The organism is Paenibacillus sp. FSL F4-0122 (genome assembly GCF_038002845.1).
Classification (GTDB): domain Bacteria; phylum Bacillota; class Bacilli; order Paenibacillales; family Paenibacillaceae; genus Paenibacillus_AQ; species Paenibacillus_AQ odorifer.
The window spans coordinates 1-115,343 of the sequence record NZ_JBBODI010000001.1 but is presented as its reverse complement, the minus strand read 5'-3'; the positions used below and the strand labels follow the sequence as shown (position 1 = coordinate 115,343).

At 43.3% G+C, this 115,343-nt stretch carries 90 protein-coding genes, 1 tRNA gene, 1 pseudogene and 1 other annotated feature; of the genes and pseudogenes, 67 read left to right on the top strand and 25 right to left on the bottom strand.

Going from position 1 to position 115,343, the window contains the following annotated elements; translation table 11 throughout:
* Positions 1–101: 101 nt before the first annotated feature.
* Complete coding sequence (gene coaA, locus MHH49_RS00455; RefSeq protein WP_036679230.1) at positions 102–1,037, bottom strand: type I pantothenate kinase; 936 nt, start codon at positions 1,035–1,037, stop codon at positions 102–104.
* A 180-nt stretch (positions 1,038–1,217) separates the two neighbouring features.
* Here coaA and MHH49_RS00450 point away from each other — a divergent pair, with 180 nt between their 5' ends.
* Both MHH49_RS00450 and MHH49_RS00445 read left to right on the top strand, forming a co-directional pair.
* Positions 1,218–2,309: an alpha/beta hydrolase gene (locus MHH49_RS00450; RefSeq protein WP_341137827.1), complete on the top strand. Its 1,092-nt coding sequence runs from the start codon at positions 1,218–1,220 to the stop codon at positions 2,307–2,309.
* A gap of 60 nt (positions 2,310–2,369) precedes the next feature.
* A complete protein-coding gene (locus MHH49_RS00445; RefSeq protein WP_038569717.1) occupies positions 2,370–3,020 on the top strand; it encodes a suppressor of fused domain protein in 651 nt (216 codons plus the stop codon).
* A 32-nt stretch (positions 3,021–3,052) separates the two neighbouring features.
* On the opposite strand, the gene MHH49_RS00440 is transcribed toward MHH49_RS00445, so the two are convergent.
* Positions 3,053–3,433, bottom strand: coding sequence for a VOC family protein (locus MHH49_RS00440; protein ID WP_341137826.1), 381 nt, complete (start codon positions 3,431–3,433; stop codon positions 3,053–3,055).
* 243 nt (positions 3,434–3,676) lie between these two features.
* Here MHH49_RS00440 and MHH49_RS00435 point away from each other — a divergent pair, with 243 nt between their 5' ends.
* A complete protein-coding gene (locus MHH49_RS00435) occupies positions 3,677–4,714 on the top strand; it encodes an NADH:flavin oxidoreductase/NADH oxidase (RefSeq protein WP_341137825.1) in 1,038 nt (345 codons plus the stop codon).
* 215 nt (positions 4,715–4,929) lie between these two features.
* Positions 4,930–5,367 (top strand): MarR family winged helix-turn-helix transcriptional regulator, encoded by a 438-nt coding sequence (locus MHH49_RS00430; protein ID WP_051491059.1) that lies wholly within the window; start codon positions 4,930–4,932, stop codon positions 5,365–5,367.
* 85 nt (positions 5,368–5,452) lie between these two features.
* Here MHH49_RS00430 and MHH49_RS00425 read toward each other — a convergent pair whose 3' ends face one another.
* Positions 5,453–6,058: a GNAT family N-acetyltransferase gene (locus MHH49_RS00425; protein WP_341042589.1), complete on the bottom strand. Its 606-nt coding sequence runs from the start codon at positions 6,056–6,058 to the stop codon at positions 5,453–5,455.
* A gap of 224 nt (positions 6,059–6,282) precedes the next feature.
* On the opposite strand from MHH49_RS00425, the gene MHH49_RS00420 reads away from it, so the two are divergent.
* The 6 genes from MHH49_RS00420 (at position 6,283) to MHH49_RS00395 (ending at position 20,636) form a co-directional block, all read left to right on the top strand.
* A complete protein-coding gene (locus MHH49_RS00420) occupies positions 6,283–10,041 on the top strand; it encodes an alpha-L-arabinofuranosidase C-terminal domain-containing protein (protein WP_038569721.1) in 3,759 nt (1,252 codons plus the stop codon).
* A 261-nt stretch (positions 10,042–10,302) separates the two neighbouring features.
* Positions 10,303–10,824 (top strand): serine O-acetyltransferase, encoded by a 522-nt coding sequence (locus MHH49_RS00415; protein ID WP_036679239.1) that lies wholly within the window; start codon positions 10,303–10,305, stop codon positions 10,822–10,824.
* Between the two features lie 115 nt (positions 10,825–10,939).
* Positions 10,940–12,775, top strand: a complete 1,836-nt coding sequence (locus MHH49_RS00410) for a UbiD family decarboxylase (RefSeq protein WP_036679241.1) — start codon at positions 10,940–10,942, stop codon at positions 12,773–12,775.
* Positions 12,776–12,923: 148 nt separating this feature from the next.
* Positions 12,924–13,472 (top strand): GNAT family N-acetyltransferase, encoded by a 549-nt coding sequence (locus tag MHH49_RS00405; protein ID WP_178944245.1) that lies wholly within the window; start codon positions 12,924–12,926, stop codon positions 13,470–13,472.
* A 361-nt stretch (positions 13,473–13,833) separates the two neighbouring features.
* Positions 13,834–20,022 carry a rhamnogalacturonan lyase family protein gene (locus MHH49_RS00400; protein ID WP_341137824.1) on the top strand — a complete coding sequence of 2,063 codons (6,189 nt, stop codon included), beginning with the start codon at positions 13,834–13,836 and terminating at the stop codon, positions 20,020–20,022.
* Positions 20,023–20,171: 149 nt separating this feature from the next.
* Positions 20,172–20,636, top strand: a complete 465-nt coding sequence (locus MHH49_RS00395) for a DUF2269 family protein (protein WP_244886455.1) — start codon at positions 20,172–20,174, stop codon at positions 20,634–20,636.
* Here MHH49_RS00395 and MHH49_RS00390 read toward each other — a convergent pair.
* The 5 genes from MHH49_RS00390 to MHH49_RS00370 all read right to left on the bottom strand — a co-directional run bounded on the left by MHH49_RS00390 (position 20,608) and on the right by MHH49_RS00370 (position 27,806).
* Positions 20,608–21,768, bottom strand: coding sequence for a glycosyltransferase family 4 protein (locus MHH49_RS00390; protein ID WP_341137823.1), 1,161 nt, complete (start codon positions 21,766–21,768; stop codon positions 20,608–20,610). The genes MHH49_RS00395 and MHH49_RS00390 overlap by 29 nt on opposite strands.
* 152 nt (positions 21,769–21,920) lie before the next feature.
* Positions 21,921–22,763 carry a sugar phosphate isomerase/epimerase family protein gene (locus MHH49_RS00385; protein ID WP_326046460.1) on the bottom strand — a complete coding sequence of 281 codons (843 nt, stop codon included), beginning with the start codon at positions 22,761–22,763 and terminating at the stop codon, positions 21,921–21,923.
* 17 nt (positions 22,764–22,780) lie between these two features.
* Positions 22,781–23,881 carry a mandelate racemase/muconate lactonizing enzyme family protein gene (locus MHH49_RS00380; RefSeq protein ID WP_038569729.1) on the bottom strand — a complete coding sequence of 367 codons (1,101 nt, stop codon included), beginning with the start codon at positions 23,879–23,881 and terminating at the stop codon, positions 22,781–22,783.
* Positions 23,882–23,894: 13 nt separating this feature from the next.
* Complete coding sequence (locus MHH49_RS00375; protein WP_038574322.1) at positions 23,895–25,349, bottom strand: GDSL-type esterase/lipase family protein; 1,455 nt, start codon at positions 25,347–25,349, stop codon at positions 23,895–23,897.
* 111 nt (positions 25,350–25,460) lie between these two features.
* On the bottom strand, positions 25,461–27,806 hold the full coding sequence (locus tag MHH49_RS00370; protein ID WP_076296048.1) for a helix-turn-helix domain-containing protein: 2,346 nt from the start codon (positions 27,804–27,806) through the stop codon (positions 25,461–25,463).
* Positions 27,807–27,986: 180 nt separating this feature from the next.
* Here MHH49_RS00370 and MHH49_RS00365 point away from each other — a divergent pair, with 180 nt between their 5' ends.
* From MHH49_RS00365 to MHH49_RS00330, 8 genes are all read left to right on the top strand, one after another.
* Positions 27,987–29,504, top strand: coding sequence for an extracellular solute-binding protein (locus MHH49_RS00365; protein ID WP_052096924.1), 1,518 nt, complete (start codon positions 27,987–27,989; stop codon positions 29,502–29,504).
* A gap of 188 nt (positions 29,505–29,692) precedes the next feature.
* Complete coding sequence (locus tag MHH49_RS00360; RefSeq protein ID WP_036679248.1) at positions 29,693–31,249, top strand: extracellular solute-binding protein; 1,557 nt, start codon at positions 29,693–29,695, stop codon at positions 31,247–31,249.
* A gap of 133 nt (positions 31,250–31,382) precedes the next feature.
* Complete coding sequence (locus MHH49_RS00355; protein ID WP_341137822.1) at positions 31,383–32,357, top strand: ABC transporter permease; 975 nt, start codon at positions 31,383–31,385, stop codon at positions 32,355–32,357.
* 21 nt (positions 32,358–32,378) lie between these two features.
* On the top strand, positions 32,379–33,254 hold the full coding sequence (locus tag MHH49_RS00350; RefSeq protein ID WP_036679255.1) for a carbohydrate ABC transporter permease: 876 nt from the start codon (positions 32,379–32,381) through the stop codon (positions 33,252–33,254).
* 40 nt (positions 33,255–33,294) lie between these two features.
* A complete protein-coding gene (locus MHH49_RS00345; RefSeq protein WP_036679257.1) occupies positions 33,295–34,398 on the top strand; it encodes a glycoside hydrolase family 88/105 protein in 1,104 nt (367 codons plus the stop codon).
* A 151-nt stretch (positions 34,399–34,549) separates the two neighbouring features.
* A complete protein-coding gene (locus tag MHH49_RS00340; protein WP_036679258.1) occupies positions 34,550–35,671 on the top strand; it encodes a glycoside hydrolase family 88/105 protein in 1,122 nt (373 codons plus the stop codon).
* 22 nt (positions 35,672–35,693) lie between these two features.
* The gene (locus MHH49_RS00335; RefSeq protein ID WP_076275037.1) at positions 35,694–37,055 is read left to right on the top strand and encodes a glycoside hydrolase family 28 protein; all 1,362 of its coding nucleotides are present in this window, start codon (positions 35,694–35,696) and stop codon (positions 37,053–37,055) included.
* Between the two features lie 39 nt (positions 37,056–37,094).
* Positions 37,095–38,051 (top strand): pectinesterase family protein, encoded by a 957-nt coding sequence (locus tag MHH49_RS00330; RefSeq protein ID WP_036679262.1) that lies wholly within the window; start codon positions 37,095–37,097, stop codon positions 38,049–38,051.
* 89 nt (positions 38,052–38,140) lie between these two features.
* On the opposite strand, the pseudogene MHH49_RS00325 reads toward MHH49_RS00330, so the two are convergent.
* Together MHH49_RS00325 and MHH49_RS00320 are read right to left on the bottom strand one after the other, a co-directional pair.
* Positions 38,141–38,683, bottom strand: a pseudogene (locus MHH49_RS00325) (NADP-dependent oxidoreductase).
* An 18-nt stretch (positions 38,684–38,701) separates the two neighbouring features.
* Positions 38,702–39,166 (bottom strand): MerR family transcriptional regulator, encoded by a 465-nt coding sequence (locus MHH49_RS00320; RefSeq protein ID WP_036679270.1) that lies wholly within the window; start codon positions 39,164–39,166, stop codon positions 38,702–38,704.
* A gap of 176 nt (positions 39,167–39,342) precedes the next feature.
* Between MHH49_RS00320 and MHH49_RS00315 the strand changes: the two genes are divergently transcribed.
* The 5 genes from MHH49_RS00315 (at position 39,343) to MHH49_RS00295 (ending at position 46,591) form a co-directional block, all read left to right on the top strand.
* Positions 39,343–40,194 (top strand): SDR family NAD(P)-dependent oxidoreductase, encoded by an 852-nt coding sequence (locus MHH49_RS00315; protein ID WP_038569743.1) that lies wholly within the window; start codon positions 39,343–39,345, stop codon positions 40,192–40,194.
* A gap of 172 nt (positions 40,195–40,366) precedes the next feature.
* Positions 40,367–42,271, top strand: coding sequence for an ATP-dependent DNA helicase (locus tag MHH49_RS00310; RefSeq protein WP_370510916.1), 1,905 nt, complete (start codon positions 40,367–40,369; stop codon positions 42,269–42,271).
* A 218-nt stretch (positions 42,272–42,489) separates the two neighbouring features.
* Positions 42,490–43,533 (top strand): YeiH family protein, encoded by a 1,044-nt coding sequence (locus tag MHH49_RS00305; RefSeq protein ID WP_038569746.1) that lies wholly within the window; start codon positions 42,490–42,492, stop codon positions 43,531–43,533.
* Positions 43,534–43,643: 110 nt separating this feature from the next.
* Entirely contained in the window at positions 43,644–44,453 is an 810-nt protein-coding gene (locus tag MHH49_RS00300) for a MerR family transcriptional regulator (RefSeq protein ID WP_036679284.1), read from the top strand.
* Between the two features lie 200 nt (positions 44,454–44,653).
* Entirely contained in the window at positions 44,654–46,591 is a 1,938-nt protein-coding gene (locus MHH49_RS00295; RefSeq protein WP_076317055.1) for an FAD-dependent oxidoreductase, read from the top strand.
* 76 nt (positions 46,592–46,667) lie between these two features.
* On the opposite strand, the gene MHH49_RS00290 is transcribed toward MHH49_RS00295, so the two are convergent.
* Positions 46,668–47,084 (bottom strand): MarR family winged helix-turn-helix transcriptional regulator, encoded by a 417-nt coding sequence (locus tag MHH49_RS00290; protein WP_038569750.1) that lies wholly within the window; start codon positions 47,082–47,084, stop codon positions 46,668–46,670.
* A gap of 135 nt (positions 47,085–47,219) precedes the next feature.
* Between MHH49_RS00290 and MHH49_RS00285 the strand changes: the two genes are divergently transcribed.
* Positions 47,220–47,681 (top strand): DUF2798 domain-containing protein, encoded by a 462-nt coding sequence (locus tag MHH49_RS00285; protein ID WP_076273137.1) that lies wholly within the window; start codon positions 47,220–47,222, stop codon positions 47,679–47,681.
* Between the two features lie 114 nt (positions 47,682–47,795).
* Here MHH49_RS00285 and MHH49_RS00280 read toward each other — a convergent pair whose 3' ends face one another.
* Entirely contained in the window at positions 47,796–48,737 is a 942-nt protein-coding gene (locus MHH49_RS00280; RefSeq protein ID WP_076107504.1) for a MerR family transcriptional regulator, read from the bottom strand.
* 345 nt (positions 48,738–49,082) lie between these two features.
* Here MHH49_RS00280 and MHH49_RS00275 point away from each other — a divergent pair, with 345 nt between their 5' ends.
* Positions 49,083–50,897 carry a methyl-accepting chemotaxis protein gene (locus MHH49_RS00275; RefSeq protein WP_339811050.1) on the top strand — a complete coding sequence of 605 codons (1,815 nt, stop codon included), beginning with the start codon at positions 49,083–49,085 and terminating at the stop codon, positions 50,895–50,897.
* 523 nt (positions 50,898–51,420) lie between these two features.
* Here the strand turns inward: MHH49_RS00275 and MHH49_RS00270 are convergent.
* Positions 51,421–52,308: an NAD-dependent epimerase/dehydratase family protein gene (locus MHH49_RS00270; RefSeq protein WP_339811047.1), complete on the bottom strand. Its 888-nt coding sequence runs from the start codon at positions 52,306–52,308 to the stop codon at positions 51,421–51,423.
* 472 nt (positions 52,309–52,780) lie between these two features.
* On the bottom strand, positions 52,781–53,788 hold the full coding sequence (locus tag MHH49_RS00265; RefSeq protein WP_076098480.1) for an RNA polymerase sigma factor: 1,008 nt from the start codon (positions 53,786–53,788) through the stop codon (positions 52,781–52,783).
* A gap of 183 nt (positions 53,789–53,971) precedes the next feature.
* Here MHH49_RS00265 and clpP point away from each other — a divergent pair, with 183 nt between their 5' ends.
* Together clpP and MHH49_RS00255 are read left to right on the top strand one after the other, a co-directional pair.
* Positions 53,972–54,553: an ATP-dependent Clp endopeptidase proteolytic subunit ClpP gene (gene clpP / locus MHH49_RS00260; RefSeq protein ID WP_076098479.1), complete on the top strand. Its 582-nt coding sequence runs from the start codon at positions 53,972–53,974 to the stop codon at positions 54,551–54,553.
* Positions 54,554–54,574: 21 nt separating this feature from the next.
* Entirely contained in the window at positions 54,575–54,781 is a 207-nt protein-coding gene (locus tag MHH49_RS00255) for a hypothetical protein (RefSeq protein WP_036679303.1), read from the top strand.
* A gap of 48 nt (positions 54,782–54,829) precedes the next feature.
* On the opposite strand, the gene MHH49_RS00250 is transcribed toward MHH49_RS00255, so the two are convergent.
* Positions 54,830–55,825, bottom strand: coding sequence for a LacI family DNA-binding transcriptional regulator (locus MHH49_RS00250; RefSeq protein ID WP_256717790.1), 996 nt, complete (start codon positions 55,823–55,825; stop codon positions 54,830–54,832).
* A gap of 274 nt (positions 55,826–56,099) precedes the next feature.
* Between MHH49_RS00250 and MHH49_RS00245 the strand changes: the two genes are divergently transcribed.
* The 3 genes from MHH49_RS00245 (at position 56,100) to MHH49_RS00235 (ending at position 63,609) form a co-directional block, all read left to right on the top strand.
* Positions 56,100–57,848, top strand: coding sequence for a glycoside hydrolase family 13 protein (locus MHH49_RS00245; protein ID WP_081382356.1), 1,749 nt, complete (start codon positions 56,100–56,102; stop codon positions 57,846–57,848).
* Between the two features lie 635 nt (positions 57,849–58,483).
* Positions 58,484–59,746 (top strand): group II intron reverse transcriptase/maturase, encoded by a 1,263-nt coding sequence (gene ltrA / locus MHH49_RS00240; RefSeq protein WP_036681916.1) that lies wholly within the window; start codon positions 58,484–58,486, stop codon positions 59,744–59,746.
* A 260-nt stretch (positions 59,747–60,006) separates the two neighbouring features.
* The gene (locus MHH49_RS00235) at positions 60,007–63,609 is read left to right on the top strand and encodes a M14 family metallopeptidase (RefSeq protein WP_052096929.1); all 3,603 of its coding nucleotides are present in this window, start codon (positions 60,007–60,009) and stop codon (positions 63,607–63,609) included.
* Positions 63,610–63,679: 70 nt separating this feature from the next.
* On the opposite strand, the gene MHH49_RS00230 is transcribed toward MHH49_RS00235, so the two are convergent.
* Positions 63,680–65,557 carry an LTA synthase family protein gene (locus MHH49_RS00230; RefSeq protein ID WP_076098477.1) on the bottom strand — a complete coding sequence of 626 codons (1,878 nt, stop codon included), beginning with the start codon at positions 65,555–65,557 and terminating at the stop codon, positions 63,680–63,682.
* A 304-nt stretch (positions 65,558–65,861) separates the two neighbouring features.
* Between MHH49_RS00230 and MHH49_RS00225 the strand changes: the two genes are divergently transcribed.
* From MHH49_RS00225 to MHH49_RS00150, 17 genes are all read left to right on the top strand, one after another.
* Positions 65,862–66,833 carry a DUF4830 domain-containing protein gene (locus MHH49_RS00225; protein ID WP_036679308.1) on the top strand — a complete coding sequence of 324 codons (972 nt, stop codon included), beginning with the start codon at positions 65,862–65,864 and terminating at the stop codon, positions 66,831–66,833.
* A 43-nt stretch (positions 66,834–66,876) separates the two neighbouring features.
* Positions 66,877–68,367, top strand: coding sequence for a stalk domain-containing protein (locus tag MHH49_RS00220; RefSeq protein ID WP_339811044.1), 1,491 nt, complete (start codon positions 66,877–66,879; stop codon positions 68,365–68,367).
* A gap of 125 nt (positions 68,368–68,492) precedes the next feature.
* Positions 68,493–68,801 (top strand): DUF5808 domain-containing protein, encoded by a 309-nt coding sequence (locus MHH49_RS31100; RefSeq protein WP_076143349.1) that lies wholly within the window; start codon positions 68,493–68,495, stop codon positions 68,799–68,801.
* A gap of 224 nt (positions 68,802–69,025) precedes the next feature.
* Positions 69,026–70,225, top strand: a complete 1,200-nt coding sequence (locus MHH49_RS00215) for a saccharopine dehydrogenase family protein (protein WP_036679313.1) — start codon at positions 69,026–69,028, stop codon at positions 70,223–70,225.
* 10 nt (positions 70,226–70,235) lie between these two features.
* The gene (nspC, locus tag MHH49_RS00210; RefSeq protein WP_036679316.1) at positions 70,236–71,372 is read left to right on the top strand and encodes a carboxynorspermidine decarboxylase; all 1,137 of its coding nucleotides are present in this window, start codon (positions 70,236–70,238) and stop codon (positions 71,370–71,372) included.
* A gap of 495 nt (positions 71,373–71,867) precedes the next feature.
* The gene (locus tag MHH49_RS00205) at positions 71,868–72,491 is read left to right on the top strand and encodes a deoxynucleoside kinase (protein WP_036679318.1); all 624 of its coding nucleotides are present in this window, start codon (positions 71,868–71,870) and stop codon (positions 72,489–72,491) included.
* Positions 72,488–73,141 (top strand): deoxynucleoside kinase, encoded by a 654-nt coding sequence (locus tag MHH49_RS00200; protein WP_036679320.1) that lies wholly within the window; start codon positions 72,488–72,490, stop codon positions 73,139–73,141. Before MHH49_RS00205 ends, MHH49_RS00200 begins: the two co-directional genes overlap by 4 nt.
* Before the next feature lie 282 nt (positions 73,142–73,423).
* Positions 73,424–74,599, top strand: a complete 1,176-nt coding sequence (locus MHH49_RS00195) for a collagen-like protein (RefSeq protein ID WP_339811040.1) — start codon at positions 73,424–73,426, stop codon at positions 74,597–74,599.
* A gap of 259 nt (positions 74,600–74,858) precedes the next feature.
* Positions 74,859–76,040 carry a MalY/PatB family protein gene (locus tag MHH49_RS00190; RefSeq protein WP_036679326.1) on the top strand — a complete coding sequence of 394 codons (1,182 nt, stop codon included), beginning with the start codon at positions 74,859–74,861 and terminating at the stop codon, positions 76,038–76,040.
* Between the two features lie 118 nt (positions 76,041–76,158).
* Positions 76,159–76,449, top strand: a complete 291-nt coding sequence (locus MHH49_RS00185; RefSeq protein WP_076140901.1) for a hypothetical protein — start codon at positions 76,159–76,161, stop codon at positions 76,447–76,449.
* Positions 76,450–76,511: 62 nt separating this feature from the next.
* Positions 76,512–77,462 (top strand): nucleoside hydrolase, encoded by a 951-nt coding sequence (locus MHH49_RS00180; protein ID WP_076140902.1) that lies wholly within the window; start codon positions 76,512–76,514, stop codon positions 77,460–77,462.
* Positions 77,463–77,618: 156 nt separating this feature from the next.
* Positions 77,619–78,872, top strand: a complete 1,254-nt coding sequence (locus MHH49_RS00175; protein WP_341137821.1) for a stalk domain-containing protein — start codon at positions 77,619–77,621, stop codon at positions 78,870–78,872.
* A gap of 62 nt (positions 78,873–78,934) precedes the next feature.
* Positions 78,935–79,166 (top strand) — a binding site (T-box leader).
* A 63-nt stretch (positions 79,167–79,229) separates the two neighbouring features.
* Positions 79,230–80,036, top strand: coding sequence for a class I SAM-dependent methyltransferase (locus MHH49_RS00170; protein WP_036679449.1), 807 nt, complete (start codon positions 79,230–79,232; stop codon positions 80,034–80,036).
* A gap of 44 nt (positions 80,037–80,080) precedes the next feature.
* Complete coding sequence (locus MHH49_RS00165) at positions 80,081–81,004, top strand: AraC family transcriptional regulator (protein WP_080742455.1); 924 nt, start codon at positions 80,081–80,083, stop codon at positions 81,002–81,004.
* A gap of 548 nt (positions 81,005–81,552) precedes the next feature.
* Positions 81,553–82,506 carry a radical SAM protein gene (locus tag MHH49_RS00160; RefSeq protein ID WP_036679337.1) on the top strand — a complete coding sequence of 318 codons (954 nt, stop codon included), beginning with the start codon at positions 81,553–81,555 and terminating at the stop codon, positions 82,504–82,506.
* A 121-nt stretch (positions 82,507–82,627) separates the two neighbouring features.
* Positions 82,628–83,674, top strand: coding sequence for a bile acid:sodium symporter family protein (locus MHH49_RS00155; RefSeq protein WP_235219427.1), 1,047 nt, complete (start codon positions 82,628–82,630; stop codon positions 83,672–83,674).
* 196 nt (positions 83,675–83,870) lie between these two features.
* Positions 83,871–85,904 carry a methyl-accepting chemotaxis protein gene (locus MHH49_RS00150; RefSeq protein WP_036679339.1) on the top strand — a complete coding sequence of 678 codons (2,034 nt, stop codon included), beginning with the start codon at positions 83,871–83,873 and terminating at the stop codon, positions 85,902–85,904.
* 167 nt (positions 85,905–86,071) lie between these two features.
* Here the strand turns inward: MHH49_RS00150 and MHH49_RS00145 are convergent, their stop codons facing one another.
* Positions 86,072–87,352: a histidine--tRNA ligase gene (locus tag MHH49_RS00145; protein WP_305953602.1), complete on the bottom strand. Its 1,281-nt coding sequence runs from the start codon at positions 87,350–87,352 to the stop codon at positions 86,072–86,074.
* Positions 87,353–87,704: 352 nt separating this feature from the next.
* Between MHH49_RS00145 and MHH49_RS00140 the strand changes: the two genes are divergently transcribed.
* From MHH49_RS00140 to MHH49_RS00130, 3 genes are all read left to right on the top strand, one after another.
* Positions 87,705–88,358, top strand: a complete 654-nt coding sequence (locus tag MHH49_RS00140; RefSeq protein WP_036679342.1) for an HD domain-containing protein — start codon at positions 87,705–87,707, stop codon at positions 88,356–88,358.
* 86 nt (positions 88,359–88,444) lie between these two features.
* Positions 88,445–89,890: a DEAD/DEAH box helicase gene (locus MHH49_RS00135; RefSeq protein WP_036679344.1), complete on the top strand. Its 1,446-nt coding sequence runs from the start codon at positions 88,445–88,447 to the stop codon at positions 89,888–89,890.
* 182 nt (positions 89,891–90,072) lie between these two features.
* Positions 90,073–90,531: a hypothetical protein gene (locus MHH49_RS00130; RefSeq protein ID WP_036679346.1), complete on the top strand. Its 459-nt coding sequence runs from the start codon at positions 90,073–90,075 to the stop codon at positions 90,529–90,531.
* Here MHH49_RS00130 and MHH49_RS00125 read toward each other — a convergent pair.
* The gene (locus tag MHH49_RS00125) at positions 90,517–90,843 is read right to left on the bottom strand and encodes a hypothetical protein (protein ID WP_341137820.1); all 327 of its coding nucleotides are present in this window, start codon (positions 90,841–90,843) and stop codon (positions 90,517–90,519) included. The genes MHH49_RS00130 and MHH49_RS00125 overlap by 15 nt on opposite strands.
* 332 nt (positions 90,844–91,175) lie before the next feature.
* Between MHH49_RS00125 and MHH49_RS00120 the strand changes: the two genes are divergently transcribed.
* Positions 91,176–93,491 carry an endo-1,4-beta-xylanase gene (locus MHH49_RS00120; RefSeq protein ID WP_076107477.1) on the top strand — a complete coding sequence of 772 codons (2,316 nt, stop codon included), beginning with the start codon at positions 91,176–91,178 and terminating at the stop codon, positions 93,489–93,491.
* Positions 93,492–93,830: 339 nt separating this feature from the next.
* Here MHH49_RS00120 and MHH49_RS00115 read toward each other — a convergent pair whose 3' ends face one another.
* Positions 93,831–95,546 carry an ABC transporter ATP-binding protein gene (locus tag MHH49_RS00115; protein WP_036679350.1) on the bottom strand — a complete coding sequence of 572 codons (1,716 nt, stop codon included), beginning with the start codon at positions 95,544–95,546 and terminating at the stop codon, positions 93,831–93,833.
* A gap of 285 nt (positions 95,547–95,831) precedes the next feature.
* Between MHH49_RS00115 and MHH49_RS00110 the strand changes: the two genes are divergently transcribed.
* A complete protein-coding gene (locus tag MHH49_RS00110) occupies positions 95,832–97,010 on the top strand; it encodes a CynX/NimT family MFS transporter (RefSeq protein ID WP_244886503.1) in 1,179 nt (392 codons plus the stop codon).
* A 91-nt stretch (positions 97,011–97,101) separates the two neighbouring features.
* On the opposite strand, the gene MHH49_RS00105 is transcribed toward MHH49_RS00110, so the two are convergent.
* A complete protein-coding gene (locus MHH49_RS00105) occupies positions 97,102–97,863 on the bottom strand; it encodes a methyltransferase domain-containing protein (RefSeq protein ID WP_076107474.1) in 762 nt (253 codons plus the stop codon).
* Between the two features lie 238 nt (positions 97,864–98,101).
* On the opposite strand from MHH49_RS00105, the gene MHH49_RS00100 reads away from it, so the two are divergent.
* The 5 genes from MHH49_RS00100 (at position 98,102) to MHH49_RS00080 (ending at position 103,648) form a co-directional block, all read left to right on the top strand.
* Positions 98,102–98,185, top strand: a tRNA-Leu gene (locus MHH49_RS00100).
* 787 nt (positions 98,186–98,972) lie between these two features.
* Positions 98,973–99,302, top strand: a complete 330-nt coding sequence (locus tag MHH49_RS00095; RefSeq protein WP_036679357.1) for a PadR family transcriptional regulator — start codon at positions 98,973–98,975, stop codon at positions 99,300–99,302.
* The gene (locus MHH49_RS00090; protein ID WP_036679361.1) at positions 99,299–99,856 is read left to right on the top strand and encodes a DUF2812 domain-containing protein; all 558 of its coding nucleotides are present in this window, start codon (positions 99,299–99,301) and stop codon (positions 99,854–99,856) included. The genes MHH49_RS00095 and MHH49_RS00090 overlap by 4 nt, the downstream gene beginning before the upstream one ends.
* 205 nt (positions 99,857–100,061) lie before the next feature.
* Positions 100,062–103,166, top strand: coding sequence for a PAS domain-containing hybrid sensor histidine kinase/response regulator (locus MHH49_RS00085; RefSeq protein ID WP_076107473.1), 3,105 nt, complete (start codon positions 100,062–100,064; stop codon positions 103,164–103,166).
* 86 nt (positions 103,167–103,252) lie between these two features.
* Positions 103,253–103,648 (top strand): NusG domain II-containing protein, encoded by a 396-nt coding sequence (locus tag MHH49_RS00080; RefSeq protein ID WP_036679457.1) that lies wholly within the window; start codon positions 103,253–103,255, stop codon positions 103,646–103,648.
* On the opposite strand, the gene MHH49_RS00075 is transcribed toward MHH49_RS00080, so the two are convergent.
* Genes MHH49_RS00075 through MHH49_RS00065 form a run of 3 tightly spaced genes read right to left on the bottom strand, consistent with a single transcriptional unit; the run spans position 103,641 to position 106,581 of the window.
* Positions 103,641–104,516 carry a TIGR03943 family putative permease subunit gene (locus MHH49_RS00075; protein ID WP_076098469.1) on the bottom strand — a complete coding sequence of 292 codons (876 nt, stop codon included), beginning with the start codon at positions 104,514–104,516 and terminating at the stop codon, positions 103,641–103,643. The genes MHH49_RS00080 and MHH49_RS00075 overlap by 8 nt on opposite strands.
* Positions 104,517–104,566: 50 nt before the next feature.
* The gene (locus MHH49_RS00070) at positions 104,567–105,556 is read right to left on the bottom strand and encodes a permease (RefSeq protein WP_038569780.1); all 990 of its coding nucleotides are present in this window, start codon (positions 105,554–105,556) and stop codon (positions 104,567–104,569) included.
* Positions 105,553–106,581 (bottom strand): CobW family GTP-binding protein, encoded by a 1,029-nt coding sequence (locus tag MHH49_RS00065; protein WP_036679372.1) that lies wholly within the window; start codon positions 106,579–106,581, stop codon positions 105,553–105,555. Before MHH49_RS00065 ends, MHH49_RS00070 begins: the two co-directional genes overlap by 4 nt.
* A 203-nt stretch (positions 106,582–106,784) precedes the next feature.
* Between MHH49_RS00065 and rpmG the strand changes: the two genes are divergently transcribed.
* From rpmG to MHH49_RS00015, 10 genes are all read left to right on the top strand, one after another.
* Positions 106,785–106,934: a 50S ribosomal protein L33 gene (gene rpmG, locus MHH49_RS00060; RefSeq protein WP_076098468.1), complete on the top strand. Its 150-nt coding sequence runs from the start codon at positions 106,785–106,787 to the stop codon at positions 106,932–106,934.
* Between the two features lie 48 nt (positions 106,935–106,982).
* Positions 106,983–108,191: a GTP-binding protein gene (locus MHH49_RS00055; protein ID WP_036679375.1), complete on the top strand. Its 1,209-nt coding sequence runs from the start codon at positions 106,983–106,985 to the stop codon at positions 108,189–108,191.
* A gap of 218 nt (positions 108,192–108,409) precedes the next feature.
* Positions 108,410–109,117: a metal ABC transporter ATP-binding protein gene (locus MHH49_RS00050; protein ID WP_341120909.1), complete on the top strand. Its 708-nt coding sequence runs from the start codon at positions 108,410–108,412 to the stop codon at positions 109,115–109,117.
* A complete protein-coding gene (locus MHH49_RS00045; RefSeq protein ID WP_076098466.1) occupies positions 109,063–109,929 on the top strand; it encodes a metal ABC transporter permease in 867 nt (288 codons plus the stop codon). The genes MHH49_RS00050 and MHH49_RS00045 overlap by 55 nt, the downstream gene beginning before the upstream one ends.
* Complete coding sequence (locus tag MHH49_RS00040) at positions 109,919–111,043, top strand: metal ABC transporter substrate-binding protein (protein ID WP_076140913.1); 1,125 nt, start codon at positions 109,919–109,921, stop codon at positions 111,041–111,043. The genes MHH49_RS00045 and MHH49_RS00040 overlap by 11 nt, the downstream gene beginning before the upstream one ends.
* A gap of 26 nt (positions 111,044–111,069) precedes the next feature.
* Entirely contained in the window at positions 111,070–111,339 is a 270-nt protein-coding gene (rpsN, locus tag MHH49_RS00035) for a 30S ribosomal protein S14 (RefSeq protein ID WP_038569786.1), read from the top strand.
* A gap of 149 nt (positions 111,340–111,488) precedes the next feature.
* A complete protein-coding gene (locus MHH49_RS00030) occupies positions 111,489–111,923 on the top strand; it encodes a DUF6157 family protein (protein WP_080742457.1) in 435 nt (144 codons plus the stop codon).
* Entirely contained in the window at positions 111,901–112,671 is a 771-nt protein-coding gene (locus MHH49_RS00025; protein ID WP_081382350.1) for a GNAT family N-acetyltransferase, read from the top strand. Before MHH49_RS00030 ends, MHH49_RS00025 begins: the two co-directional genes overlap by 23 nt.
* A 16-nt stretch (positions 112,672–112,687) precedes the next feature.
* Positions 112,688–113,053: a hypothetical protein gene (locus MHH49_RS00020; RefSeq protein ID WP_076296074.1), complete on the top strand. Its 366-nt coding sequence runs from the start codon at positions 112,688–112,690 to the stop codon at positions 113,051–113,053.
* 3 nt (positions 113,054–113,056) lie between these two features.
* A complete protein-coding gene (locus tag MHH49_RS00015) occupies positions 113,057–113,692 on the top strand; it encodes a class I SAM-dependent methyltransferase (protein ID WP_341137819.1) in 636 nt (211 codons plus the stop codon).
* Between the two features lie 112 nt (positions 113,693–113,804).
* On the opposite strand, the gene MHH49_RS00010 is transcribed toward MHH49_RS00015, so the two are convergent.
* Both MHH49_RS00010 and MHH49_RS00005 read right to left on the bottom strand, forming a co-directional pair.
* Positions 113,805–114,608 carry an MBL fold metallo-hydrolase gene (locus MHH49_RS00010; RefSeq protein WP_038569792.1) on the bottom strand — a complete coding sequence of 268 codons (804 nt, stop codon included), beginning with the start codon at positions 114,606–114,608 and terminating at the stop codon, positions 113,805–113,807.
* A 151-nt stretch (positions 114,609–114,759) separates the two neighbouring features.
* Positions 114,760–115,343 (bottom strand): helix-turn-helix domain-containing protein (locus MHH49_RS00005; protein WP_341137818.1); only part of this gene is annotated, 584 nt, incomplete at its 5' end.

The following is a 115,343-nucleotide window of genomic DNA, read 5'->3' as shown; positions in this document are numbered from 1 at the left end:
GACAGAGACATTAAACCCAGAATATTCACCCAATTTGATGTGAGCACCAAAAAAACCAAGTGCTGAATCTCAGCAACTTGGTCGGCTAAGGACTTCAATCTTTATTTTCGCAGCTTAATTCGATCTACGTGATGATTGTTGTCCTTATGCATTATAAGATCCGCACGATTTCGGGTGGGCAGAATATTTTGCTGCAAATTTACGTAGTTTATTTCTTTCCAGATCCGCTTTGAGATTTCAATAGATTCCTCTAGAGACAGCTGTGCATATTTTTTGAAATAAGATTGTTCATCTTGGAAGGCAGTATCTCTGAGCTTAATAAACCGATCAATGTACCATGTCTCGATATCGTTCACATCAGCATCCACATAAATAGAAAAATCAAAGAAATCAGATACAAAATAGTTAGGCATATTATGATTATTTGTAATCGCAGTCTGAAGAACATTTAAGCCCTCAACAATTAGAATATCCGGATTCTCAATCGTAATATATTCATCTGGCACAATATCATAAGTTAAGTGAGAGTATACAGGGCTTTGGACCCGCGGCACCCCAGACTTCACATCCGTTAAAAAAGAAATTAAACTACGCGTGTCGTAGCTTTCAGGAAAGCCCTTTTTCGTCATTATACCGCGCTTTTCCAGCTCTGCGTTGGGATGTAGAAACCCATCAGTCGTAACTAAATCCACCTTTGGATGGGAAGGTAATTGTGAGAGAAGTTTTTGTAGGAGTCTGGCCGTAGTGCTTTTGCCAACAGCGACACTTCCCGCGATGCCTATGATAAATGGACCTTTTTTTACATCATTGTTCAGAAAGTGATTTATAGATTCATTAAATTTATGAGCAGATAGAAGTTGCAGATTTAGCAGATTGGACAGAGGAAGATAGACCTCGTTAACATCCTCGCTGGAGATTTTTTCATTAATACTTTGGACTTCCATAAGTTCTTCTTCTGATAATTGGATAGCGGTGAAATCGCTTAGTTTTTTCCAATCCTCACGTAAATAAAGTGTATATGCTGAATTATTCACCATTAAATTTTCCACATCCCTGAAGTTTTTAGAGATTTCTTATGCACTTAGGTATTATAACCGTTCATACAGCTTCATTCCATTCATTGTAATCGACATTATTATGGACATTAAGGAGATTGCATTTCAGTAAATGGGAAAATCAATTAAAATATAGAATATTAGGAAGAATGGGGTGGAGCAATGGGAGTTTTTCGAAAAGTTGAATTATTGAAGGATTACACACGCACGGAAACGTTCCAAGAAGAGTCAGAGGGAAGGAAAATAGTTATAAGTATTTATTATCCGGATACAGAGGGTGTATTAAATAAAAACGCATCTGCAATGAAGTATATGGAGCTTTTCGGGCCCTGTGAACAACAGGCGAGAGAGCTTCTACAAGATATTGGCATGAATATGGAAATCATAAATACATTATCAACCTCAATCAGCGATCGAACCTTTCAAAGCAAATCCAAACGCTCCTATCCAGTCATCATCTATTCACCTGCATTAGGTTTAGATAGAGATATGTATATTTATAATATAGAAGCGTTGGCTAAGCAAGGTTTCATAGTGGTAACGGTCAGTGCTGCGTACGAAGCTATGTTTACTGTTTGCCCTAGTGGTGGATTTATTAATCAATCCGAAGCCATGAGGCAAATAAAAGCTGCGGATTATACCGATTTACATAACTTAATCTCCATTCGAAAAAAAGATATTCAATACGTTCTGGATCACCTGTCCACGCTTAATTCTATGGATAAAGATGTGAAGGGCTTATTTGATATGAATAAGATTGGTATTATCGGCCATTCCATCGGCGGTGCTACTGCATTAGATTTAACTATGGAAGACGATAGAATTAAAGCTGCTATTTTATTAGATGCAAGCATGCACTTATATATTGAGAATGAAGAGAAGAACAATACTGTGCCGCTTCTTGTATTAAGGCAAAAGGCCTCGACCTTAGAATCCTTAAGTAATATATTACAGGAGAAACTGGCAAATGATTTCATCAAAGGACAAGAGGCGCTTTTTCAGAATTGGAACGGATATAAATCTTTTCTAAAAATACGAAATGCTACACATATGTCATTTAGCGATCTGCCCCTTTTTGAGGAAGGAGAGACTTTAAAACAAAGAACCTGTGAAATTCATACTTGCTTAAACGAGCTTATAAATAAGTTCCTTTTGGAACATCTTTTAGATCAGGGGCAAGGTTATTCGGCATTAATTAGTAGTGTTCATAAAGATTTTTGTGAGATCCATGGTAGTGGAGAAGAAATTCTGTAAATTAGCAATAAACTCTCCTTTGTTTATACCGATAAACATATATAAGGGAGGGAATTATGAATGCATTCTGCTCAGTCTAATGAGAAAATATGTAATCATATTGAAAAATACATAGGTGTTATTGATAATGTTTTTAAAGAAATTATTTCAGGTGTTCTGTCGATAGATATTCTAATTCTTGATCCGACGCCTGAGCGGAACTTCTATACTTTAATTACTTCTGGAATGAGCGAATTACCGATGACGGTGCCAGAAGGTGCAGAAGAATATCAATATGCTGAAATAATGATTTGTCTCCCTCCTACCTGGAAGCTGTCGGATGAGGCGTTTAAGGATGAACGGAATTATTGGCCGATTCGGGCCCTGAAAACAATGGCTAGGTTTCCGCATGAATATAATACATGGCTTTATATGGGGCATACGCTTGTGAACGGTAATCCCGCCCAGCCTTATAGTGAGGATACAGGATTTCAAGGGATGTTCGTTTGGGTTCCAGATGTAAAAGATAAAGCCGGTTTCTTTAATTTAGAAATGACCCGTGAGAAAGTGGTGCACTTTTATACGTTAATTCCGCTCTATGGGGAGGAGTTAGATTATAAAATCAAGCATAGCGAGGAAGAGTTACTACACAAGTTAAATAAGATTGGGGTTACGGATGTTTTGGATCCTTCCCGTAAAAATAGTTGTAAGAAGTTATGGGGACTCTTTTAAATACAAGAAAAAACGGCTGAGAGCCGTTTTTTTTAATTTTTGATTCCAAAAGCAATCCAGCGACCATCTACATCTTCGATCACAAATTCTTTGTTATTATAATCGGTGTTTGATAAAGAACGAACAATATGAACACCGGCGGCTTCGAACTCCTTCTCCAACTCTTCTTGCTGCTTCGTAATGAAATAGGCATCGTATCCATAACCGTACAACTCTCGATTGGGAATGACCTTTTGTCCATGGGATTGCGTAAGGATAATCTCTGTATCGTCGCGATACAAACAAAGATGTGGTTCTTGTGTATCTAAATAGGGCACAGCTTTAAAACCTAAGTACTGGCTATAGAAGGCAGCAGTTTGCTCAATATTCAAGGTAGGGAAAATACTATGCGATTGTAAGAGCTTTTTGTCCACGAGTGAGGTCATCCTTTCAAAGAAAAATAGATATCCATATATTACCTCAAGGTAGAAGTTTCAACAATACATGGAGTTTCCATTAAGCAGAAGATTATTCACGGTTGACACCATCGCTGTTCTATAATAATATACATGCATGAGCATGCATTTATAAAAATATATAAGATGAACTTAGAAACTCATGTTCACTGGTAGCATTGATCATACTATACTTAGTTTTTTATAAAGAGGAGAGATATCATGAAGGACTTGTTCACCCCGTATGAATTGAAGGATTTGAAGCTGAAGAACCGCGTGGTTATGCCTCCGATGTGTCAATATTCAGTGTCTAACAAAGACGGAATTGCTACGGATTGGCATTATAATCATTACGTAAGCCGCGCTGTTGGCGGAACCGGATTAATTATTATTGAAATGACGGACGTGGAGCCTGATGGCCGGATTACTGATTTTGATCTTGGCATTTGGTCTGATGAGCAAATTCCTGCACTGGCCAGAATCGTTGAAGCTTGTCATTCTTATGGCGCTAAAGTAGGTATTCAAATTGCACACGCCGGACGTAAAGCAGAAGATGCAGCAGTTCCTGTATCCTCATCTAACGTTCCTTTTGACGCTGACTCCAAAACACCACGTGCATTAACAACTGAAGAAGTGAAAGCTATGGTTGAGAAATTCCGGTTGGGCGTGAAGCGGGCGATACAAGCGGGATTTGATGTTATCGAGCTTCATGGAGCGCATGGTTACCTTATTCATCAGTTCCATTCCCCTCTAACCAATCAAAGAACAGATGAATATGGCAAGGATTTAACACTGTTTGGTACAGAAGTCATTCGCGCAGCAAAAAGTGAAATGCCGGAAGGAATGCCATTGATTATGCGTATCTCCGCCCAAGAATATGTTGAGGGCGGGTACGGTATCAAAGAAAGCTTGGAATTTAGTAAAGCTTACAAAGAAGCAGGCGCAGATATTTTCCATATCAGTGCAGGTGGTGAAGGTCCTATCGCAGCTGCCGGGAAACCAGGGACGCATGCAGCTTATCAGATTCCTTTGGCTAGAGAAATCAAGTATGGCTTGAATGTTCCGGTTATTGCGGTTGGCAGATTGGATGAGCCTGTACTTGCTAATGCCGTGATTGGGAATGAGGAAGCTGATCTTGTTGCCGTGGGCCGGGGCATGTTGAGAAATCCATACTGGACGCTGGAAGCTGGGGTTGAACTTCAGAAAGATGCCGGCATTCCTAGACAGTATACTTTCGGGTTTCCAAGAATTAATGGGTAAAGACTAATATAAATGGTATGAAGTCTGAAGTCCAAACAAAATAATTGTAAAGTGTGGAGGGGCCGACTTCTTGGAGAAACGGTCTCTCCTCTTTTTTAAAATAAAATAAAGTATAAGTATCGAACCTATACTTTATGTATGGTTGTGGATTGTAGTACTATTATATAGAAGGAAAAAATCATGAAAAGCCATACACCCGGGAGATGAATAATAAAATGGACGACATTCTTAACAATGACCTTATAACGAGTTGGTTGACGTTAACGCATATACAAATGAATGTGACGAATGAATTGGAAGCTAATCTACAAGCCAAACATGGCTTATCCTTAAAAGAATTTTATTTGCTGTTATTTTTATCGGAAGCGCCGGAGAAGAAACTGAAATTGCAGAAACTCGAAGCTATGGTGGGTTTAAGCCAGAGTGCAGTTTCCCGACTGGTTAGTCGGTTTGAGGCCAAAGGCTGTGGCGCTTTAGAAAGAAAAGCGTGTGATGCTGATCGCAGAAGTATCTATACTGCCTTGACTGCCATTGGCGAAGACAAGCTCCTTCGTGCACAAGATACCTTTCAAGAGACCCTGCTTGCAGCTTTTCCAGAAAAAGATGTGAAAGAGCTTTTGGATCAAATGCTTCGCATGAAGCAACAGTCATGAATTCACAATAAAACCTCTGTTTTGGTAAATGGACCGAATCTCCATTTCCCATACAGAGGTTTTTTAGTGTAAGGCGCTATTTACATCATACCTGTTCATCCCACTGTTGCTGGGAAAAAAGCCGGTAGTAATTATAGTCTTCATGTTCAATTGTAATCTCGTCAAGAAGCTCGAAACCACATTTTTGAATGACTCTATTAGACGGGATATTGTGTTTCAGAGCAATGGCGTTTAATACATCGGTAGAGCTATTATCAAACAAATACTTAATTAATCCCTTGGCAGCTTGAGTAGTGTAGCCTTTACCGCGATGATCCTTGGATATGGCATACATAATCTCTCTGTTAGGAACGGGCAATTCCTCCTTAATTCCTGTACAACACCAACCAATAAACTCACCGGACACTTTTAAAATAATGCCTAAACGAAGACGAAGCTCTCCGATATCTCCGCCCGCTGAGATCACTTGAAGAAACTGCTGGTTCTCTTTTATTTCATAGTTTATTAACCAGTCCAACCGTTGTTCTTTAGGAACATTCCAATCTGGCAAGAATTCAATAATTTCAGGCTGTAGAGTAAGCGCATGAAACTCCTCTAAATCCTCCACACTATATTCCCGCAGAAAAATATCTTTACAATCAATCGTAAATAAATCACTAGAATTGGCCTTTTCATTCACAGCTTCGCTCAACTTTCACCACTCCTTTATTAACTAACAGATATTTTACCATGGAATAAATGATTGATTTGGTAATATTTGATTATAAAAATTGTTTTCTTTTATTTCACATAAATATTAATTGGTTAATATATTAATTGACTATAAAATATGTTATTATGTTTCGTATAAACGGCAATGAACTAATACAGTTAGGTTTTTAAGATTTCTACTATAAAGATAACAGGTGATATTTTATGAAAAATGACAACGGTAACAAATTTATTAATGGTAGTCTAATTGCGCATTATAAGTTTGATAATCCAGAGGATGTAGGTCAAGATTTCTCGGGGAACGGCAATGATGGAACCGCTTCAGGTACGAAGCTGCCGGCTATTAAATCCGTAGCAGGTAGACAAGCTGTTTCGCTTGCTGGGGGAGAACATGGCACATCCTATATTTCATTACCTAACGATCTGCTTAAAGAGGTCAGTGACCATACAGGAATTACGATTTCGACCTGGATGTATGTAAGCAAAGCTTCAAGCTTATGGGAAAGAATCTTTGATTTTGGTAAAGGTGAAACAGGACCTTATATTTTCGTAACTCGCAATTTGCGGGGGACTTGTTTTGCAGGGGAAGACTTAATCGCAGATCCAGGGAAATCCTTTGCGACTGATGAATGGGTACATGTTTCCTTTGCAGTTACAGGTACAGAAGGTGGAACACTAAGCAGTGCAGGTCCTGTGATGTATGTAAATGGTGAAGTAGTTGCGGATGGAATGATCAGCCAAACCTCGAGTGGCACATATGCTAAGCTGCGTACATGGTTTGCTACTTTTGAAGATCAACAGAATTATAGCAATAATACAATCGGGAAATCCCAATACGCGGCAGATGTTGATTTTAGCGGCTATATTTCGGACTTCCGTGTATATAAAGCAGGCTTAACTCAAGATGAAGTGATTGAAATCATGTGCGAATCTTTGACGGATGAAGATATCGTAAAGCTTGCAAAAGATAAATACTTAACCTTCCCAAGCTCGATCATTACCAAAGATATTGAGTTGCCAGCTTCGCTGATGGGCGGAAAAGTTGACGTATCTTGGGTATCCAGCGATTCCAAAGTCATTTCTAATGAAGGTGTTGTGAATAAAGGAGTTCAATCTGCTCAAGGCGTAACGCTTACAGCGCTTTTGAAAAAAGGGGCTAGTACAGTAGAAAAGAGCTTCACGGTGTCTGTGCTTCCGGAAGATTTGCCACCATACACCTTAACTATTGATGGTAATCAGGAGATTTTGGATGTTAGCCAAATTCTATATGGTTTATTCTATGAGGACATTAACAACGCAGCAGACGGTGGGATCTATGCAGAGCTAGTGCAGAATCGCTCCTTCGAATCTTTTGCTTTTGACAGCTATTCGCATGTATGTGGTGTACATGGTGCTTCCACCGGAAGAAATTATACACCTCTTCACGCATGGTCTGGGGATACAGAGAAAATGACTGTCCATAATACAGGCGGATTAAACGATTTCTTCGGCATCGAAGATAAAGATATGAATGCTCATTATGTGACGGTAGCGGATGGCGCGACTATTAATAATAGAGGTTTTGCGGATTCCAATCAGCACTGCTCGATGTTTATTAAGGAAGATGCCAAGTACAACTTCACAATCTGGGCGAAGGCAGAAGCAGCAGGCACAATTACCTTGCAATTGCTCGACAAAGACGGTAAAGCCATCAGCGATACTGCAGTTGTTGAAGTAAACGGTGACGGCAACTGGAAGAAGTATGGTGTCGATTCTAAGCTTGTATTAACAGGGTCTGAAACTGTGCTTGGTCAGCTGGCGTTAACCTTTAACGGTGAGATCTCCATTGATATGGTATCCTTAATTCCTGATGACGTTTGGGGCGCTGGTGAAGAGGAACGTTCTGCTACAGCTCATGCTAACTATAAAGGAAATCCAAACTATAGATTAAGAAAAGACTTAGTGAATGCACTCGTTGATCTTCATCCTACATTCCTGCGTTTCCCTGGGGGTTGTATTTCTGAAGGTTCTCACATTTGGGAGAACGTGTACGATTGGAAAGAGTCCGTCAACGATATCGAATTGCGCAAAGAGAACTATAACGTATGGGGCTACATGATGACCATGGGTCTTGGATATATGGAGTATTTCCAATTAGCCGAGGATTTGAACGCAACACCACTTCCGGTTATGGCCTGCGGCGTACTCTGTCAAGCTCGTTCGGATTATGCGAATCCAGCTGGCGGTGCGTTAAGAGATTATTATGTGAAGAACTTTACGGATCTGATTGATTTTGCGATTAGCATGGATTTTGACAATAATGAGTGGGCTGCATTGCGTAAAAAGATGGGCCATGAAGCAGCGTTTGACCTGCGTTATTTGGGTGTGGGGAATGAAAACTGGGGTACAGAGTTTTTTGCCAACTTCGAATATTTTAAAACAGTGATTGATGAGTATATGGTGAAGAACTATCCTGATCATGAATTGACTATTCTCTCTACCGTGGGTGCACAGGCAGATGATGATGCTTACCAGCAAGGTTGGAAATTCCTAAGCGGAAATTTACAGGGCTCGGAAAAAATCAGCTTTACGGATGGTACATCGAGCATCGAAGAGACTGTTACCTGGTACGAAAAACAAAAGAACTACATGGATACCATTGCGGATGAGCATTACTACCGTTCCAATGAGTATTTGTTAGAGAATGCTGATCGTTACAACTACTATTACAGAGCCTATAAGGAAGACGGCAGCTTGGATGAGGCTGAAACTTCAAAGGTTTTTGTGGGTGAATATGCTTCCACAGATAAAAACACATTGGCAGGAGCTGTTGCTGAGGCAGCGATTATGTCCAGCTTCGAGAATAACTCTGATGTGATTAGATTGGCGGCAACGGCACCATTGTTCAACAAGGTTCTGACAGATGGCACCTATAGATGGACACCGGATTGCATCTGGTTCGATGATGAGACCGTATGGTACACACCGAACTATTATGTTCAGCAGCTGTATGCTAAATACCTGGGAACCAAAGTGGTTGGCACCTCATTTTCGACTTATCGCAACGGGGAGAAGGTAGACCTCATTCCTCATGGAGGAATTGAAGTGGCTGCCGGGAAATCAGCTGTGATCGTGAAACGGGTGAAAGTGACCTCGAATGTAGATGGCAGTGTTTGGTTGGATCAAGATTTCACGCAGCCGCTGAATGAAGCTTGGAAAGTGATTCCTGGCTCTGCCGGATATACGATTGATCCTTCCAAAGGTCTGGTATTGAAAGCGCAGAATGGCGGACTGAATGGATTGTATATCCTTAATGACGCGTGGACTAATTATAAAGTAGAGGTTGTAGCTGAAAAAGCTTCTGGCGAAGATGGCTTCTATGTAGGCGCAGGTCTGACAGAAATCTCACCGGAAAATAAAGATGTCATCGAATATGCGATTGGCTATAATGGTGATGCCACAGGAGTCAAGGTGTACAAGCAAGGGATTGAGGCTTATACTCTCGGCGATTATTCCTCTAGTACCGCTGCTGGTAACCTGAGAGCCAGTTGCTATGAAGAGCTTGCGGATCATACGGAATATACTATCACCGTTAATTATGGTGGAGCAGATGGCAAACATTTGATTTGCTCTTATACAGATGGCAAGGTAACAAGCAAAGTACTGGATTATAAGCTTGAGGCTTATAACAGAGAGGTATATAATTCCGTAACTAAAGATGATAAGCATCTTTATGTGAAGCTTGTAAATGCGGATGGTGTAGAAAAAGCAACGAAGCTTGATCTAAAAGGCTTAAAAGTAGCTGCTACTGGTAAACGGATTACCTTAACCGGAGACGCCTCGCTGGTTCACACACCTAATGTGAACAGAAAAAATGATGAGAAGGTTACACCAGTCGAAACAGAAATCGTAATTGATAAAGACACGGCAGTTGTGAAGCTAGCTGCCAATTCCGTAAATGTGATTGTTCTGGATCTGATTTAATAGAAAATATGCTTTCCAACACGCGCCGATCTTTTTGTTCGGCGCGTGTTGTTGTTTAACAAGCCTCTAAATCGGTTGATGATTATATAGAGAGAACTGTCCACTTGCTTGATGAATCTCAAAATCTATCTTACACTGGTGAAAGTACAATCACCGACTGACCCTCCAGCCCGCGATCCTCCCAGATGTTTTATCCACAGCTGCCCTTCATTACTCCAGAATACAGTGCATACCCTAGCCCCTAAAAAGGAGAACGATAAAATGATGAAATCATTCAAAACGGACTGGAAAGCAAATCTGAAAAATCCTCAAACGATTATGGCCTTGTTTACTTATCGTTATGGAAATTGGGTGTATTATCGAGTGAAGAATGGCATCGTGCGAAAACCTTTGTGGCTTTTATATCGAATAATGGATGTGCTTTTTGTCCGTATTCTTGCAAATGGAGAGCTTCACGCTCAAGCTCAAATTGGTGACGCGCTTCATTTACCGCATGGTTTAAATGGGATTATCATTAGTCCTAAAGCGGTGCTTGGAAGCCATGCTACTATTTTTCATCAAGTGACGATTGGCGGGAGAAATAACTTAGGAGAGCCTGTGATTGGAGACAGAGCTTTTATTGGAGTAGGCTCCAAGATTCTTGGACCGGTTGTCATTGGTAACGATGTTAATATCGGGGCCATGTCTGTAGTGGTAAAGGATGTGCCGGATAATGCTTCGGCAGTAGGTATTCCTGCTAAAAATATATTGCGGAGTGAACCGAAACCAGAGAATACAAGATAAAGACGTTAGGTTCTAGTACATAGGGTACGCGTGCGCTTTATTTTAATATCTTACAGGGTATAATTAAAGCATCCAAGTAATCTTGTAATAACCTTCTAGAGATCGGAGTAATGAAATGAAATATAGCAATTTAGAAGAGTGTGTTAATGATTTAGAGAAACACGGACATTTAGTTCGGATTCGTGAAGAAGTGGACCCTTATCTAGAGATGGCGGCGATTCACCTAAAGGTTTATGAGGCTGGTGGACCCGCATTATTATTTGAGAATGTAAAAGGCTCGAAGTTTCGGGCCGTATCTAACCTTTTTGGAACGCTAGAGCGCAGTAAGTTTATCTTTCGGCGGACTTGGGACTCCACACATAACGTAATTGCCCTTCGCAACGATCCCGTAAAAGCACTCAAAAATCCATTTAAATATGTTGGAACCGGATTATCCGCGAGAAAAGCATTGCCTATTAAAAAGCCAGGAGGTCTGCCAAGCGGTTTCCAGGAAATTAGTATCTCTGATCTTCCGCTAATCACACATTGGCCGGGAGATGGTGGTGCTTTTGTAACCTTGCCGCAGGTGTATTCAGAAGATCCGGATAAGCCGGGCATTATGAATTCCAATCTGGGAATGTACCGTGTGCAGCTGACTGGAAATGAGTATGAATTAAATAAAGAAGTGGGCATTCATTATCAAATTCATCGCGGCATTGGCGTACATCAGGAAAAAGCGAACCGCCAAGGACAACCGCTTAAAGTGAGTTGTTTTATCGGTGGGCCACCCGCTCACTCCTTATCGGCGGTTATGCCTTTGCCTGAGGGAATGAGTGAGATGATCGTTGCAGGTTTATTATCAGGACGCCATTTCAGCTATAGCTATGTGGATGGTTACTGTATCAGCAATGATGCGGACTTTGTGATAACAGGTGAAATTCACCCTGGTGAGACGAAGCCGGAGGGGCCATTTGGCGACCATTTAGGCTATTATAGCTTGGTTCACCCTTTCCCAGTAATGAGAGTACATAAAGTGTACGCCAGGAAAAATGCAATCTTTCCATTTACGGTTGTCGGTCGGCCGCCACAGGAAGATACCGCGTTTGGTGAGTTAATTCACGAGCTGACAGGTGGGGCTATCCGCCAAGAAATTCCGGGCGTCAAAGAAGTTCATGCAGTCGATGCTGCGGGTGTTCATCCCCTGCTGTTCGCCATTGGCAGTGAACGTTATACGCCTTATCAGCAAGTAAAGCAGCCAGCGGAAATTCTGACCATTGCTAACCGGATTTTAGGTACGGGTCAGCTTAGTTTAGCTAAGTTTTTGTTTATTACTGCAGAAGAGAATCAGCCTATCAGTACACATAATATCGAGGATTTCTTGACGTATATCTTGGAGCGGATTAATCTTCGTAGAGATATTCATTTCTATACCAACACCACGATTGATACGCTTGATTATTCCGGCACAGGATTAAACAGCGGAAGTAAAGTGATCTTCGCAGCAGTAGGGGATAAGAAAAGAGAGCTATGTACAGAGGTACCGGGCATGCTTAAAGAATTACAGGGATTTGGACATGCACGAATGGTGATGCCTGGTCTTGTTGCCCTTCAAGGTGCTAAATTCACAAGCTACGCTGAAGCAGCATTGGAAATGAACAAGCTTAGTGAAGCTATTCAGGAGCAAGGGGCACTTCCTTCTTGTCCAATGATTATTTTGTGTGATGATAGCGAGTTTTTGAGTGAAAAGATCGACAATTTCCTATGGGCGACGTTTACCCGCAGTAATCCATCTCATGATATCTATGGAGTGAACAGTTCTACTGAGTATAAACATTGGTCCTGTGATAACGTGATTATTGATGCTCGGGTAAAACCCCATCAAGCCCCACCACTGATCCCCGACCCAACCGTTCAGAAGCATATCGAACGATTATTTGCGTCAGGTGGCAGTTTAAGCGGAGTTAAGATATAGAGAAACATTCATCAGCCTTCTTGGGAATCCAAGGAGGCCTATTTGCTGTTTGTGAAATGATTTTGCTCATATGAAATAAAAAAGGCATAGGGGTATTATGGGGTGTATGGTATATATTTACTATTAATATTGGGGAAGTGTTGTTCTGATGGAAATTATGGAAACCGAACGTTTATGGATTAGAAGGTTCTCAGCAGAGGACTGGAAAGACCTTCATGAATATTTGTCGCAAGAAAGTGTTGTGAAATATGAGCCCTATTCCGGGTTTAATGCAGATGAATCTCGCACTGAGGCGCTCAGACGGTCATCGGACCGTGCTTTTTGGGCAGTCTGTCTTAAATCTACGACCAAAATGATCGGCAACTTATATTTTCAAGAGAGCCAACCAGAGGCTTTTGGCGTTTGGGAATTTGGATATGTTTTTAACCCTGATTTTCAGGGAAACGGGTATGCTACAGAGGCTTGTAATCAATTGTTAAACTATGGCTTTGATAATCTGAAAATGAGACGTGTGATTGCGAACTGTGATCCCGAAAATACACGCTCATGGAAACTGCTTGAACGATTGAAGCTTCGTCGAGAAGGACATTTTTTGCAGACGGGTTATTTTAAATACGATAGTAATGGAGAGCCAATCTGGCATGATACTTATTCCTATGGATTGCTCAGAAGTGAATGGTTAAGGATGAAGGAATAGCAAAACTGTTGTCGTGATCTCAAAAGGCGGGTGTCCCCTCACTGATTCTTCTGTCCTAACTGCTTACCAAATCGTAGGTTTTTATAACTATAGGCGAAGAAATTGAACGGTTTAGTGTATGATAAAATCTGTTTTTTAAATGTTCAGAGTGACACTTAGGTGGTAGTATCGTGTTGGATATGAGTGGAACTGGAATCGTCTACCAACTAACTGCCTGAGCAAAGAGGAGGGGATACGCGCACGAAGTGAACTTATATTTGAAGAACGAATGACAACGAAGCTTATTGTAAGCGTTTACTACAACAGGGCTAGATGCGTACTAAGTTCTTTCAATCATAAGAAAGCGGGTGAAGCACGGAAGATGAAGAGGAATAAACTTGGAAATAAAATATTTATGGTGTTATTGTCGTGGATCTTCATTTGTTCATCAATACTTCCATCTACAACATTTGGGGGGCAACAGGCCAGTGCAGCTTCAGGCCCAATAACCTTGCAATATGATTTTGGAACAGCAACAAGTCCTGTTATGAGTGGTTATACAGGCGTGCATGAATCTAAGTTATATACGAATGAGCTAGGGTATGGTTTAGATCAGGCGGTTGCTTCGAGGAATCGTTCGGGTGGAGACGGTATGACCAACGATTTTGTATTGGGACTGTCCTATTCTTTTTTGGTGGATCTTCCTAATGGGGATTACGATGTGACTGTATACTCAGGAGATTTACTAGCGGGTACAAGTACAACCAAAACTACGATTACTTTGGAAGGTAGCACGGCTGGGTCGATAAGCAGCAAGCAAGCTGTAAATCAAGCTACCTATCGGACGACTGTTCAAGATGGTCAACTAACTGTCGGCATTACGGGTACAGGGGTTGGCGGATATTTAAATGGACTAATTATTCAGCAGATTGTACCAGGTCCATTGAAAGCCCCTGAGGGATTAGTGGTTCATAATATCACCCCCACTGAGGTATCTCTGGGGTGGGGCAGCGTGACAGAAGCAGTCTATTACAATATTTATCGAACGGTTCTTCCTAGTGGAACCCTTCAAGCCATAGGTCAAGTTGCTGCTAACAGCTTCGTGGATTCAGATGTAGATGAAGGCAGTGGTTACATTTACAATGTGTCAGCTGTAAATGGAAAGGGTGAGGAGTCTGTTTTGAGCGCATCTGTGACAGTAGACAAAATTCCGGGGGTAGAGGTTCCCGCAGCACCAACCGGTCTTTCAATTGTCAGTGTAGGTGTAAGTTCTGTTCAACTGAGTTGGAACAGTGTGGCTGGAGCAAACCGCTATACGATCTTAAGGTCTGATGCAGCAGATGGAACATTCCATGAGATTGGTCAGTCAGAGAAGACGACATTTACGGATGCCTCAGCGGACACCTCAAAACGGCAATATTATGGGGTGAAGGCAGCCAATGGCCAAGGAGAATCAGAGCTATCTAACAAGGTGGAAAGTGCCGTGTATACGCCTCCTGGAACTTTGCCAGAAGGAGATGTTTATTCCTTTGATTTTGGCCCAGGTGCTGTGGCTGAAGGTTATCTTAAGGCAGATGCAGGGGTATCTTATTCCTCTGAGGTCAAATATGGATTTACAGATATATCGAAAGTAACTGGGGTAGACCGAGGAACCTCAGATCCTTTGCGTTCAGATTTTGTGGTCCCTAAGGATGCAACTTTTAATGTAGATTTACCGAATGGCGACTATACAGTTTCACTTATCGCTGGTGACAGCGCCGGAGATACAGAGATTGGCATCAAAGTAGAATCCATTCAAAAAGTTCAACAGACGAGCAAAACAGCAGGCCAGTATTTGGAAATGAGCTTTGACATCGCTTTGGTGGATGGACAAATGAACTTGGTGTTCTCTGGCACTAAGCCTAATATCAATGCACTGGTGATTACTAAGCAGCCAGACCGTCCTGCTAATGAATTGCCAACAGTTTATATTGCGGGTGATTCAACCGTGCAGACTTATGATCCTTATTGGATACCACAAGCAGGCTGGGGACAAATGATTCCTGATTTCTTTAGTGAGGAAGTAACGTTTAAGAATCACGCTATCGGAGGCCGCAGCTCTAAGTCATTTATTGTCGAGGGAAGGCTGGATGAAGTCCTGCGTAAGATCCAACCGGGCGACTATTTCCTTATCCAGTTTGGTCATAATGACGCAACGATTAGCGTTCCAGACCGATATGCTTCTCCAGCCGATTACAAAGTTTATTTAAAAACTTATGTCAATGGAGCTAGGCAAAGAGGAGCAACTCCGATTCTGGTGACTCCCATGGGCCGCAGAGATTATAATGCCGCGAGTGAAAAATTTAATGTGAGCTTTCCAGAATATGTGCAGGCTATGAAAGAAGTAGCAAGTGAGTTGGATGTTGACTTGGTCGATCTTAGCGCACTCAGTGTAGCTTATTACAATTCTATCGGTTTTGCAGCTACACGCTCTGTATTCCTTCACCTCGATGCAGGGATATATGGTGCTTTCCCAAATGGCTCGACAGACGATACTCACTTTCAAGAGTACGGAGCCATTCAAATGGCCCGTCTGCTGGCCAAAGGAATAGGGGAATTAAATATTCCACTCTCCAGCTTTGTGCAGGACATCAAACAGCCGGAAACGGTGCCAGCGAAGCCTGAAGGACTTGTAGCTGGGAGTATCAGTAATGCAGGTGCAGTACTGAAATGGAATACAGTAGAAGGTACAGATATCTATAAAATCTATCGTAAGCTAGCGGCAGAAGCCGAATCTGCTTATACATTAGCGGGAACTTCAACTGTCCCTTCATTGACATTAAGCGGGTTGGTTGAAGGTCAAAGCTACTCGGTAAGAGTGACTGCAGTGAATGGGCTAGGAGAGTCTGAGCCTTCAGATGAAGTGAAGCTGACTACGAAATCCGCTCAGTATCGTTATGATTTCGGACCTGTTGGTTCACCCGTTGCTGCGGGTTATACGGAAGTGAATGTGAATGTCCTATATACCCCAGAACGAGGATATGGTTTGACCTCGAGTGCAGGGATGATTGATCGGGATCGGGGAAATGCGACGGACGATCTGCGCAGAGATTTTGTGATTTATTTTGGAGGATCGTATGAATTCAAAGTTGATTTACCCAATGGTTATTATTCTGTTAAGACTTATACAGGAGATTGGATTGGATCTGCTAAGACGAATGTAGCCATTGAAGGCAAAGATTACGGAACAGTCTCCTCAGGTAAGGAAAATATTGCTGAGAAGCTGTATAACCAGATTGCTGTCAAAGACGGGCAGATGAATCTTGTCTTTAGTGGCACAACCGCTCATCTCAATGGGCTGGAGATCACACCGTTATTATTAGCCCCAACGAATCTGAAACTGGGTAGCCTGGATTTAAACAGTGAGCCTATTACAGCTAATCTTTCTTGGGACAGTATGGAGGGTGCGCTGAAATACCGTATATATCGTCAGGCTACGGTTGCGAATAGTGCAGAGCTGCTGGGCGAGACAATAGAGCCGTTCTACGCAGATACCACTGCGGATATTGGTATGGAATATATCTATACGGTAACTTCGGTCGACAGCACGGGACTGGAATCCGTAGGCTCTAATGCGCTAAAAGTGTCTATGATTGATCCCTCCGTAGCAAAAGCACCCGTACCTAGTGGTCTAGCTGTACAATCTACGAACAAAAATGATGTGACCTTTACTTGGAATGAGGTACCGGATGCACGGATGTTCAACATTTATCGTGCGAAATCCGCAGACGGTGAGTTCATCCTGATCGGCAAATCATTCGAAGCTTCGTACACAGACATGACCGTTCTGACTACCATTCCTTACTATTACAAAGTAGCCTCGGTAAATGCAGGCGGCATCTCTGATCTATCCGCTACGTTGGAAACCTCAGCGGTGACAACTTTATACCGGAAGATGGAGGCGCTGGACCGTGCGCCTGTAGCGGTTAAGACAGATGAAGGTGTGTATATCAGCTGGCGGATGTTAGGTCTGGATCCGGAAACGATAGGATTCAATCTGTATCGTGGCGATAAGAAACTAAATGATTCGTTGATTACTCAAAACACGAACTATCTCGATATTACAGGCAGGGAGGATGCCAAATATAGAATCACATCAGTAATCAATGGAGTCGAGAAATCTGCTTCGGAACCATTCAGCGTATGGCAGAAGCAATATCTATCGATCCCTTTGCAAAAGCCAGCAGATGATTACACCAAGGATGGTCAACCGTATACGTATAGTGCGGGAGATGCAAGTGTAGGTGATTTGGACGGTGATGGTGTATATGAAATCATCATGTTGTGGTCACCTTCGAACAGCAAGGATAACTCTCAAGCTGGGTATACTGGACTTGTCTATATGGACGCTTATAAATTAGATGGAACTCGCTTATGGCGGATTAATTTAGGGCCTAATATTCGTGCCGGTGCACACTATTCTCCATTCCTGGTATATGATCTGGATAGTGATGGACGTGCCGACATTATGATCAAGACGGCAGATGGCACAGTGGACGGTCAAGGAAAAGTCATTGGCAATGCCAGTGCAGACTATCGTAACAGTTCGGGTTATGTGCTGCTGGGCAATGAATATTTAACGGTGTTCGAAGGGGCAACAGGCCGGGCCTTGGATACCGTGGATTATGATCCGCCACGTGGAGATGTTGGCGCTTGGGGGGATACCTATGGTAACCGTGTAGACCGCTTTTTGGCAGCTGTAGCTTATTTAGACGGCGAGCAGCCAAGCGTGATTTTTAGCCGCGGTTATTATACTAGAACTGTACTTGCAGCTTACAATTATCGCGAGGGCAAGCTCGAGAAAGTATGGCGTTTCGATTCTAATGATGAAGGATATGGAGACTTCGTAGGTCAAGGAAACCACAATCTTTCTGTAGGAGATGTGGACGGCGACGGTAAGGACGAAATAACCTTCGGTGCGATGGCAATCGACGATGATGGGTTGCCGCTGTATAATACAAAGCTTGGCCATGGTGATGCAATTCATTTCGGGGACCTTGATCCTACCAGACCCGGGCTGGAAGTCTTTGATGTTCATGAGCATACCGATTCGAAGTATGGGATTGAAATGCGTGATGCAGCTACAGGAGATATATTATGGGGTGTGTTCACGGGGATTGATACTGGACGGGGGATGTCAGCGGATATTGATCCGCGATATGCTGGCGAAGAGGTATGGGCTGCAACGATCACCAATGAGGAGCATATACCTGTTACGGGCCTATACAGTGCGCAAGGTGAACTAATTACTAAAAAACTGCCTTCCTCCACGAATTTTGGTATTTGGTGGGATGGTGATCTTTTACGTGAATTACTGGATGCTAATCGAGTGGATAAGTGGGACTATAGCAATCAGACAACGGTTAACTTATTGACGGCTGTAGGTGCTTCTTCAAATAATGGCACCAAGGCGAATCCAAGCTTGCAGGCAGATCTGTTCGGGGATTGGCGTGAAGAAGTGATCTGGCGGGCAACGGACAGTTCTGAACTACGGATCTACACAACAACGGATATGACAGATTATCGTATTCGCACATTGATGCATGATCCGATCTACCGTCTGGCAGTAGCTTGGCAAAATGTAGGCTATAATCAACCTCCGCACCCTGGATTCTTTCTTGGTGAAGGGATGGAACAACCAGCGGCTCCAAAAATTCAATATGTAGGCTCACCGGGAGAAACTGAAGATACTACACCACCTACGATTTCTGGTTTACCTTCTGCTCAAATGAGTGAAACGGATGTATTGAAGGTGCAGGTCGTAGCGGAAGATCCAGAGTCTGGTATTCGCAGTCTGGATATTACTTTTGATGGTAAACCTGTCGTTTATGGAGATGAGATTCCACTCACAGGACTTGCGGGAGCGCATACGTTCATCGCAACAGCCATTAATAACGCTGGACTCTCAACGACAGAACAAGTGATTGTGGTCGTAAGTGGACCTCAGAAGGCTACAGGTGTTCCGGGGCAATGGGTTCTATCCAATAATAATGGGCAGGATACAGGACTTTTTGACGGGGATTACCAAATCACAATGAATATGTGGTGGGGCAATAATGGTACGGTCTACAAGCTATATGAGAATGGTGCCTTAATCGACACGCAAACCTTACGTGATGATTCCCCAGCTGCACAGACTGCAGTGACTAATATTACCGGAAAAGAAAACGGAACCTACACCTATACGGCTGAGCTGACCAATTCTTTTGGCACAACGGTGTCTGCTGCTCATGTGGTTATCGTGAAGGATGCTGCACCAGCTAAGCCGGTGTTGTCCAATGACAACTGGGATGGCGATGGAGAGTATAAAGTGACTATGAATTTATGGTGGGGGATGAACGGCAAAGAGTATCGCTTGTATGAGAACGGAATACTGATCGATACTAAGACTTTAACAGCAGGCACCCCAAACGCACAAACGGCTTCTACTTCTATTACTAACCGTTCTCCAGGCGTCTATGAATACCGGGCTGAGCTGTTGAATGATCAAGGGGTAAATGAGAGTGCTATCATGAAAGTTACGGTAAAATAACTGAATATTTGTTAAAAAAACGCCTAAGTCGGTAATATCCGGCTAGGCGCTTTTTTTAGATTATCTAAGATTTAAAAGATTCTGCAAGACTAATTCTCCTATCTGCCTCATATGAATCTAAACAACGAATGATAGGGGGGATTGTAAATATGGATTTGACGCATATGATCTCAAAGCTTGTGGTAGTTATACATGTTATAGCATCCATAGTGGGAATTGGGCCAGCTTTTGTGCTGCCAATACTGACAAGCTCAGCCAAGACAGGCAGTCAGCTTCGTTTTGTATTTGGTCTTATGAAGAAAATAAACAGATTCCCTAAGACAGGTGGGGTCACCCTGATCGTTACAGGTATTTTGTTAATGATCATAGATAAAATGGGCTTGTCGGTGTTGTGGTTAAATCTGTCGTTATTATTTTTTATCGTGATCGAAGTGATTATTATTGGAATGGTTGAGCCCCGATTGAAAAAGCTAACCCAGCTCGTAATGACCAGCGAAGGGGAGGAAATCTCTGAGGGTTACACTACCGCTATGAACAAGATCGCTCCCCTAGAAGCGGCGGTTCATGTGCTTACTATCGTCATTATTATATTAATGGTAGTAAAGCCGGTATAAGATCATAACGTCTATTCTCAATGATCTCTTCATAATCGCGGATGAGTCCATCAAAAATATTCTCCCAAGAGCGGCCGAGTGCCAGCTGTCGACCTTCATGTCCCATAGCAGCTAGCTTTTGAGGGTGCTCTATACATGCACAAATCTCACGAATAAAAGCATCCGGGCAGCGGGGCTCGACAATCATTCCTGTGCGGCCGGGTGTGACCAGATCCTTCACCCCACCTTCATTTACTGCGAGGACAGGCAGTCCTGAGGCCATAGCCTCAAGGACAACATTACCGAAGGTTTCCGTACTGGAAGGGAAGACGAACAGATCTGCTGAGGCATATAATTGGGCAAGCTCATCACCATGTTTATAGCCTGTAAACGTGACATTATGGGGCGCCTGTGCCCGCATTTCCGGCAGAAGGGGGCCGTCTCCTACGACCAGCCAATGAACCTGAGATTGCATAGATTCGGGTAATTGCTGCATGGCGAGAGCAAGGGTGTTTATATCTTTTTCAGGGGTGATCCTTCCCACATATAGAAGCAGTAACGGTGCGGTAATTCCGTAGCGCTCACGGACCTCATGGCTGCGTTTTTTGGGGGTGTACTGCTGGCAGTCGATGCCTCTGGACCACAGCTTCAGGCGATGAAAGCCTTGAGCTTGGAGGGAATCGAGGGTTTCGTAGGATGGTGCAAAGGTGGCGTCGCAGGAGCGGTGGAACCACTTCATGTATTTCCAATAGAGCGGAGCGATTTTTTTCATCCGGTAATATTCAAGATAGCGGTCAAAATGGGTATGGTATGAGGCGACATGGGGCAAGTCATGTTTTCGCGCATAACGAAGGCCGCAGAGACCGATATTGAACGGAGTTGCCATATGAAGCAGATCGGGACGAAAAGCTTTCAGCTCTGATTGGATAGAGGACATATTGGGCAGTGCGAGTCTACATTCGGGGTATAAGAAAAAGGGGATGCTGGTAATGGGACGTATGGGATCGGCATAACTGTCTTCAGGAGCAGATTTCGGTGAGAAAAGCAGATGTTCAATACCACGCCCTTTCAAATGAGTGGTTAATCGTTGAAGCGTACGTGAAACTCCGTTGGTTTGCGGAAGAAATGTGTCCGTGAATAAAGCAAGACGCATGGAACCCCTCCCAGATACTCTTGATGCCCTGATCATAACAGGCGATTATTTGATGGAGGTCAAACGGATGTTAAACAGAATATAAAAATCCACTGCACCAAGTAAGGTAAAGAGGTGTGCAGTGGATTTATTAGTTTTAATGGGATGAAGCCCTACAGGGATTCGTATAACTGTTGCAAAAAGGTAATGCTTTCTCCTAAATGTGACTCAGGAGTGCTTTCCAGGATTCCTTGAATATGAGGACGTTCATATTTCATATAACGAAGAATCGGCTCAAACTCTAGCCACCCTTGACCTACAGGGACTATTTTTATGGCTCCATCTTGGACGATAAAGTCTTTTAAATGAATGATAGCAATTCGATTTCCTAAAAGCTTCAAAGCCTCCGTAATAATAGCTTCTTGATGCAAGTAATTTGTAGGTGACATTAGATTTGCGCAATCTAATATGACCTGAAGATTGTTAGAAGGGACTTCATCCAGAAGTCGGCGGGTTAAGGGCGCGGTGTAAAGCGGATGATGAAGTCCTGCTTCGATTCCTACCGTCACACCAAAACGTTCGGCCTCCGCCACCATGGCCTTAACTGATGTCACCACCTCTTGGAAGGCTTCTTCTGTAAAATTATCTGTGGTATACCCAAGTCCCACACTTCCGGTTTCCGTACCTACCAGACTAGCGCCGAAATCCCTGGCCAAGCGCAGATGGGTATTAAACGCAGCTAACGCTTCTGCCCGTTTATGAGGATCGGTGTCTACAATATTTACATAGCAGCCCAGAACCGCAATCTGAATACCTGCCTGTCTAAAGGCATTGCCATAATAGCTGGCTGTTCCAGGGCTTATAGCCGTCAGGCTAGGGGCACTATCAGGAAAAGATTTCTTAAGTGCAAACTGGATATGAGTGAAATGATAGGACTTAATCTTCTCAATTAACTCTTGCAATGGAACTTGTGTGAAATCATGTGCTCGAACACCTAGATGAAGGGGAATGCTCATATGATCGATCGCTCCTATTAGTATTGTTGTTTGTGAGGTGCTAATTTGTCCCAGTCAAAGGTAACGCCAGTGCCCGTTACTTCAGGCGCTACTGCCATCCCATTGTCTTTGTTAATCACTAGCGGACGTGTAGTGTATTGATCGATAGGGAAGCTATGCATTTCGAGATAACCTGCATTTGGCATAGCTGCTAACAAACTAACGTGTAATTCCTGCATCCCATGTGTGGAAACGGAAAGGTTATAGGCTTGTGTTAAGTGAGCTACCTTTAACCAGCCCGTAATTCCGCCTATATTGGAAGCATCAGGTTGAGGGAAATCAACATGACCATATTGCAGCATGTGATGGAATTCGGTTAATGTGCGCAAGTTCTCTCCGCCTGCAACGGCCATTCCTGTTTCTTCAGCAATCCGTGCATAGCCGGCATAATCCTCCGGAATCGTTGGTTCTTCTAAGAAAAGAATGTCATATTTCAAAAATTCACGTGCGGCTTTTATCGCTTTTTCCACACTCCAGCTCATATTGGCATCGACCATAAAGGCTACATCCGGGCCGACCAATTGGCGTACCGCAGCCACTCGTTCCACATCTTCAGCTAATGTTTTTTGGCCTAGTTTAATTTTGACAGCCTGGAGGCCCATATCTAAGTATTTTTGATTGTTGCGCAGGAGCTTTTCTAATGGGAAATTCAAATCAATCGCTCCACCATAACATTTGACCTCATTGCTTGCGCCACCCAGAAGTTTGTAGAGAGGTTCATCTGCTTTCTTCGCACGTAAATCCCATAACGCAATGTCACATGCCGCAATGGCGAAGCTAGCCAGACCCCCGCGAGCAACATAATGTATTCCCCAGTTCATCTGCTCCCAGATACTTTCCACACAGCTGGCGTCTTTGCCAACTAAAATATGTGTTAATTCATTAGCAATTAGTGAACAGATCGCTTTGCCGCCAAATCCGCCAGTATAGGTATAACCTACACCTTCACGACCGTCATCCGTTCTAATTTTGACAATGGGTACTTCAAAATGAGTATGCAAGCCGTGTTTAGCATCCTCCATGATTTCTGGCAAAGGGATACGATAGTACTCTGTAATAACTTCTTTAATTATAGACATCTGTGATCACTCCTTATAAAAGTTGTTGTAAGTTTGATATAGGTGAGGCTGTATTTTGTTTAAGTGCTTGAACCACAAGTTTAGCAATTTGCTGGGCACCTTCATCCGAGAAATGAGTATCATCCGTAACTCCATTGGGGTAATTGGGATGTGTTTTCTCTGGTAAGTGCATGAATAACTTCTTGGATTCTTCTTCGCCTAATGAACGATAGAGCGCTTGCGAGGCTGCGAAAATATCAAGTAGCGGAGTGTGCGTTTCTTCAGCCACTTGTCTCATTACCTCGGGATAAGCACCTACAGCCAACGGGTCAAGCTCTCCATCGGCGTTAAAGCGGCGGCGACTTACAGAGGTTAACAGAACCGGCGTCCCACCTAGCTGCCTAACAGCATCTATATATTGAATTAGATTATGGCGATATTCGGTTTCAGGATCGGTGTAACGTAATGGATCATCTTTTTTCTCATCGTTATGTCCAAATTGAATAAACAGGTAGTCGCCGGGTTGAAAGTCTTTTTTGATGGCATCCAGGCGGCCGTCTGTTATGAACGATTTGGTGCTTCGACCATTAATTGCGCGATTCTGGATTTGAATAGAAGTCCCAAAATAACTTTGCAGGTATTCTCCCCAGCCAGTCATAGGTTTTTCTCCAGCGCCTTTAATAGCCGCAGTGGAATCGCCTGCAATAAATAGTTGTTGTCTCATAAGGCCTTCTGCTCCTTTAACGTATTGATGTTCCCTTAGCCAGTTCTCAGCAAGGGAAAGCCATTGCTGGCAATGAGGGTGTTCTTTAGCAAGCCCTAAACCATGCCGCCCTTCTTCAAAGATATGTAATTCAAAAGGAATTCCCTGATTAGACAGGGCAGAGGCGAACAACAGACTATTCTCCACGGGAACGCTGGCATCGTTTGCTGTTGTCCAGATAAAGGTTGGAGGTGTGAGTGAATCCACCTGGGCTTCTGAGGAAAAGGAGTCAAGCTCCGCTTGTGATGGGTCGTCTCCAAGAAAATGTAGCCGGCTTCCCTTATGCGAATGGGACTCTTGGAAAGTGATTACAGGATAACCTAACAGAAGAAGATTTGGTTTCTCTGCTCTAGTGGTAGAAAAGATGGAAGCTAAGTGTCCTCCAGCCGAGAATCCAATCATCCCTACTTTGTCTGAGATCACATTCCAAGCTTTGGGTGCTTCCCTAATCCATTTGAGAGCTTCCTCAACATCATTTAACAAAGAAGAGACGTTGAAGTCTCCGACCTGATAATCTAGTACACCTGCATGAATACCTAGATTGTTTAGCCATTGAGCCACAGGTTCTCCTTCATGTTTGGCTAAGTGCTGATATCCTCCACCAGGCAATACCAATATAAAAGGACGGGGTTGATCCGTCTCGAGCGGATAGAGGGTGAGTAGTGAGGTTTTCTGAGAAATCTCATCTTGTTCCACACGGTTAGTATTTAGTCGAAAGTTCAACATTGCGTTCAAATTCCTCCCTAAATGGTTATATGCACACGTTAACATATTTTCCGAAAAAAAGAGAGACTCTTTTTTTTTTAGATTCGACCTTGAACGATTATTTTGTGATTTTTACATAGATTCGTCAAATGTTGGTTTGGATTTAGTGCCTGTATTGTTATCCCGGTACTGTCCAGGGGTCATCCCTTCCTGTTTACGGAAAGATCGAATGAAATTCTGAGAATTGTTGTATCTTAATTTGGCTGCAATATCTTTGATCGGCATATCGGTTTCCTGCAGCCATTTTTTCGCCATTTTAAATCGGTACATCGTTAAATATTCGCTGAAATAGTATTGGGTCTCCTTACGGAAGACACTGCTGATATAGTTGGCGTTGTAATGCAGCCGAGAAGCGCATTCTTCCAAGGTTAGATCTGTATCATATTCATGTTGGATCAGATCAATGATTTTCTCAGAGATGTTTTGGTATTGGGCATTTTGCCTGCTGATAAAAATTTTGATCATCGGGTAAATGACCATGCTCCAGAACCAATCCTCAATCTCAGCCACGGTATGAAGGTCATGCAATTCCTCAAAAATAGAGCCATTAGCATGATAGATCTGATTTAAGCTAATGCCCGATTCCTGCATCATAATGAGCAAGTTATTGAGTAAGCGGGTCAACGGGATTTGATATTCCTGTGGTGAAAGCTCAAGGGCAAAAATAGATTTAAAAAGCAAATGAATCAGTTCCTTGGCTTTATCCGTTTCAGCCAGCTTGATAGCATCCATTAGATCGTTTTCTTTATGCGTAGGGTAGTTCAAGTTCAGATAATGTTTGCCGGAGTTAATGTTCTCATATTGAATAATAACGCCTTTGCCAAGCTTAATGCGATGTTTCAGTGCTTCTAGACCTTCTCTGTAGGCGATGGCTAGTTTATCGAAGGCGTTGAAGGGAAGGCTCAGCCCAATACTCACCTGCACCTTTAGATAATTATTTATTTCTTGCTGCAGCTTCTCCGTTAACGAATACAGTGTCTTATGAAAAGACTGGGTATCGCAGTCTGAACTGCCCAATAATACGACTACCGCATGGTCCATGATTACAGGAGCCAGCCGTTGTTCAGGACAGATTAACTCTTCGATCATATTGTGGGCAGCGAACAATAAGAGGCTGAGATCTTTTTTCTCATAGCTGGAATCCTCGGCATAATCAATAGACAACGTAATTACTGCCATGGTTTTCCATTCTTCAAGCTGTGTTTGGTAGCCGAATTGCCCTAATTCTTCGAGCAAATCACGTTTCTTAACATTTCCGTGGAAGGCATTGATCAGAAAAAACGTTCGCACCTGCTGAAAGTGTTGCCGGACTTCTTTTTCCAGCTGTGATTTGGATTGGAACAAAGAATGAACTTGTTCTCCTATAATCTGAAATTCATTGCGATGTCTCGATTTAATATCCGGTTTGCGTTGGCCCATCTGATTAAGCAGTCTTTCGATAGGGGTGTACATACGCCTGGAACCGATCCATGCCAGAAGAATGGAGAACAAGAGCATAATGGTGCACACGATTATCGTAAACATCCCGATTTTATTGGACTCCTTCGTCAAGCTTTCCATAGAAGTAACCGATAGATAAACCCAGCCATTTAGCTGAGAACGCATGAAAGTGACGGAGTAATTCTTTTTATTGATCACAGTCTTGAACTGTCCGGATTGTTTAGAAGGATCAGAGATTAAAGGGACTTCTTTAAATCCGCCTTGCTCTTTAGGTTTTCCGATTAAGCTGGTATCCGGATGGAGCAGGAAGCGGCCAGCTTGATCCAGAACGATAATGTCATCGAGTGGCTGCACATCTGAATTAATGAAATCCTGAAGACTGCAGACCGGAATATTAGCTAGGGCAAGCCCATATTTTTGCAGCTTATTGGTGGGAAGCTTTTTGATAAGACTAATGCTGTAATTGCAGCCAGTGACGTTAATGCTCTCCTCGCTATAAAATAAGGACGATGGATTCAAAATCCATGAAGTATCGTCAGCTATATTCATTAGATTAGAGAGTTGCGCGTGGTTTTTGTATTCATTCAGACGGTAGACGCCTGAATTTTTGATCATCCAGTTCTGCTGCTGATTGAGCAGGATGACATCCTCCAGTTTCGTATCGAAGGATTGCATATTGCGGATTTCGTTTCTTAAATCATTATATAAAATGAAATCGGTTTCATTTAAAGGGTTATTTAGTGCTTTTTTTAATACACTAGAGTTGATCACTTGGTTTAATGTTTGATTGACAGTTGTTAACTTATGTTCTACATTTGAGGTGATTTGTAATATAAGTTCCATTTTACTGTTGTTTACGTTCTTTTGGATCTCATTAGATGATGTGAAATAGGAAAAAGAACCGATGAATATCACCGGCAACGTGCTAATTACAAAGGCAAAAATCGTTAATTTACTTAAAAAGCTTAATGGTCTCACGGGGCTCAGCACCTTTACTTATGTAGAAGTAGACACTTGTTCTTAGTGTATGAAACCTGGTGGAAAATAACAATAATCATCTCGTTCTGTAATAATCATTAACCCTAATTATGACTACAAAATGGAAAATCTTCAAGCTGTAGGGTGAAAATCCTTACAATACCTTAGGAGGCTGTAGAAATGTTTAGACAATTTTTGTGTAGAAGGGCAACGTTTTGTTTCTGCTTATTTTTCATGCTTGTTTTCCCTATGTTAAGCGCTTGCAGTGATGGAAAGTCAGCTGGTTCTGTACTGCAAGAAGCTCGCCCGAACATCTCGATCTTGGCACCCCTTCATTTTCCACAGCAGCCTTCAAAAAAGATTATAGCTGAGATTGAAAGATTAACAGGGGTGGAGCTTGATATCACGTGGGTGCCTGAGGGTGTTTATACCGATAAAATGAACACGGCGTTGACCACTAATTCCTTGGGAAAAGTCACCTTTGTGAAGTTCTCAGATTATAATCTGGTGAAAAACGCCATCCGTTCTGAAGCATTTTGGGAGATCGGCCCATATCTTCAGGAGTTCCCCAATCTTAAAGCACTGGACCCCGCTATTCTTAAACAGACCGCTGTAGATGGAAAGATCTACGGCCTATATACAGAACGCCCTTCCTCCAGACAGGGTGTCATTATACGTAAGGATTGGCTGGACAATCTTCATTTAAGCAATCCACAGACCTTAGATGATCTATATGAAGTAATGAGGCAATTTACATATAACGATCCGGATCAGAATGGCAAACAAGATACCCTTGGATTAGTCGATCGTAATGATCTTGTTTATGGTGTATTTAAGACACTAAGCTCTTATTTTGGCACACCAAATAATTGGAAGCTAGAGAATCATCAATTTGTTCCGGAATTCGTAACAGCGGAGTATATGAACACAATGAATTTTATGAAGAAATTATATGATGAAAAAATCATAAATCAGGACTTTGCTCTTACCAGTAAAGAGGTTCAACGCGATAAATTCATTAACGGAATCGCTGGTGTGTTTATTGGCAGCATGACTGATGTGCAGCGGTTGTCAATTGAAGCTCAAGCATACAATCCAAAGGCTGAACTTACCCTGATCAATCGTATCGAGGGGCCTGATGGATATAAAGTGTGGTCTATCCCCAATTACAACGGACTGTATCTCTTTTCCAAAAAGTCCATTGCCACAGAGGAGGAGCTTCGGCAGGTGCTTGGATTTTTTGATCGGACCATGGATAAAGATGTAGCCAATATAATGATGTATGGCTTTGAGGGGCGGCATTATAAGCTTGAAGGCGGCAAGATTATCCTTCCCGAGGAAACCTCACAACTGCGGGTACAGGAAGTGAATCCGCTATATGCTTTAATGATCGCGGACATTAGTAATAAAAACATTATGGAAGTGGCTCAGAAGGAGCAATTAACCTCTCTAGCAGATCAGCTGAGTAAAGATAATGAATCTTTTCTGGTCGATGACCCGACAGTTTCTCTGAGCTCATCTACTTTTGATGAGAAGAATATGGAGTTATCTACAATCATTGTGGATGCTACATATAACTATATATTAGGTAATATTACCGTCGAGGGATTCCAGCAAGAGGTTGAGAAATGGAGAGCTCGTGGAGGCAATCTTATTATTAAGGAATATGCTGAGGCTGAGTTTGGGACAGAAAAGTAAATAGGTTAAAAAGGTTTTGATCCACTGCGGATAATGCGGTGGATTTTTTTGTGCTGCGATATCACGATAATCATTTGCTCAGATCCCTTTCAGAACACGCCGTTATGGGGAAATGATTGTTTTCGTAACCTTGCCGACGATGTAACGTGGAACTCGTAACCAATACAAATTATGGAGGTCAAAATGGTATGAAGAAGAAATCCTTCACCATGTTGTTAACAGCACTGTTAACATTCAGCACATTGTTAGCTGGATGCGGTGGTAACAACAATAACAAAGAAGAAGCAGCAGCCCCAACTACAAGTGCAGAGAACACTACGAAGGTGGAAGAGACTGAAGCACCTAAAGAGGAACCTACAGAAATCAAAATCATGCTTCCATTGAATACATCAGAGACTCCGCCTGATACGATTAAGAATGAACTTGAGAAATTGACCAACACGAAGCTGACTTATCAATTTTTTCCGGCTGATACTTATGAAGAAAAACTGAATTCATCTTTTGCAACGGGTTCATTACCGCAAGTAACATATTTGAAGAATCAGACAACCTTCATTCAGATGAAAGAAGCGATAAAAGACGGACAATTCTGGGAAATCGGTCCACTATTAAGCGAATTTCCGAATTTGAGCAAATTGAAACCAGAAATTCTTAATAACACGAAAGTAGATGACAAGCTTTATACCCTATATATCGGGCGTCCACTTGCACGCCAAGGGATCATTTACCGCAAAGACTGGGCAGATAAATTAGGACTTGCTGCACCAGCTAATGTAGATGAATTATTTGAAATGGCTAAAGCCTTCACAGAACAAGATCCAGACGGTAATGGAAAGAAAGATACTACCGGTATTATTGACCGTAATGAGTTGACCTATGGAGCTTTCAAAACTGTTTCGTCTTGGTTCGGAACACCGAATACCTGGGGTGAGAAGGATGGCAAATTAGCGCCTGAATTTACCTTCGATGAATATTTCGACACAATGGATTTTTTCAAAAAAGCTCGTGATGGCGGATACATTAATCAAGATTTCGCTGCCACCAGTAAAACGGATGCAGTAAATATGTTTAAGGCTGGAAAGGGTGGACTCTATATTGGGGGCTCCATGCAAGATATTGATTCCCTCAATAAAGATACTATTAAGAATAACCCTGACGCTGTTTTGGATGCGCATAGTATGGTTGCAAGTCCAGATGGGAAATATGCTCAATGGATGATTCCAGGCTATAACAATGTTGTCTTGTTCCCGAAATCTGCTGTCAAGGATGAGGCAGAGCTGAAGAAGATTCTTGCTTTCTTTGATCAAATGATGACTCCAGAAGTAGCTAATTTGATGTATTGGGGAATTGAAGGTACTCACTATACCGTTGAAGACGGTAAAGCGAAAGCTGCAGACGACAAAGAATTGATTGAACGTGAAGTAAAGGGATATAAGGACAGCGTTATCGGCGAAGCTGAAACCAATGGAATGTACGAAAACTATAACACGCTGCCAGGAAGAATTCATGCAGATCAATTGGTTCTTGAGAATGTCAAAGTTGGTGTAGCGGATCCAACAGCTGCTATGGATTCGGCTACCTATACAGAAAAAGGCGTAGAGCTTCAACAGATTATTACAGATGCAACCTATAAATATATTTATGGTCAGATTGACAAGGCTGGATTTGAGAAGGAAGTAGAGAACTGGAAGAGCCGTGGTGGAGATAAGATTATTGAAGAATACAACGCGTTATACAAAAAATAGTAACCCGTACTGGAATAGTTAAGCGACAAATTGTAGCTGAAAAGGTTGTTGATCTTGTTTCAACAACCTTTTCTATTCCTCACTGGGTTCAGAAATATCGTGTTTGAATAAAGAAGGAGAAAGGAAGAATATCATGCAGGAAGTCACCGCACAGCCCAGCTCAGCTCCTCAAATGAATCCTAAGCCTGAAATTTATAAAAGCAGCAGCGAACTGAAAAAGCGGCTGTGGAGAAATAAATGGCTCTACGTCATGCTAACTCCGGGAGTACTGTATTTTCTGATTTTTAAATATCTTCCAATGTACGGATTAATTATCTCATTTCAGGATTACAAACCCTATCAAGGGATCAACGGTAGTGATTGGGTAGGGATGAAGCATTTCAGCAGGTTGTTCACAGAGCCGGATTTCTTAAATATATTAGTGAACACACTTATTCTTTTCGGATTAAATATTCTTATCTATTTCCCGATGCCGATTATTCTTGCCCTGATGTTAAATGAACTTCAAGGCAGCTTTTTCAAAAGAACCTTTCAGACGGTCTTCTATTTGCCCCATTTTCTGTCATTGGTTATCATCGTCTCCATTTCTTATGTAATGGTCACGATGGATGGAGGGATTATCAACGAGCTGCTTGTCTATTTTGGCTTTGAACCAATCAATTTCCTGCTTAATCCAGGGTGGTTCAGGCCCATGTATATTATTCAGGTGATTTGGAGAGAAGCAGGTTGGGGAACGATTATTTATCTAGCTTCCATAGCTGCGATTGACCCAGGGCTTTATGAAGCATCGCGTATGGACGGAGCTGGAAGACTTAGACAAGTCTGGCATATCACTCTTCCAGCGATTAGAGGCGTAATTATTACATTATTTATTCTGAAAATTGGTTCCGTTCTTGATCTTGGATTTGAACATGTATATCTGCTACTTAACTCCATGAATCGAGAAGTTGCGGAAATTATCGATACGTATGTATATACTGCTGGTTTGAGACAAGGGCAGTTTAGTTACAGTACAGCTATTGGATTCTTTAAATCGATTGTAGGCTTTGTAATGGTGATGATGGTGAATAAATTATCCAAGAAAATGGGAGAAGAAGGCGTTTATTGATATTTTGTGGGAGGAATCGAAATGGTAGAAGATAAAACAATCAGTGGTAGAATCTTTTCTGCTATAAACTTTACGCTGCTTGCGATCATTGCTTTAATTACTGTGCTTCCCCTTGTTCACGTTGTAGCAGGCTCTTTCACAACGAGTGCAGAACTAGCTTCTAGCAAATTTGTACTGATTCCAAAGGTATGGAGTCTGGAAGCGTACAAGTTCATCTTTTCGACGAATACAATATTTAAAGCCATGGGTGTTTCCATTGGTGTCACGGCAATTGGTTCTATTTTTAGTTTGTTTATAACTTCTTTGATGGCCTACGCTCTTACCAGAAAAGATCTGGATGGTCGTAAAGTGGTTAACTTCATGGTCGTGTTCACCATGCTTTTTCATGGTGGGATGATTCCAACGTTCCTCGTGGTGAAGGAATTAGGACTAATTGACACGTACGCATCACTGATCCTACCGTCAGCGATTAGTGCCTTTAATATGATCATTTTGAGAAACTTTTTCCAAAATATACCTGAAGGTTTGGAGGAATCGGCCAAAATTGATGGTTGTAACGATTTTGGAATATTATTTCGGATTGTATTGCCACTATCCTTACCTGCGTTAGCGACTATCGGATTGTTCTATGCGGTAACGTATTGGAATACCTACATGAATGCGATTCTGTATTTGAATGATAGTGCGAAATGGCCAATACAGGTTCTGCTCAGACAAATTGTCGTCCTTGCCAGCGGTATGGATCACAGCGCTACACTGGATGCTGCTGTTCCACCGCCAGATCAATCAATTAAAATGGCTGTTATCGTTGTAGCTACCTTACCAATAGTTTGTGTGTATCCGTTCCTGCAAAAGCATTTTGCCAAAGGTGCCATGTTGGGTTCTATGAAGGGCTAGCAAGAAAGAGAGAGACTATACTTAGGGGAGGAGCTTCGAGATGACTGTACAGATACCTACAACGCCGATAGAGTGGGCAAAAAAAGCTTGCGATTCACTAATGGATACTTACAGGGCGGGAGAGCTTCCCCCCGCGCATCGATGGCACTATCATCAGGGTGTATTTCTGTGTGGCATGGAGCTTTTGTGGAATGCTTATCAAGAAGACCGTTATATCAACTATATTCAGGAATATGTAGATGATTTGGTGGATGAATACGGGAACTTTTATTTTGCACGTGATGAGCTGGATGCGGTTCAAGCAGGACAGCTACTATTCACTCTTTATGAACGGACAGGCAAACTTAAGTATCGTATTGCAGCAGAGAAGCTAAGAAATTTACTGCTCACACTAAATAAAACCTCTGAGGGCGGGTATTGGCACAAGGATAAGTACGCCAACCAAATGTGGTTGGATGGACTTTATATGGCAGGCGTATTCTCCTTGAAATATGCTAATGTCTACGATGAACCAAGCTTGCGTGAAACGGTCCTTCATCAGGAAATGTTAATGCGCAAGCATATGAAGGATGAGACAACGGGTTTGTTATACCATGCCTGGGATGAGAGCCGGCGGATGCCTTGGTCGAATCCGGAGACGGGTTGTTCACCGGAGTTCTGGAGCCGATCATTAGGATGGTATGGTCTCGCCTTATCGCAATTTCTGGATCTGTTACCTTCCCATGATTCAGCCCGGACAGAGCTGTCTACTACGCTGAGAGATTTTGTGGATGCACTTATTCGTTACCAAGATCAAAAAAGTGGACTTTGGTATCAAGTCGTAGATAAGGGACATGAGCCAGATAATTGGCTGGAGACTTCAGGGTCATGTTTGTTCGTCTATACGATTGCCAAAGCCGTGAAGCATGGCGTTGTAAGTGATGTGACTATCGCTACAGCTGCCGCTAAAAAAGGATATGAAGGGTTAACCAAAGTAATCCAGTGGGATGAGCATAACCGATTAGTTCTGCCGGACATTTGTATCGGTACCTCAGCTGGAGATTACGAGAGTTACGTGACTCGGCCTAAGGTTAAAAATGATCTGCATGGTGTGGGCGCATTGGTGATGGCTTGTGTTGAAATACAGTCAATGCTCCAAGACTGAATCGCTCCGTATCCTTACTAAACAATGACTTGATTCTCTGAGATTGCAGAGAATCAAGTCGTATTATTTTATGTACAAAGTAATCCTTAAATCGGGTGAACCTATTTATAGTTTTTGAGCTCTTAAATTTATAAATATTTTGGGGGTTGGGATGAAGAAATCACAGTGGGCAATTCAAACGGCAGACTCTATTATGGCGCGGACACCGAAGCTTTATGAAGATAAAGGCTACAAAGGAAGCTGGACCTACGATTATGGCGTGGTATTGAACGGTTTTGAATGGCTTTGGAAGCAGACCGGTGATTCGAAGTATCTGCAGTTCATTCAAGATAATATGGACTACTTTATTCAGGAAGATGGCAGTGTCAAGGGCTACCACCTAGAGGAGTATAACATCGATCATATTAACAACGGAAAATTATTATTGACTCTATATAAAGAAACGAAGCAGGAAAAATACAAAAAAGCGGCTGCTCTACTTAGAAAGCAACTTGAGACCCATCCGCGAACCTCGGAAGGTGCTTTTTGGCATAAAAATATATATCCCTATCAGATTTGGTTAGATGGACTTTATATGGGCGCTCCTTTTTATTTAGCCTACTTGCTAGCTTTTGAAGAAGGAAAGGGACTTGGGGATGTAACTAAACAATTTATCTTGTGTGAGAAGCATACGAAAGATCCGGTAACAGGTCTGCTATATCATGCATGGGATGAACAGCGTATTCAACCTTGGTGCGACCCTGAAACAGGACTTTCGCCTAACTTTTGGGCCCGTTCACTTGGCTGGTATCTCATGGCATTGGTTGATGTTCTGGAATTGCTGCCTAGTGAGCACTCAGATTATCCAGAGCTGGTACGAATACTAAATGATACCTTAACTGCGGTGAAGAAATATCAGGATAAGGAATCCGGGGTCTGGTATCAAGTGATTAATCTAGGGGAACGCAAAGGAAATTATCTTGAGGCCTCTGCTTCAAGTATGATCGTGTATGCCATGGCTAAAGGTATCCGATTAGGCGTGTTAAACGCTGGATGGTACGAAACATTAGATCTGGCTCAACAAGGACTTATCTCGGAGTTTGTACTAGAAACCAAAGAAGAATGGGTCAATTTAAATAAGAATTGCCAAGTAGCAGGATTAGGTGGAGTGGACCAACGTGACGGTACTTTCGCTTATTACATTAGCGAGCCTATTGTCACTAACGACCAAAAAGGTGTGGGTGCTTTCCTTCAGGCCTGTGTGGAATACGAACAATTAAGAGGCTGGATCTGATATAGAACAGGGAGGCTTATGAATGTTGATCTACAATATTGAGGATTTTGGAGCGCTTAAGAATAGTAAAAAGTTAGCGACAGAAGCGATAACGCGTGCAATTGAAGCGGCAAATAAAGCCGGTGGAGGAACCGTTTATGTGCCGGCTGGTACGTTCTTAACCGGTACAATTCATATGAAAAGCAATATCGAATTGAATTTAAATCCTGGTGCCATTCTTTCATTCAGTACGAACCCGGAGGATTACCCTGCAGTGGAATGCAGATGGGAAGGAGTGAAGCAGCAGGTTCATTCACCTTGTATTTATGGAAGAGAGTTAGTTAATGTATCGATCACTGGCAGCGGAATGATTAACGGAAATGGTGAACTCTGGTGGGATAAGTTTCGGAACCGCCGGGAAGAGCTGCAGTATCCCCGGCCGACTCTAATCGGCTTGGACAGCTGTCAGCGGGTAACCCTTAAAGATATCGCGCTGGTCAATTCTCCAAGCTGGACCGTTAATCCGATAGGCTGTTACAATGTGACTATTGATAATATTTCCATTCTGAACCCGGCGGACTCTCCAAATACAGATGGTATTAATCCAGAGTCTTGCACCAATGTGCGAATTAGCAATTGCAATATTGATGTCGGTGATGACTGCATAGCGATCAAGGCAGGAACTGAGGATACCAAAGAACGAGTTCCTTGTGAGAATATTACGATCACCAACTGCACTATGGTACATGGACACGGGGGTGTCGTACTCGGTAGTGAAATGAGTGGAGATATTCGTAATGTCACGATTAGTAATTGTGTGTTTAAACAAACCGATCGTGGAATCCGGATGAAATCAAGACGGGGACGCGGGGGAACGATTGAAGATATTCGGATCAGCAATATTGTAATGGAGGACGTTATTTGTCCGTTTACTCTAAATCTATATTATTTCTGTGGACCACGCGGAAAAGAAAAATATGTGTGGGATAAAATTCCTTATCCGATTACAGAGGAAACGCCGTGTTTTAGACGCATTCATTTTGCCAATATTACCGCACGTAATGTTCATGCCGCAGCGGGTTTCTTATACGGGCTTGCGGAGCAGTATGTATCCGAGATTACGTTTACCAATGTGGACATCTCCATGGCGACGAATGCAATTCCCGGCCATCCAGACATGATGACAGGGATCGAAAACATGAATAATCGCGGGTTTTTCCTCGGGAATGCAAGAGATGTTCAATTTCATCAGGTGACGATTGAGAACCATGAAGGGCCTGCTTTTTACATTGAAAATGGAGAAGCTGTAGAGATCATAAATTGTCGATCAAAAAACACGAAGAAGCCGGAAAAATTAGTAGAACAAGCTACAGTGTCACCTGAAGAACAGAATGTCTGTCCATAAGAGAGAGTCATCAATTTATTGAAAGGAAAAGAATCCACTATGCTTGTTGTAGGAAAAGAATCCTTTTGCGCTTATCACACGATTCAAGAGGCGATAGATTCACTAGAGCAGGGGCCATCCGGTCAAGCGGATACGCTTTATATTTTGTCAGGGGTCTATAAAGAGGCAGTGCGGATTTATCGTTCTAATCTTACGATCATAGGGATTGGCTACGTGGAGATTGTTATGAATCGTTACGCGAAAGAGCGTGATGAAGCGGGCGAAGAAATCAATACATTCTCTACACCAACGTTATTTCTGGGCGGCAGCCACCTGATCTTGGAGAATCTGGTGATTACCAATAATGCAGGGCAGGGTGAAAATATCGGGCAGGCGGTAGCCGTGTATGCTAATTGTGATCAAACCGTATTCAGAAATTGTACTTTAAAAGGGTATCAGGACACGTTGTTCACGGGACCTTTGCCACCTGCACCCAAAGAGCGATCTACGTTTGGAGGTATACCACTGAGAAAGCACCATGCCCAATATCGGCAGTTGTATCAGCATTGCTATATAGAGGGAACAGTGGACTTTATATTTGGTGGGGCTACGGCTTATTTTGACAGATGTGAAATTCGCAGCTTGCGTCATAGTGAGAATCAAGCAGGTTATATTACGGCAGCCTCCACACCCGTGGGACAATCGTATGGTTATATTTTTAAAAATTGCTTTTTAACAGCGGCTCCTGATATTGCTCCGGTGTTTCTGGGCCGTCCATGGCGTGAGTATGCTAAAACCGTATTTGTAGATTGTCAGCTGGGTGCACATATTCATCCACTTGGCTGGGATAACTGGAACAACACCGCTAATGAACAAACCGTTTGTTATCAGGAATATGGCGTGAAGGATGCAATTCTCCTGAGTAAGCAACGTGTTTCTTGGGCAGATTGCTTTGAAGATGGGGACGAGACGTTGGATAAAGAGTTTGTTTTTGCTGGCACGGATTTTTGGAAATAGATAATTTAATTAACGAGTACACAAATAAAAAACGGTAGTCTAGACGAGAAGCATAAAGTCTTAGACTGCCGTTTTATTTATGTGTTGTATCACTTTATTTTTAATATGATCTTTCCTTTAGCTCTGCCCGATTCGGAATACTCCATCGCTTTCTGCGCCTCTACAGAAGGAAACACTTGATCAATAACAGGTTTTATTTGTCCGGACCTTATCAAATGCTTCGGTTTTATAATTGATAATTTGATCGGCTCCAAGTGACTTGACCAATTCTGCTCCAGCATCGCTTGTAGTAGTAGCCACGTATATCCCCATCGCTTAGGCAAGTTGGATAGCAAAAGTGCCAACACCGCCCGCTCCCGCTTGAATCAATACCTTTTGCCATCACCTATCTTGAATTTTTTAACATTCTTTCCTACTTGGATGACAATCCCTGAAAAATCATTTCCTAAAACTAGGGGCATATCGTATTTCAACAGCGTACGAACTTTGCCATCCCGCACTTTGAAATCGATAGGATTAATACTTGCTGCATGGATCTCTGCCAATACATCATAATCACCCACTGCGGGTGTAGGGACGTCGGCTAGTTGAAGAGGATATTTTCCGTATTTTTTAATTATCATTGCTTTCATCCTAAAAACTCCAACTCATTAATTATTCATTTTTGCTGTTCCAGAAAAATAACTCATCTCAACGGGGGAGATGTTTTTTGGTTCCGATCGGTCTTCGCTTTTATCTGAGCAGTCTCGGCGATATTTCCCTTGTTCCAGCTTTATATCAATAAAATCGACAACCTGCTGCAGCGACGAGATTTGGCTGACGATGTTTTCTCGATGGTTCCTTAAATGCTCCACCAGTTCAGGATAATCCGCGGGATCAGCGTCGGCGGAGACCGCCAAAAATGGCTGCATATCCTGCAAGGGCATACCTGTTTTTTTGAGGCAGGATAGCAGCCGGATTGTATCTATGTCTTCCTGCCGGTAAACGCGATGCCCGTTGTCCTTCCGGTCCGCCCGGGGAAGCAGCGCAATCTTTTCGTAATAGCGGATCGTATCCTCGGATATTCCGGTTTGCACGGCGGTTTCTTTTATCGTAAACGTTTGCTCTGCCTTCATACTCTACCTCCTGGAGATTGCTTTGTGTGTGCATTATACAACTTGGAGCTGACTCCAAGTCAAGACCTTATCTCTGGGACAAAATCTTTTTATTACGCCTTGACTTGGAGTCGACTCCAATTAATAAAATGTGCGTTAGAAGAGGAAGATATCCCGAATTCAGGAGGAGATTTACAATGAGCACTCAGCAACGTGAAAATATCGCATTGATTACAGGCGCTAACGCCGGGATTGGATTGGAATTAACTCGAAAACTGCTAGCGGAGGATTGGCAGGTGATTGCTTTGAACCGTTCCGATTTTCCGGCCGACGATGTGAACATCCAAAAAGCCATCAAAAACGGCTGGCTTCGTATTTATAAAACAACCGATCTCGCGGATTTTGCCAGCTTGAGAGGGACGCTGGAAGAGATCAAAGGCAAGGAGCAGCGAATCGATATTTTGTTCAACAATGCCGGCGGGAGCTTCCCCGAACTAAGCTATTCGAAACAGGGGCGCGAAAAGCACTATGAATTGATGACCGTTGTTCCGTATATTATTTTAATGGAATTGAAGGATATCCTACAAAAAGGACGCTTAAAAACGGTGATCAACACCTCATCCTCAGCGCTTAATTATACGAAAGAGTTTACGATAGAAATCTTGGAGCATCCCATAACCTTCCGCAAGCTGCTTGGTCCTTACGCCACCTCAAAGCTGGCATTATCGTTATGGACACAGGCCGCCGCGCCGCAACTTGCTAACGAGGGCATCATGATTCGCAGTGTTGATCCGGGTAGCAATAACACATTGCGAAAAGGGAAAAATTCTGGACTGCCTCTTATAGTTAAACCGTTGATGAAGCTGTTTTTCTCTCCGCCAACCCACGGCGCCGGCCAATTGTATGAGGGTGCTCTGGGAGAACACCGTGAAGAGACAGGTATATTTCTTCGGAAAGGCCAGGTTGCGGATTTGAAATTTAAGGATCAAGCCCGGAATGTTTTGGAAAGGATTAATAATATCTACGAAAATGAGTATCTTCGTTGTTAATCTGATCTTTAGATCTCTAATTTTTTTTTGTAATTCCTCCAAACGTATGAGATAATAGAGTTTTTCCGTTGATTCTATTTTTCATGGCATGGTAGAGATGCCTGATCAAATATTGGAGGTAGGCTTGTTGGCGAAACAGTATCCTTTTGAATATGATCGGACCAAACCTTTTATGGAGCAAGTAGGGGAATGGGTCGGAGATGTATTCTATGAAATTCTTCCTGAGGCTGGATTTGAAGTACGTGATGAACAGATATACATGGCCTTTCAGGTAGAGCGAGCTTTTGCCGAGAAAAAGACGATTTTTTCTGAGGCAGGGGTCGGAACAGGCAAGACATTAGTGTATTTGTTGTATAGCATTTGTTACGCGCGTTATATGGGCAAACCTGCGATTATTGCATGTGCGGACGAGTCCTTGATTGAGCAGCTTGTGAAACCGGAAGGCGATATCGCCAAGCTTGCGAAGCATCTGAACATGAATATTGATGCCAGACTAGCGAAATCTCCGGATAAATATATGTGTCTGAAAAAGCTGGATCAGGCTCGGAACCATGATGATGAAAGCTTACCACTGGAGAGCTTGTACAGTACATTACCTGATTTTGTACATTCACATGCACCGATGCAGCAATTCCATGCTTATGGAGACCGCAGAGATTACCCTGATCTGAATGACGAACAATGGAACAAAATTAACTGGGATACGTTTCAGGACTGCTTTACTTGCGATATGCGTCACCGCTGCGGGCAGACCTTGTCCCGTGATCATTACCGGAAATCAAGTGATCTGATCATTTGTTCCCACGATTATTACATGGAGCATATTTGGACCTATGAAGCGCGTAAGCGGGAAGGGCAAATCCCTTTGCTTCCGGATCACTGTGCGGTTGTATTCGATGAAGGACATTTATTAGAATCAGCGGCCATGAAGGCGCTTGGCTATAAGATGAAGCATGTCGTCTTTGAAGAATTGATTTCTCGCCTGCTACAGAACGAGATTCGTGAAACGCTGGCCGTTCTGATTGATGAAGCGATCATGCAAAGTGAGCAAATGTTCAAAGCGATTCGCCGTCAATGCCGAAACATACCTGGATCAGATCGGAAAAGCATTGAGCTGAATGCTTCATTGATTCGTGAGGTACACCGGATGCGGAGTGTAATTGCTGCTATCGAAGAAGAATTAGTATTCGAAAGCGGACTCTACACGATTGATGAATACCAACTCCGAATTGTGGAGGAACGTTTGGAGACCATAGAGATCGCTTTGCGATTGTTTGAGGATTCAGGGGCTTTAATCTGCTGGGCGACAGAAGAAAGCGATGGTCTAACGCTGTCGGTCATGCCACGAAATGTCAAAGAGGTACTTCAAGACAGCCTGTTCACGCAAAAAATGCCAATCGTATTCTCATCGGCTACATTGTCTGTGGATAAATCATTCCAATACTTGAAGGACAGTCTTGGGATACAAGATTTTTTATCCTTCTCTGTAGACTCACCTTATGACTATGAGCACCAGATGAATGTCTATGTGCCAGAGCTTCAGAGTGGGGATTTTGCTGAGAAAATGGAAATTTCCCTGAAGCTTATTCAGCGGACTGAAGGTAGAGCACTGCTATTGTTCCGTACTCGTGAAGAGCTTCTGCAGTTCAAGCAGCTTAACTCGTTACGACCGGAAAGCAGTTCATATTCATTTTTATATGAAGGGGATCAAGAAATCAGCTATTTGATTTCGGCATTCCAACGGGATGAGCATAGCGTGTTATGTGCGGTCACCTTATGGGAAGGGCTGGACATCCCTGGACCTTCATTATCTAATGTGATCATATGGTCGTTGCCGTATCCTCCGCTTGATCCAGTGTTTATGGCAAAACGGGCGGAAACCTCCACTCCTTTTGAAGATGTGGATTTGCCTTACATGCTGTTAAGACTCAAACAAGGGATGGGGCGGCTGATTCGAACCGGTACAGATCAAGGAATTGTAACTGTACTTGCGGAAGAGGAAGGGCAACATCCAGTACACGAATATATAACTTCTGTACTTCCAAAAGGGACTCGACTACAGAAGCTGGAAGCTTAAATATCACTAACGATTATAATTGCTCCTTTGGTGAGGCAGATGCTACGGCATTTATGTTTCACTCGAAGGAGCTTTTTTTGTCTAAAATTAAGCATAAGTATTCCTAATTTTACGGATAGGATATTGGTATTTAACTTCCGAGCGATGTCGTATTATTGTTGAGCATGGGATGTATTTATACAGCATCATCTAGAGATTCATCAAGGAGTGTATACGACATGGGTCAATCAGAAGGTTTGTATCAACCAGATCACAACAAAAAGGTTGGGTTTGCATTAGGGATAGGGCTAACCTTAGTTATCGCATTATTGGCGAAATTTTTAGCGGGTTTTCCATTCCTATCTATTATGGGGCAATTGGTCATTGCCATCTTAATCGGGATTATTTGGCGAGCTACGATAGGAGTGCCAAATAGCATCACACATGGCACCGATTTTTCCAGTAAAAAACTGCTTCGTCTAGGGATTATCCTGCTCGGTATGCGGCTTAATCTAATGGATATCGTTGCTGCAGGACCCCGGGTATTTCTTTTGGCAGTCATCGTCATTATATTTGCGATCTCCGTTGTATACGGACTGGCTCGACTGTTCAAAGTAGATAAGCGCCTCAGTATCTTAACTGCCTGCGGAACTGCGATTTGCGGTGCGGCAGCGGTGGTTGCCATCGCTCCACAGATAAAAGCCAAAGATGACGAAACTGCCATTGGTGCAGCTATAGTAGCTATATTAGGCACAATATTTACACTGCTGTACACATTTTTATATCCTTTTCTCGGCTTATCAGATTTAGGTTATGGGGTATTCTCAGGAGCGACTTTACATGAAATTGCTCACGTTATCGCGGCTGCGGATGCTGGTGGAAATGCTGCCGTTGATATGGCGGTCATCGTTAAATTGACCCGGGTGGCCTTACTTGTGCCAGTGGCTATTTTAATTGGGATTTGGTCCAATCGTGAAGAAAGAAAAGTGCAAGGTGGAGCGGCTAAAGCTTCGTGGAAAAGCATTCCAATCCCTTGGTTTATTCTAGGATTTCTAGTCGTCAGTGGTGTGAATTCGTTAGGGATCGTCTCCGCATCAGTAGCCAATGGAATCGTTACGATTGCTTATATGTTAATCGCTATGGCGATGGCAGGGCTTGGGTTAAACGTTGATTTGGCGGCATTTAGACGGCTTGGAATGAAGTCTTTTGCAGCGGGACTTATAGGCTCGGTCATGTTATCTCTAGTTGGATTTATGTTAGTTCACTTACTTGCACTAGCGTAGTTAGCATGTACACCCTGAGTATGAAATGAGTTACTTCATATCCTAACAGCGTCTTTCTCTTTATCATTTAGTGTGGTAGGGTATGCATGAAATGAATGGAGGGACTTCAGGTGAAGTATTGCATAGGTGAATTTGCTTCCATTCTCGGGGTAACTGCGGATACGCTGAGATTATACGAGAAACATGATATTGTTAGGCCTACAAAAGATAACAGCAATAATTATAGATATTTTAATGATTTAGATGCAAGGGATCTGTTAATGAGCAGATGGTATCGCAGTATGGAAATTCCATTGCCCGAAGTGGCACTTTTGATGAAGGAGTCCTCTATTGAGCAAGTTATGGGAATGATGCAGCAGTCTCGGCAGAGTTTAGAAGAAGAGATTAAGCAAAAGACGATGCTGCTAAACAAGATGAATGAAATTCATAAAGAGCTTAAGGAAATAGAGTCCTCACTATATATATGTAAACTTAAACAGCTGCCAGGCATGTACAGGCTTAAGCAAACGGATAAAAATGCATTATTAAAAAATGATATCGTAAAAAGCCTCGTCAACACTTGGATGGATAGGCTTCCTTATGCGTTTTATTCTTTTAAGATTGAGGACGCGGGGGTGTTATCCGGTGATAATAACTTTGACTATAGCTGGGGGCTTACCTTACCAGAGGAGGAAGTGCAGAAATTTGCGATGGATATCGATGAATATGTAGAGTACATTAGCCCGAGTACCTGTATCTCTGCTATCATGTTATCTACGGATGGACATTATATCACGAAGAAATCCTTGCAGTTTATGATAGATTACATCGAAGCAAATGGATATACTATAGCGGGTGATGTGGTGGGTAAATTAATGCTTACTGAAAAAATAGAAGGCAATAACCGCTCGTATTTGGAAGTGAATATCCCAATTCTATAAGTGTATTTCTATAAACACCTGCTCTGAGAGCGGGTGTTTTTTCTTTTTGGACAAGAATTGGACATTGACCTTGGTGCTGCACCAATGTTTATACTTCGGTATATAGCTTGGCAACGTTCGGTAGATATGTATAGATATGAATGTGAAAAATATCACGTTATTGGCGAGCTATAAGATATTAGATACTGGGGGAGAAGAGAATGCGCAACAGAAATTTCACCAAGAAAATGCTCATGTTAACTTTTTGTATGGTGCTGATCGTTTCCATGCTGAGCGGATGCAAAGGAAATGGGGAGTCGGCAAATTCGTCATCATCATCTTTTAAAGCCGGTACATTCGCTGGGGAAGCGGAAGGCAAAGAAGGCGTGATTAAAGTAGAAGTCACTATGGATGAGCCAGATAAAATTAAAGATATCAAGATCGTAAGCCAGTCAGAAACGGGTGGTCTAGGCGATAGTGCACTTGAAAAAATAAAAGATCAAATTCTGGAAGGACAAACCTTGGCAGTAGATGCTGTTAGTGGTGCGAGTCTTTCCAGTGAAGCAATGCTCGCGGCCGTTGAAGATGCCGTAACCAAAGGTGGAGGAAATCTGGAAGTCCTCAAAGCCGGTGGCGTGCAAAAAGCGGGTGAAGGTAAAACGGAAAAGCTTGAATCAGACGTAGTGGTAGTAGGCGCCGGTGCATCTGGTGTGTCCGCAGCGGTAACCGCTGCTGATAAAGGTGCCAAGGTTATTATTATCGAAAAAACAGGAGTTATCGGGGGAGCAAGTAATCTATCCTGGGCTGGTAAGTTCTATAATTCTTCCGCAGCTACTGACAATAATCTTAAAGTAAATGTGGAAAAAGAAATTGCCGATTGGATTGTCAACAATCACTGGAGAGTTGACGCTGCAGCGATTAGACAATACGTAACGAAATCCGGTGAAACTTATGATTGGTTAGCAGAAAAAGGGTATAAAACCAGCTTCCTGAACTTCTTCGGAGAGCAGCTGCATGTACTGCCAGCTTATGAAACCCGTGAAGAGACCCTTCGGAAAATGTTGGCTGAATCGGTTGAACAAAAGGGTGGACAAGTGATCACGGAAACCACTGCCAAAAAGCTGATTACCAATGAAGCAGGAGAAGTTACAGGTATTGTGGCTGAGAAATCAGACGGGACTACTCTTGAAATCACAGCAAAAAGTGTCGTAATGGCAACAGGCGGTTATGCCGCAAATTCGGAAATGGTTAAAGAAGCTTTTGGCTTTGAAGGGGTTAACGGAGGACTAGGTCAGAACGTTGGGGAAGGTCTGAAGATGGCTTGGGAAGCAGGAGCCAAGGTTCCTGATAACTTCGGTGGACAGATGCTGCACCAAACATTAGCCAGAGCAACACAAGGACTAAAAGCACAATATGAGCCTTTTGAAGCAAGTTATCCGCTCATGTTGACATATCTGCCTAACTTCATGAATGTCAGTTCTTCCGGAGCACGTTTCAGAGATGAAGCAGCTACATTAACATCGGTCGCAGCAGCTAATACGAGTGCATTTAATGGTGCTTATCATATGGTTATCGTATCAAAATCACAATTGGCTGCTCTTCAGTCCAAGGGGATGAAAGGTGTTAACGCACCAAGCCTGCCAGGAATGCCACCAGAATTTTATGCCGAATTTGCAGATCATTTCACGTTAGAGAATCCATGGGTAAATGCAGAAAAGGTCTTTGATTCTATGGTAGAAAACGGAGATGGCTTCAAAGGAAATACAATCGAAGAATTAGCAACAAATGCAGGTATGGATGTTGATGTGTTTGTAGAAAATTACAATAGTTATAAAGAAGCTACAAAAACTGGTGTGGATACTGAATTTGGTAAAGCTGCTGATTATTTAGAGCCAATGGGCGAAGAAGGACCATATTATGCCATCGTCGCTGAAATCAACAACTTGGGTTCTGTAGGTGGCTTGCTGGTAAACACTAAGTTCCAAGTGCTAAATGATAAACGTACACCAGTAAAAGGATTGTTTGCTGTAGGGCTTGAATCGGAAGGCGTATTATTCAACGATACCTATGTTGGCAATGGGGTTGGAATTGGTTATTCCTTTACCTCAGGTCGTCTAGGTGGAGAGAGCGCGGCAAACAGTGCTTTGAAAGCTAATTAACGACAATTTCCCGGAAAATAATTCAATCTTTTTAAAGACGCAGAGTAGACAACTCTGCGTCTTTTTTTGCTGGAGATTAGAGCCAATCTTCTTTTAGCAAAGATTTAAGAAGCTCTACATTTGTTACTCCTAGCTTGGCAGCGATCTGCTGCTCTAATTCAATTTTGGTGATCATCATTCTGTTATTGCATTCTATTCCCTTTGGAGTGAGGACAATATTTTTGTCACGCTGATTTCCTTCGACTTCAACGGCTTCGACATAACCACGGGATAACATGCCTTGAATGCTTTTATGCGTGCCCTGTCTTGAAATATGAATTATTCTACTGATTTCTGAGATCGATAACATTTCTCGGGCCTCAAGAACTGCAAGAATGTGGGATTCGGTCTTATTAATTTGATCCGGGTCTTTGTCTGTCACTATTTTACGTAAAGCTAGATGCTTCTCACTGAGTAAATCGATCAGGTTCATTTTTTGCAGCTGCTTATTCATTAGAACACTCCTAAATCATGGCTCGTTTACCCCAGTATAAGACATTTGCGAATATTGTCAACTTGGTTGACTTGATTTGAGAATTTGTGTTATTGTAATCCAAGTTGACAATATAGAGATAAAAGGAGCTTGAAGATGGGAAGAAACAAAAAAGAAGCATTTTTATTTACGTTCATCATGTGTTTTTTGATGGTGCTGGGTATGAGTATTTACAATGTAGCACTAATGGAGGGTTGGTCAGGCACGTTAGTTAAGGATGTGATTGTCGGCTACTTGCCTGCATTTATAGTTGCACTCATTCTAGATGTATTTGTTGTAGGCAAGGTTGCGAAGGGGATCGCGCATAAGCTGGTTAAAGAAAATGATCCGATGATCAAAAAAATCATGTTCATATCCTTTTTTATGGTGACCGGAATGGTATTGTTCATGTCCTTCTATGGCACAGTTCTCCATGTTGGATTTTCTGCTGAACTACCAAGAGCTTATCTGTCTGCCATAGGTAAAAATTTTATTTTTGCACTTCCACTGCAAATCATTTTAGTTGGGCCGCTTACACGATTTATTTTTGTGAAAATTACTCCAGCAGTGTCTGCGTAGGGAATAAATCAATAGAAGCAATGTACAACAAAACGCTCTCCGTCTGCCTGAATAAGCAGAAGAGAGCGTTTTGTTTTTTAAAAGATTAGAAACGTTTATCTATGGCTCGCTCGTTTACGTAAGCGCGTGAACTCTCTTTTTTACAGGTTCGAGTAGATTTAGGGCATACTCATTTCCGCTACCTTTGGGACTATCGTTGCGGATATGCTCCTCCAGACATAATCTGGAGTCGTGATCCGCTTGATAATCAGGATGATTATCCAGATACCCCATTAGGGCTTGCCATGAACCATAGATATCATCAGTGCTTTCTGTCAGAGCATAGAGGCCGCCGTCGAGCCGCATTTCCTTTAGATGAGCTGGTATCTTCACATTTTCCGGTATTGAGGCACAGAATCCATATCCGTAAGGTTTATTCTCACCACTTGGATGCGGGTTCGTATTGCCGCCAAACAGCCGTGCTGTGCCTAATAGTTGACTAGCTTCCAGCCATTCATTAACTGGGATCATAGCTTCATCTTCTGGAGAGGTACTAACCGCAACATTGTAGGCAAATCTCATAGCTGGGAGAGTAATGAATCTTACATGAATAGGGGTAGAGTGATTAATAGTTGGCATAGATATAACCTCCTCAGTTTTAGTCATACCATCCGATGGACTGCATGACTTTTCGTTTAGTTCAGATAATAATTGATTTGTAATGGGTTCCTCGAGATGGGCGGATATCCACTGTAAAAAGAGATGGATTTCACCTTCTCTATTTGTTAGTTCTGTTTTTTGATTGTGAATAGAAGCCGCTTGCTGGCTGAGCGCTTCGTACATGGACTGAACGGACATATTTTTAAGCACGGTTCCAATATCCTTGATGCTAATATCCAGCTTTCTTAATAATGAGGTAACCCGAATGGCGAGTATTGCTTTCTCATCATAAATCCGCCAGCCAGAGCTGCTGTCCCGCTTACTTTCAAACAATCCTTGTGCTTCCCAGTGACGCAGAGTCCGACTCGTCAGTCCGAATTGCGCAGAAAGCTTATCAATGGTAACAAATCCGCTCATAGACAACTCCCATTTCATAGTTTGATAAGGCGCCTTATGTGGATTATTTTAGCATTTAACGTTACGTCAATTGCAAGGAGAATTAATGATTGGGTATTCGAGATAATTTACATTTCTCATACAAAACATTGTCCAGTATTTAACGTCCAGCTTCTACAATCAAGATATTGGTAGAATGTACCTATTGCAATATGAGGCTTTATACGGAGGATGATATTGTTGAAAGCTAGGTCTATGCATCTAACTATGAAATGGAAGTTGATTTTGAGTTTTTCCGCCGTTGTTCTTTTCTTTTTGGGAGTAGCGTTTTATCAAAACCATAAAATCAGCCAAGTGGAGATTTCTATGGAAACGCAAAAAGCTGAGATGGAAAAACGAATTACCGTGTCATTAATTACGCAGCTGCTGCAGGAAATGAATGCGGTAGAATCTTCGTTAGCGGGTTCGAGTGATTTGGAGTTCGTCCAACCCTTTAAGGACAAGCAAACAAAACTGACTAAAGAGTTGGCGACGGTGGATTTTGCGGCAGATTCGCCGGCATTTAAAGAGTTAGAACAATTACATAGTCAGATTGGGGAATATACGGGATATTTTGACGAATTGGTAAAGACCATAGAAGACGAGCAGCTTGATCCCATGAGTGTGCTGGAACAAATCGATGAATTACATACGAAGGCTACAGCGTTGAGTGAAGTCATGCTAGTGACTAATGAACATTTGTATACGGCAGCAGCAGAGAATGCAGAAAAAGCACAGGATTATTCTTTTGATCTGCTTAATCTAACCACCTCTATAGTTGCTTACGCAGCTGTGCTAGTGTTTATTTTCACATTAGTGATTGCGGTTATGCTCATACGTTCCTTCCTGAATCCTATCCATAAACTGCAAGTGGCTCTGCGAAAAATTGCAGAAGGAGATTTGCGTCAGCAGATTAACTCACCTTACAACGATGAGTTGGGCAGTTTGAGTCATCATTTTGATCATATGGTGGAGCGGGTCCGGGAAATGCTTCAGCATACCCAGTCAGTAGCCTCTTCGCTGGCAACTTATTCGCATTCTTTTCAAGAATCTTCATCTATAACGGCGCATACGAATCAAGATATCGTAAGCACTATACAGGAAATTTCGGTAGGCGCAGAACAGCAGGCAGGACAATCCGAGCAGAGCGCTGGCCTGATTCAGGAGCTGGAACGTGAAGTGAATGAGATCACGGAGTATACCGAGGTTATGCTGGCTACCAGTCAAACGGCTAATCACAATACTCGTAAAGGATCTGAATCCGTCATCGCCCTCCGGGAGGTGTCTGAGCATTCGCGAGAATCTGTTAATAAAGTATATCTGGCTTTAACCAAACTGAGTGATCAATCAAAGGACATCTCGCGCATCACTAAATCCATAACAGATATTTCTAATCAGACCAATATCCTCTCACTTAACGCAGCAATTGAAGCAGCCCGCGCGGGTGCCTACGGAAAAGGGTTCGCTGTCATCGCTGATGAAGTAAGACAATTATCTGTGCAGACCAAAGAGTCCTCCGTACATATCAGTCAGATTATTAGCGAGCTGCAATCCGGGATGGATGAATTCCAGCAATATATGCTGGTGACCAAAGGAAATCTTGAGGAACAGGATCATAAAGTGGCCGAAACGTTGTCCTCTTTCGAAGCGATTGATCAATCTATTGTGGAGATTAGTAAACAGATTGGGCAAATTCACGACAAAGTGGATATGACTCAGACTATGAACCGTAGACTCGCAGAGTCTGTGCATGCCGTCGCGGCCATCGCCGAGGAAACTGCAGCAGGGGTGCAAGAGGTGAACGCCTCCAGCGTACAGCAGGATCATGCTATCCGTGATATAGCCCGTCAAGCCATTGAGATTAATGAAATTTCGCAGAATTTATTTAAAGAAATCAACATTTTTAAGATTGATTCGGATGGGGACGATGGGGTCAGATATGAAGGGGACAGGGATACAAAGCATGCTGGCACTCCAGAAGCTGGGGACACATTAGGAGACGCATTAGGAGATGATACATTAGGTGCTGGCGATCCTCCAGATGATAGCGGTACTCCAAATGATGGTGGTACACCAAATGATGGTGGTACACCAAATGCAGACGCTTCTAAAGAGGGGTCTTATCTGACAATCTCTGCGTAGCTCAGCGGGAATTGGCATTCGTAGCGTAAGGTGGAATAGAGAATAGAAAATAGAGAATAGAGTAGGGAGTAGGGAGTAGGGAGTAGGGAGTAGGGAGTAGGGAGTAGGGAGTAGGGAGTAGGGAGTAGGGAGTAGGGAGTAGGGAGTAGGGAGTAGAGTCCAGAGATTAGAGTTTATAGAATAGAGTTTAGAGATGAGAGGCTAAAGTTTAGCGCTTAGTGAGGTTCTATCTGCCGTTTTGTTTTTAAGTGTATTTTATACAACTAAAAAGGTTTGTATTTAGCTTGATTAGGGTTTAGTTGTATTTAGTGCAGTTATTTCGAGGCGAAATGACGATAACGGTGGTTTGGTGGGGATATAATTGCATGAAATACAACTAAAACCAGGTGGGAGTGCACATACCTGAAAATAGTTGTATAGAGTGCAATTAACTCAACGCATAATTGTGTTTTGTTGCATAAAGAAGCTGGCTCCTTCGTGGGAGTATCCACGAAGGAGCCAGCTTTTTTATGTAGAAATATAATTAGTCCTCGTAAGTTTGATTTAGGGTGCTAACTAACTCTGGGAGCCAGTCGCTTAGAGTGAGAAACTTGTATCCCTCCGATTGAGCTTTAGCTGTATCCATAAACCAGGATTGTGTGATCCCGAATGGAGAATTATGCGCATCCGCTGTTTCGCTTTGAATGACGGCTTGTTTTCTGGTCTCTTTTTCAATCAGCGAGATAAGCTCCTTAATACTAACCGTACCGTCTGAGCAAGCGTTGAGAGGACCCGTCACCGTCGAGTTGCCGAGCCAATACAGAAAATTAGCGGCTTCGTCCGAACGGATAAAACAAATATTTGCATCTGGATTCGGAATCCCGATGGGCAGTTTATTACGTACATGTTCAATATGAAAATGGAGTCTTCGTGTATAATCGTCAGTTCCCAGAACAATCGGAAAGCGGACAGCGGCTACAGGGAAGTTAGCTTGTTGGATAAGGACGGCTTCCGCCAGTCTTTTCCCCTCCTGATAGGTGAAGTCATTTCGTCCTCCATAACGAATAGGGTGCGTTTCAGGATCGAACACCTCTTCCGTCAGCGCTTGCTCACTGAAATCATAAACAGATAAACTTGAAGTCAGTATGTAACGTGTGGTTTTGCCGTCAAAAATACGGCGCGCCTGATCCGCTTCATCAGGTGAAAAACAAATATTATCGTAGACTACATCCCAACTCGTATCACCTAATGCTTGAGCGAAGGCCTCCGGTTGAGACCGATCCACCTGTATCCGGTGAACGAGATCGCCAAAAGGGTCGCTTGTTTCCCCGCGCGTTAATATGGTTACTTCGTTCTTAGAATCCTCAAGCAGACGCTCGACCAAACGTTTCCCAAAAAAGCGTGTGCCGCCTAAAATAAGAATCCTCCTCATCAACCTCACTCCTTGATTGCTATTAATGGTTATTAAAATGACTGTTTATTGGTTTATGTGAAGCTTCTGATTCATTGTAGAGAAGCGGCGGGATCAGCCAGATCAGCAGCAATATATTGAGTTTTGAGTGATACAAATTGGACTAACGGGAAAGAGTTAGTTTGATTGTACTTCGTGCAATAGAATTCGTATTAGAGTGGAGAAAATTTGATCCTATTGCACTCTATACAATCAATGGATGATCAAGTGGCATTAAACTAGCTTTTCACCAGAATCTATTGCAGAGATTGCAGCAGATTCAATTTTTGCGGCTAGGACGGCGGATTCTGTTGTACAATATGCAACGTTTGTAGCTAGTTACCACAAACAGCCCAAATGTTAATTACACATTAAGCACACTAATCACAATTATATCTGTTCGTTTTTAACGTAACGAGACACTTAGCTGCCCGAAATCGAGCTTAACGAAAAACTACGCCACCATACACATTCCTGGCGTGGTATAATTCCAGCTGTTTGAACTGAATCCACCAGCTTGGAAGGTCTGGAAGCCTTGCAAGCTTTGGCTCGATACCGCCATTACAGGTTCCTGACTTTCGTCCGCAAATACAAGCTCGATCAGCTCGGCAATTTCCCCATGTTCATACGCGGCTGCAAGGCGGCTCAAGACAATCTGCATGGCTGTGTCCTGTGGTAAGGAAGGACCATCGGCCTGAAGCAGCTCTTGTCTTACGAGAGGAAGGGCTTGCCGGGCTCGGTGCAGAGCGGCTTTTATTGCCCCTTCTGTGGTATCGAGAATCTCGGCAGCTTCCATTGCAGAGTGTCCCAACACATCTCGAAGCAGGAATACCGCCTGCTGCAGCGGAGATAAATGCTCCTGTAGTGCTTGAAAAGCAGCTTCAATCTCAAATGAACCATACTCCGCAGAGGCTTCAGTGGGGGACTGATCCAGCTCCAACACTCGTGACAAGGTGGCTTTTCGCCGCATGATATCAATCCATGTGTTTCGGGCAATCCGAAAAAGCAATGCCTCAGGATTTGGGTGATTTGTAGAACTTGTATGATGAGTAGAATTTGTAGGAATCGTAGAATGCATTGCAGATTTTGCAGATGGTGCAGTCTTAGATGGCGTTACAGCCTTAGCAGACGTTGCAGCCTTAGAAAACGTATAGTTCATTTGATTAGTTTGATTAGTTTCAAGTTTTTCATTAGCTCCATTTGCTCCATTAGCCTTATCATTTTCAATGGTTTCTTTATTTTGTTTAACTTCATTCATTGGACTGTTCCCATTATTTGCGCTCGTTGAGTTCGAAGTCTTCATATAACCTAGAGCCTTGACCCATGTATCCTGAGCTAAATCATCGGCATCCCACGGGGATTGTGTCAATGCAAGACAATATCGCTTCAGAGCTATCTGCAAAGACCTGCTGTTACTTTCATCCGGCTCATCTCCGGTGCTAAGCTTCTCAAGGATGATCACTCTGCATAACTCCTTTTCCAGTAAGGTGATTTCGATTACTTCTAATAATAAACGAATGAGCAGGAAATTAAGATACGCAATTTTAAAAAATAAAAATTCTCACGCCTAACGTATCCTATCCCCATATTAATCCGTTTACAGGGTAGATTTCAAAACTCTAAAACAGATGGAGGTCGAATACGGATGGCGTACGTTCCTTATGTAGTCGAACAAACGAATCAAGGTGAAAGATCTTACGATATTTATTCGCGGCTGTTGAAGGACCGGATAGTGTTCGTAGGTGCGGAAATTGAGGATCAGCTGGCTAACAGTATTGTTGCCCAGTTATTGTTTTTATCAGCAGAAGATCCGGATAAAGATATACACATGTATATCAATTGTCCAGGTGGCTCTATCACCGCAGGCTTCAGTATTTATGACACGATGCAGCTTATTAAGCCTCCGGTGAATACCATTTGTACAGGAATGGCGGCTTCTTTTGGTTCTTTGTTGTTATTGGCTGGGGCCAAAGGGAAACGTTATGCCTTGCCGAATAGCGAGATTATGATTCATCAGCCGCATGGTGGGGCGCAGGGGCAAGCTAGTGACATTGCGATCAGTGCCAAACGTATTTTGAAGGCAAGGGAAGTGCTTGTGCAAATTACAGCGGACCGAACTGGGCAGACGGTAGAGAAGGTACTGCAAGATATGGATCGAGATTATTTCATGTCAGCCGAGGAGGCGGTTGAATACGGAATTATCGATAAGGTCATCACAAATCTCTAAGACGAAGGAGTGAAGAAGGCTATGCTGGAGGTTTTGCAGGGAAAAGAGGTAACAATCTATTTTGTGGATGGCTCCAACGCTACAAAAGGAGTGCTGGAAACGGTAAGTGAAAATTTCGTCAAATATCGGACGGATTTTGAAGAGTTTTATATTCCAATCAGCTCGATCTGTTCTATCTCTCTAGATACCAAAACGCGTGAACGAGCCAAAGTAGGGTTCACACAATAACATCAACAACATCATCTGTATAAAAAAGGGTTAGGAGCTCCACAGCTCCTAACCCGTACTTTCCCGAATAGCCAAATAATGAGCCACATTTGCATGATGCGGCACAACGGTCTCCCCTTTAATCAGCTTGATTAAGGTTCGGGTGGCGGTCATCCCAATCTCCGTTCCAGAGTATTCAACCGAGGAAAGCTTAGGTCGAACGATAGAGGCAATGAAGCTGTTATCAAAACCGAACACGGCGACATCAGCTGGCACCCGTAGACCGTTATCGGTTAAATAATTCATGGCTCCAACTGCCATCCAATCTGTGGAGCAAAACACCGCAGTAGGTAACTCCCCGCTATCCATAATTCGGCGCATGGCGTCGCTCCCATCTTCGACGGCCATCGCACTTTCTACTACCCATTCTTTCCTTAAGGTTATACCTGCATCCATAAGGGCTTGTAGATAGCCTTTATACCGATCCCCACCCACCGCATTATCTCCCGAGCCGCGAATCATAGCGATTTTGCGATGACCTTTTTGAATCAGATAAGTAACAGCTTCATAGGAGGCAGTTATATTGTCCAGATGAACGGAAGGAATCATATCCACCTGCGATTGTTGCCCGACAAGCACGCAAGGTGTATTTGAGCTGCGGATGATCTCCAGATGTTCATGGTTTGGAATTGAACCCACAAATATATTTCCTTCCGTCCCAATACGCTGGAACATCTTCAAATAGTGTTGTTCACTTTCTGCACTGCCGTCCGTTAATCCGACCATAATGTCGTATCCATACAAATCCGCAAGATCGCGAATACCAACATTGAAGTCATCCAGTACAGTGTTGCTATTCTGCGGAATGATCACACCGATCAGCTGTGTATTAGCTTTGTCCGTTTCAAGGCCGATGACATTCGGACGGTAGTTGGTTTGTTTAATAGCTTCCAGTACTCGTTTACGGACATCTTCGTTTACTGGTTTGCTGTTATTGATTACCCTGGACACCGTAGAGATCGAAACGTTCGCCATTTGGGCTATATCTTTTATCTTTACCTTCAAGAAGATCACCATAACTTTCCATATGATTCACTTGGTGTTTCAACTCTCGCAAGCATATCACGGATAGCTTCAAGAATCCAAAAGATTGTTGTTGACCTAGGAAATAAAAGGTCCTATAATGATCGCTGTAGGAAAATTATTTCCTTGAAAAAAGCTTTTTTTGAACGATAAAGTTGAATTTTTGCTAAAAACAATAACTAAATTATTAATTTTAATGAATTTCGGGAAAATATTTTCCTGTGAAGGGTATATGAATACGAAGGAGCTGCATGCATTGAACAGAACATGGTGGAAAGAAGCCACGGCGTATCAAATTTACCCACGGAGCTTTATGGACAGCAATGGTGATGGTGTAGGGGATCTGCAAGGAGTCATTTCTAAACTTGATTATTTGCAGGAGCTTGGCATCAATGTCATTTGGATCTGTCCTATTTATAAATCCCCAAATGATGATAATGGTTATGATATTTCGGATTATCAGGATATTATGGCGGAGTTCGGCAGCATGGCCGACTTTGATCAGCTGCTGCACGAGGTTCATGCACGAGGCATGAAGCTGATTCTGGATCTAGTGATTAATCATACTTCGGACGAACATCCATGGTTTGTTGAAGCACGTTCAAGCAAGGATAATCCGAAGCGGGATTATTATATTTGGAGTGATCCTAAGGACGGGGAGGAGCCGAATAACTGGGAGAGTATTTTCAGCGGTTCGATTTGGGAGCTTGATCCCGCCACAGAGCAATATTTTATGCATGTATTTTCCAAAAGACAGCCAGACCTCAACTGGGAGAATCCTGAGGTGCGCCGTGAATTGTATAGCATGGTCAACTGGTGGCTGGACAAAGGAATCGACGGCTTCCGGGTGGATGCCATTTCACATATTAAAAAAATCACCGGACATCCCGATCTGCCGAATCCACAGAATCTTCCGTATGTTCCGTCTGGCGATGGTCACATGAACCGTGAAGGGATTCACGATTTCTTGCAGGAGCTCAAGCAGGAGACGTTTGACCGATATGACATCATGACGGTTGGCGAAGCGAGTGGTGTAAATGTTGATCAGGCGGAGTCGTGGGTGGGTGAAGAGCAGGGCAAATTTAATATGATTTTTCAATTCGAGCATTTAGCTCTTTGGAATAAGAGTGTGACAGGTGGATTGGATGTTCTGCAGCTAAAATCAGCTCTCTCCCGTTGGCAAAAAGGTCTTGAGGGCAGAGGCTGGAACGCATTGTTCATCGAAAATCACGACCAGCCGCGTTCAGTTTCTACTTGGGGAAATGATGGCCAGTATTGGAAAGAGTCAGCTAAATCGTTGGCTACGATGTATTTCCTGATGCAGGGAACACCATTTATTTATCAAGGTCAAGAAATTGGGATGACCAATGTAAGATTTGAATCAATGGATGATTACGATGATGTGGCGATGAAGAACTTGTATCGTTTGGAGACTGAAGCCGGTAAATCACATGAGGAAGTCATGGAGGTAATCTGGAAGAACGGTCGAGACAACTCTAGAACACCAATGCAATGGAGCGACTCTGAAAACGCTGGTTTCAGCAGCGGCAAGCCATGGATGAAGGTGAATCCGAATTATACGGAAATCAATGTGGAGCGGGCGAAGCAGGACCCTTATTCCATCTATCATCATTACAAAAAGCTTATCGCTCTTCGGGCTGCTAATCCCGTTACTGTTTACGGGACTTATGATCTCATTTTGCCTGAAGATGAACGTATTTATGCTTATACTAGGACGCTTGGAAATGAAAAACTGCTGGTCATGTCTAACCTGACAGCAGAGGAAGCGCTGTTTGACCTTCCATTTGAATTGGAGTTTGATACTAGTGAGTTGCTCTTGCATAACTATGAGGTTGATCCTGCGGAGCCGATTGAGACTGTCGCATTACGGCCTTACGAGTCCCGTGTGTATATGCTGGTTAACGCACCTGTAGAGCAAGAGGGGAGCAGTGAACTTGTACCTGCACAAGAGTTAAGTGAAGCTTCTTTTCCAGAAACAGTTTAATATATTATTGTAATTCAAAGCGCCCGGTTATCCGGGCGCTTTTTTTGTGTGCGCCCAGCATGGGCGCTATCTATAGGGTTGAAGTCCCGAATGGCGAAGGCAGTAGTAGCCATTAGCTTAAGGCAAGGGTGTCCACCGCGAGGTGGAATCTGAAGGAAGCCAGCGGCAAATCTCCGGTCTGAGGAATACGAACTTCATACAAGGCTAACGTAGGCTGGATGAGGTTGCACAACAAACCAAAGTCCATACTGCCAAAGGCGTACGAGAGTAAATGAAGCAGATAGATGGAGAGGAAGATAGCGTTCTTACCTGGGGAGATCTGTGTGATAGGCGAGTATACTTCGTAACCCTACTTGTGAGAGTAGGCTGAGTGCACAGAAGTCAGCAGACGCCATAGTACGCAAGCTGTTGCAACAGCTGCGGAAGGGCTGAACATGGAATAGGATTTATACATCCAGGCGTTCAAGATGAGCGATGAATGCAGAAAAAAAAAAAAAAAAAAAAAAAAAAAAAAAAATCCGAAAGGACCTGACTGAAGAAGGAAACGGTGAATCCCGTGGGGGTCTTCAGCAGGGCGGAGTTCATCTTTGGCACAAATGGAAGGTATAAATCACGTAAAGAGAGGTTAAAAAAAAATGTTGGAGCAACTGCTATCACGGGAAAATCTTCTGCAAGCCTTAAAGCGTGTTGAAGCGAATAAAGGAAGTCATGGCGTAGATGGGATGTCCGTAAAATCCTTACGAGAACACATCGTACAAAACTGGCAGACCTTGCGGCATGCCATAGAAGAAGGAACCTATGAACCGAGCCCCGTGCGCCGAGTCGAAATCCCGAAACCCGGTGGCGGAGGTGTTAGGTTACTAGGAATACCTACCGTGACAGATCGAATGATTCAACAAGCAATCGCGCAGGTGTTAACTCCATTGTTTGATCCAGAGTTTTCCGACCATAGCTATGGATTCCGTCCGAAAAGACGAGGGCATGATGCGGTGAGGAAAGCTCGAACCTTTATGAAAGAAGGATATCGATTCGTAGTCGACCTAGACTTGGAGAAATTCTTTGATCGCGTCAACCATGACCGACTGATGATGAAGATTTCGGAGAAAGTGGAGGACAAGAAAGTTCTCCTGCTTATCCGCAAATATCTTCAGTCAGGTGTGATGGAGAACGGGTTAGTAACCCCGACAACGGAAGGTGCCCCGCAAGGCGGTCCACTGAGTCCGTTATTATCTAACATTGTCCTAGATGAGCTCGACAAAGAACTCGAGAAACGTGGGCACCGCTTCGTTCGTTATGCGGATGATTGCAATATTTACGTGAAAACGCTAAGAGCAGGAGAGAGAGTCAAGACAACGGTCACCCGATTCATCGAGACGAGGCTAAAGCTGAAGGTGAACCAAGTAAAGAGCGCGGTAGACCGTCCCTGGAAACGAAAGTTTCTAGGATTTAGTTTTAGTGTGGACAAAGAACCAAAGGTGAGAATTGCGAAGCAGTCCTTACAGAGAGTCAAGGTTCGAATACAGGAGATATCCTCTCGAAAGAGATCGATGAAGATGGAAGAGCGAATCAAGGAACTAAACCACTACCTCATGGGATGGTGCGGTTATTTCTCGCTGGCGGATACCCCAAGTACCTTTCGAGATATGGATAAATGGATACGAAGAAGGCTACGAATGTGCCTCTGGAAGCAGTGGAAGACCCCTAGAACCAAAGTCAAAAGACTTATATCCTTAGGGGTACCTAAGGATAAAGCCTATGAGTGGGGAAATACCCGAAAAGGGTATTGGCGAATTGCAGGGAGTCCAATTCTACAACATGCATTGAATAACCAATATTGGGAAGCCAATGGATTAAAGAGTGTATTGGACAGATACAACTCCTTACGGAATATTTCATGAACCGCCGTATATCGAACGGTACGTACGGTGGTGTGAGAGGTCGGGGGCTAGCCGCCCCCTCCTACTCGATTGCGGTAGTGTAGGACTCTTGCACAAAATGAATACGCTTACCTAGGCAAGTCGTATAAAAATATTATTTTTTCTATTATTTTTGTTCCCAAAATTAATAGAATACTATATTATGTTATGAATACAGATTCATATAAGTGTATATTCATTCAATTTGGGGTGAAAGTAGACAAAATTATAGGAGGTAAAAAATGTCCAAGAGAATACTATCTTTATTACTAGCTTTTACACTTATGATGTCGGGTCTGCTTCCAGCTGCATATGCAGGTGAAGTTGCAACCGAAATTAACCCGCAGGCGGTTGTTGCTCCGGTTTCTACGGAGAACACAGCTGATCCAGCGGTGCTTTCTTCAGAACAAACTACGGTAGCGACTGCTGTCTATGAACAAATAGCGGCGACAGTTTCCACAGAAGTATACAAAGCTTCTATGACGGAAGCTAGAACATTAGAATTGACTTTAGATCTTCCTGATGGGGCATCGCCTCAAGATATCATCTGGAATTTTGGCAGAACGGCGGAAGAGATGAAGCCGCTGGCAGAGTGGAAAAAATGGAATAAAGATGCGAAAGATTATTCAGGTAATCCTTTCGTAACAGTGACATATGAGCCGATCTCAGGTTCAAAAGTAAAGGCTTTAATTCATTTTGATTTGCTGTACGGAGAGAATCTCTCACTAACGGGTATACGTGCAGAGTACGTCAAACGAGTGGGAATTTATAATCTAATCGGGACATTACCTGCTGGAGATGTGCTGGTAGAGCAGCAAGTCAAACTAAATCCATATGAAACCTATCATACATATGATGAGATTAAACCTGCGATCGATAGGATTACTGCTGAAAGCAATAATAAATATGATCGATATGTAGAGTATCAGCAAATTGGGACCTCAACTCAAGGTCGTGCCATTCATTTCTCTATTGTTGCTAAGGATAAGTCCTCAGTAGATCAATATTTGAACGAGACCTTACCGCTTATGATGAATGATCCTGAAGCCCTGCAAAAGAAAATTAACGACGGGGATCTGCAGAATTATAAGGTACCTATTTGGTTAAATAACATTCATGCCGATGAAGCCAATGGTGTCGATGTAATCATTAAGTTTTTGGATACGCTGATGACACAGCAAATTGTCACCTATGATACCACTGATGAGAATGGAAATCCGAAAAAGGTAGTTCTGAACATCGACGAAGCGCTTGACCATGTGATTTTCCTGCTTGATTATGTAGAGAATCCTGACGGTCGCGCGTTAAACACGCGTCAAACTTCAACGCTGCTTGATCCAAATCGGGACAACTCTTACCAGACCCAACCTGAGACACAAGCGGTAACTGCACAAATTGCTAAGTGGACGCCGCTTACCTTTTTGGACATGCATGGATTTGTAAGTGGCTTCTTGATTGAGCCTTGCACACCACCTCATGATCCTAACATTGAATATGATCTTGTAATGCCAAGTATGCTTGAGCAAGCAAATGCCATGGGTAAGGCGGGGATTGCTAATACAAAATATGATTCCTACCATATCCCTTATGAAGAATACGAAAAAACACAACAGGATCCGAACTATAAAGGAACGAATGCAACAGGTTGGGATGATGCTTCGCCAGCCTACACAGCTGTATATGCCATGCATCAAGGAGCACTTGGGCATACCATTGAAGTGCCTGAATTGAATGAAGATTCACTGGATGCCTTTTATTATGCGGCTTTGGGGGCCACCGATTATGTGATCAACAACAAGCAGGAACTGTTCCTGAATCAATTGGAAATCTTCAAACGGGGTATCCAAAATGAGAATACTAATGCTGCTGTTAAAGATTATCTAATCAATGCACAGAATGAGTCTATTGGACGTCCAGGGGTAGATGAGAATACGAATTTCTTCCCTGAGTATTACATTCTTCCGGTTGCAAAAGATTTGCAAAAAAATGATCTGGAAACCTACAAAATGGTTCAGTACCTACTGCGTAACAATGTGAAAGTAGAACGGACAACAGCCAGTGTAACTGTAGATTCTGTAGTCTATCCGGCTGGAACCTATGTGGTGAATATGCATCAAGCCAAAAGAGGTTATGCGAATCTTGTCTTGTATGATGGACTAGATGTCTCGGATTTTAATGAGATGTATTCCGATACGGTACAGAATTTCTCGGCTATGCGTGGTTTTGACCGATATATTAGCCGTTCTGTAGGAGCATTCACTGGGAAGACAGAAGAGGTTAGCGGTGTAACGATCCCTAGTACGAATCTGGATCAATCTCCGTTCGAGCAAAATTATGTGATTAAAAACAGCAACAATGATGCGATAAAAGCTGTGAATGAGCTGCTAGCCAACCATAAGGCAGTGACACTGCTGGAGAATGGGGGTACAGGTTACGAGAAGGGAAGTTTCCTTGTTTCCAGATCCAATCTTAGAACGGTATCGTCTAAATATCTGCTGGATATTGTGCCGTTTAGTGCTGCAGAGAACAGAACGGGTAAATTGCTTAAGGCTCCTAAGGTAGCTATTGCAGGAGCGACTGCATTTATGCTGAAGGATCTTGGGTTTAACGTAACTACGGATACAGTGGCAGCAGATGTTCTAATCAATTCGGGAACGAATCTGATTGCTACAGGTAAACCGTTTATCGGTTATGGAAGAACGATGCTAAAAACTGTTAAAGGGCTTAAGGTCCTCCCTGGACTGGACTATTCAACTCCGGTCAATAAGGATGGTAAAGAAGATGCTCATGAGGGATTGTTTAAGGCTGAGGTCTCTCAGGACAATGTAATTACAGCGCCTTATGCCGATAGCGAATACCTCTACACAGTTTCCGCGGCTTATATTACAAAAGTGCCTGAAGGCGCAGAGATCTTGGCGAAATACGGATCAGGAGCTGACTTTTTCAAAGCAGGCTGGTGGCCGAATAACGAGGCTGCACAAGACCAAGTATTGGCGCTTACTTACAATACAGACAACATCCATGTGACGTTATTTGCGAATGATCTGATGAATAAATATCATCCGCAAAATCAATTCAGATTGCTTGCCAATTCAATCTATGCTGCTGCTCCAGCGGCGACTAAAGAGGATGGTATGGATAACGGGGTGAATGAACCAGAGCCAACAACACCTTCGACACCGTGGCAGCCATCTGTAACATCAACACCTGCACCGACCGTGCAGCCGTCTGCAACACCAACGCCAGCTCCAACTCCAACTGTGCAGCCGTCTGCAACACCAAACCCAATAGGTTCTAACTTCACGGATCTAGGTAAGGTGGCGTGGGCAGTATCGGCAATTCAAGAGCTGGCGGCAAAAGGGATCCTGCAAGGAGTGAGCGATAATTCCTTTGCTCCGCTTAAAGAGGTGACGCGTGCCGAGTTTATTACCATGATCGTGCGAGCTTTTGATCTGCTTGATGTGAAATCAACCGCTGCCTTCAGTGACGTGAAAGCTTCTGACTGGTCTTACGGATACATTGCATCCGGGGTCAAGAACGGATTGATTAACGGTGTAGGCAATGGAAGGTTTGATCCTAACCGTGCGATTACACGCGAGGAAATGGCAATCATTGTATCCAATGCACTTAAGAAATTTAAAGGCAAGTCGGTAAGTGATACAAATGCCGCTTTGGCTAACTTTAAAGACCAGGCAACAATCGCTGCTTACGGTAAAGAAGCGGTGGCATTACTAACTCAGGAAGGTATTGTGCAAGGTCTGACTGCGGATACCTTCGGTCCTAAAAACATTGCCAACCGTGCTCAAGCAGCAGTGATTATTGATAGGATGTTGAAGCTTAATTAAGTTTTAGATACTTATAAAATAATACAAGAATGCCCCTCAGCTATTTGGCTGAGGGGCATTCTTTTTATAGTTACTCTGCATTATCCGTAGATGGTAAATCCGGCAGTTGTTGAATGTAGCTGTTAGACATATTTAGAAGCCGCTGAACGGCGTCAAATTGTTCTTTTGTCGAACCGCCCTCTGTTTCAGAGCCATCGATTAGATTAAAGTTGTCTCCATCATCGTAATCGACACCAGTCAAATACATGCTTGTGTCATTAATGAAAGAGCCGGTAGGCAAAAAGTGTCTGACAGGGAGCATGTTGGTCTGTTGGTTCATCAGATCTTCTCCGAAGTAGAGCTGATCTTTCATTGAAATCCCTAACAGGTTAGCTACAGTTGGCATAATGTCGATCTGGCCGCCAGTTTGGCTGTAGACCGTAGGTTGACCTACCCCTGGCGCATGTACGATGAAAGGAACGTTGAACATATCGGTATAACTATATTCGTGACCGACCATTTCTTCCATTAACGATTTCTCGTTGCCATCAAGGGAATATAGCGATACACCCTGATGGTCCCCGTAAAAGACAATGACGCTATCATCCCATAGACCACTGGACTTTAATTGATCCAGAAATTGTCCCATTGCATAATCTGCGTAATTTTGAGCTAGAATATAGTTGCCAACTAGGGTACCTTCATACCGTTTAGGCAGCGTCATTTTATTTTTTGACTCTGGCATTTTATAAGGGTGATGAGCACTCATAGAAATGACCATTGCATAAAAAGGATCATCTTTAGCATCCATTTTGACTAATTCAGGCACAGTCTTGGCATAGAGTACCTCATCAGAAGCACCGAATGCGATATGATCACCATCCCCATAGAACGCTTGATCGTAATACTTATCAAAGTCTAGGACTTTGTATAGAGTTTTGCGGTTCCAGAATTCTACGCTATTGGTGTGAAAGGTTGCTGTATTATATCCATTAGCTTTCATCAGCTTAGGCAGGCTCGGAAGCGCCTTATCCATATAATTGGATGAAGTGGCTACCTCGTGATGAGGAACGTACAACGAAGTATTCACCACAAATTCAGCATCCGAAGTTGTTCCTTGCCCGGCATTAGTATAGAAGTTATTGAAATAATGTTCGCTTTTCAAAAGCTTATTTAGATTGGGTGTTACTTCCTGTCCGTCAATGCTCAGGTCCAGCAAAAAGTTCTGAAAAGATTCCATTTGTACCACGATTAGATTTTTACCTTGAGCTGCCGCCCAGTACTTCGGTGAGACAGGCTCTGTAATTCCTTTGGTCTCGTTAATGGATGGTTGCGTGATTTCTTTGCTGTCGATTATTTCTTCTGTTTCCCTTGTATCGGCAAAAATAGTATAGACCTCGTAATTAAGAATCCCCATACTCTCCGCTTTTTTGTTCTCGTTCATACTGGCATGATTCGGCCAAACATTAAAGACACAAACTGCTAAGGAAACACTGATGATCCCAAACAAAGCGGTCCGGTTCATGCGGCGGTTCATACCTCTTTCTTTCCAGATCGCAATATATTTCGGACGGAACATAAAAAACATGAACACTACAATATCCACAAAAATGAACAAATAGTAAGGGTCCAGCAACGAGTATGTGCTTTCTCCCACCTTAGTTACTTTATCTGCTTGTTCCAAGGCATGATAAGTAGCAATTACACCGTAATATTTGTAATACATTAGGACGGCGAAATATATGACTGAAATCAATAGGTTGGCTATCATGTAATACAGAAATTTTCGTTTGGAAGCCATCCATTCAATAAGTCCAAATACGATAAAGAAAAATGGGATCTCTGTCAGCAGCATGCTCCAGTTAGGACCGTCGCTAAAAACTACGAACCAGGCCACTGCGCATTTTAGCAGCAGGACGAAGCTAAAGACTAGGAAGGGTTTGTTTTTTATATCAAAATCTTTTTTCACTCGTTATCATCCTCTCTGATGCAATTACACCAAGGTCCTGCATATACCTGTATTTCATGGAAATCCGTTGCAATATGCCGAAGCTTATTATGCTCCCGAAGTTATCAAGTGTCAAAAGGTGGACGAGAGTCCTAGAGTGAAGCAACAAGCGATTTATGCCGCATAAGCAGGTAAAATCAACGCCAATCCCAAACTACAGGGTCCTATGCGTATAAAATGATTTTAATAATTTCCAGTTTCCCGCAACTTTGTATAATATTCCTCAGTCTAAATATAGAGGAGTGATTAGAGAGGCGGGAATTAGATGACCCAGCGGCAGTTCATAACGATGGTAACGATTTGTTTTCTTGTGCTCTTAAATTCAGGTTGTAATCAAGGGGAGAACTCCATTGGTGTGGAGCCTTCTGGCTCTATAGCTTCAACGTCTGTACCACAGGTTCCCGAAGACTTTTTGCTAACACTGGATTATAAAGTTCAGAACCATCCGGATACATTTGCAGTTGAGGTACCACAGAACTGGGAGGTTAAGCTGGGGGAGTATCCAGTGGGACTTTACTGGCGATTAGCGAATGAGTTCTCTAAAGATGCCGGATTGGATTTGACCCTCCTGAAGGGTGCCACGGTAGAGGTACAGCGGTATTCCTTAGTCGATGGTTTACCTGGTTCTGGCGAACAAAAAGAATTTTCTTATCCCTCGAATCTCGTTTTGCTTGTGCAATCAGGGAATACCGTTGGTGCGTGGCTGGAATTTAATATTCAAAGTATCGGCCCGTCTATTAAGAAGCGTAGCTTGACCGACATTACAGGACTTACATTTGAGGAGTGGACGGAGAGAGAAGGTTTGTTTGATGAGGAAGGTGAGAATGGTGACTTAGCCTCATTAGACCATTTCGAGCTGCTGGATGCTTTTTTTCAGGCTATTCAGGACGGTAATCATACCCGTGCCCGCGCATGTTTGAATCCTAATGCCTTACTCACTGCATTGACGGTTAACCGTCAAGCACATCAACTCTATAACCCGGGTTTTGGTGGTGAAAATGCTCTCAGTGAAAGTATTGTTGAGGCTAAGCCTACCTCTTATAAAGTGATGGATTATGATACTGGCTCTGAAATCAAAGACATCGGCGATCGCACAACGTTAAATATTGTGGTCGATCTGTATATGAAATCACTAAATCCTGTCTTTAATACCCCAGATGGCCGGGAAACTCGCTTTGCAGTGTTGACCAAACACGCTAACGGCTGGAAGATTGGAGGTTTTGGGACGGGACCGTGAGTTGTTGCGTTATCTATTTTTTAATAAAAAGGAGTGATCTCAAGTGTTTAAACAAAGCTTGATGTCAAAAGTGCAGGTAAGTCGGATTTGTAGAGTTGTTGTCGGGACTGTTCTTAGCTTGGCTATGGTCTCACCCTTAGTGGCAGCAGCAGATAATGTGAATTCACCTGAAGAAAAGAAATTATTGTCTGGCATCACCCAACTGGACGCTGGTGACAGAAGTGCGTATGCCGTCACTGCGGATGGAACAGCCTGGGCGTGGGGTGGTGGGTACGGCTCTATTGGTAATGGGGCGACCACACCAGCGTATACTCCCGTCAAAATGCATATCGATCATGTAAAGCAAATCTCAGGTGGTTATCGCCATAACTTGATGTTGAAGGACGATGGAACAGTGTGGGCAGTAGGGGGGAACGAGCATGGACAACTTGGCATTGGAACACAGTCCTCTAAGATTCTTGTAGAGCCTGTTCAAGTGCAAGGGCTAACAGATGTGAAAGCTGTTTCTGCGGGGGGCACCTTTAGCTTAGCTCTTCTTAAAGATGGAACGGTCTGGGCATGGGGAGGCAATGAACAAGGTGAACTCGGTGACGATTCGCGGAAAAACAAGCTAACCCCGGTGCAGGTAAAGGGACTACCCTCTGTCCTGTCTATAGCAGCGGGATCGAATAATTCAGTGGCGCTTGGTAATGGTGGAGAGGTATGGGTGTGGGGATCGCAGCAACCGCTGGGAACGCAAAAAGGCGTAATCTTAAAGCCTACGCTTATTAAAGGAAGCGGAGAATATAGAGCGGTTGATATGGACGGAGCCTATGGGCTCTATGGGGCAGCATTGAGATGGGATGGTACAGTATGGATTTGGAATAATTACATAGATCCATATCTGGGAGAAACTCTAAAGCCTGTTCAGGTTCCAGGGCTTTCAGGCGTCATTTCGCTGACAACAGATTCCGCGGTGAAGGCGGATGGGACCGTGTGGCAGTGGACGGTTGGCGATAAGAACAAGATTAATGTTACACAGTCAAAGGGTATTCAGAATGCAGTTTCCATTTCTAAAGGGAGCAGAAATCATTATGTACTCTTAAAAGATGGTCATGTCCTTGCCTGGGGAGCAAATGAATTTGGGCAGACGGGTCTGGGGGTCAGAGAGATCGAGGTGAATACGCCTCAGCTCGTGAAGAAATCTATTCAAGTATTGTTGAATGGGAATGAAATGGAACTGACTATGCCGCCACTACTAATTAATAATTCGACATATGTTCCTTTAAGAGGAGTCTTCGAGCAGATGGGAGTTAATGTTCGTTGGGATGTTCCATCGAGAGCTGTGGTCGCTGTAAAGGGATCTACAACTCTGATCTTGAATTCGGTAACTGGACAAACGACTGTTAATGGAAAGGTAATAGCAACAGATCAAAAACCGGTCTTCATTAATGATAGCGTTTATGTACCCCTCAGATTGATAAGCGAAATGTTGGGGGCGCAGGTAGAATGGGATGCAGATGCTTATGCAGTTCGAATAAATTCCAATAAATAAGCTGACTATTTATTAGAAGCTTTAGGCTGAATTCTCCTTCTGGAGAGTTCAGCTTTTTGCGTGGAGCGCAGAAGATTTAGAGGGAAATGCAATAACGGTAAACAAAGCGTATGCGATTTTGAAGAATGTGTGCGGGAATCTTTTCGAGGATTCTTTATACGGATGATGATGAATATTGGAAAAATGGGACAACTTATAATTATCCCAATGATCGTTCAATTCTGGTCACGAAACGGATGGGCATAGCAACAACGATTAATATTGCGACAAAAACGGGTAAGAGTATATATTACGGCCTCTTTGTATTTGTTGCAGTGCTGTTGATCGGAATGGGTGGGAACTGTACGTCTTTACGCGGAGTTGAAAGGATGGTGAGGTTTTTCATTGATTTTAAAATAAATCGTATGAAGTATAACCCTCTTGTGATAGAATAATCTAGTTGCTCTAGTTTCTGAAAATCCACTCTGTTCCAGCAAAACACCTGATCTATACACGTGGATAATCGAGGAAATATGAGCATTTAAGAGTATTAACAAGATTTATTAGAGATTTTACACAAAACACATCATTTTTTGTCGGTTTTTATTGATTTATTCAAAAATATTATGTATAATCAGCCTTGTTGATTTTGCAAATGGAATTTTAGGAGGTTTTTATTTTGGGAAAAGCGTTAATTATTGGCGCTGGCGGCGTAGCAAGTGTTGTTGTTCATAAATGCTGCCAGAACCCGGATGTATTTGAAGAGATCTGCATTGCCAGCAGAACTGTCGCGAAATGTGACGCTCTGAAAGATAAATTAGCCGGAGGCCGCACGAAGATTTCTACTGCTCAGCTCGATGCAGATAACACGGACGAAGTCATTGAACTGATCAAGAGCTTTGAGCCGGATGTCGTTATTAATGTCGCTCTCCCATATCAGGACCTGACGATCATGGATGCGTGCCTGGCAACAGGAGTGCACTATGTGGATACTGCCAATTATGAACCACAAGATACAGCGAAATTCGAATATTCCTGGCAGTGGGCTTACAAAGAAAGATTTGAGAAAGCTGGCCTTACCGCTTTGCTCGGCAGTGGATTTGACCCAGGTGTAACTGGCGTGTTCACGGCTTACGCGCAAAAACACTATTTTGACGAGATCCATACCATTGATATTGTAGACGCCAACGCTGGCGATCATGGATATCCATTCGCTACAAACTTTAATCCTGAAATCAATATTCGTGAAATTACAGCGAATGGCCGTTATTTCGAGAATGGCGAGTGGATTGAAACCGCACCACTTTCTGAGAAGAAAGTTTACGATCTTCCGGAAATCGGACCTAAAGATATTTATCTTTTGTACCATGAAGAGTTGGAATCCTTGGCTGTTAATATCAAGGGCGTGAAGAAGATCCGTTTCTGGATGACTTTCTCGCAGAACTACCTGACTCACTTGAAAGTGCTTGAGAATGTGGGTATGACTTCTATCGAGCCTATCATGTACGAAGGCAAAGAGATCGTTCCTTTGCAATTCTTGAAGGCAATGCTGCCTGACCCGGCTTCCCTGGGACCAAGAACAAAAGGTAAAACTAACATTGGATGTATCATCCAAGGTACTAAAGACGGTAAGCCAAAAACTTATTATGTATACAACGTTTGCGATCATGAAGAATGTTATGCAGAGGTTGGCTCCCAAGCCATTTCCTATACTACAGGCGTTCCTGCAATGATCGGGGCAATGTTAATTATAAAAGGAATCTGGAAGAAACCAGGCGTGTACAACGTAGAAGAGTTCGATCCAGATCCATTCATGGAAGCTTTGAATAAACATGGTCTGCCTTGGCAAGAAGATTTCTCGCCAACGCTGCTAGACTAAGGCGCGATTGATGGATATTGATATCAGCGTTGTCCCGTCACCATGTTACCTTGTAGATGAAAGATTGCTTACCCGCAATCTTGAGATTATGAATTCTGTACAAGAACGTACAGGAGCTAAGATTTTGCTCGCGCAAAAAGGCTTCTCAATGCACTCCTTGTATCCGCTAGTTGGCAAGTACTTGCATGGCGTAACTTCCAGCTCCTTATTCGAAGCCAGACTTGGCTATGAAAAAATGGGCAAAGAGGTTCATGTCTACGCACCAGCTTATGTGGAAAGTGAATTCGATGAGCTTCTTGAATACTCGGATCACATTGTGTTCAATTCTTTTGACCAGTGGAATCGATTCAAGGATCGTGTGAAAAATGCACCGAAGCATATCAGCTGCGGCATTCGGGTGAATCCGGAGTATTCCGAGATCGAAGTTCCGCTGTATGATCCATGCTACAATTATTCCAGAATGGGAGTAACTCTCCCTAACTTTAGACCTGAAGAGCTTGAGGGAATTGATGGATTACATTTCCATACCATGTGCGAACAAAATTCAGACACACTGGAGCGTACGCTCAAGGTAGTCGAAGAGAAGTTCGGACCTTATCTCAAAGGGATGAAATGGCTTAATTTTGGTGGCGGTCATCATATTACACGTCCCGATTATGATCTGGAGACCCTTGTCCGCTGCATTCTGCATATGAAAGAGACTTACGGTGTGGAAATCTATCTGGAGCCAGGTGAGGCCGTTGCGCTTAATACTGGATATTTGGTAGCTACCGTTCTGGATGTTATGCATAACGGAATGGACATTGCGATTCTCGATACTTCGGCTGAATGCCACATGCCAGATGTACTGGCTATGCCATACCGTCCGAACATTATCGATGCTGGACAACCTGGGGAATATCCTTATACGTACAGATTAGGTGGAATGACTTGCCTAGCCGGAGATGTTATTGGAGATTATTCCTTCAAGGAGCCTTTGAAATACGGCGATAGACTCGTATTCCTAGATATGGCGCATTATTCTATGGTGAAGAACCATATGTTTAACGGCGTGAATCTGCCAGCTATCGTCAGCTACAATGACGAAGAGGGAATTAAAGTAATCAAACAGTTCGCTTTCGAAGATTTCAGCGGACGTTTATCTTAATAGAATGATCTAAAAAGGTGTCCCTTCAGGGACACCTTTTTTGCTGTGGTTCCAGTCCTTTGAATGCGCGATGACATCTAGGAAAAGAGGAGTGATCCTAAAGGACCGTATGGCAACTATTGTTGTTTATTAGCTCATTTAGCTAAGGTTATGGACTGTATAGCTCTTATTGGTCGGATAGTGACTATTATTAGGGCGCATTTGGTAGAATAGCTGCAACTGAGTCCGATTGTATGCTGAAACAGCCGATTTTTCGGAAATAGAGTCTCCTCGGTCCGATTCATCCTCGTGGGGAGAAGATAGATGTCGAACCGATTTTTCAGAGGAATAACTCTCTTATATATGCGTTTATCTTACAGTTGGACACTTGTATTACTGGAAAAGTTTCTTCATAATTAGCCGCTCACAAGTAAGGTCTCATGTGATACAATAATTTAGTCTGTTTTTTAAAATTAGTTATTGAAGGGTCCGTATCTGAGGAGGAAGTCAGCATCAATGGAACATGCACCGTTTATTGCAGTGGAAGGCCCGATCGGGGCTGGAAAAACAACATTAGCTTCGATGCTTGCAGAGGAATTAAACTTACCGATTATTAAGGAGATTGTGGATGAGAATCCGTTTCTGGCTAAATTTTATCAGAACATGGATGACTGGAGCTTTCAACTGGAGATGTTTTTTCTCTGTAATCGGTACAAGCAGCTTGAAGATACAGTAACTCAGTACATAGATAAAGGTAAACCGGTGATCTCGGATTATCATATTTATAAGAACCTTATCTTTGGGGAACGAACGCTGAAGGGAACGAAACGAGAAAAGTATCGACAAATCTATCATGTGCTGACGGATGACCTGCCGAAGCCAAATATTATTCTCTATATAAAAGCAGATCTCGATACCTTGTTAAAAAGAATCGCCAAACGCGGACGCCCTTTTGAAGGGGATATGGATACTGCGTATTTGCAGCAATTGATAGAAGATTATGATGATGCGATGGGCTCTCTAGCGATTCAAGAGCCGTCTACCGTTATTATTACCATAGATGGAAATGCAGTCGATTTCGTGGAGAACCCAGAACACTTCGTCGAAATTGCCTCTCACATAAAGGAGCTAATGAAATGAATCCATATAACATCCCAGCTAACGCCATAATTACCGTGGCAGGAACCGTGGGGGTGGGGAAATCCACTTTAACAGGTGCTTTGGCTAAAAGGTTAGATTTTCAAACCTCGCTGGAGCAAGTTGATCATAATCCTTATCTTGAAAAGTTCTATCATGATTTTGAGAGATGGAGTTTTCATCTACAGATTTATTTCCTAGCCGAACGTTTTAAAGAACAGAAGAAAATGTTCGAAATGGGCGGTGGTTTTGTTCAAGATCGCTCGATTTATGAGGACACTGGTATTTTTGCTAAAATGCATGCGGATCAAGGCACGATGTCCAAGACAGACTATGAAACCTATACAAGCTTGTATGAAGCCATGGTCATGACACCCTATTTCCCGCACCCTGATGTGCTGATTTATATTGAAGGCAGTCTTCCTTCTATTTTAGCGCGAATTAATGAACGCGGCCGCGAGATGGAAATTCAAACGGACGTATCCTACTGGGAGCATATGCATGGCAGATATTCGAAATGGATCAATGAGTTTACAGCTTGCCCAGTGCTTCGTCTGAACATTGATGATTATGACGTAAATGACTCGGCATCAATGGCGGATATTCTCACGAAGGTAGGCAACACCATTCGTAAGCCTGTTGATAAAATATAATAGTTGATGATTAGCAGCTCCCGTGGTTTGGGGGTTGTTTTTTTATGTGCTCATAAAAAAACCCAAATCTATGATTTGGGCCTAATAGGGAAGTGTCAGTTGTCCTAATCATAAAATACGAAAAGTAAATAAAAATGGTGTGGACATTGTAATGTACTTAAGGGCCACCTCCTACTTTATTAGCCCTTTTTTATGAAAATAGGTTCCAGTCTAATAGAAACTAGTTATTGGTCCATGTCTAAAATTAGTAAGATGCGTACACTGAACTATATTTATAGGGAGGTGTACGCATTGAGTTGTCCAGACGATAAAAAGTGTCATAAGAAAAAAGTCGCCACTGTATTTCCTTCGAAAAGAAAAAGAAAAGAACATCGTCGAAAAGTTATTAAGAAGATTGTAAAAGTCACTTGTCCTCCACCAGAAGTGAATGTTACTACACCGACAGTCGTTGGTGCTACAGGACCGCAAGGGCCGCAAGGAGCACAAGGACTCCAAGGAATACAAGGGGCCCAAGGCGTTCCCGGAGCTCAAGGAGCACGAGGACTCCAAGGAGCTGAAGGACCTCCAGGACCCGCCGGCGGACCTCCAGGACCCCAAGGACCTCAAGGTGAACCAGGGCCAGCGGGAGCGATTGGTCCACAGGGTGTAGCGGGACCCGTTGGTCCTCAGGGTGCCCAAGGCGTGCCGGGTGCCCAAGGAGTTGTAGGTCCTCAGGGATCGCAAGGTTTACCTGGTCCTGCAGGAGCTATAGGACCACAAGGTTTTGTAGGAGCACCGGGAGCACCGGGAGCAACAGGAGCAACAGGAGCACCAGGAGCGCCAGGAGCACCAGGAGTAGCTGGAGCAACCGGAGCACCGGGAGCGGCCGGAGCACCGGGAGCAGCAGGAGCACCGGGAGCAACCGGAGCGCCGGGAGCAGCTGGAGCACCGGGGGCAGCAGGAACCGCGGGAGCAACCGGAGCACCGGGAGCAGCAGGAGCTGCGGGAGCACCTGGAGCAGCAGGAGCAACGGGGGCAACCGGAGCACCAGGAGGTGTATTAGGTTTTGCTGATTTTTTTGCCCTAATGCCTCCTGATAATGCAGCAACTGTAGCACCGGGCACAGACGTAAGTTTTCCTCAAAACGGACCTACCAGCGGGACGACAATTGCACGAACGGGTCCTAGTTCTTTTAATTTAGCAGCAATAGGGACTTATCAGGTGTTGTTTCAGGTTAGTGTAACCGAAGCAGGACAACTCATCTTGACTCTTAATGGCGCGGATCTCGCCTATACTGTAGTTGGACGCGCAACAGGTACATCACAAATCGTAGAAATGGCTATAGTGCAAACAACGGTTATTAACACCATCCTGACCGTTCGGAATCCTGCTGGTAACTCTACTGCACTTACTATTACTCCTCTCGCTGGAGGAACAAGATCTGTTTCAGCACATCTCGTTATTACACAATTAGCGTAATAAGGTGTATTTCGTATAGATAAGTTGGTCACCTTAATATTGGTGATTTTACTTATGATTATTGTAAAGAGGAGGACGAACGAAGGTCCTCCTCTTTATTCAGAGTATTTACTATTAACATTCTATTGTTTTTCTATCGTCTAACGACTTGAAATTAATCATCTATTTATGTGAATTCTTTTGATTCTATCTTAAGATGCCATATCGCTTTCCTCATGATACAATAAAAGATAAGTTTATAAGGATGAGGTGACTTTAGTTGAAGTATGATTTCGATCGCGTAATTGACCGCCGTAATACTAGCTCTTACAAATGGGATCAATCCGAGAAGTTGTTTGGTGAGAAGGATATTATGCCGCTTTGGGTGGCAGACATGGATTTTGAAAGTCCTCCCGCAGTGAAGGAAGCCATTCTGCGCCGCGCAGAACAAGGAGTTTACGGTTACAGTGTACCTAGTGATACTTATAAAGAAGCCATCACGTCATGGTTTAAAAGACGGCATGATTGGCAGATCAAACCGGAGTGGATTTCAGATTCTCCCGGAATTGTAACTTCCTTAAGCCTCTCTGTTGAACTGTTTACTGAGCCTGGGGACGAGGTTATTTTACAATCGCCAGTTTATTATCCCTTCTATGATGTCATCCAGATGAATGACCGGAAGGTTGCCAAGAATCCGCTTATCGTCCGTAATGGGCGCTTTGAGATGGATTATGAGCAGTTGGAAGGGCTGATGTTGGGTGGAGCTAAGCTGCTGCTGTTATGCAGTCCGCATAATCCAGGCGGTAGAGTATGGGAAAGAGAAGAACTGTTGAAGCTCGGTGAACTGTGCTTGCGCCACGGAGTGACAGTTATCTCTGATGAGATCCATTGTGATTTGGCGCTTCCAGGGTATGAGCATATTCCTTTTGCATCTTTGTCTGAGGAAATTGCCAATATTACGTTAACCACACTTGCCGCGACCAAAACCTTCAATCTTCCGGGGCTTCAATCCTCTTTTATCGTGTCCTCGAATCCGGAATTGAAACGTAAATTTGATCAAAAAATGAAAGCCTTGAGCTTACATATGGCTAGTTTCTTCGCGCAAGGAGCAGTACAAGCCGCTTACAACGACGGAGAAGAATGGCTGGATGAGCTGTTACAATATGTATCAGATAATGTGGATTATACTATTAGCTATTTGTCGGAGCATTTACCACAGGTTCATGTGATGCAGCCGCAAGGAACCTACCTGTTATGGGTAGATTGCCGCGAACTGAACTTGGAAATAGACGGTCTGAAGCAGCTGATGCACAAAGAGGCTAAAGTTGCGTTTAATGAAGGTTCTGTTTTTGGAACAGAGGGCAAAGGCCATCTGCGGATCAATCTGGCTTGTCCGAGATCTACGTTAGTTGAGGCATTGGAACGCTTTTGCAAGGCAGCCGCAGCTTATACAAAGAAATAAACGGTGATTTACTGAAGCTTGATGATTCCGCTAATGGGGTCGTTAAGCTTCTTTATTTTGCAATAGGGTAAAAAGAATAATAAAATGGAGTCCATTACGACAAGCAGGAGGACTGCAAATGAAATGGGTAGCCCAGCTTCCGTATTATAAGATACAACGAGAAATTAGGGATGGAGAACAACGAAGTGTTGCTTCCAATCGGCTAATGTATCTATATCAAGATAGAATTGTAACTCGTCATCGGGAATTCCCGCTAAAAGATATTTTCGATATGTCTTATCGTTCAATGGGGGATATGGGCGGCATGTTCTATCTGCACACGAGTAAGGGTGTGTATGCTTATTTGATAGAGTGTGATCCCAAGCGGTTTATTGAAGCCTTTAAAGAACAGGAATTGAATAAAAATTGAGCGACCCTCGTTGGCCGTGATATGATAGTTTTTATGAAAAAACATAATGGGAGAGAACATAAATGAGCAAAACACGAATTATTATTGATGCAGATACAGGTATTGACGATGCACTGGCGATTCTATATGCCTTACGCGCTCCAAACGTAATTGTAGAAGGGATTACAACCGTTTTTGGGAATATTGATGTCGAAAAGGCGGCGGACAATTCACTGCGGCTAATTGAGCTTGCTAAGCCCGGTTATGAGATTCCTGTAGCGATAGGAGCATCCAAGGCACTTGTTCGTGAGCACTCAGGCTACGCCACTCATGTGCATGGTGAGAACGGTATTGGTAATGTGGAAATTGCTCCATCCAGCCAGCGTCCCATTAGCGAAACTGCATCTGAGTTTATTGTTCGGATGGCTAATGAGAATCCCGGAGAGATTGTATTAGTCACACTGGCACATCTAACTAACCTTTCTATGGCGCTTGACATGGACCCTGGTATTAAGAATACTTTGAAAAAAGTAGTGGTGATGGGCGGTACGATCTTCAATCCCGGCAATAGAACACCGGTTGCGGAAGCGAATATTGCTGGGGATCCGGAAGCTGCTGATCATGTATTTACATCTGGGCTTCCTGTTATGATGGTGGGTCTAGACGTTACGCTTAAGACGCGGATTACCCAAGAGCATATCGATTTATTAAACCGTTTTGGACGTGAAGAAAATAAAGCGATCATTTCGTTCATGGAACAATCGCTTACTCATTATTTTAATTTCTATCGTGAAGCGAACTTTTTGATCAACAGCGCACCGCTGCATGATCCACTCGCACTTATGGTTGCGCTGCAACCAGATCTAGTAACCTACAAAGAGATGAATGTTCGTGTGGAGCACAAAGGTGAGTTCACATCGGGAATGGTCGTAGCGGACTTGCGGGCTCAGCCAAAAGTAGGTAAACCCATACAAGTTGCAGTGGATGTAGATGTTGAACGAGCAGTGGGAACCTTTTTGAGCGTGTTTATGTAATTTTGCCGACCTCTTCTAATATGAAAAATAATTTCGAAGCTCATAGATGACAATCTATTAATTTTACAATTGGATAATCTTTGGTAAAATGGTAGAGGACATATAAGAGTTTACAAGATTAGACTTCATATCATAGAAGAGGGAGACTTATCATTCATGAACAAGCGAATCGGTAAATTAGTATTATGTTTGGCTATTTCGCTAGGAGGCACCACGGCTTTAATCCACAATACCACACAGGCAGCCACAGCTGGTGGAGTTAGTATTGTGCTGGATGGTTATCCACTACCCTTTCCAGTAGAACCTGTTGTGATGAGCGGAACAACGATGGTGCCATTCCGAGCTATATCTGAAGCTTTGGGAATTAATGTCGAGTGGAATCAGGCGCAGAAGAAAATTACGGCTACCAAAACAGATACTGCAGGGACCAAAGTGGTAACCCTGACCCTTGGCAGCAAAAATGCAGGTGTTAACGGCGCGGTTGTGAAGTTAGGAGTTGCTCCGCAGACGATCCGGGATACAACGATGATTCCCCTTAGCTTTTTCGGCCAGCAGTTTGGTGCGGGTGTAGCTTGGAATCAATCTACGAAGACCGTATCTATTACTTCGCCGAAGACTGAGCTGTACACTCTTGGTTTCTATGCTCTGAGTTCTTATAGTGAGATTTCCTTACTTCCTAATTTTGATGCTGTGGCCTTTGGTTGGAGTGGGATTGATAAAAGCGGGCAATTCACCACAACGGGGACTGATTTCAAATGGCCTCAAGCGGCTGGTGACGTAACGCCAGAATCGATTGTCACGAATGCAGCGGCAGGTGGAACAGCTCCTTATCTGATGGTCTTCTCTGGAGATACCGCATCAGAGTTAACTAAGAACCTGGAAGATAAGCAGCTTCAAGAACAGACGATTACTGGAATCGTAGATCTTGCAACGCAAAAAGGATTCCAAGGCATTACCCTGGATCTGGAGGGCCTAGGTCTAACAGGTGATAAGGCGAAGGTGCAAGCAGATTACAATGCTTTTGTTAAAAACCTATCACAAAAAGCACATGCAGCAGGACTTAAACTTACCGTTATTCTTCATCCATTAAATAGTTCTTATAAAGGATATGATTACAAAACTTTAGGAACACTTGCAGATGATTTGGTCATTATGGCGTACGATTATTTACAAGAGAAAAAAGTTCCAGAGCCGATGAGTTTAGTTGATGAAGGCATCCGGCTTGCGCTTCAGCAAGTGAGTAAGGATAAGCTGATCCTCGGGATCTCTGTGTATAGCGAAAACGAATCTTCAGTGAATTCGAAGGTAGGACTTGCTAAACGTTATGGTCTTAAAGGAATTGCGATCTGGCGTTTAGGTCTGATCGGACAGCCTGTCTGGAACGAAATGGGTAAGTCAGTAGAGCTGTAAGTGGAATTTGTATTGACAGGGAATAATTTCTAAATATATACTAGGTCAAAATACAATACGGAATAAACGTAATGATTGGGAGTATTAAGGAATAACTACTGCCCAGAGAGCTGCCGGTTGGTGCAAGACAGCGGAGTAGGTTCCCCAACTCACCCATGAGCGGTAAGATCGAACCTCAGTAGATCTTAACGGCTAACCCTCCGTAATCGGGTTCTAAGATTCGTTGTTTATTATAAGCAATACGCAACGATCAAAAAGAGTGGTACCGCGAAGGTTAAACCTATCGCCTCTTTGGAGGCGATAGGTTTTTTCTGTTCTCTACAGTAAAAAATACAATTGAAGGTCGGTGTTTTGGTAATGGGCAATATTATTGAATATTACTCCCAATTTGATGAGTGGGGAAGATTGGATAGGGAGCCGCTGGAGTTCATCATTAATCTGCATTATATAAAACAGTATTTAACTACCGCACAATCTATACTGGATAATGGTGCTGGGCCCGGTAAATATGCCATGGAGCTGGCGAAGCTGGGCTATAACGTAACGTTATCGGATCTTACCCCTAAGTTAGTTGAAATAGCTCAGCAGAAGGTTAATGAATTAGGATTAACTGAGCAATTTAAAGGTTTTCATGTGCTGAATGCAACTAGTTTAGAGGGAGTATCTGACGAAAGCTTTGATGCTTCTCTGATGTTAGGCCCTTTATATCATTTGCAAGAAGAAGAGGATCGGATTTTAGCAGTTAAGGAATTGTTTCGTGTGACAAGGAAGAATGGCATCGTATTTGTAGCCTTTCAAAGTCGGATGAGAATGACTCTTACATCCTTACAGTTCCCACAACATTGGAAGCCTAATGACAACATGGATTCAATACAAGAGTTTTATGATAGCGGGATTTTTAATCATAAAGATGAAGGTAGGTTTACGGGAGCTTATTACTTCAATATTGAGGATATAAAACCTTTCATGGAGGAGAATGGATTTCGAACCATTGATTTAATTGGTTCTTCTAGCCTCGGAGCATTACTGACAAATGAGCAGAAACAATACTGGACAGACCGGGGTGAGCATGAGGAGCTCTTTGAATTTCTCATTAACGCAGCAAAGGATCCATCCATTTTGGGGATTTCCTCTCATCTGTTGTATATAGGGCGAAGAAAATAAATAAGGAAAAATCATTTTATCATCACGGGATTGAGGTAGGTCTAGTGAACAATGATTACAGGGTGCGTATTCAGACGGTTCTTCATTTTATCGAGGACAACTTAGATCAAGAGATAAATCTAGAAACGCTAGCTGAAGTTTCTAATTTTTCTAAGTATCATTTTTCTAGAGTTTTTTCTGCAATTACAAATAAAACACCAATGACCTATCTGACGGAAAGACGTCTACATCACGCGGTTACCTATCTTGAAACAACCAATAAAACCATGCTAGATATCTCAATTCTATGCGGTTTTAGTTCCATCTCAAGTTTTAATTCATCCTTTAGGAAACTGTTTAAGACAACCCCAAGCGAGATGAGAAGGTCAATGCAAGAACATAGCAATTATCAGTTAATGTCCAGCAATAATCAGGAAGAATTGTCTCCTTCTAAAAATTATGATGTGAGTATCAACATAAATAATAATTTTTTAAGGAGAGTATGGGAAATGAACATTGAGGTAAAAGAACTTCCAAGTTATCAAGTGGCATACGTAAGGCATGTTGGCAGCTATCTTGAAACGTATAAGGCATGGGGAACACTCAGCAAGTGGGTTGAGAAAAATGATTTACCCTCAACAGAATACTTCATTGGTATTTCTTTAGATGATCCCAGCGTGACTGACGAATACTCTTGTAGATATGATGCCTGCATAACCATTCCAGAAGAGTTTGTTAAAGAGGGTGATTCGAGCGTAGAGTTCAAAACTTTATCTGGTGGTCTTTATGCCTTATATCCGTTTTATGATACGATCGACAAATTGGCTATTGCCTATCAAAGTGTGTACGGTCAATGGCTACCTAATAGTGATTATGAACCGGATGATCGGTATGCGCTCGAATTTTGTATGAATGATCCATATACAGACCCTGAAGGTAAAGCAAAAGTTGATCTTTATATCCCTATAAAAAGTGTCGGTGGACATTAAAAACAAACTCTACTACTCGATTACAGTTCCATTCTCGATGGACGAAATGGTAGTAAAGCCCATAACCCCAGGTTTTATAGGTTTCACCAGTTTGAAGATAACCTGTAACATATATGCCTGAATGCGTATCGGTTTATCCATCACTCCACGAGGCTTCCGGACTCGGATGACGTTATTTGTATGTTATCAGCTATCAAAACATGATTTCGGACTCCGCTGACGCTATTCATTGCAAAAGGCACTTATTGGGCGTTTTTTCGGTCAATAGGTGCACTGGAGTCCGTTACAGGTTACTACGCGTATCTGAAAGTGATTACGCATGCGCTTCCGACTACGATTATGGTGAAAATTTGAGTGTTGTTCAATGGACTCGTTTATCAAGTGAGATCATAGAAATCTGGAAATAAGCAGCGGCAGATCAGTATTCGTTAATCAAACCGTACACTCGAATGTTATAAAACTCACATTAACCTAAGCTATAAACCTATATAATCTCTAAGGTTGAACTTTTGAACTAAATTCATTATTTTTCAGGAGGACTTTAGAGTATGAGATATAAAGCATTAGAGCTCGACAAACCGCTTACTTATGAGCTGGAAGGGTTAGAAATAGGGGTAACTTCGAACTGTAATTTCCGCTGCGATTATTGCTGTGCATATAATAGAAATGATGGACAAAGCATCAAAGCCAAAGAGGTCATCCGCATTCTGGACGAACTTCCAGGCCTTAAAAGAGTACGTTTATCAGGTGGAGAAGTGACGCTGAAGTTCGATGACTGTGTGGAGATTGTAACCTACTGCGCATCCAGAGGGATTCAGACACAACTGAATTCCAACGGCAGTCTTTTAAATGCTGAACGAATTGGCCAATTGGTTTCCGCAGGATTAACGACCATACATATTTCCTTCAATTTTACTACTGCGGAAGCTTTCTCAAAATATTATAATATTCATCCAAGCATTTATGAGAAAATAAGAGAAAATATTACCCTGTTCGCCGCAACAAGTGTAGATACTGTGCTGGAGACGCTGCTGTTCAGTGAAACCCAGGATAATATGAAGGAGATCAGCGATCATGTCTACGCAATGGGCGTGCGCACACATGAAATTCAGAACAGTATTATCATGGATCATACAGGGTGGAAGTCGATAGCTGCGCGGGAACAATTAAAGAATGCAGTGAGTGAGCTGATCGCACGGAAGAAAGAAGATACGATTCTGTATTTCACCTGCATGGACCGCTTTATGGACGCCCTTGGGTTCGAAGAGCAGCCGGGTGTGTATTTTCCTCACTGTATAGAGGGGAAGAAGCAGCTTCATTTGCATGGAAATGGCGACATTTTGATTTCAGAGCTTTGCCATCCGGTGATTATCGGCAACATTTATCAAGGAACTTCACTAAAAGATTTATACAATAATATGCCAGCGCCATTGGCACAGTTTTTGGATAAGCAACCTTGCCCAGCGCTGGATGCATTGTTTCCACAAGGCTTAGAAGTTTAACACTCTATATAGATTACTTCGAGGGACCAATTTAAGAATTGGTTCCTATTTTTTTATGGTAGACTTAATAAAAAACACAGATAAGGAATGTATGAGCTTCATACATAAGGTGTACTGCCAAGTGTTTGCTAATATAAGAAATGGACTTATCAAATCTAATGTTGTTCTAGAAAAGATTATGCCGTTATTAACACCCACAGCCATCGTGGTCGGTGTGCTTAACGAAAGCAGACTGCTGCCGTTCACAGGTCTCGTGCCCTGGATTTTCGCTGTAATGACGCTGATCGGTAGCTTGAAGTCCAACCTAAAGGACCTGCTAGGGGTACTTCTGAAACCCCAGAAGCTGATTATTCTAATGGTAATTTTACATATTGTAATGCCGCTGATCGGCTGGCTTGCAGCCATGGCTTTTTTTCCGGGAGATCCATATACAGTGACTGGTTATGTATTGCTGTTCGCGATTCCTACAGGTGTTGTAAGTGTGGTATGGGTGTCGATGTACGGAGGAAATATTGCATTGACATTAGCCCTTATTCTGATTGATACGCTCTTGTCGCCAATTGTTGTCCCGGGTACCTTATATTTGCTGATGGGAGCGAGTGTGGAAATTCAGCTAGCTGATATGATGAAAGGGCTGCTATGGATGGTAGTCATTCCTTCTGTAGTTGGGATGCTGCTGAATCAATGGACAAAAGGGAAAGTCAATACGGTATGTGGACCGCCGCTTGCTCCGTTTGTTAAAGTCGGATTGTTTATAGTTGTTTCTATTAATGGGGCCAGTATTGCCCGTTATCTGAAACATCCGGATGGCAAATTAGCGATCATAATTGGAGTGACCTTCATAACCGTTGTGCTTGGCTATGTAATCGGAGCTTTGGTGTCACGCCGTTTCCGCTTTAGTTATGAAGATTCCGTGGCGGTGCAGTTTAATTCGGGTATGCGGAATTTAAGTGCGGGAGCTGTATTAGCAGTGAAATATTTTCCTCCTGCTGTCGCGCTTCCAGTAATTTCGGGGATGTTGTTCCAACAAATACTCGCTGCGATGTCTGGTCTATTTTTACGTAGTAGAACTAAACGACTGTTAAGTGAGGGTGCATTAATGCAAGTGAATACTGCCTCTCAGATAGAACCCTCTGCTTCTTCTAGGACAGATGATAGGTCTTGTTAGCCGGTTTGTGAAGGATATATGACCTAAAAGCTGTGATATTTTATTCATTTACATGAAAATTTTCGACATTTTATGATATATTTCTTATTTTTGCGCGATTTATATTCACTATTCAACTTTGCCACCCGATAGTAATTGTATTATTTACAATTTCATTGTTCGCAAATGAACAAGGAGTCGGAAGGATGAAAAGAATATGAAGATTCGCCTAAAGTTATCACTTGTTATGATAGGTGTGACCCTTTTATGTATTTCTGTAATGGGGATATTTACGTATTTGAAATCAACTCAGGCGATTGTGAATCTTACTGAGAATTCTATGAAGCAGGTCAATACGAACAAAGCTCAGACCATATCAGCCATGATAGCAAAAGAGCAGAGAAGCACAGAGCTTATTGCGAGCCGCTCGGAAATTGTTGATCTACTGCTGCAAGCTGGGAATGGTGGAGTTAGTAAAGGTGATAAGCTTCAGAATGAGGTGAACGCCAGTCTTCAAAGCATTGTGGAGGAAGCAGGGAACCTTGAGCACATTCTTGTCAGTGATATGAAAGGTATTAGTGTGGCTGACAGTGATACTAAGCTTATAGGGACAGATTTTAGTGAAAGAGATTATACGAAAAGAGTAATGGAGACGGCTGAGCCTGTGATCAGTGAAACGCTGAAATCAAAATCTACAGGAGCTTATGTAGTGGCTTTTGTACAGCCCGTAAAGAGTAATGGAAAGATGATTGGATTTATTGCTTCAGCTGTTTCCGCAGATAGTATGATTAAGTATTTGGCCGATACCAAAGTGGTAAACACGACGAGCTCTTACGCTTATTTACTGGATGAGAACGGCAATAAATTATATTATCCGGATAAAACACAAATTGGTCAGCCTATTGAGAATACGCAGATCGCAGCTGTTATGGAGCGTGTGAAATCTGGTGAGAAGGTAGCGGATGGCCTGCTAAATAATACATATAATGGTGTGGAAAAAAAATCTACCTATACAGTTTTGCCTGAGACGCACTGGTTGCTTGTATTAACCGCAGACCTTGATGAAATCGTGAAACCTGTCACTGATATGAGAAATTTCAACTTATTTCTTGGTGTGGGAAGTTTAATTATTGCCTTGCTGATTGCTCTTTATTTTGCTAAAAAAATCTCTTCTCCGATTGTTAAACTAACGGACATGATTAATAAAACGGCAGAATTGAATTTGACGCATGACTCAGAGTATGAGTATTTGACTAAAAACAAAGATGAGACAGGGACGATCGCCAAAGCGATGTTCCGCACCCGGGCTACACTTCGTGAGATGGCTGGAAGCTTAATTACGATCTCGTCCAAAGTGCTTGAAAATGCAGAAACGCTGGAGAAGCTGTCTATAGATGTGCGGGAAAATGCCCACGATAATTCAGCGACTACGCAGCAGCTATCGGCAGGTATGGAAGAGACCGCAGCCTCCACAGAGGAAATGACAGCAGCAATTACTGAAATTGATAACAATGTATCCGGGATCACCAATAATGTGAAGGAAGGCGCTGCCGTTTCTAGACAAATTAGTGAGCGGGCGCTGACTCTCCAAGATGAGGCAACAGAATCTACGACGAATGCTAAACAAATTTATGAATCCGTGCGAATCGATATGGAAAAAGCGATTGAGCAGTCGAGCGCGATTGCAGAGATTAATGTACTGACAGATACGATTCTATCCATTGCCAGTCAGACCAATCTGCTGGCCCTGAATGCAGCTATAGAAGCGGCAAGAGCGGGTGAGGCAGGTAAAGGTTTTGCGGTTGTAGCTGGTGAGATTCGGAAGTTGGCTGAGAAATCGTCTAAGATTGCGGCTGGAATTCAAGGTGTGGTAACAGGTGTATATTCCTCTGTTGAATCCATGAAGGAGAATTCTGAGGCATTACTTTCTTTTATTGACCAGAATGTTCTAGCAGATTATGAACGATTAACTGAGGTAAGTCAGCAATACAACAGTGATGCTGCTACTGTAAATACGCTGTTAAAACAATTCGAGAGCGCAGCCGATCATTTGAGTATGGCCATATCAAGTATTAATATTGCCGTTAATGAAGTAGCTGCTACAGTAAACGAAGGAGCTATAGGGATTCAGGATATCGCGGTGAAAACGGCGGATATCGTGGAAAAAACATTCCTAGAGGTTACTATGGCTGATGAAAATACTCAAAGTGCCAAAGAACTTCAGGGGTTAGTAGATAAGTTTAAGATCTAAGGGTTTGAAATGAATTAAGGGAATCCTTATCTATTTTTCATAAAATATTAAGCTTGCAGGGTTATAGTACATGTATAACCTCCCCTATATATAGACTTTACCCCGCCGGTCGCCGGCGGGGTCTTTTTTTTTATGCGAATCTTTCTAAAAGAATATCAGGCAGTAGTTTAGCCAGTAATAAGGTAGATGGCTTCATCTAATGGAACTATAACCTCTGTTTGTTCCTTCATATCCTTCAGCCGCACCTTATCCACACTGGATTCACTCTCGCCGATCAGAATAACGTAACGAATTTTTTTGGATGAGGCTGTGGCGAGTTGCTTTTTAAGTTTTCTTTTACCGGATACCAGAGTGGTTCGGATAGAACAGGCACGGAGCTCGGCGGCTGCAATTAAAGCCTGTGGGAGCGTCTCGCCAATCGGAATGACCATAACCTCTGCTGTCTTGTGCTCTTGGATAGGACGTTCTGCAAGGAGCGCCATGATAGACTCCATACCAAAAGATAAGCCAACCGTAGGATATTGAATATCCTCTCTGCCCACTAGCTGTCCGATGATAGCGTCATATCTGCCTCCACCCCCCAAGCTTGAGGTAAAGGAACCGGATGCATCAAAGATCTCGTAGACGGTTCCAGTGTAGAAAGAAAGCCCGCGGGATAAAAAAGGATCGAAACGACAAGTCTGTTGCAGCTGAATGTCTTGGAGCAGCTTTTGCAGGACAAGAACCTCCATCGCTCCCGGTTGTCCGGTAAGACTATATTTTTCGCATAACTGCTCAAAGCTTGGATTGTCCGTTTCGATAAGCTCTAGGATAGCAGCGATGGTTGTAGGTTTGATTTCCTTGCTGATCAATTCATTTTTCACGCCGCTGAGGGTGGTTTTTTCTAATTTATCCAAGGTTAGCATAACGGACAACTGGTCCTCAGCAGGTACACCAATCGATTCCAGAATCTCACCGAGAAAACGTCTGTTGTTCCATTTTAGGATGATCGGGATATCCAGCTTGCGAAAAGCTTCTGTGGCCAGCTGCATCAATTCAGCTTCCGCCTCAGGTCCTGAAATACCAACGACATCAACATCGCATTGCAGAAATTCACGCAGGCGCCCACGTTTCACGGGACCATCACGGAATACTTTTCCGATCTCATAACGCTTGAAGGGAAACTCTATTCCAGGATTTAAAGCGATCACTTTGGCAAAAGGGATGGTCAGATCATATCGTAAGCCCAGCTTGCGGTTGCCTTGATCGGTTAGTTGGTACATCTCCTTGAGAATTTCATCCCCACCTGCATATTTCGAGGTTAATAAATCCAGTTCATTTAATAATGTGGTGTCCATGGATTCAAAATCATAGAGTTCGAACAAATCCTGCAGCGTATTTTGAATGTTCTTTCTGAGCGCCTGCTCTTTTCCGAAGTAATCATAAGTTCCTTTAATGTTTTGCATCATTAGTAGCTCCTTTGAATTGGCATAGTTTAGAGAATAAAAAAACGCGCAGGACCTCATGGTCCTGCGCGTGATCTATGCCGCAGGGAGGCCAACGCGAGTAGCGTTAGCCTCCCTGAGAATTTCAGGGTTGCTAACGCTGTTTGTGATAATAATGAAGTTGATTCAGCATGATTGTTATGGTGTTCATCAGAATCAATTCCCTTCGACATTTTGATTACTGCCGATTATAGCGGATCATTTGGAGTCGTGCAAGTAAGAATTTGTTATAACGAAGATTTTTAGTAGGCGAATGGACAGGCAATCAGCTATAATAGGGCTTCGATATTTCATAGGCGAAGGGAGCTTGTTGACGATGAATCAACCTTTAATAATAGCCCGGGCGGAAGAATTTGTTAAAGAACAACTGGGACAAGATACTACGGGTCATGACTGGTGGCACACCCATCGGGTCCGCAGCACGGCATGTGAAATTGCTGAGATCGAGCGTGCGGATGTGTTTATCTGTACGATGGCAGCCTTGCTGCATGATGTTGCAGACGAGAAGCTTAATCCGTCAAAAGAAGCAGGTCTGCTTAAAGTCCACACTTGGCTCACGGCAAACCTTACAGAGGAGGAGCAAATTCGTCATATCATGCTGATCGTTGAAACGATGTCCTTTAGTGGTGGTGGAGGAGAACCTATGCAGACTCTGGAAGGTCAAGTGGTGCAGGATGCAGATCGACTAGATGCACTTGGCGCGATTGGCATTGCCAGAACCTTTATTTTCTCAGGTGCAAAGGGACGTCCGGCTTATGATCCAGAAGTGGCTCCACGCGAGGAGTCGCTGCAAAAGGAATACAGGGATTATAGCAAGGGGACGGCTGTGAATCATTTTTATGAGAAGCTGTTGAAACTAAAATTCTTAATGAATACGGCTTATGGACGCAAGTTAGCGGAAGAACGGCATGATTTCATGTTGAATTTTCTGGACCAGTTCTATAAGGAATGGAATCAAGGACGCCAATAACTGTTATAATGATAAGTATGCACAAGATGGAAGGATCGCGGAGTTTCCGCTTTAACCAGAACAATCGGCATAGAAGAGGTTGAACGATGAGTGAATTGCAATTTAGAGATTATGAGTTAGACGAAGAGATAATTAAAGCACTGGATGTTCTGAAATTTATGACACCTACGGAGGTACAGAGCAAGGTAATTCCTGTGGCTTTGCAGCAAAAGGATCTGATTGTGAAATCGCAAACAGGCAGTGGCAAGACGGGAGCTTATGGTATTCCGCTTTGCGATCTGGTGGATTGGGTGGAGAATAAGCCGCAGGCTTTGATTCTTACGCCAACTCGAGAGCTTGCGATGCAGGTGAAAGAGGATATTACGAACATCGGACGTTTTAAACGGATTAAGGCAGTTGCTCTTTTCGGCAAGCAGCCCTTTGCCCCCCAAAAGATAGAGCTTACGCAAAAAACACATGTTGTCGTAGGTACGCCTGGACGCGTATTTGACCATATTGAAAGAGGCACACTTCCGCTAAATCGAATCAAATATTTGATCATCGATGAAGCTGACGAAATGCTGAGCATGGGCTTTATTGAGCAGATCGAGAAGATCATCAAGCAGCTGCCCAAAGAACGAGTAACCATGTTATTCTCAGCTACCTTACCCGAAGTCATTAAGAATTTGTGCCGAAAATATATGAACGATCCAACGGATATCGAGATTCAGGCAAGTGGAATTACGACGGCTACGATTGAACATGCGTTGATTGAAGTGAGACAAGCTGCCAAATTCTCTTTGCTAAGCGATATCATAACGGTGGAGAATCCGGATAGCTGTATTATTTTTTGCCGTACGCAGGAGCAGGTGAATGCTGTATTCAGAGGACTGGCGGATCTGGAATATCCTTGTGATAAGATCCATGGGGGTATGGAGCAGGATGAGCGCTTTGAGGTCATGAATGCTTTTAAAAGAGGGCAATTCCGCTATTTAATCGCTACCGATGTGGCGGCTAGAGGGATTGATATCGAGAATATCACCCATGTGATTAATTACGATATTCCACTGGAAAAAGAAAGCTACGTGCATCGTACAGGCAGAACCGCGCGTGCAGGCAAGACGGGTAAAGCGATCACTTTTGTCACTCCGAATGAGCAGAAGTGGGTAACTGAAATTGAAAGCTATATTGGCTTCAGCATTCCGCATATGAAAGCTCCTTCGGACGACGCAGTTGCCTACGCAAAGGAAGCGTTCGAGCAGAAGATCAATAAGCAGCCTGTCCGCAAAAAGGACAAAAGCGAAAGCTTAAACAAAGAGATTATGAAGCTATACTTCAACGGCGGCAAGAAAAAGAAGCTAAGAGCCGTGGATTTTGTCGGCACAATAGCAAAGCTTGAAGGTATTTCCGCCGAAGATATCGGGATTATCTCGATTCAGGACAATGTGACCTACGTGGATATTTTGAACGGTAAAGGCGCAATGGTGCTGCAAGCGATGAGAGAGACCACCGTAAAGGGCAAGCAGCTGAAGGTTCATATTGCGAAAAAATAAATCAAGGATGACAGCTTATTGCTAAGCTCCTTGCAAATATGCCGCTACTGAGGCGGTTTATAGGAAGAGGGAGTCGTGTTCACTACACGGCTCCTTCTTTAATTTGTTGTTTTATCTCAGCATTTCTATGTTTTCGTTGTGAAATTATAGAAATTAGAATATAACTTGTGAGAGGTGATAGATTGAAAGCTGAATCTAGAAGCACAAGGATGAAAGCAATCCTACAAGTTACCATTGTTATTTTCTTACATTTAATAATTATCTACCTTTTGGGAATGAAAACGGGGAAGTTGGAAGTAGAAGTAGTAAAACAAATGTTTATAATGTATGCAGCACCAATAATTCTTCTGAATGTGTCTTGCAAGATAGCTTTAAAGACGCAAAAGCTTAGGTACAACATTTCTTGGTTAGTTATTAGTATTGTTCCTAGCACGAGAATTCTATTTTATTTAAAAGAATTACAAGGAAAAGAGTCTAGGGGTTCAGGGGTTGTTGATTTAAGGTTTTTTGATATGAAGCCTGACTTTGATCAGATAAGTCTTATCTATTTTTTCCCTATAATATATTTAGGCATTCAACTAGTTTTGATTTTTTTACTATTGATCATGATAGTAACGAAAGAAAAATCAATAGCTGACTAGCATAATTTTCTTGTACGCACTAGGAATGCCGAAATGAACGGTAGAAATCCCGTACAATGAGCTGATCCAGCTGGAAGTGGCGAAATATACGGTAGAACTCCCGTATAATGAGCTGATCCAGCTGGAAGTGACGAAATGAACGGTAGAAATCCCGTACATTGTGCGGATCCCACTGGAAACGCCAAAATGAACGGTAGAAATCCCGTACAATGTGATGATCCAGCTGAAAGTGGCGAAATATACGGTAGAACTCCCGTATAATGAGCTGATCCAGCTGGAAGTGGCGAAATGAACGGTAGAAATCCCGTACATTCAGCCAGCATATTATGTAACCCAAGAGACAACACCATAATGGTGTCGTCTCTTGGGTTTTTTCGACGCTAAACGGATCTGATAACGCAGATCCGTTCAGCTTAAGTAAAATAAGATCGAAAATAATTAATTTTAGTTCCATAAATGGAAACAAATGTGATATTATGGCGATATAGAGCCCATACTTCACGGATGACCTGCCTAGCTTGGTTCCTCCTGAGGATAGGCTCTGATTTTTTTATGAGGAAGGTGGTGTGGCCCGAGCGGTATCGGGGACAGGAAGAAACGAAGCAATAAGGTTCGAACCTAATTCAGAAGGGAGAATCGAAGCGATGAAAAAAGGAACTTTTTTGAAAGCGCTTAATTTTGTTTTGGTTTTATGTTTGCTTGTACCTGCGTATTGGGCTGCACCCGCACATGCGGAGAACACGCTTATTCAGCAAAGCGATTTTGAAGATGGTACTGTTCAGGGCTGGAGTGGACGTGGGGAAGTTGAGGTGCTTACGGCCAAAACAGATGCGGCACGCAGCGGCACATATGGCCTGGAGGTAAGCGGCCGAACAAAAACGTGGCATGGACCTTCACTGGATGTGACTAGCCAGCTGGAAGTGGGACAAACTTATGTGTTTATTGGATGGGTGAAGCTGCCGGCCGGATCATCTAACGCGAATATCTATATGTCATTGCAGCGGACATTACCTTCTACCATTCATTATGACAATTTGACCTTTGGTGCAGTGACAGCGAACGGTTGGGTGAAGCTTCAGGCGCAGTACAAGCTATTGGAGCCGGCAGATCAACTTTCTATTTATTTTGAAGTGCCGGGTAGCGCGACAACTTCTTTTTATTTGGATGATTTTCGATTGGAAAAGCTACCGGATCTCGGTCCAATTGTCATCGAGGATGCGATTCCTTCGCTGAAGGATGTGTTTGCAAACAAATTTCTGATCGGCTCGGCTTTTACGAATAGTGAGCTGCTGACAGCTCCGGATCGGCAATTGTTATCCAAGCATTTTGATAGTGTAACGCCAGGAAATGTTCTGAAATGGGACAGCACGGAGCCGCAGGAAGGTGTGTTTAATTTCGCTGACGCTGACACGGCAGTAGCTTTTGCTACCGCAAATGGGCAGCAGGTACGTGGACATACCCTGGTCTGGCATTCGCAGACACCGGATTGGGTGTTCCGTGACGCCAGTGGTAATTTGGTCTCCAAAACGGTGTTATATGAGCGGATGAAGAGTCATATTAAGACCGTTATGGAACGTTATAAAGGTGAAATCTATGCTTGGGATGTCGTCAACGAAGTGATTGACACTTCGCAATCTGATGGCATGCGCCGCAGCCTGTGGTACCAGATCGCGGGTGAAGAGTACATTGAGAAGGCGTTCCAGTTCGCTCATGAAGCTGATCCTAACGCAAAACTGTTCATCAATGACTACAATACGCATGAGCCAGCCAAAAGCCAAGCACTATACAATCTGATTGTACGACTTCAGGCTAAAGGGGTTCCTATTGACGGAGTAGGGCATCAAACGCACATCAGCTTGTATTATCCTTCGCTCTCTGAAATCGAAAATTCGATTATCAAGTTCAAGGCTTTAGGGCTGGAAACTCATATTACTGAGCTGGATATTAGTGTGTATTCTGATAATTCTCAAGCCTATGAGACCTTCCCTGATCATTTGAAGCAGCGCCAAGCGGCTTTATACAAATCATTATTTGAGATCTTCCTGAGGCACACGGATACGGTCACGAATGTCACTCTCTGGGGGAAGGATGACAGTAATACTTGGCTGCGCACTTATCCGGTAGCCCGCAACAATTGGCCTTTATTATTTGATGAGCGCCTTCAATCTAAGCCGGCCTACTGGTCCGTATTGGAGACAGTGGCAGCTCCCGTAGTTCCAGCTGCTCCTGCTAACTTGAATGCAGCTGCAGGCAATGGGCTCGTGAATCTTAGCTGGAGCACCTCGGCGGGCGCAACTTCCTATACGGTGAAACGGTCACTTACGAGTGGTGGCCCTTATACCACTCTGACTACGGCTACCGGGACGAGCTATAGCGATGCGGCCGTTAGCAACGGAACGACTTATTATTATGTTGTGAATGCTGTCAATAGTGCGGGTACGAGCAGCAATTCTGTACAAGCGATGGCTACACCGCAAGGCTCGGGGCCTGTCGAACCGGTCACCGGGCTTGCAGTGGCGTATCGGACAGCGGATACTAACCCAAATGACAACCAGATGAAGCCCTATTTTAATATTAAAAATAACGGCACAACTGCAGTCGATCTTAGCGAGCTGAGCATCCGTTACTGGTATACGATCGATGGAGACAAGCCGCAATCCTTTTTCTGCGATTATGCCCAGATCGGCAACAGCAAGGTAGCAGGCAGTTTTGTAAAGCTGGACACGCCTCGAACGGGAGCAGATTACTACTTGGAAGTACAATTCAACGCAGGTGCGGGCATGCTTGCAGCTGGAGGTGCTTCCGGGGATATTCAGACCCGGATACACAAGACAGATTGGAGCAATTTTAACGAGGCCAATGATTATTCGTTTAATTCACTTCAGACCGCTTATGCGGATTGGAACAAGGTGACCCTTTATCGGAACGGAGTGCTGGTATGGGGAACAGAGCCGCAATAGCGAAACTAGGGGAACTGAGCTTTAATTGTGCCGTTTTTAATTTTTAGGGAAAACCTCCCTGAAAATAGCTGATTTATGCTGGTTACTTAGCTTTTCAGGGAAATCCTCCCTAAATATCGCCTGAATTCCACTATTATGAGCAAATTGGGGTGAATCTGCGGGAGGTTTTCCCTGATTGCAAGGATTAGAGCAATAAACCAAAGAAAATCAGGGAGGAATTCCTTAATCAAGCATCACGTTTGCTGCAAATAGAGGAGTTACGCGAAAAAGCAAGCCTAGTCGCCAAAAACATGGTGACTAGGCTTGCTTCATTTTTGCCCAGCTGTGGCAAATTACTTTTTAAAAGTTATATTGCGCCTGATGCAGACGGCTGTAAATTCCACCAGCATGGACTAATTCTTCATGTCTGCCTTGTTCAGCGATTCCTTCTTCATTCACGACCATAATCCGGTCGGCATTTTTGATCGTCGTCAAACGGTGAGCGATGACGAGTGTGGTTCTGCCTACGGACAGATCAGCCAGGGATTGCTGAATCGCGGCTTCGGTCTCTGTGTCCAGCGCGGAAGTAGCTTCATCCAGAATCAGAATCGGCGGATTCTTGAGGAACATGCGAGCGATAGCCAGGCGCTGCTTTTGTCCACCGGACAATTTCACACCGCGCTCCCCGATGACTGTCTCCATTCCATCTGGCAGATTCTGAATGAGCTCCTCCAGATGAGCACGTCGCGCAGCTTCCCAGATTTCAGGCAGCTTTGCATCCAGTTTCCCATAGGCGATATTCTCGCGAATTGTCCCGGAGAACAGGAAAACATCCTGCTGCACGATCCCGATTTGTTTGCGCAGCGATTCCAGCTTCATGTCACGGATATCGATGCCATCAATCGTGATGGCCCCGGCTGTGACATCATAGAAGCGCGGAAGCAGGCTGCAGATTGTTGTTTTACCTGCGCCGGACGGTCCAACAAAGGCAATGGTTTCGCCAGCCTTTACGTTAAGGCTTATATTTTGCAGAACCGGACGATTCTCTTCGTATCCAAAAGATACATCCTGGAATGTAATATCACCGCGCAAAGCGTTGATCTCCACGGCATCCGGTTTGTCACTGATGTCAGGTTCCGTGTCAATGATCTCCAGATAACGTCTGAAGCCGGCAATTCCTTTAGGATAACTTTCGATCACTGCATTGATTTTCTCGATAGGTCGGAAGAAGATATTCGACAACAAGATAAACGCCACAAATTCACCGATTTGCAGCTCGCCATTGATGAAGAACCATGCGCCGCAGATCATCACCAGGATGGTAATGAGGCGGGTCATCATATAGCTGACGGACAAGCTTCTAGCCATGATTTTATAAGCCAGAAGTTTTGTTTTGCGGAACATTTGATTATCTACTGCGAATAGTTCTTGTTCATGCTGCTCATTGGCAAAAGATTGCACGACCCGAATCCCACCGACATTGTCTTCGATACGGGCATTGAAACTGCCTACATTTCCAAATAGCTGACGATAAGTGGAAGTCATATTGCGCCCGAAGTAGATGATTACCCAAGCCATAATTGGAACGATAATAAAAGTAATGATCGCCAGCTTCAGATTAATATCAGCCATTAGGAGAAAGGCTCCGACAAGGGTCATGATTGCAATAAATACATCCTCAGGACCGTGATGCGCAACTTCGCCGATATCATTTAAGTCATTGGTGATTCGTCCGATTAGATGGCCTGTTTTATTATTATCAAAGAATCGGAACGAGAGTTTCTGAATATGGTCAAACATTTTTTTGCGCATATCAGTTTCGATATTTATGCCCAGCATGTGACCCCAGTAAGTGACAATATACTGCATCACTGTATTTAAGGCGTAAATCGCCAGCAGCGCAACACAAGCGATAAGAATAAGCGGCCAATCTTGACCAGGAAGTAAATCATCAATAAATTTATTGACGGCTACCGGAAAAGCCAGTTCTAGCAGTCCCGCAAAAACAGCGCAGGAGAAATCCAATATAAATAGTTTTCTATACGGACGATAGTAGGAAAAAAACCTTCGAAGCATTCTGTTCACTCTTTTCTGTGGTTTAAATATGAGTCCAATTGAAATTAATTCTCAACTACCCGATGATATGGATACTAAAGATGGCCAGCGGTTTTGTCAATAATTCGGGTATAAAATTACTTAAGGGTTGTAACTTCTAATAGAATAGTAGATGATGGTTCATAGTGTTTAAATATTTCAGATCCTTGACAAGCTTTCTGCTTGGCGGGGTTATTTGTTTGTAATTTAGGAGGATACACGATGAAAGCATCACAACGCGAAGGACAGATTCAGAATAATAGCTTAATGGATAGCAAATATGATCGCTGGCTGCTTGTGCTGGGAATTATTTTTATCGCTGCAGCGCTGCGGGCTCCATTTACTTCTGTGGGTCCATTAATACAATTGATTCAGGATGACCTCGGCTTATCCAATACTTTAGCGGGAGCTATTACTACTTTACCATTATTAGCTTTTGCCATCTTGTCCCCGTTTGCTCCAAAGCTGGCCCGCCGTTTTGGTTTGGCTAATGTGTTATTAGTTGCCATGGTCATGCTGGCTATGGGAATTCTAATTCGCTCGGGATCTGGAGCAGGTCTGTTGTTCACAGGTACTGCTATACTTGGATTATCTATTGCCGTGTGTAATGTACTGCTTCCAGGTCTTATTAAGGGGAAGTTTCCTCACAAAATCGGGCTAATGACAGGTATCTACACGGTTTCTATGAATTTATGCGCAGCTATTGCCTCAGGAATTAGTGTACCGTTGGCAACGAATGCTGGATTCGGTTGGAGAGGGACCTTGGCCATCTGGTTTATGATCGCAGCTCTAGCAACAGTGTTCTGGATTCCGCAAATGCGTAAGCTTAATCAAGGAACCGGCTCTAAGAGTGCAGCCTCAAGCAAAAATATGTGGCGTTCATCTCTTGCTTGGAAAGTCACGATCTTTATGGGCTTACAGTCACTGCTTTATTACGTCTTTATTGCCTGGTTTTCGGTTCTCCTCGGTGAACGGGGAATGTCGTCGAGTAATGCGGGTTGGTTTCTCTCGCTCATGCAATTGGCACAGCTACCCTTTACTTTCTTCGTACCGCTGTGGGCAGGCCGGATGAAAAACCAACGTATTCTAGTTATAATCACTGCTGTTCTTTATTTCATCGCATTAGGTGGCATCTGGCAAGGCAGCGGCGCTTTAATGGCTGTATGGGCGATATGCTTTGGTATTGCCGGGGGATTTGCCTTCGGTCTTGCGATGATGTTCTTCAGTCTAAGAACAAGAAGCACGCAAGAAGCGGCGGAGCTGTCAGGAATGGCCCAATCTGTGGGTTATGTACTGGCAGCAATGGGACCGGCATTATTCGGCTGGCTGCATGATGTAACGAACAGCTGGACGGTGCCATTGATTTTACTGCTGGGTGCAAGTGTGCTGTTGATGGTTGTCGGACTTGGTGCTGGCAGTGATCGGTACGTTGGAGATAGAAAATAGGATCCCGTGTAAAAAGAGTGTACTAACGCGTACTAAGCGCCAGTGCACTCTTTTTTTGATTATTGAACATGGGCAGTAATTCTCATCTATATTAGCTTCGTTTGTAAGCAACAACCCGGATTCTACGATAGTCCATTACCCAGCGGCCGTCCTGATATAGCGTGGGTTTCAGTTTCTGTTCCATAGAAGAGAGAACTTCTGCGCGTTCAATGGGTGTGAGCACACTTAAGATTCCATCGGCAAAAGTATTCAACCACCGCTGAAATCCTTGCTCCAAGCCTTCCAGTGGTGTTGGCCGGTCAAAACAAAGAGCGAGGTCCACGGTCAGTCCGTGCTTCTCTAATAGAGTTGCGTACTCGCCAATGCTGGGGAAGTACCAGGGCAAATGCAGCTTATGACTACAGCCAATGGCTGCAAAAGCTTGTGGAAGTGTAGCGACGATGGAAGCAATATTGCCCAGTCCACCGAACTCGGCCACGAAACGGCCGCCTACCCGCAAGCTGGCAACGATGGACGCCGCCGCTCCGTTTGCGTCTGTTAGCCAGTGAAGGGCGGCGTTGCTGAACACAGCATCGACTGGCTGTTCCGCGACATAAGTTTGCCCATCAGCTAAGACAAAGCTTAGATGGGGATGTTTGTCACGGGCTGTCTGAATCATTTCGGCAGAGGCATCAATACCTGTCACAGTGGCGCCTCTAGCAGCAATGGCTGCCGCCAAATCTCCGGTTCCACAGCCCCAATCGATAATCTGTTCGCCAGGCTGTGGGCGAAGCAGCTCAATCAAAGACTCTCCAAACTGAGACACAAAGGCCATATCAGTATCATAGGTTTGGGTATTCCACTGCTGGTTCATAAGTATTCATCCTTTCTATTGATAGATTATTCAGACATCTCCGTCATAACGCCATACTTTATCTATGTTGTACCATATGAGATCTTATAATAGAAATATATAAACTGAATAATATTGATTGGTTGTGCCTATGAGGTCTATATATAGCCCAATTCAATAATACAAAAACCTTGCGTTTTATATGCAAAGGGAGTATAGTATTATGTACAGGCGGTTTTGGTCGCCAGTTACATAATACGCGGTCATGGCGGAATTGGCAGACGCGCTGGCTTCAGGTGCCAGTGGTAGCAATATCGTGGAGGTTCGAGTCCTCTTGACCGCATCATAGCTTAATAGAAAGCCCCTAAATTCGCTCCTATGGTGATTTGGGGGCTTTTTTATTTGCAATTATCATATAGCTAAATTAGCAATTATGTAGCTGAGCAGCAGTCATGTAGATCAATAGCATCCAACTGATGAATCTCAGCGTTCTCAAACAAATTAACGAAACTATCTCTAAATACAGTCACCGCCAGAGCGCATGGTGTTCTTAAGGTCCATAAACGGAACCTAGGTGAACGGTGTTAAACTAACGGACCGTATGGCCGCTATTATTGATATTTTGCACATTTTACAGGGGTTTCGGACTGCATAGCTCTTATTGCTAAGGAATCGTGTGAAAGCGAGTGTTTGGAGACGAATAGCTGCATCTGAGTCCGAACGTAAGCTGAAACACGCTATTTTTCGGAAATAGCGGCATCTCAGTCTCATACATCATAATGAGGAAGGAATAGTTGGCACGGTGGGAGTATCTATCTGCTGAGTAGCGGTCATCCAGATGAGCGGCAGTCAAGTAGATGAATCAGTCTTGCATGCAAATAAATTAGTTTTCGTGCAAATAAACAGCGTCGATCTAATCAGCAGCATTCATGCGGAGACCATCCATCCGTCAAATAGCAACGCCTCCAAAATCCGTCCTAAGCTAAGTGCTGGGCGGTTTTTTTGTTGCGCTCATAATCGCTGCGAAGAATAAAATGGGTGTTTTTGTATTGACAATTATATCGGCTTCCTTAATAATGGTATTACGGAAGCCGATATATCGACAACAGTAATAGATTGGAGATGAAATGATGCCTGAAAGCACAGAAAGAGGCGCATTAACTGAAGCTGTATTTTATATCTTATTGTCTCTATATACAGCAATGCACGGATACGCAATTATGCAGAATGTGAAGGACTTAAGTAACGGTCGGGTTGATCTGGGCGCGGGCACTTTATACGGAGCACTTAACACTTTACTGGAAAAAGGCTGGATAAAAGCAGTGGAAGGGGAGCAAGGTTCCCGTCGAAAAGAATACGAAATTACCGACTTAGGAAAGTCAGTGATTCAGGGAGAGATTATCCGTCTGGAAGAATTGATAGCGAATGGGAAGAGAATAGCTGGAGGTGAGTCCAAATGAAACATGTGGTTCGCAAGCTGATTTGGGATTATGAGAAGGAAGAAAAGTGGCTTAATGAAATGTCTGCGAAGGGGATGGCTCTATCAGAATTATCTTGGTGCAAATATGTGTTTACAGAGACCCCCAATAATGAGTACACGTATAGAATTGAGCTTTTAGATAACATGCCTGATCATCCGGATAGCATCAAATATCTCAAGTTTTTAGAGGAAAACGGTATAGATTGTGTTAGTACTTACATGCGCTGGGTTTACCTTAGAAAGAAGTCGGGAGAAGGTCCGTTTGATATTTACACAGATCTGGAATCCAGAATAAAACACTATAAGCGAATCAACAGGTTATGGAAATCTGTAATGTGGCTAGAGTTGATTTTAGGTCTATTTAATGTGATGATTGGTGTAATAAATTATTCTTTTTCATCACAGGATCTCAGTATAGTAAACGTAATAATGGGCGGAATGTTGATTTTGTTAGGTCTTGTTTTTTTAATTATTGGTGCACCTATCCGTAAGAAAATTAAGAAGCTTCAGCTGGAAAATTTGATAATAGAATAGGACTTTAGAGTTGTAACATGCACACACGGCAAGTTTCCTTTTCAAAGGGAGACTTGCTGTTTATTTTTGCGCAGTTTTACTGCGAAATTTACCAGTCTATCATTTAGGACTCAACTATCAAGCTTATTTACCGAAAAAAAGGTATACTGAAATTATTACAAGTTTGTTAATATAGTCCCCCATTTTCAAAAGAGGAGGCTTACAGGTGTCTGATTTTCTTTTTAAGCAGCTATACTTACGGTCTTCTATCGGGATTGCGGTAGTCTCTCCGAAGGATGGGACGTTATTACAATCGAATCCTGCGCTATGCCAAATGTTTGGTTATGCAGAAGAAGATCTTTTGAATATAAATTATCTGGATCTTGTGTATCCGGAAGATAAAACTAATAACGATCATTCCGTTATCCTGAACGATCTGCTAGCTGAGCCTGGGACTGCATTGGAGAAAGAACGGCGGTTTTTGCGTAAGGATGGCGAAATCATCTGGGTAGCCCAACATATATTTTTAATCTATCAGGAGAATTCCAGTGAACCCTATGTCCTGATTTCTGAGTTAACGGATATCACTGACCGAAAACTTGCTGAACAGAAGATTCAGGAAGATGAGCATTTATATAATTTGATCACGCAAAATACACCGGATATGATTTCTTTTGGCGATCCTGACGGAACACTGCACTACGTATCTCCCTCAGTGGAGCTGCTGTTAGGTTATTCTGCACAAGAAATGATAGGTACCAAAAGACCCGAGTATTATCACGTAGATGATGCTCTTGAGATGATTGAACAAGGCAAGCTATATTCGGATACGGACGTATTTACTCGTAGAGCCCGTCATAAAGATGGACATTATTTGTGGATCGAGAGTTCTTCCCAAGTGGTACGTGATGAGCAGGGGAACATTAAACAGATATTAACCATTGGTCGCGATATTACTCAGCGCAAGAAATACGAGGATATGCTGGCTAAAGCTCAACACCTTGCGAAGATGGGATCCTGGGAATGGGATATGACAAAATCACGGCTGACGGTTTCCAGAGAGATGCGTAATATTTTTGGCTTTTTGGAAGATGAGAGCAATCATTCTTATTTTGATTACAGACGTGTTTTTGCTTGCATTGATCCTGACGATTTCATCAGACTTGAACAGTTAGTACATCAATCCATGGAGAATGGGACTAATGGCGAAGCAACGGTCCGTATTCATAGTGCGGATGGAGAGCTGAAGTTTCTGGATGTGCACTGGGAAGTGATTACAGATGAAGAAGGAAGACTGCTGCAGATCAGCGGGATAGCCCAGGATGTGACCGAACGTCAACGAATGGAAGAACAACTGCGGGAAAGTGAGCAGAACTATCGTCTGATCTCAGAAAATTCTATGGACTTCATTTCACGTAATGCAGCGGACGGGAGCTTTACCTATCTGTATGCCTCACCCATCTGCCAGACTATGTTTGGCTATGCACCAGAAGAAATGTGCGGAACTAGAGGGATTGATTACATACATCCGGAGGACAGAATCAAATTAACTTCATATCTCAGCAATTGTATGGAAGGGAAGAAGCTTGAGCCTGTTATTCTCCGGTTTTTTTGCAAAGACGGAACCTTTATTTGGACAGAAACGACTCTGCGGTATATTTACTCTGAGACCTGCGGGAATCAGGAGCTTGTCTGTGTAACCCGCGACATTGGGGAACGTACGCGTCATTTTGAAGAAATACAGAAATTAAGTAACGAGTATGCGCTGATCTTGAATTCGGTCTCTGAAGGCATATTTGGGATGAACCTTGAAGGCAATACGATGTTCATTAATCCAGCAGCCATTACTATGTTGGGATTCGATCCTACTGAGTGGGGAAACAGCAAATTTCATGCGATTCACCAAACCTGGCTGGATAACGAGTCTTTTACAGGAATTCAGAAGACGCTGCTTCCTTCACGCTCCAGTAATCTCACTATTGAAGATAGGGAGGGGGTGTTTTGGAGGCAGGATGGTTCAAGCTTTTTAGTCAGATATCGAATGACCCCACTGTTTGATGGTGATGAACGGATTGGGGCGGTTGTCGTCTTTCGAGATATTACGGAGGAGAAGGAGATTGTGCGGGCGAAGGAGTCTGCGGAGGAAGCGGACCGGGCAAAATCGGAGTTCCTAGCGATCATGAGCCATGAGCTGCGCACGCCTATGAACGGCATTATTGGGATGGCTGATCTTTTATCTGGGACGGAGCTGGATGAAGAGCAAAGCTACTACACACAGATCATTAACAAAAGCGGTGAGGCATTGCTTCACATTCTGAATGAAGTGCTGGATTTCAGCAAAATTGAAGCAGGCATGATGACGCTTGAACTGCAAATGGTGGATTTGCATGAAGTGATACAGAACGTTTGTGAACTGTTTTATCCGAAGGTTAAGGAGAAAGGGCTTTTACTTACTAGCGAGCTATCTCCTGAGCTTCCAGCCGTCATCATGACTGATGGGGCGAGATTGCGTCAAATTCTCGTAAATCTGGTTGGGAACGCAGTGAAATTTACGGAGACAGGTGAAATCAGTATCTCTGTTATGTTAGAAGCTTCAGAGGCATCCGGAAATCTTATCGTGAAATTTATCGTAAAAGATACAGGGTTGGGGATTCCAGTTTCCAGCCAAGGTTTATTATTTCAATCCTTCTCGCAATTGCATCCGTCGATCAATCGTAAATATGGCGGAACTGGGCTTGGACTTGCCATAAGTAAAAAGCTGGCCGAGCTTCTTGGCGGATCTATCGGTGTCAATAGCTGTGAGGATGAAGGCTCGGAGTTTTATTTTACAGTGGAAGTCTCTCTACCTAAAGAGGAATGGGATCAGAAAGTGACCGTCAACGCCTCAACAGATGTGGTCAGAAATGATAAATCTGCTGCTAAAGAGTTAACTACCGGTGAGTATGGACCGATGTCCATTCTTATTGCAGAAGATCATCCTGTGAATCAGCAGCTTATGCAGGCTTATCTGAAAAAGAGGGGATATGTTCCTGACATCGCTTTAAATGGTGAGGAAGCGGTTCGGGCTGTGCTTTCCAATCATTATGATCTGGTATTTATGGATATTCAGATGCCTATTATGGATGGAATAGAAGCAACGGGAATCATACGTGAGAAGCTTGGGCTGACACCAATTATCATTGCGGCTACAGCTTTTGCAAGAGATGAAGATAAGATGATGTGTCTTAGTGCTGGAATGCAGGATTTCATTTCTAAACCCATCTCGATAAAAGAGCTCGACCGGGTATTAAGAGAATGGTCTGCCCAAATTCGTTTAGGTGAGCATCATTGACAAATAGGGTTATGATTAATATATTGATATTAATCGTAATCATTACGTATATTATTTGTCATGAAAGGATTCTTACCTTGTTAACAATGAAGCGCGGGGATATTTTAATTATTGTGATAGCCTTGTTAGCTGCGGGCTTGATTTATGGCATGAAGTGGTGGGACAGCAGCAATGAGCAGTATCAGCAAGGGGATTTGAAAGCTATAATTACGGTGGATGGTAAAGAGTACAAAACCGTTTCTTTGACTAAAGAAGAACAAATTATAGATATTCAAACGAAATTCGGCCACAATACGCTAAAGGTGTTTGATTATGGAATCCAAATGACCTATTCTGATGCTCCCCTAAGAATTGCTTTGGAAATGGGGTTCATCTCAAGACCCAAACAGCAAATTATTTGTATTCCAGCCCGTATTATGGTAGAAGTATTTAATCCTAATAAGTCTGAGAATGATGAGGATGAGCTAGATGCGATTATTTAGTAATCTTAGTTGAACCTTCTAACTCTTTCCATGCGGTGATAGAGTCAGGACTGGTGTAAATGTAAGGTGTTGCGGGTTGTTTGATAGGTGTAATAGACTCAGCACTAATTTGCATAATTTCTTGACCTTTATAGGGAACAACTTGAAGCTTGCCCCGGACCTCTATCCAGGTATCGGTAGGCAGGCTTTTTAGTTTGCCGGAATCCACTAATATCCCAAAGGGTGTAGCATCGGCAGTGCAGCATTGGACCAGAAATCTACCTATGGCAAAAGAATTCTCTGAATGTTCACCTTGATCACGATATAAAAAGCCGGAAATAGTAATTTCTTTGCCTGCAAATTGTTGTTTGTACATCTCAAGGGCACCTAAGGTTTCGGAGAAAATCGCTGAATAAACTGGGACCACAGGTTGTACATAAAGGATCTTGGCCAGCTCGGTAAGCTCCTCATGGTAAGGATCAATGGACTCGAATCTCGCGGAATTTTTAGCTTCAGTGGGCAAGGAGGATAGGGAGATTCCTTTTTTAGCAGCGGCCATACTTCCCAAAGCGCGATCCGGAAGGAGAAATCCGAGCAGCAGTGGAAAAAGGAATAATCCATATAGCGCTGTACTTTTGAAAAAAGAATGTGGAAGCCGATGCTCGCAGTCACAGAGAACACTACCCTTGCCAAATAAAGCCTGTACGGCCAGACTGAGCGCCATAAGTGTCAGCGGGATTGGACATAATTGAACCCAGCGTGCCAGCTTGGGCGCTACATAATAATGCAAAGCGTCCTGCTGTACCAGATGCCCGATATAGAGGGCGAAAGCGAGCAGAATGACCGCCCTTAACAAATAGTGAAACCGGATGCTTCGAGAGTCATTCATGCTCTATCCTCCTACCCATGTTGTAAGCAACAGCTTACCACCTCTATGAATTACAGCCACAAGGACATGAATACCGCCCCAATAAACACGCTTGCGAAGATCAGAAAGAACAAATAAAGAGCGAATTTGGTCTTAAACAGTGAGAGCAACATCAATGAATTTTTGAAATCCAGCATCGGTCCGAATACCATAAAAGCGAGCAGAGCACCAGATGGAAAAGAATGTACGAAGGTGGAAGCTACAAAGGCATCTGAGGTGGAACAAAGTGAGAGCACAAATGCCAGTCCCATCATGAAAAAATATGAACCCAGCGGCTTAGCTCCGATCGCAGCCAGACTGTCTTGAACCATAAATGTCTGAATGCCAGCGGTTAATAAGCAACCGATAATTAAATATTTTCCCATCTCAAAAAACTCATCTGAGGTATGGACGAAGACAGCGGCTATTTTTCCCCCACGAGAATTATTGTGATGAGCTTCCCCCGTTTCACGCTGAACATTTAGGCGGATGGGAGATTTTTTAACCGTTGCGTAGATTATCAAACCTATTAGACAGGCTACAACAAAAGCCAGACCCATACGGGCATAGGCCAGCTCCGAGTGGCTGCGAAATGCTGTCATGGTCGCCCCATAGACGACAGGATTTAGGATCGGTCCGGACAAAATAAACACGATAGCCACGTAAACAGGCATACCTTTATGGATAAGTCGGCGGACGAGCGGGATCATTCCACATTCGCAGACCGGAAAAATAATTCCGAGCAGACATGCGAACAGAATGGCCGGAAGAGGTCGCCGCGGAATCCACCGGGAAATCATTTCATCCGGGATAAAGACGCGAAGCAGTGAAGATAACAATGCTCCTGCTAATACAAACGGCAAGGCTTCCAGCAATATGCCGATAAAAGCGGTTTTGAAGGTGTCGATGTATGCATTATCCAGCAGTTCCAGATGATTCGGCAGCCATACAAAGCCAATGATAATCAGGAACGAGATCGGGAGGAGCAACGGCAGTATTTTTAATGGTGAAAAGGTAGTCAAAACTCGAATAAGGCGGACCACCGATCTGCCAGCTGTTCTTCATCTATATTCATCCCGATGAACACCACATAAGGCATACCAGGATAACGAGAGGCTTCCCAGGTAGTACGCATCCCCGCATATTGGACAAGCTGAACCGGCTCCTGTTCGGACAAAAGAATATGCCCCTTGGCACGTAACAGGTTGTCACCCCATTCTTGGAAGAAGGCCTCTAGGCGTTCTTTAGAAGGCATAGTTGTCCTTACCTGCGGAATGGTTAACGTGATGGCTGTTACCTGCGAGAAAGAAGCGTGCTGCTCCTCATGCAGCTCTTTTACAGCGGTTCCCCCATGCTCTGAATGCATTTGTTTCAGTGATGCTCCTTTGAAGGTTTGAGGCGCTCGCTGTGGAGCCGGAGCTATAATTTTACGTGGGATTATTCCTGACAATATCGGAGACAGGTTGATTTCACTGTAATGGGTGTATACAATTTCAGCCTCCGTATTTTGTTTACGAACTCCCTTTTCAATTCTCCATAAGGTTTCCGGCTCTACGAGATCGCTTTTATTAACGACAATAAGATCAGCTGTGGAGAGCTGCTTACGCAGGGTCCGAACGAGCTGTTTGTCAGAGGAGAGTCTGCTGTTATATTCCAGAGCATTTTCCGCATCTAACAGAGTGATGGTATAGTGCAGCTCCACCAGATCCTGTAGAGGGGTTTCCTGCAACGTTTTGGCGATTTCTTCAGGATCGGCGACGCCGGTCAACTCCATGTAAATGGCATCTGGACGTCCTCTCAGCAGCACCATCAGGCTATCTGCCAAATCCTCTTTACGGCTACAACATACGCATCCGTCCAGCAGTTTAGTTACAGCTGTACCGGTATGCTCCTGCAGAATATACCCGTCCACATCCCGTTTGCCCAGTTCATTCATTACTACTCCTGGATTCAGCCCTCTTACCTTGCTTTCTTTCAGCAGGGACAACAGCAGAGTTGTCTTCCCGCTCCCCAGAAACCCGCTCAAAATAATTACTGGTATCTTCATGATCTCCACTCCTGCCTGATTCTCTAGGAATTACAAGAATCATATTTTTTATAATTCCATCTATACGTAATTTGTCCACCAGAAAGACCACAAAATTAAGAGAGTTGAAATTTTTACAAGATCATAGTTGACAGATTGTGAATAAACCGTGTACGATGTGTTAATCGTAATTATTACGATTTAATCAAAAGGAGATGGAAACGATGAGAGTAATCATTACTTTGGCATGTACGGAGACAGGAGATCGCAACTATACCACTACCAAGAATAAGCGAAATCATCCAGGGCGTATGGAAATGAAAAAATATTGTCCACGCCTAAAGAGAGTAACCTTACATCGCGAAACCCGTTAAGGGCGGAGGCTTTTAATCTTGATTTTATAAACGATAGGAGTGATATAGATGAAAAAGCTCCCTGTTACCGTGCTCAGTGGATATTTGGGCTCTGGGAAAACAACGCTGCTGAATCATATTCTGCACAACCGTGACGGGCTTAAAGTAGCTGTTATTGTAAATGACATGAGTGAAGTCAATGTGGATGCGAATCTGGTGAAGTCCGGAAATACGCTTTCTAGAACAGAAGAGAAATTAGTTGAGATGTCTAATGGTTGCATCTGTTGTACGCTTCGTGATGATTTGATTGTCGAAGTACAAAAGCTGGCTGCGGAAGGGCGATTTGATTACATCCTGATTGAATCCTCAGGCATTAGCGAACCTGTACCAGTGGCACAGACCTTTACCTATGCCAATCCCGAGTTGGATATTGATTTGACTTCGCTTGCTCAATTAGACACGATGGTGACTGTTGTGGATGCTGGGCGTTTCTGGCATGACTTCTCTTCTGGTGATAGTCTGATGGACCGCAACCAAACGGCTGGCGAAGGAGATTTCCGCGATATTGTGGATCTGCTTATTGATCAGATCGAAACTTGTGATGTCTTGCTGCTTAATAAGTGTGATCTGTTGAAAGAAGATGAACTCAACAAGCTTGAAGCTGTGCTCCGTAAGCTTCAACCGTCTGCCAAGCTGATCCGCACGATTAACGGCGTAGTAGATCCGAAGGAAATTCTGAATACCGGATTGTTTGATTTTGAGAAAACAAGCTTATCCTCTGGTTGGATCGCGGAGCTGAATAAAGAGACCCATACCCCTGAAACGGAGGAATACGGAATTTCTTCTTTTGTTTATCGCCGGAGAACACCTTTCCACCCGCAAAGATTAAGTTTTTTCTTTAGCAACTGGCCGGAAGAGGTCGTTCGGGCAAAAGGTGTGGCATGGGTAGCTGCAAAAGGTGATCTTGCAGCTACTATAAGTCAGGCAGGACCTTCCATTCAGTTCGGACCTGCTGGCTACTGGTTGGCTACAATGCCTAAGGATCAGCAGCTGGAGGTACTGGAAAGCGAACCTGAGCTGCAGGCGAAATGGGACGAGCAGTGGGGCGATAGAATAAATGAAATCGTATTTATCGGTGTAAATATAGATCAGGCACAACTCGAAGCCAGATTGGACAGATGTTTGCTGACGGTGGAGGAGCTGAAGCAGGATTGGACAAAGTTCAACAATCCACTTCCGTGGCCTGTTGAAGAACTCCTTGCGGCTGCTGAGGAATAGATACTTAGTAAATTAGCGATGGAAATCCGGAATCCAGAAGGTGGGATTCCGGATTTTTGCTGTATGAAAAAGAGGTCTAATAGTTATTATTACGATTAATTTTTAATTTTGGGTTTACAAATCGTAATGATTACGATATTATCAAATTTGTTAAATCGTAATACTTACGATTTAATCCGAGATGGACATAACATCAGTCAGAAGGGAGGCGAGGCACGATGATCCTATCATCCATGCGGAATGTAGTGTTCGGGTATGGGGATGAAGCTGTCCTTGATAACATTTCATTAGATATTCATACCGGACAGTTTATTGGTATAACGGGACCCAATGGAGCTGCTAAGACCACCCTGCTGAAGCTAATGCTCGGCCTGCTTTGTCCATGGAGTGGAACGGTTCAGTTGAATAAAGAGTTATCAGATAACGGAAAGATGGTTATCGGCTATGTTCCACAGCAGGTAGCTTCTTTTAACGCAGGATTCCCAAGTAAGGTGATCGAACTGGTTCGCTCGGGTTGTTATCCAAGGCTGGGATTATTTAGACGCTTTACACCTGAGCAGGACGAGATCGTCGAGCGAAGTTTAAAGCAGGTGGATATGTGGCATTTGCGAGACCGGAAGATAGGAGAACTGTCAGGCGGCCAGAAGCAGCGGATTTGCATCGCTCGAGCATTGGCACAACAGCCGCAGATATTGGTTCTCGATGAACCTACTACGGGAATGGATCTGGACAGTCGCATTGGGTTCTATAAGCTGATGCGCCATGATGTCAGTGAACACGGCCGGACCGTAATCATGGTGACGCATGGCCTGGAAGAGACCAGTTCCTATCTGGATACGTTGATCAGCCTGGAACGAAAGGAGAATGAGGGTTGGCAATGTTTAGTTACGAATTCATGCAACGTGCATTTTGGGCCGGTGGTTTAATTGGCATTATTGGTCCGCTGCTCGGGGTATATCTCATGCTTCGCCGTCAGGTCCTAATGGCGGATACCCTCTCTCATGTTTCGCTTGCAGGAGTAGCACTAGGCTCAATACTTCAGCTTAATCCGGCACTAAGTGGTTTCATGGTGGCGATTCTCGGTGGTATTGTCATCGAACAGCTTCGACGTTCTTATCGTACATATAGCGAGCTTCCGGTAGCTATTATTATGACCTCTGGATTAGCATTGGCAGTTGTACTTATGAGCTTAAAGCAGAATTTAAGTAAAAGCTTCAGTTCCTATCTGTTTGGTTCCATCGTTGCGGTCAGCGACACTCAACTAAAGATTATCGCTGTGGTTGCTGTAATCGGTCTGGTCTATTTTATTGTGTTACGCAGATCTTTATATAATCTGACCTTTGATGAAGAGACCGCTAGTATCAGTGGAGTTCATGTGGGCTGGTTATCATTTTCGTTTGCTGTACTAACTGGAATGACAGTAGCTGCTGCGATGCCAGTTGTTGGAGTGCTGTTAGTCTCAGCGCTTATTGTTTTGCCAGCTTCGATTGCCTTGCGTATAGCGTCTGGTTTCACGACAGCTATATTGATATCAATTGGCGTAGGGTTACTCGGCGTTTTTAGTGGCCTAAGTGCCTCGTATTACATCAATACACCGCCTGGTGGGACGATTGCTCTTATACTGCTATCGTTCTTATTAATCGCAATTTTGGTACAGAAGCTGATCCGACTTAGAAATCGTCGGCGAATTCATAAATCTATTTCCAGAAAAGGAGTTACAACTCTCAATGAAATTTAGAATCCATCATTTAGCCATTTTGTCCCTGTCCGCGTTACTTATTGCCGCAGGTTGCGGTAATAATAATGCCAGTAATTCTTCTACTACTACGAATGCTTCTGGAGCCGCAGAAGCCACAGCCCTTCCAGAGTCATCTAAACTAAATATTAAAGTCAGTTTCTATCCAATTTACGAGTTTACCAAAAATGTGGCAGGAGATCTGGCGGACGTGGAAGCACTCATACCGGCAGGAATCGAACCCCATGATTGGGAACCGACTGCACAAGATATGGCAGAAATCTCAGATGCGGATATGCTGATCTATAATGGCGCAGGAATGGAAGGCTGGGTAGACCAGGTGCTGGAAAGTGTATCTGGCACTCCGTTAATTACTGTAGAAGCGAGCAAGGGTCTGGACATCATGGAAGGCACGGAAGAGGAAGAAGCTGACCACCACCATGAAGAAGGAGAACATGCTCATGAAGAAGGAGAACATGCTCATGAAGAAGGAGAGCATGCTCATGAAGAAGGGGAGCATGCTCATGAAGAAGGAGAACATGCGCATGAAGAAGGAGAACATGCTCATGAAGAGCATTCGCATGATCACGGTGGATTAGATCCGCATGTGTGGCTCAATCCTACACTAGCCATTCAAGAAGTGCGTAACATTGAAGCAGCTTTAGCTGCTGCCGCACCTGAACATGCCGAGGATTTTAAGACAAATGCAGATGCTTATGTAGCTAAGCTGGAGCAACTGGATCAAGAATTTAAGGACGGTCTTAAGGATACTAAACGCAAGGATTTTATCACTCAGCATGCGGCTTTTGGTTACCTTGCCAAGCAGTATGGATTAACTCAGGTCCCGATTGCCGGACTATCTCCGGAGCAGGAGCCTTCTGCCGCAAATATGAGTAAGATTGTGGAGTTTGCGAAAGAGCATAAAGTGAAGACGATTTTCTTCGAGACACTTGTATCCTCCAGTGTGGCAGACACAATAGCAAAAGAGATTGGTGCCAAAGCAGCCGTTCTAAACCCAATTGAAGGATTAACAGAGGAAGATCGCAGTCAAAACCTGGATTATTTAGGAATCATGCGTCAGAACCTGGAAGCCTTGAAGAGTGCATTGAACGAGTAGATTTAAAGGATGGAAGGAGAACGAACATGGCCAAGAAATCTAAAGTTGTGAAAGAATTGAAGAGACAAGCACTAGTCGCCAAATACGCTGTTAAAAGAAAAGAACTAAAGGAACAAGGGGACTATATGGCTTTGCAAAAGCTGCCACGTGATTCCTCCGCAACTCGTCAAAAAAATAGATGCCAAGTGTCTGGCAGACCTCGAGGTTATTTGCGCAAATTTAATGTTTCCCGAATTGTATTCCGCGAATTGGCGCATAAAGGCCAGATTCCGGGTATTACCAAGTCGAGTTGGTAAATGAGAACGGCCAATCCTCCGTAGTTTAGAGGATTGGCCGTTTTTGCTGCTCATCCATCATGGACTTTAGAAAATTCGGCTATGCTAAGAATAGGAAAATGATTTATCATAGAAGGAATATATTTCTATTTAATATGGAGGTGATGCAAATGAGCTATACCGATACTTTTATTCGTGTAGCAGAGGACTGCCCTGAGGAAATCGGAGTTCCTCCGATGTCTTGCCGAACGCTCCCGCCTGCACATGTGATTCAATATGAACTGTTAATTAATGAGCCCTACAAATACAATCATGAAGAACTTCTGTACGAGGTTCATGTGCGCCATAAACAAATTCCACAGGAAGAACGTTTGGCCCGTAAGGAACAAATATGGAACGAGCTATTTTCCAAAAATCATCCTTGTCTAAGGGCTTCACTGCTGCCGAAGCGGTTTGGTTGGGGTGTTCACTATAACGGTGAGGGTAAAATAGCTCTTTATGGCAAAGAGTCTCCCGAATATGACTATTTCACTTCCCAAGAGGAGGGAACTGTGAAATTACTGCCTGCGATGCGTAACAAACGTGCTTCAAGAGGAGAGGAATAAGCTGTATAAATTCATAGAAGAAATCACACTTAATACTTGGCCTGCGGAGCAGAGCGTTCTCCTGCAGGGCTGGATTCTACGTACGGCAGCTGGTTATACAAAAAGGGCCAATTCGGTCAATCCATTATACGGGGCTGACAGCTCTCAGGTTGATCTCGCAGAACAAATCAAGCTTGCGGAGCGGTATTATGAGCATGCTGGACTACAGCCAGTGTTCAAAATAACCCCCTATATCCAGCCGGCAAAGCTTGATGAGATGCTTGCGGATCGCGGTTATACAATTGTCGAGCCTTCATCGGTAAGGCTTCTTGATCTGGGGGGCTTAGCGAGCCCCGATCTGTGTTATACGGTTCAGATGCAGGAGAGCTTGACTGAAGAGTGGCTGCACGCCTTCAGTGAGCTTACCGGGTTGTCTGGCAAGAACCGGGAAACCTTAACTAGAATGTTGTCTGCATCACATTTGCAGCAGGGTTATGTCCTGTTGTTTAATCATGGTGTTCCTGCCGCCTGCGGACTTGGTGTGATTCAGAATGGATACTTGGGTCTGTATGATATTGTCACTTCCCCTGCTCATCGTAGAAAGGGAATGGCGGAACAGCTGCTGCTAGCGTTGCTTAATTGGGGTAGAGCAAAGGGAGCAACAACTTCCTTTCTGCAAGTTGTGCAAGCGAATACGGGGGCTTCAGCCTTGTATGACAAGCTGGGTTTTAAGGAGATTTATCAGTATTGGTATAGAGTGAAAAACTAGCTGAGGAGGGGATGCGGTGAGAAAATTAGGATTAAATCTCCTGATCATTAGTGTGTACTGTTTTCCATTTGTATATTTCGCGATGGATAAAGATTTCAATAATGGTTCAATAGTTGGTTATTTAATGATGATCGTCATAACATCGCTAATAGCTTTTTTGGGAAAATGGTCTAATAATATAATTGCTGTAGTCATTGGGAATATCGCTTCTGCGTTTGTTTCGTATTATTTTATTAGCAAATTGTCAGGAGAAGGCGGTTGGGACGGGACGTTTTTCAAACCACTTGGACCTACAGGATCGTTTTTATTTTTTAGTATGCTAAACCTGATCCCTCAATTCCTTGCGATGAAATTAGCGAATAAATTTAAAAAGAAGGTCTAATCTATGTCCGAATACTGGAGTCGAAGATTTGCTCAGGAAGGCATGATCTGGGGGAGTGAACCTAGTCCTACAGCTCAGGCAGCAAGGGAGATATTTCGGCAATATGACGTGAAATCAGTTTTAGTCCCGGGTGCGGGATACGGAAGAAATACGAATGTGTTCTCAGATGAGTTTAAGACCTTAGGCGTTGAGTTAAGCGAGGATGCGTTAAGGATGGCGGCAGAATGGGATCCCAAGAGCCATTTTATCTCAGGTTCCGTATTAGATACTATTTCTGAAGTACAGGTTGATGCTGTCTACTGCTATGACGTGTTGCATTTATTTCTCGAAGAGGATCGCCGCAGGCTCGTAGCTAATTGTCTGGAACAGCTGCGGCCGGATGGCTTGCTCTATTTTACCAGTTTTTCCGATGAGGATGCGAACAACGGCTGTGGAACACTTTTGGAACCGGGAACCTACGAATACAAAGACGGAAAATATGCCCATTTTTTTAGTGATGAAGATTTAAGACAACATTTTGCAGGTACGAAAATAATTACGACCGGCTCATGTGTGGAGACATTATGTGGGCCGCTTGGAAAAAACCATCAATACATACTGAGATATATAGTCGCACGTAAATCTGCACTTAGCAAATAATATAGGGAGGAACTCCCTATAATTTCGTTGAATATCCGTAGAATCGGCTATATCAAATGAATTATAGGGACTTTTTCCCTAGACCTCTGCTCGATGATCAGGAATACCTTATTTACACAAATTTACCTTGACCCGGTAGCGCCATTTCTTTGAAATTTTTGCATAAATGAGCAAGCTGGGTAGACAACTCCTCACCTTCCATGGGTACTCCATGTCCCGAAAGAACAAGATGTGGATTCAGCAAGGCAAGGGTACGGACTGATTTCTCGGCATCTTCCCAGTCTGTCGTGAAATAAGAGGGTGGGCCATGCACCACCTGATGCTGCGTAGCCACTGCAAATACGGATTCCTGTTTGACCGTAAGGAACGTATCACCAGCGATCAGGACTCTATCCTCAGGCCTGAACAGGGAGATATGCCCGGGACTATGTCCAGGGGTATGGATCCATTCCCAGCCCTTCGCACCAGGGACAGTCCCGTCTTCCGGCAAGGGGTGAACGGCTGAACCAAGATCAATGCCATGATGTGAAAATAAAGGGGATATCATGCTCATAAGCCCGCCGCCTACGGCCGGATCGGCTGGAGGGTAATCTTCTTTACCTGTCAGAAAAGGTAGTTCTAGCGGATGAGCATATACAGGCACGTTCCATTCCTCAACAAGCCTTTTCACACCCCCAATATGGTCAAAATGCCCATGCGTCAGGATAATTGCCACCGGAGGCTTATCATAATGCTCCGTAGCAAAATCAATAATATTGCCTGTATATGAGCTAAGACCAGTATCTACAAGAACCCAATCCGAAGAGGGCTGGCCAATTAATGCGACATTTACAAACATAGTGCGAAGTCCAATGACACCAGGGGCCACATTCCAAGTATCGGTATAGCCCTTTGACAGTATTCCGTTAAGTTTCATCTTGCGCCTCCTGACCCGTTCTTTAGTACTACACAATGTATCTACATACAGTAGTATGACCTCTTTTTAAGAAAAAAAGGTATGGCAAATAACCCTTCTCATGATTTCTTGAAGAAGGGCTGTGTTAAACGTGTTCTGTGAGAGGATTGTATTAGAGCGTTCCGCAGTCTGCAAATAGAATATGGCGTGGAATCCGAAAGAAAGCTTCGGCTTTTTCCTGCAGAGCAGGGGTCGGCAGATGGCTGTTGTGGAGCCATTTCCGAAACGTTCCGGGATGGACGCCTATCCAAATACTTACATCCGTTACTGAGAAATCGTAAACCATACAAAGTCCGGTCAGGATAACATTGCTGCGCGGTGAACTGGTAATACTTCTTTTCATAAATCGTGAGGGTGTAGGCTGACATACAATGGGGCTTTGACGAATCAATGCTTCATTGAACAGAATGTGGGGTGGGTACCCCAATAGGCGGCAGGTCTTGTCAATGTTATTGTTGGAAGGGATACGACCTTCGTATACCCAAGCGCTTACACTGCGTGAGGATATACCAAGCTCTTCTGCGAGTCGTGACAGCTTGATATCCTTAGCCATCAATACAGCAAGCAGCACACGGTTTCTAATCTGGCTGCGCTTTGGACGGCGAAATCTTTTGACTCGAACGCCTTGTCCAAGGTATTTGCGATTGATCAGAGACCACGCCTGGATATTATGAGTTTCTTGTTGGTTATTAGGCA

Coding starts and splice junctions, on each gene's coding strand:
- MHH49_RS00170 (WP_036679449.1), top strand. CDS start 79,230: ATGGGCAATATTATTGAATATTACTCCCAATTTGATGAGTGGGGAAGA.
- MHH49_RS00445 (WP_038569717.1), top strand. CDS start 2,370: ATGCATTCTGCTCAGTCTAATGAGAAAATATGTAATCATATTGAAAAA.
- MHH49_RS00270 (WP_339811047.1), bottom strand. CDS start 52,308: ATGAGGAGGATTCTTATTTTAGGCGGCACACGCTTTTTTGGGAAACGT.
- MHH49_RS00145 (WP_305953602.1), bottom strand. CDS start 87,352: ATGATGCAAAACATTAAAGGAACTTATGATTACTTCGGAAAAGAGCAG.
- MHH49_RS00235 (WP_052096929.1), top strand. CDS start 60,007: ATGTCCAAGAGAATACTATCTTTATTACTAGCTTTTACACTTATGATG.
- MHH49_RS00350 (WP_036679255.1), top strand. CDS start 32,379: ATGGTAGAAGATAAAACAATCAGTGGTAGAATCTTTTCTGCTATAAAC.
- MHH49_RS00150 (WP_036679339.1), top strand. CDS start 83,871: ATGAAGATTCGCCTAAAGTTATCACTTGTTATGATAGGTGTGACCCTT.
- MHH49_RS00430 (WP_051491059.1), top strand. CDS start 4,930: ATGGACGACATTCTTAACAATGACCTTATAACGAGTTGGTTGACGTTA.
- MHH49_RS00295 (WP_076317055.1), top strand. CDS start 44,654: ATGCGCAACAGAAATTTCACCAAGAAAATGCTCATGTTAACTTTTTGT.
- MHH49_RS00055 (WP_036679375.1), top strand. CDS start 106,983: ATGAAAAAGCTCCCTGTTACCGTGCTCAGTGGATATTTGGGCTCTGGG.
- MHH49_RS00410 (WP_036679241.1), top strand. CDS start 10,940: ATGAAATATAGCAATTTAGAAGAGTGTGTTAATGATTTAGAGAAACAC.
- MHH49_RS00185 (WP_076140901.1), top strand. CDS start 76,159: ATGAAATGGGTAGCCCAGCTTCCGTATTATAAGATACAACGAGAAATT.
- ltrA (WP_036681916.1), top strand. CDS start 58,484: ATGTTGGAGCAACTGCTATCACGGGAAAATCTTCTGCAAGCCTTAAAG.
- MHH49_RS00385 (WP_326046460.1), bottom strand. CDS start 22,763: ATGAGCATTCCCCTTCATCTAGGTGTTCGAGCACATGATTTCACACAA.
- MHH49_RS00090 (WP_036679361.1), top strand. CDS start 99,299: ATGAAACATGTGGTTCGCAAGCTGATTTGGGATTATGAGAAGGAAGAA.
- MHH49_RS00285 (WP_076273137.1), top strand. CDS start 47,220: ATGGGAAGAAACAAAAAAGAAGCATTTTTATTTACGTTCATCATGTGT.
- MHH49_RS00380 (WP_038569729.1), bottom strand. CDS start 23,881: ATGTCTATAATTAAAGAAGTTATTACAGAGTACTATCGTATCCCTTTG.
- MHH49_RS00415 (WP_036679239.1), top strand. CDS start 10,303: ATGATGAAATCATTCAAAACGGACTGGAAAGCAAATCTGAAAAATCCT.
- MHH49_RS00360 (WP_036679248.1), top strand. CDS start 29,693: ATGAAGAAGAAATCCTTCACCATGTTGTTAACAGCACTGTTAACATTC.
- MHH49_RS00255 (WP_036679303.1), top strand. CDS start 54,575: ATGCTGGAGGTTTTGCAGGGAAAAGAGGTAACAATCTATTTTGTGGAT.
- MHH49_RS00030 (WP_080742457.1), top strand. CDS start 111,489: ATGAGCTATACCGATACTTTTATTCGTGTAGCAGAGGACTGCCCTGAG.
- MHH49_RS31100 (WP_076143349.1), top strand. CDS start 68,493: ATGTGTGCGGGAATCTTTTCGAGGATTCTTTATACGGATGATGATGAA.
- MHH49_RS00355 (WP_341137822.1), top strand. CDS start 31,383: ATGCAGGAAGTCACCGCACAGCCCAGCTCAGCTCCTCAAATGAATCCT.
- MHH49_RS00305 (WP_038569746.1), top strand. CDS start 42,490: ATGGGTCAATCAGAAGGTTTGTATCAACCAGATCACAACAAAAAGGTT.
- MHH49_RS00280 (WP_076107504.1), bottom strand. CDS start 48,737: ATGAGCGGATTTGTTACCATTGATAAGCTTTCTGCGCAATTCGGACTG.
- MHH49_RS00200 (WP_036679320.1), top strand. CDS start 72,488: ATGAATCCATATAACATCCCAGCTAACGCCATAATTACCGTGGCAGGA.
- MHH49_RS00160 (WP_036679337.1), top strand. CDS start 81,553: ATGAGATATAAAGCATTAGAGCTCGACAAACCGCTTACTTATGAGCTG.
- MHH49_RS00340 (WP_036679258.1), top strand. CDS start 34,550: ATGAAGAAATCACAGTGGGCAATTCAAACGGCAGACTCTATTATGGCG.
- MHH49_RS00435 (WP_341137825.1), top strand. CDS start 3,677: ATGAAGGACTTGTTCACCCCGTATGAATTGAAGGATTTGAAGCTGAAG.
- MHH49_RS00040 (WP_076140913.1), top strand. CDS start 109,919: ATGAAATTTAGAATCCATCATTTAGCCATTTTGTCCCTGTCCGCGTTA.
- MHH49_RS00095 (WP_036679357.1), top strand. CDS start 98,973: ATGCCTGAAAGCACAGAAAGAGGCGCATTAACTGAAGCTGTATTTTAT.
- MHH49_RS00050 (WP_341120909.1), top strand. CDS start 108,410: ATGATCCTATCATCCATGCGGAATGTAGTGTTCGGGTATGGGGATGAA.
- MHH49_RS00110 (WP_244886503.1), top strand. CDS start 95,832: ATGGATAGCAAATATGATCGCTGGCTGCTTGTGCTGGGAATTATTTTT.
- MHH49_RS00115 (WP_036679350.1), bottom strand. CDS start 95,546: ATGCTTCGAAGGTTTTTTTCCTACTATCGTCCGTATAGAAAACTATTT.
- MHH49_RS00075 (WP_076098469.1), bottom strand. CDS start 104,516: ATGAATGACTCTCGAAGCATCCGGTTTCACTATTTGTTAAGGGCGGTC.
- rpmG (WP_076098468.1), top strand. CDS start 106,785: ATGAGAGTAATCATTACTTTGGCATGTACGGAGACAGGAGATCGCAAC.
- MHH49_RS00175 (WP_341137821.1), top strand. CDS start 77,619: ATGAACAAGCGAATCGGTAAATTAGTATTATGTTTGGCTATTTCGCTA.
- MHH49_RS00420 (WP_038569721.1), top strand. CDS start 6,283: ATGAAAAATGACAACGGTAACAAATTTATTAATGGTAGTCTAATTGCG.
- MHH49_RS00450 (WP_341137827.1), top strand. CDS start 1,218: ATGGGAGTTTTTCGAAAAGTTGAATTATTGAAGGATTACACACGCACG.
- nspC (WP_036679316.1), top strand. CDS start 70,236: ATGGATATTGATATCAGCGTTGTCCCGTCACCATGTTACCTTGTAGAT.
- MHH49_RS00395 (WP_244886455.1), top strand. CDS start 20,172: ATGGATTTGACGCATATGATCTCAAAGCTTGTGGTAGTTATACATGTT.
- MHH49_RS00120 (WP_076107477.1), top strand. CDS start 91,176: ATGAAAAAAGGAACTTTTTTGAAAGCGCTTAATTTTGTTTTGGTTTTA.
- MHH49_RS00080 (WP_036679457.1), top strand. CDS start 103,253: ATGAAGCGCGGGGATATTTTAATTATTGTGATAGCCTTGTTAGCTGCG.
- MHH49_RS00140 (WP_036679342.1), top strand. CDS start 87,705: ATGAATCAACCTTTAATAATAGCCCGGGCGGAAGAATTTGTTAAAGAA.
- coaA (WP_036679230.1), bottom strand. CDS start 1,037: ATGGTGAATAATTCAGCATATACACTTTATTTACGTGAGGATTGGAAA.
- MHH49_RS00225 (WP_036679308.1), top strand. CDS start 65,862: ATGACCCAGCGGCAGTTCATAACGATGGTAACGATTTGTTTTCTTGTG.
- MHH49_RS00335 (WP_076275037.1), top strand. CDS start 35,694: ATGTTGATCTACAATATTGAGGATTTTGGAGCGCTTAAGAATAGTAAA.
- MHH49_RS00400 (WP_341137824.1), top strand. CDS start 13,834: ATGAAGAGGAATAAACTTGGAAATAAAATATTTATGGTGTTATTGTCG.
- MHH49_RS00275 (WP_339811050.1), top strand. CDS start 49,083: ATGGAAACGCAAAAAGCTGAGATGGAAAAACGAATTACCGTGTCATTA.
- MHH49_RS00365 (WP_052096924.1), top strand. CDS start 27,987: ATGTTTAGACAATTTTTGTGTAGAAGGGCAACGTTTTGTTTCTGCTTA.
- MHH49_RS00065 (WP_036679372.1), bottom strand. CDS start 106,581: ATGAAGATACCAGTAATTATTTTGAGCGGGTTTCTGGGGAGCGGGAAG.
- MHH49_RS00135 (WP_036679344.1), top strand. CDS start 88,445: ATGAGTGAATTGCAATTTAGAGATTATGAGTTAGACGAAGAGATAATT.
- MHH49_RS00125 (WP_341137820.1), bottom strand. CDS start 90,843: ATGTACGGGATTTCTACCGTTCATTTCGCCACTTCCAGCTGGATCAGC.
- rpsN (WP_038569786.1), top strand. CDS start 111,070: ATGGCCAAGAAATCTAAAGTTGTGAAAGAATTGAAGAGACAAGCACTA.
- MHH49_RS00320 (WP_036679270.1), bottom strand. CDS start 39,166: ATGAAGGCAGAGCAAACGTTTACGATAAAAGAAACCGCCGTGCAAACC.
- MHH49_RS00390 (WP_341137823.1), bottom strand. CDS start 21,768: ATGCGTCTTGCTTTATTCACGGACACATTTCTTCCGCAAACCAACGGA.
- MHH49_RS00330 (WP_036679262.1), top strand. CDS start 37,095: ATGCTTGTTGTAGGAAAAGAATCCTTTTGCGCTTATCACACGATTCAA.
- MHH49_RS00015 (WP_341137819.1), top strand. CDS start 113,057: ATGTCCGAATACTGGAGTCGAAGATTTGCTCAGGAAGGCATGATCTGG.
- MHH49_RS00315 (WP_038569743.1), top strand. CDS start 39,343: ATGAGCACTCAGCAACGTGAAAATATCGCATTGATTACAGGCGCTAAC.
- MHH49_RS00205 (WP_036679318.1), top strand. CDS start 71,868: ATGGAACATGCACCGTTTATTGCAGTGGAAGGCCCGATCGGGGCTGGA.
- MHH49_RS00375 (WP_038574322.1), bottom strand. CDS start 25,349: ATGTTGAACTTTCGACTAAATACTAACCGTGTGGAACAAGATGAGATT.
- MHH49_RS00290 (WP_038569750.1), bottom strand. CDS start 47,084: ATGAATAAGCAGCTGCAAAAAATGAACCTGATCGATTTACTCAGTGAG.
- MHH49_RS00180 (WP_076140902.1), top strand. CDS start 76,512: ATGAGCAAAACACGAATTATTATTGATGCAGATACAGGTATTGACGAT.
- clpP (WP_076098479.1), top strand. CDS start 53,972: ATGGCGTACGTTCCTTATGTAGTCGAACAAACGAATCAAGGTGAAAGA.
- MHH49_RS00010 (WP_038569792.1), bottom strand. CDS start 114,608: ATGAAACTTAACGGAATACTGTCAAAGGGCTATACCGATACTTGGAAT.
- MHH49_RS00405 (WP_178944245.1), top strand. CDS start 12,924: ATGGAAATTATGGAAACCGAACGTTTATGGATTAGAAGGTTCTCAGCA.
- MHH49_RS00310 (WP_370510916.1), top strand. CDS start 40,367: ATGGAGCAAGTAGGGGAATGGGTCGGAGATGTATTCTATGAAATTCTT.
- MHH49_RS00105 (WP_076107474.1), bottom strand. CDS start 97,863: ATGAACCAGCAGTGGAATACCCAAACCTATGATACTGATATGGCCTTT.
- MHH49_RS00345 (WP_036679257.1), top strand. CDS start 33,295: ATGACTGTACAGATACCTACAACGCCGATAGAGTGGGCAAAAAAAGCT.